This is a genomic window from Shimia biformata, from assembly GCF_016888515.1.
GTDB classification, from domain to species: domain Bacteria; phylum Pseudomonadota; class Alphaproteobacteria; order Rhodobacterales; family Rhodobacteraceae; genus Shimia_A; species Shimia_A biformata.
The window spans coordinates 511,285-626,332 of the sequence record NZ_JAFEJK010000001.1 but is presented as its reverse complement, the minus strand read 5'-3'; the positions used below and the strand labels follow the sequence as shown (position 1 = coordinate 626,332).

105 protein-coding genes (2 of these 105 running past the window's edge) are annotated in these 115,048 nt (G+C 60.3%); 47 read left to right on the top strand and 58 right to left on the bottom strand.

Annotated features, from left to right (window positions below; genetic code table 11):
- From xsc to JQ863_RS02905, 4 genes are all read left to right on the top strand, one after another.
- On the top strand, nt 1-603 hold the end of the coding sequence (gene xsc / locus JQ863_RS02920; RefSeq protein ID WP_204112831.1) for a sulfoacetaldehyde acetyltransferase. The gene continues 1,173 nt to the left of window position 1, outside the view; the window shows 603 of its 1,776 coding nt (coding positions 1,174-1,776); its start codon lies off the left edge, out of view; it ends in the stop codon at nt 601-603.
- A 192-nt stretch (nt 604-795) separates the two neighbouring features.
- A complete protein-coding gene (locus JQ863_RS02915) occupies nt 796-3,606 on the top strand; it encodes a molybdopterin oxidoreductase family protein (RefSeq protein WP_204112830.1) in 2,811 nt (936 codons plus the stop codon).
- On the top strand, nt 3,603-4,352 hold the full coding sequence (locus JQ863_RS02910) for a 4Fe-4S dicluster domain-containing protein (protein WP_204112829.1): 750 nt from the start codon (nt 3,603-3,605) through the stop codon (nt 4,350-4,352). Before JQ863_RS02915 ends, JQ863_RS02910 begins: the two co-directional genes overlap by 4 nt.
- Nucleotides 4,352-5,224 carry a dimethyl sulfoxide reductase anchor subunit family protein gene (locus JQ863_RS02905; RefSeq protein ID WP_204112828.1) on the top strand — a complete coding sequence of 291 codons (873 nt, stop codon included), beginning with the start codon at nt 4,352-4,354 and terminating at the stop codon, nt 5,222-5,224. The genes JQ863_RS02910 and JQ863_RS02905 overlap by 1 nt, the downstream gene beginning before the upstream one ends.
- A 51-nt stretch (nt 5,225-5,275) precedes the next feature.
- Here the strand turns inward: JQ863_RS02905 and polA are convergent, their stop codons facing one another.
- Nucleotides 5,276-8,077 carry a DNA polymerase I gene (gene polA, locus JQ863_RS02900; RefSeq protein ID WP_204112827.1) on the bottom strand — a complete coding sequence of 934 codons (2,802 nt, stop codon included), beginning with the start codon at nt 8,075-8,077 and terminating at the stop codon, nt 5,276-5,278.
- A gap of 257 nt (nt 8,078-8,334) precedes the next feature.
- Here polA and JQ863_RS02895 point away from each other — a divergent pair, with 257 nt between their 5' ends.
- Together JQ863_RS02895 and JQ863_RS02890 are read left to right on the top strand one after the other, a co-directional pair.
- Complete coding sequence (locus JQ863_RS02895) at nt 8,335-9,390, top strand: saccharopine dehydrogenase (protein ID WP_204112826.1); 1,056 nt, start codon at nt 8,335-8,337, stop codon at nt 9,388-9,390.
- 13 nt (nt 9,391-9,403) lie between these two features.
- Nucleotides 9,404-10,543 carry a saccharopine dehydrogenase family protein gene (locus tag JQ863_RS02890; RefSeq protein ID WP_204112825.1) on the top strand — a complete coding sequence of 380 codons (1,140 nt, stop codon included), beginning with the start codon at nt 9,404-9,406 and terminating at the stop codon, nt 10,541-10,543.
- A 69-nt stretch (nt 10,544-10,612) separates the two neighbouring features.
- On the opposite strand, the gene JQ863_RS02885 is transcribed toward JQ863_RS02890, so the two are convergent.
- The 3 genes from JQ863_RS02885 to JQ863_RS02875 form a co-directional block, all read right to left on the bottom strand.
- Nucleotides 10,613-10,939: a DUF3775 domain-containing protein gene (locus JQ863_RS02885; RefSeq protein WP_204112824.1), complete on the bottom strand. Its 327-nt coding sequence runs from the start codon at nt 10,937-10,939 to the stop codon at nt 10,613-10,615.
- A 96-nt stretch (nt 10,940-11,035) separates the two neighbouring features.
- Nucleotides 11,036-11,404 (bottom strand): hypothetical protein, encoded by a 369-nt coding sequence (locus tag JQ863_RS02880; protein WP_204112823.1) that lies wholly within the window; start codon nt 11,402-11,404, stop codon nt 11,036-11,038.
- A gap of 63 nt (nt 11,405-11,467) precedes the next feature.
- Nucleotides 11,468-11,899: a cupin domain-containing protein gene (locus tag JQ863_RS02875; RefSeq protein ID WP_204112822.1), complete on the bottom strand. Its 432-nt coding sequence runs from the start codon at nt 11,897-11,899 to the stop codon at nt 11,468-11,470.
- Nucleotides 11,900-11,991: 92 nt separating this feature from the next.
- Here JQ863_RS02875 and JQ863_RS02870 point away from each other — a divergent pair, with 92 nt between their 5' ends.
- Nucleotides 11,992-12,927, top strand: a complete 936-nt coding sequence (locus tag JQ863_RS02870) for a LysR family transcriptional regulator (protein ID WP_204112821.1) — start codon at nt 11,992-11,994, stop codon at nt 12,925-12,927.
- Here JQ863_RS02870 and JQ863_RS02865 read toward each other — a convergent pair.
- The 3 genes from JQ863_RS02865 to JQ863_RS02855 all read right to left on the bottom strand — a co-directional run bounded on the left by JQ863_RS02865 (nt 12,924) and on the right by JQ863_RS02855 (nt 19,605).
- On the bottom strand, nt 12,924-14,075 hold the full coding sequence (locus JQ863_RS02865) for a DNA recombination protein RmuC (protein WP_204112820.1): 1,152 nt from the start codon (nt 14,073-14,075) through the stop codon (nt 12,924-12,926). The two genes, JQ863_RS02870 and JQ863_RS02865, sit on opposite strands and share 4 nt — an antisense overlap.
- Before the next feature lie 3 nt (nt 14,076-14,078).
- Complete coding sequence (gene mutL, locus JQ863_RS02860) at nt 14,079-15,950, bottom strand: DNA mismatch repair endonuclease MutL (protein WP_204112819.1); 1,872 nt, start codon at nt 15,948-15,950, stop codon at nt 14,079-14,081.
- A 73-nt stretch (nt 15,951-16,023) separates the two neighbouring features.
- Nucleotides 16,024-19,605, bottom strand: coding sequence for a hydantoinase B/oxoprolinase family protein (locus tag JQ863_RS02855; RefSeq protein WP_204112818.1), 3,582 nt, complete (start codon nt 19,603-19,605; stop codon nt 16,024-16,026).
- Between the two features lie 166 nt (nt 19,606-19,771).
- On the opposite strand from JQ863_RS02855, the gene JQ863_RS02850 reads away from it, so the two are divergent.
- Nucleotides 19,772-21,523, top strand: coding sequence for a SulP family inorganic anion transporter (locus JQ863_RS02850; protein ID WP_204112817.1), 1,752 nt, complete (start codon nt 19,772-19,774; stop codon nt 21,521-21,523).
- 56 nt (nt 21,524-21,579) lie between these two features.
- Here the strand turns inward: JQ863_RS02850 and JQ863_RS02845 are convergent, their stop codons facing one another.
- From JQ863_RS02845 to JQ863_RS02830, 4 genes are read right to left on the bottom strand one after another with little or no spacing between them, the layout of a single operon-like run.
- Nucleotides 21,580-22,506: a metal ABC transporter permease gene (locus JQ863_RS02845; RefSeq protein ID WP_204112816.1), complete on the bottom strand. Its 927-nt coding sequence runs from the start codon at nt 22,504-22,506 to the stop codon at nt 21,580-21,582.
- Nucleotides 22,503-23,708, bottom strand: a complete 1,206-nt coding sequence (locus JQ863_RS02840) for a metal ABC transporter permease (protein ID WP_204112815.1) — start codon at nt 23,706-23,708, stop codon at nt 22,503-22,505. Before JQ863_RS02840 ends, JQ863_RS02845 begins: the two co-directional genes overlap by 4 nt.
- 9 nt (nt 23,709-23,717) lie before the next feature.
- On the bottom strand, nt 23,718-24,524 hold the full coding sequence (locus JQ863_RS02835) for a metal ABC transporter ATP-binding protein (protein WP_204112814.1): 807 nt from the start codon (nt 24,522-24,524) through the stop codon (nt 23,718-23,720).
- A gap of 3 nt (nt 24,525-24,527) precedes the next feature.
- Nucleotides 24,528-25,490 (bottom strand): metal ABC transporter solute-binding protein, Zn/Mn family, encoded by a 963-nt coding sequence (locus JQ863_RS02830; protein WP_204112813.1) that lies wholly within the window; start codon nt 25,488-25,490, stop codon nt 24,528-24,530.
- Nucleotides 25,491-25,693: 203 nt separating this feature from the next.
- Between JQ863_RS02830 and deoC the strand changes: the two genes are divergently transcribed.
- On the top strand, nt 25,694-26,686 hold the full coding sequence (gene deoC / locus JQ863_RS02825; RefSeq protein WP_204112812.1) for a deoxyribose-phosphate aldolase: 993 nt from the start codon (nt 25,694-25,696) through the stop codon (nt 26,684-26,686).
- 14 nt (nt 26,687-26,700) lie between these two features.
- Nucleotides 26,701-29,046: an aldehyde dehydrogenase family protein gene (locus JQ863_RS02820; RefSeq protein WP_204112811.1), complete on the top strand. Its 2,346-nt coding sequence runs from the start codon at nt 26,701-26,703 to the stop codon at nt 29,044-29,046.
- Nucleotides 29,047-29,141: 95 nt separating this feature from the next.
- On the opposite strand, the gene JQ863_RS02815 is transcribed toward JQ863_RS02820, so the two are convergent.
- From JQ863_RS02815 to JQ863_RS02785, 7 genes are all read right to left on the bottom strand, one after another.
- The gene (locus tag JQ863_RS02815; RefSeq protein WP_204112810.1) at nt 29,142-30,440 is read right to left on the bottom strand and encodes a M16 family metallopeptidase; all 1,299 of its coding nucleotides are present in this window, start codon (nt 30,438-30,440) and stop codon (nt 29,142-29,144) included.
- The gene (locus JQ863_RS02810) at nt 30,437-31,771 is read right to left on the bottom strand and encodes a M16 family metallopeptidase (protein WP_204112809.1); all 1,335 of its coding nucleotides are present in this window, start codon (nt 31,769-31,771) and stop codon (nt 30,437-30,439) included. Before JQ863_RS02810 ends, JQ863_RS02815 begins: the two co-directional genes overlap by 4 nt.
- 107 nt (nt 31,772-31,878) lie before the next feature.
- The gene (locus JQ863_RS02805) at nt 31,879-32,394 is read right to left on the bottom strand and encodes a DUF3035 domain-containing protein (RefSeq protein WP_204112808.1); all 516 of its coding nucleotides are present in this window, start codon (nt 32,392-32,394) and stop codon (nt 31,879-31,881) included.
- Between the two features lie 51 nt (nt 32,395-32,445).
- Nucleotides 32,446-32,913: a signal peptidase II gene (gene lspA / locus JQ863_RS02800; RefSeq protein ID WP_204112807.1), complete on the bottom strand. Its 468-nt coding sequence runs from the start codon at nt 32,911-32,913 to the stop codon at nt 32,446-32,448.
- Nucleotides 32,914-32,952: 39 nt separating this feature from the next.
- Nucleotides 32,953-34,542 (bottom strand): bifunctional phosphoribosylaminoimidazolecarboxamide formyltransferase/IMP cyclohydrolase, encoded by a 1,590-nt coding sequence (gene purH / locus JQ863_RS02795; RefSeq protein WP_204112806.1) that lies wholly within the window; start codon nt 34,540-34,542, stop codon nt 32,953-32,955.
- 19 nt (nt 34,543-34,561) lie between these two features.
- Nucleotides 34,562-36,307 (bottom strand): heparinase II/III family protein, encoded by a 1,746-nt coding sequence (locus JQ863_RS02790; protein ID WP_239113197.1) that lies wholly within the window; start codon nt 36,305-36,307, stop codon nt 34,562-34,564.
- Nucleotides 36,308-36,398: 91 nt separating this feature from the next.
- Nucleotides 36,399-37,670, bottom strand: coding sequence for an RsmB/NOP family class I SAM-dependent RNA methyltransferase (locus tag JQ863_RS02785; RefSeq protein ID WP_204112805.1), 1,272 nt, complete (start codon nt 37,668-37,670; stop codon nt 36,399-36,401).
- Nucleotides 37,671-37,747: 77 nt separating this feature from the next.
- Between JQ863_RS02785 and JQ863_RS02780 the strand changes: the two genes are divergently transcribed.
- A complete protein-coding gene (locus JQ863_RS02780; protein ID WP_204112804.1) occupies nt 37,748-37,933 on the top strand; it encodes a DUF1674 domain-containing protein in 186 nt (61 codons plus the stop codon).
- A gap of 54 nt (nt 37,934-37,987) precedes the next feature.
- Here JQ863_RS02780 and JQ863_RS02775 read toward each other — a convergent pair whose 3' ends face one another.
- From JQ863_RS02775 to dapB, 4 genes are all read right to left on the bottom strand, one after another.
- Nucleotides 37,988-40,012 carry an ABC transporter permease gene (locus tag JQ863_RS02775; protein WP_204112803.1) on the bottom strand — a complete coding sequence of 675 codons (2,025 nt, stop codon included), beginning with the start codon at nt 40,010-40,012 and terminating at the stop codon, nt 37,988-37,990.
- Complete coding sequence (locus JQ863_RS02770) at nt 40,009-41,055, bottom strand: quaternary amine ABC transporter ATP-binding protein (protein WP_204112802.1); 1,047 nt, start codon at nt 41,053-41,055, stop codon at nt 40,009-40,011. The genes JQ863_RS02775 and JQ863_RS02770 overlap by 4 nt, the downstream gene beginning before the upstream one ends.
- Nucleotides 41,056-41,058: 3 nt before the next feature.
- The gene (locus tag JQ863_RS02765; protein ID WP_204112801.1) at nt 41,059-42,024 is read right to left on the bottom strand and encodes an ABC transporter substrate-binding protein; all 966 of its coding nucleotides are present in this window, start codon (nt 42,022-42,024) and stop codon (nt 41,059-41,061) included.
- Nucleotides 42,025-42,157: 133 nt separating this feature from the next.
- The gene (gene dapB / locus JQ863_RS02760) at nt 42,158-42,967 is read right to left on the bottom strand and encodes a 4-hydroxy-tetrahydrodipicolinate reductase (protein ID WP_204112800.1); all 810 of its coding nucleotides are present in this window, start codon (nt 42,965-42,967) and stop codon (nt 42,158-42,160) included.
- A gap of 88 nt (nt 42,968-43,055) precedes the next feature.
- On the opposite strand from dapB, the gene rbfA reads away from it, so the two are divergent.
- From rbfA to rpsO, 6 genes are all read left to right on the top strand, one after another.
- Entirely contained in the window at nt 43,056-43,451 is a 396-nt protein-coding gene (rbfA, locus tag JQ863_RS02755) for a 30S ribosome-binding factor RbfA (protein WP_204112799.1), read from the top strand.
- Entirely contained in the window at nt 43,451-44,179 is a 729-nt protein-coding gene (locus JQ863_RS02750) for a phosphodiester glycosidase family protein (protein WP_204112798.1), read from the top strand. The genes rbfA and JQ863_RS02750 overlap by 1 nt, the downstream gene beginning before the upstream one ends.
- 121 nt (nt 44,180-44,300) lie before the next feature.
- Nucleotides 44,301-45,215, top strand: coding sequence for a tRNA pseudouridine(55) synthase TruB (gene truB / locus JQ863_RS02745; RefSeq protein WP_204112797.1), 915 nt, complete (start codon nt 44,301-44,303; stop codon nt 45,213-45,215).
- A complete protein-coding gene (locus JQ863_RS02740; RefSeq protein ID WP_204112796.1) occupies nt 45,212-45,724 on the top strand; it encodes a DUF1643 domain-containing protein in 513 nt (170 codons plus the stop codon). The genes truB and JQ863_RS02740 overlap by 4 nt, the downstream gene beginning before the upstream one ends.
- A gap of 100 nt (nt 45,725-45,824) precedes the next feature.
- Nucleotides 45,825-46,766 (top strand): calcium-binding protein, encoded by a 942-nt coding sequence (locus JQ863_RS02735; protein ID WP_204112795.1) that lies wholly within the window; start codon nt 45,825-45,827, stop codon nt 46,764-46,766.
- Between the two features lie 141 nt (nt 46,767-46,907).
- Entirely contained in the window at nt 46,908-47,177 is a 270-nt protein-coding gene (gene rpsO / locus JQ863_RS02730) for a 30S ribosomal protein S15 (protein WP_204112794.1), read from the top strand.
- 96 nt (nt 47,178-47,273) lie between these two features.
- Here the strand turns inward: rpsO and JQ863_RS02725 are convergent, their stop codons facing one another.
- The 5 genes from JQ863_RS02725 to JQ863_RS02705 form a co-directional block, all read right to left on the bottom strand.
- Nucleotides 47,274-47,876: a DUF3299 domain-containing protein gene (locus tag JQ863_RS02725; RefSeq protein ID WP_204112793.1), complete on the bottom strand. Its 603-nt coding sequence runs from the start codon at nt 47,874-47,876 to the stop codon at nt 47,274-47,276.
- A gap of 62 nt (nt 47,877-47,938) precedes the next feature.
- A complete protein-coding gene (locus JQ863_RS02720; RefSeq protein WP_275411547.1) occupies nt 47,939-49,390 on the bottom strand; it encodes an FtsX-like permease family protein in 1,452 nt (483 codons plus the stop codon).
- Nucleotides 49,391-49,401: 11 nt separating this feature from the next.
- Nucleotides 49,402-50,094, bottom strand: coding sequence for an ABC transporter ATP-binding protein (locus tag JQ863_RS02715; protein ID WP_204112791.1), 693 nt, complete (start codon nt 50,092-50,094; stop codon nt 49,402-49,404).
- 279 nt (nt 50,095-50,373) lie between these two features.
- The gene (locus JQ863_RS02710) at nt 50,374-50,916 is read right to left on the bottom strand and encodes a cytochrome b (RefSeq protein WP_204112790.1); all 543 of its coding nucleotides are present in this window, start codon (nt 50,914-50,916) and stop codon (nt 50,374-50,376) included.
- 1 nt (nt 50,917) lies between these two features.
- Nucleotides 50,918-51,490: a YceI family protein gene (locus JQ863_RS02705; protein WP_204112789.1), complete on the bottom strand. Its 573-nt coding sequence runs from the start codon at nt 51,488-51,490 to the stop codon at nt 50,918-50,920.
- Nucleotides 51,491-51,731: 241 nt separating this feature from the next.
- On the opposite strand from JQ863_RS02705, the gene pnp reads away from it, so the two are divergent.
- Nucleotides 51,732-53,873: a polyribonucleotide nucleotidyltransferase gene (gene pnp, locus JQ863_RS02700; protein ID WP_204112788.1), complete on the top strand. Its 2,142-nt coding sequence runs from the start codon at nt 51,732-51,734 to the stop codon at nt 53,871-53,873.
- Nucleotides 53,874-53,944: 71 nt separating this feature from the next.
- Here the strand turns inward: pnp and JQ863_RS02695 are convergent, their stop codons facing one another.
- The 4 genes from JQ863_RS02695 to JQ863_RS02680 all read right to left on the bottom strand — a co-directional run bounded on the left by JQ863_RS02695 (nt 53,945) and on the right by JQ863_RS02680 (nt 57,172).
- Nucleotides 53,945-54,592, bottom strand: coding sequence for a peroxiredoxin (locus tag JQ863_RS02695; protein WP_204112787.1), 648 nt, complete (start codon nt 54,590-54,592; stop codon nt 53,945-53,947).
- Nucleotides 54,593-54,724: 132 nt separating this feature from the next.
- Nucleotides 54,725-56,302 carry a gamma-glutamyltransferase family protein gene (locus JQ863_RS02690; protein WP_204112786.1) on the bottom strand — a complete coding sequence of 526 codons (1,578 nt, stop codon included), beginning with the start codon at nt 56,300-56,302 and terminating at the stop codon, nt 54,725-54,727.
- A gap of 76 nt (nt 56,303-56,378) precedes the next feature.
- Nucleotides 56,379-56,807: an ATP-binding protein gene (locus JQ863_RS02685; RefSeq protein WP_204112785.1), complete on the bottom strand. Its 429-nt coding sequence runs from the start codon at nt 56,805-56,807 to the stop codon at nt 56,379-56,381.
- Nucleotides 56,808-56,842: 35 nt separating this feature from the next.
- On the bottom strand, nt 56,843-57,172 hold the full coding sequence (locus JQ863_RS02680; protein ID WP_204112784.1) for an STAS domain-containing protein: 330 nt from the start codon (nt 57,170-57,172) through the stop codon (nt 56,843-56,845).
- 170 nt (nt 57,173-57,342) lie between these two features.
- Between JQ863_RS02680 and JQ863_RS02675 the strand changes: the two genes are divergently transcribed.
- From JQ863_RS02675 to JQ863_RS02640, 8 genes are all read left to right on the top strand, one after another.
- Nucleotides 57,343-58,515: a thiolase family protein gene (locus JQ863_RS02675; protein ID WP_204112783.1), complete on the top strand. Its 1,173-nt coding sequence runs from the start codon at nt 57,343-57,345 to the stop codon at nt 58,513-58,515.
- An 87-nt stretch (nt 58,516-58,602) separates the two neighbouring features.
- Complete coding sequence (locus JQ863_RS02670) at nt 58,603-59,643, top strand: alpha/beta hydrolase (RefSeq protein WP_204112782.1); 1,041 nt, start codon at nt 58,603-58,605, stop codon at nt 59,641-59,643.
- 55 nt (nt 59,644-59,698) lie between these two features.
- Complete coding sequence (locus JQ863_RS02665) at nt 59,699-60,157, top strand: GAF domain-containing protein (RefSeq protein WP_204112781.1); 459 nt, start codon at nt 59,699-59,701, stop codon at nt 60,155-60,157.
- Between the two features lie 119 nt (nt 60,158-60,276).
- Nucleotides 60,277-60,846 carry a helix-turn-helix domain-containing protein gene (locus tag JQ863_RS02660; RefSeq protein ID WP_204112780.1) on the top strand — a complete coding sequence of 190 codons (570 nt, stop codon included), beginning with the start codon at nt 60,277-60,279 and terminating at the stop codon, nt 60,844-60,846.
- A 23-nt stretch (nt 60,847-60,869) separates the two neighbouring features.
- Nucleotides 60,870-61,238 carry a GFA family protein gene (locus JQ863_RS02655; RefSeq protein WP_239113195.1) on the top strand — a complete coding sequence of 123 codons (369 nt, stop codon included), beginning with the start codon at nt 60,870-60,872 and terminating at the stop codon, nt 61,236-61,238.
- A gap of 39 nt (nt 61,239-61,277) precedes the next feature.
- Nucleotides 61,278-63,725, top strand: a complete 2,448-nt coding sequence (locus JQ863_RS02650; RefSeq protein WP_204112779.1) for a GcvT family protein — start codon at nt 61,278-61,280, stop codon at nt 63,723-63,725.
- Entirely contained in the window at nt 63,722-64,801 is a 1,080-nt protein-coding gene (locus JQ863_RS02645; RefSeq protein ID WP_204112778.1) for an alcohol dehydrogenase family protein, read from the top strand. The genes JQ863_RS02650 and JQ863_RS02645 overlap by 4 nt, the downstream gene beginning before the upstream one ends.
- Complete coding sequence (locus JQ863_RS02640) at nt 64,794-67,244, top strand: GcvT family protein (protein WP_204112777.1); 2,451 nt, start codon at nt 64,794-64,796, stop codon at nt 67,242-67,244. Before JQ863_RS02645 ends, JQ863_RS02640 begins: the two co-directional genes overlap by 8 nt.
- On the opposite strand, the gene JQ863_RS02635 is transcribed toward JQ863_RS02640, so the two are convergent.
- Together JQ863_RS02635 and JQ863_RS02630 are read right to left on the bottom strand one after the other, a co-directional pair.
- On the bottom strand, nt 67,234-67,974 hold the full coding sequence (locus JQ863_RS02635) for an SGNH/GDSL hydrolase family protein (protein WP_204112776.1): 741 nt from the start codon (nt 67,972-67,974) through the stop codon (nt 67,234-67,236). The genes JQ863_RS02640 and JQ863_RS02635 overlap by 11 nt on opposite strands.
- Nucleotides 67,974-68,384 carry a nuclear transport factor 2 family protein gene (locus tag JQ863_RS02630; protein WP_204112775.1) on the bottom strand — a complete coding sequence of 137 codons (411 nt, stop codon included), beginning with the start codon at nt 68,382-68,384 and terminating at the stop codon, nt 67,974-67,976. The genes JQ863_RS02635 and JQ863_RS02630 overlap by 1 nt, the downstream gene beginning before the upstream one ends.
- Before the next feature lie 101 nt (nt 68,385-68,485).
- On the opposite strand from JQ863_RS02630, the gene JQ863_RS02625 reads away from it, so the two are divergent.
- The gene (locus JQ863_RS02625; RefSeq protein ID WP_204112774.1) at nt 68,486-69,136 is read left to right on the top strand and encodes an RluA family pseudouridine synthase; all 651 of its coding nucleotides are present in this window, start codon (nt 68,486-68,488) and stop codon (nt 69,134-69,136) included.
- 15 nt (nt 69,137-69,151) lie between these two features.
- Here the strand turns inward: JQ863_RS02625 and hspQ are convergent, their stop codons facing one another.
- Nucleotides 69,152-69,478 (bottom strand): heat shock protein HspQ, encoded by a 327-nt coding sequence (gene hspQ / locus JQ863_RS02620; protein ID WP_204112773.1) that lies wholly within the window; start codon nt 69,476-69,478, stop codon nt 69,152-69,154.
- 83 nt (nt 69,479-69,561) lie between these two features.
- Between hspQ and JQ863_RS02615 the strand changes: the two genes are divergently transcribed.
- Nucleotides 69,562-70,443 carry an AEC family transporter gene (locus JQ863_RS02615; protein WP_204112772.1) on the top strand — a complete coding sequence of 294 codons (882 nt, stop codon included), beginning with the start codon at nt 69,562-69,564 and terminating at the stop codon, nt 70,441-70,443.
- Between the two features lie 78 nt (nt 70,444-70,521).
- On the top strand, nt 70,522-71,100 hold the full coding sequence (locus JQ863_RS02610; protein ID WP_204112771.1) for a transglycosylase SLT domain-containing protein: 579 nt from the start codon (nt 70,522-70,524) through the stop codon (nt 71,098-71,100).
- Nucleotides 71,101-71,146: 46 nt separating this feature from the next.
- Here JQ863_RS02610 and JQ863_RS02605 read toward each other — a convergent pair whose 3' ends face one another.
- The 4 genes from JQ863_RS02605 to JQ863_RS02590 all read right to left on the bottom strand — a co-directional run bounded on the left by JQ863_RS02605 (nt 71,147) and on the right by JQ863_RS02590 (nt 77,316).
- Nucleotides 71,147-71,749: a LolA family protein gene (locus JQ863_RS02605; protein WP_204112770.1), complete on the bottom strand. Its 603-nt coding sequence runs from the start codon at nt 71,747-71,749 to the stop codon at nt 71,147-71,149.
- 83 nt (nt 71,750-71,832) lie between these two features.
- Nucleotides 71,833-74,658 carry a DNA translocase FtsK gene (locus JQ863_RS02600; RefSeq protein ID WP_204112769.1) on the bottom strand — a complete coding sequence of 942 codons (2,826 nt, stop codon included), beginning with the start codon at nt 74,656-74,658 and terminating at the stop codon, nt 71,833-71,835.
- A gap of 15 nt (nt 74,659-74,673) precedes the next feature.
- Nucleotides 74,674-75,852 carry an aminotransferase class I/II-fold pyridoxal phosphate-dependent enzyme gene (locus JQ863_RS02595; RefSeq protein WP_204115034.1) on the bottom strand — a complete coding sequence of 393 codons (1,179 nt, stop codon included), beginning with the start codon at nt 75,850-75,852 and terminating at the stop codon, nt 74,674-74,676.
- Nucleotides 75,853-75,987: 135 nt separating this feature from the next.
- Nucleotides 75,988-77,316 (bottom strand): amidase, encoded by a 1,329-nt coding sequence (locus tag JQ863_RS02590; RefSeq protein WP_204112768.1) that lies wholly within the window; start codon nt 77,314-77,316, stop codon nt 75,988-75,990.
- A gap of 54 nt (nt 77,317-77,370) precedes the next feature.
- Here JQ863_RS02590 and JQ863_RS02585 point away from each other — a divergent pair, with 54 nt between their 5' ends.
- Entirely contained in the window at nt 77,371-78,621 is a 1,251-nt protein-coding gene (locus JQ863_RS02585) for a UbiH/UbiF/VisC/COQ6 family ubiquinone biosynthesis hydroxylase (RefSeq protein WP_204112767.1), read from the top strand.
- 6 nt (nt 78,622-78,627) lie between these two features.
- Here the strand turns inward: JQ863_RS02585 and JQ863_RS02580 are convergent, their stop codons facing one another.
- From JQ863_RS02580 to JQ863_RS02560, 5 genes are all read right to left on the bottom strand, one after another.
- A complete protein-coding gene (locus tag JQ863_RS02580; protein WP_204112766.1) occupies nt 78,628-78,816 on the bottom strand; it encodes a Trm112 family protein in 189 nt (62 codons plus the stop codon).
- A complete protein-coding gene (locus JQ863_RS02575) occupies nt 78,813-79,457 on the bottom strand; it encodes an LON peptidase substrate-binding domain-containing protein (protein ID WP_204112765.1) in 645 nt (214 codons plus the stop codon). The genes JQ863_RS02580 and JQ863_RS02575 overlap by 4 nt, the downstream gene beginning before the upstream one ends.
- 48 nt (nt 79,458-79,505) lie before the next feature.
- Nucleotides 79,506-80,426 carry a tetratricopeptide repeat protein gene (locus JQ863_RS02570; protein WP_204112764.1) on the bottom strand — a complete coding sequence of 307 codons (921 nt, stop codon included), beginning with the start codon at nt 80,424-80,426 and terminating at the stop codon, nt 79,506-79,508.
- A gap of 88 nt (nt 80,427-80,514) precedes the next feature.
- Nucleotides 80,515-81,303 carry an exodeoxyribonuclease III gene (locus JQ863_RS02565; RefSeq protein ID WP_204112763.1) on the bottom strand — a complete coding sequence of 263 codons (789 nt, stop codon included), beginning with the start codon at nt 81,301-81,303 and terminating at the stop codon, nt 80,515-80,517.
- A gap of 19 nt (nt 81,304-81,322) precedes the next feature.
- On the bottom strand, nt 81,323-82,966 hold the full coding sequence (locus JQ863_RS02560; RefSeq protein ID WP_204112762.1) for a tetratricopeptide repeat-containing sulfotransferase family protein: 1,644 nt from the start codon (nt 82,964-82,966) through the stop codon (nt 81,323-81,325).
- 208 nt (nt 82,967-83,174) lie between these two features.
- On the opposite strand from JQ863_RS02560, the gene JQ863_RS02555 reads away from it, so the two are divergent.
- Nucleotides 83,175-83,804, top strand: a complete 630-nt coding sequence (locus JQ863_RS02555; RefSeq protein ID WP_204115033.1) for a glutathione binding-like protein — start codon at nt 83,175-83,177, stop codon at nt 83,802-83,804.
- 208 nt (nt 83,805-84,012) lie between these two features.
- On the opposite strand, the gene JQ863_RS02550 is transcribed toward JQ863_RS02555, so the two are convergent.
- Entirely contained in the window at nt 84,013-84,699 is a 687-nt protein-coding gene (locus JQ863_RS02550) for a response regulator transcription factor (protein WP_204112761.1), read from the bottom strand.
- Between the two features lie 173 nt (nt 84,700-84,872).
- On the opposite strand from JQ863_RS02550, the gene ribA reads away from it, so the two are divergent.
- Both ribA and JQ863_RS02540 read left to right on the top strand, forming a co-directional pair.
- Nucleotides 84,873-85,964, top strand: a complete 1,092-nt coding sequence (gene ribA, locus JQ863_RS02545; protein ID WP_204112760.1) for a GTP cyclohydrolase II — start codon at nt 84,873-84,875, stop codon at nt 85,962-85,964.
- Nucleotides 85,961-86,458: a L,D-transpeptidase family protein gene (locus tag JQ863_RS02540; protein WP_204112759.1), complete on the top strand. Its 498-nt coding sequence runs from the start codon at nt 85,961-85,963 to the stop codon at nt 86,456-86,458. Before ribA ends, JQ863_RS02540 begins: the two co-directional genes overlap by 4 nt.
- A gap of 3 nt (nt 86,459-86,461) precedes the next feature.
- On the opposite strand, the gene JQ863_RS02535 is transcribed toward JQ863_RS02540, so the two are convergent.
- Both JQ863_RS02535 and JQ863_RS02530 read right to left on the bottom strand, forming a co-directional pair.
- Nucleotides 86,462-87,115 (bottom strand): YggS family pyridoxal phosphate-dependent enzyme, encoded by a 654-nt coding sequence (locus JQ863_RS02535; protein WP_204112758.1) that lies wholly within the window; start codon nt 87,113-87,115, stop codon nt 86,462-86,464.
- Between the two features lie 108 nt (nt 87,116-87,223).
- Complete coding sequence (locus tag JQ863_RS02530; RefSeq protein ID WP_204112757.1) at nt 87,224-88,135, bottom strand: porin; 912 nt, start codon at nt 88,133-88,135, stop codon at nt 87,224-87,226.
- A 261-nt stretch (nt 88,136-88,396) separates the two neighbouring features.
- On the opposite strand from JQ863_RS02530, the gene JQ863_RS02525 reads away from it, so the two are divergent.
- Nucleotides 88,397-88,894, top strand: a complete 498-nt coding sequence (locus tag JQ863_RS02525; RefSeq protein ID WP_204112756.1) for a DUF3576 domain-containing protein — start codon at nt 88,397-88,399, stop codon at nt 88,892-88,894.
- Between the two features lie 22 nt (nt 88,895-88,916).
- Here the strand turns inward: JQ863_RS02525 and JQ863_RS02520 are convergent, their stop codons facing one another.
- Nucleotides 88,917-90,179 carry a glycosyltransferase family 4 protein gene (locus JQ863_RS02520; protein WP_204112755.1) on the bottom strand — a complete coding sequence of 421 codons (1,263 nt, stop codon included), beginning with the start codon at nt 90,177-90,179 and terminating at the stop codon, nt 88,917-88,919.
- A 179-nt stretch (nt 90,180-90,358) separates the two neighbouring features.
- Here JQ863_RS02520 and leuS point away from each other — a divergent pair, with 179 nt between their 5' ends.
- Genes leuS through holA form a run of 3 tightly spaced genes read left to right on the top strand, consistent with a single transcriptional unit; the run spans nt 90,359 to nt 94,408 of the window.
- Nucleotides 90,359-92,908, top strand: coding sequence for a leucine--tRNA ligase (leuS, locus tag JQ863_RS02515; protein WP_204112754.1), 2,550 nt, complete (start codon nt 90,359-90,361; stop codon nt 92,906-92,908).
- Nucleotides 92,895-93,383 (top strand): LPS assembly lipoprotein LptE, encoded by a 489-nt coding sequence (lptE, locus tag JQ863_RS02510; protein WP_204112753.1) that lies wholly within the window; start codon nt 92,895-92,897, stop codon nt 93,381-93,383. The genes leuS and lptE overlap by 14 nt, the downstream gene beginning before the upstream one ends.
- On the top strand, nt 93,380-94,408 hold the full coding sequence (gene holA / locus JQ863_RS02505; protein ID WP_204112752.1) for a DNA polymerase III subunit delta: 1,029 nt from the start codon (nt 93,380-93,382) through the stop codon (nt 94,406-94,408). The genes lptE and holA overlap by 4 nt, the downstream gene beginning before the upstream one ends.
- Before the next feature lie 16 nt (nt 94,409-94,424).
- On the opposite strand, the gene JQ863_RS02500 is transcribed toward holA, so the two are convergent.
- Nucleotides 94,425-94,853, bottom strand: a complete 429-nt coding sequence (locus JQ863_RS02500; RefSeq protein ID WP_204112751.1) for a GFA family protein — start codon at nt 94,851-94,853, stop codon at nt 94,425-94,427.
- Between the two features lie 153 nt (nt 94,854-95,006).
- On the opposite strand from JQ863_RS02500, the gene JQ863_RS02495 reads away from it, so the two are divergent.
- A complete protein-coding gene (locus JQ863_RS02495) occupies nt 95,007-95,594 on the top strand; it encodes a glutathione S-transferase family protein (protein ID WP_204112750.1) in 588 nt (195 codons plus the stop codon).
- Between the two features lie 4 nt (nt 95,595-95,598).
- Here JQ863_RS02495 and JQ863_RS02490 read toward each other — a convergent pair whose 3' ends face one another.
- A complete protein-coding gene (locus JQ863_RS02490) occupies nt 95,599-96,762 on the bottom strand; it encodes a TIGR03862 family flavoprotein (protein WP_204112749.1) in 1,164 nt (387 codons plus the stop codon).
- Entirely contained in the window at nt 96,759-98,081 is a 1,323-nt protein-coding gene (locus JQ863_RS02485; protein WP_204112748.1) for a mechanosensitive ion channel family protein, read from the bottom strand. Before JQ863_RS02485 ends, JQ863_RS02490 begins: the two co-directional genes overlap by 4 nt.
- A gap of 86 nt (nt 98,082-98,167) precedes the next feature.
- Here JQ863_RS02485 and JQ863_RS02480 point away from each other — a divergent pair, with 86 nt between their 5' ends.
- Complete coding sequence (locus tag JQ863_RS02480) at nt 98,168-98,461, top strand: HNH endonuclease family protein (protein WP_204112747.1); 294 nt, start codon at nt 98,168-98,170, stop codon at nt 98,459-98,461.
- Nucleotides 98,462-98,518: 57 nt separating this feature from the next.
- Here the strand turns inward: JQ863_RS02480 and JQ863_RS02475 are convergent, their stop codons facing one another.
- On the bottom strand, nt 98,519-99,130 hold the full coding sequence (locus JQ863_RS02475; RefSeq protein ID WP_204112746.1) for an enoyl-CoA hydratase/isomerase family protein: 612 nt from the start codon (nt 99,128-99,130) through the stop codon (nt 98,519-98,521).
- Complete coding sequence (locus JQ863_RS02470; protein ID WP_204112745.1) at nt 99,127-99,879, bottom strand: SDR family oxidoreductase; 753 nt, start codon at nt 99,877-99,879, stop codon at nt 99,127-99,129. The genes JQ863_RS02475 and JQ863_RS02470 overlap by 4 nt, the downstream gene beginning before the upstream one ends.
- Nucleotides 99,880-100,006: 127 nt before the next feature.
- Between JQ863_RS02470 and JQ863_RS02465 the strand changes: the two genes are divergently transcribed.
- The 5 genes from JQ863_RS02465 to JQ863_RS02445 all read left to right on the top strand — a co-directional run bounded on the left by JQ863_RS02465 (nt 100,007) and on the right by JQ863_RS02445 (nt 105,616).
- Nucleotides 100,007-101,506, top strand: coding sequence for a DUF2125 domain-containing protein (locus tag JQ863_RS02465; RefSeq protein ID WP_204112744.1), 1,500 nt, complete (start codon nt 100,007-100,009; stop codon nt 101,504-101,506).
- A gap of 125 nt (nt 101,507-101,631) precedes the next feature.
- The gene (locus JQ863_RS02460; RefSeq protein WP_204112743.1) at nt 101,632-102,978 is read left to right on the top strand and encodes a TldD/PmbA family protein; all 1,347 of its coding nucleotides are present in this window, start codon (nt 101,632-101,634) and stop codon (nt 102,976-102,978) included.
- Nucleotides 102,965-103,738, top strand: a complete 774-nt coding sequence (locus tag JQ863_RS02455) for a 3'(2'),5'-bisphosphate nucleotidase CysQ (protein WP_204112742.1) — start codon at nt 102,965-102,967, stop codon at nt 103,736-103,738. Before JQ863_RS02460 ends, JQ863_RS02455 begins: the two co-directional genes overlap by 14 nt.
- 79 nt (nt 103,739-103,817) lie before the next feature.
- Nucleotides 103,818-104,330, top strand: a complete 513-nt coding sequence (locus JQ863_RS02450) for a hypothetical protein (RefSeq protein WP_204112741.1) — start codon at nt 103,818-103,820, stop codon at nt 104,328-104,330.
- Complete coding sequence (locus JQ863_RS02445) at nt 104,327-105,616, top strand: MFS transporter (RefSeq protein WP_204112740.1); 1,290 nt, start codon at nt 104,327-104,329, stop codon at nt 105,614-105,616. The genes JQ863_RS02450 and JQ863_RS02445 overlap by 4 nt, the downstream gene beginning before the upstream one ends.
- Here the strand turns inward: JQ863_RS02445 and JQ863_RS02440 are convergent.
- Nucleotides 105,571-106,473, bottom strand: a complete 903-nt coding sequence (locus JQ863_RS02440) for a cytochrome c (RefSeq protein WP_204112739.1) — start codon at nt 106,471-106,473, stop codon at nt 105,571-105,573. The genes JQ863_RS02445 and JQ863_RS02440 overlap by 46 nt on opposite strands.
- A gap of 9 nt (nt 106,474-106,482) precedes the next feature.
- Entirely contained in the window at nt 106,483-106,950 is a 468-nt protein-coding gene (locus tag JQ863_RS02435; protein WP_204112738.1) for a c-type cytochrome, read from the bottom strand.
- A gap of 94 nt (nt 106,951-107,044) precedes the next feature.
- Between JQ863_RS02435 and JQ863_RS02430 the strand changes: the two genes are divergently transcribed.
- The 3 genes from JQ863_RS02430 (at nt 107,045) to JQ863_RS02420 (ending at nt 110,595) form a co-directional block, all read left to right on the top strand.
- The gene (locus tag JQ863_RS02430) at nt 107,045-107,884 is read left to right on the top strand and encodes a LysR family transcriptional regulator (protein WP_204112737.1); all 840 of its coding nucleotides are present in this window, start codon (nt 107,045-107,047) and stop codon (nt 107,882-107,884) included.
- A gap of 111 nt (nt 107,885-107,995) precedes the next feature.
- A complete protein-coding gene (locus JQ863_RS02425) occupies nt 107,996-109,783 on the top strand; it encodes an acyl-CoA dehydrogenase family protein (RefSeq protein WP_204112736.1) in 1,788 nt (595 codons plus the stop codon).
- Nucleotides 109,784-109,800: 17 nt separating this feature from the next.
- Nucleotides 109,801-110,595 carry an SDR family oxidoreductase gene (locus JQ863_RS02420; protein ID WP_204112735.1) on the top strand — a complete coding sequence of 265 codons (795 nt, stop codon included), beginning with the start codon at nt 109,801-109,803 and terminating at the stop codon, nt 110,593-110,595.
- 56 nt (nt 110,596-110,651) lie between these two features.
- On the opposite strand, the gene JQ863_RS02415 is transcribed toward JQ863_RS02420, so the two are convergent.
- The 4 genes from JQ863_RS02415 to JQ863_RS02400 all read right to left on the bottom strand — a co-directional run.
- Nucleotides 110,652-111,827, bottom strand: a complete 1,176-nt coding sequence (locus JQ863_RS02415; protein WP_204112734.1) for an ABC transporter permease — start codon at nt 111,825-111,827, stop codon at nt 110,652-110,654.
- A gap of 5 nt (nt 111,828-111,832) precedes the next feature.
- Nucleotides 111,833-113,104, bottom strand: coding sequence for an ABC transporter permease (locus JQ863_RS02410; protein WP_204112733.1), 1,272 nt, complete (start codon nt 113,102-113,104; stop codon nt 111,833-111,835).
- Nucleotides 113,105-113,209: 105 nt separating this feature from the next.
- Nucleotides 113,210-114,316, bottom strand: a complete 1,107-nt coding sequence (locus tag JQ863_RS02405) for an extracellular solute-binding protein (protein WP_204112732.1) — start codon at nt 114,314-114,316, stop codon at nt 113,210-113,212.
- Nucleotides 114,317-114,392: 76 nt separating this feature from the next.
- A protein-coding gene (locus tag JQ863_RS02400; RefSeq protein WP_204112731.1) for an ABC transporter ATP-binding protein crosses the window boundary here: on the bottom strand, nt 114,393-115,048 show its 3' portion. 445 nt of this gene lie beyond the right edge of the window; only the last 656 of its 1,101 coding nucleotides appear in the window; its start codon lies beyond the right edge, outside the window; the stop codon is at nt 114,393-114,395.

Here is a 115,048-nt window from a genome sequence, read left to right as displayed (position 1 = left end):
CAGTCGGCGCTGCCCAAGGACGCAATCATCTCGTCCGATATCGGCAACAACTGCGCGATCGGCAATGCCTATCCCAGCTTCGAGGCAGGGCGAAAATACCTTGCCCCCGGACTGTTCGGGCCTTGCGGCTATGGCCTGCCTTCTGTGATCGGCGCCAAGATCGGCTGCCCGGATACCCCGGTTGTCGGCTTCTCTGGCGACGGGGCATTTGGCATCGCCGTGACCGAGCTGACGGCCATCGGGCGCGAGGAATGGCCCGCAATCACTCAGGTAGTGTTCCGCAATTATCAATGGGGCGCCGAGAAGCGAAACTCGACTTTGTGGTATGACGACAATTTCGTCGGCACCGAGTTGGACACACAGGTCAGCTATGCAGGTATCGCCAAAGCTTGCGGGCTAAAAGGTGTCATCGCGCGCACGATGGACGAGCTGACAGATGCGCTGAACCAAGCCATCGTCGATCAAAAGAACGGAACGACGACGCTGATCGAAGCAATGATAAACCAAGAACTGGGCGAGCCCTTCCGACGCGACGCAATGAAGAAACCGGTCGAGGTCGCGGGCATCGACCCTGCCGACATGCGCCCGCAGAAAGGCGCTTAGGCGCGCCTGTCGGCTGGTTTTGGTCAGGACAATCGTCCGGTCCGCCCTGGTGCGGGCCGGACGACGCTTACCGAAATCCGATATGTTCGTTCTGCGAACTTGCAATGCGACAGGAAAACATTCCACAAATAGGTAACTTCACCGAACAAGCCGGACAAGATTGTGGCCGGGACCAAGCGAGAAGGGCAGCGAATGGCGGACGGACAACCCATCCTCGACACCTCCCCCAAGGTCTCGGACGAGGTGCGCAAAACCACCTGCTACATGTGCGCCTGTCGCTGCGGCATCAACGTACACATGAAGGACGGAAAGGTTGCCTATATCGAGGGCAACCGCGACCATCCCGTCAACAAAGGTGTCCTGTGCGCCAAGGGATCTGCCGGGATCATGCAGCACAATGCACCCTCGCGCCTGCGCAAGCCGCTGATCCGAACCGGGCCACGCGGGTCGGGCGAGTTCCAGGAGATCTCGTGGCATGAGGCGATGGCCACCGCAGTCGGCTGGCTGACCGAGATACACGAGACAGCGCCACACAAGCTGGCGTTTTTCACGGGCCGCGACCAGTCGCAAAGCTTTACCTCGTTCTGGGCGCAGCAATTCGGCACTCCGAACTATGCCGCGCATGGCGGGTTCTGTTCAGTGAACATGGCCGCGGCGGGCATCTACACGATGGGCGGCGCGTTTTGGGAGTTCGGTCAACCCGACTGGGACCGTACCAAGCTGTTCATGTTGTTCGGTGTGGCCGAGGATCATGACAGCAACCCGATCAAGATGGGATTGGGAAAGCTGAAGGCGCGTGGCGCCAAGGTGATCGGCGTCAACCCCGTGCGCACGGGCTATAACGCCATTGCCGATGAATGGGTCGGGATCACTCCGGGCACGGACGGGCTGTTTATCCTTGCGCTGGTGCACGAATTGATGCGAGCGGGAAAGATCGACCTGCACTACCTTGCCCAATACACCAATGCGCCAGTTCTGGTGGATGGCGAAACCGGGCTCTTGCTGCGCGACGAGAACGGCAAGATGCTGGTCATCGACCGCAATACGGGCAAACCCGCGCCGTTTGACAGGAAGGGCGTGCGCCCGGACCTGTCCGCCAGCTACCGCCATGCCGGTGTGACACACCGAACGGTCATGGCGCTGATGGCGGATCGGTATCTGGATAAATCCTACAGCCCTGAAGCCGTGGCGGACCGCTGCGGCATCCCCGCCGACCGCATCCGGTCCATCGCCGCGGAACTGGCGCGCGTTGCGTTCGAGGAAGAGATCACGCTGGATCGGGAATGGACCGATTTCCGAGGTGACACACACAAGACCATGACAGGCCGCCCGGTCAGCTTTCATGCCATGCGCGGTATTTCGGCCCATTCCAACGGCTTCCAGACCTGCCGGGCGCTTCACGTGTTGCAAATCCTGCTTGGCAGCGTCGAGGTGCCCGGCGGTTTCCGCTTCAAGCCGCCCTACCCCAAACCGGTCGAGGCCCACCCGACGCCCCATGGCCACGGACGGCCCGGGCGCGCGCTTGCGGGGCCGCACCTTGGGTTCCCGCGCGGCCCCGAAGATTTGCAGATCGAAGCCGACGGCACACCGAAACGGATCGACAAAGCGTTCAGTTGGGAAACCCCGATGTCGGCCCACGGGCTGATGCATATGGTCATCTCGAACGCCCATGCGCAGGACCCTTACGAGATAGACACGCTGTTCATGTACATGGCGAACATGGCGTGGAACTCGACAATGAACACCAAGGGCGTGATCGACATGCTCACCGCCCGGAACGAGGATGGCCGCTATCGCATCCCGCGCATCATCTATTCGGATGCGTATAGCTCGGAAATGGTCGCCTATGCCGACCTGATCCTGCCCGACACGACCTATCTGGAGCGGCACGACTGTATCTCGCTTCTCGACCGCCCGATCTGTGAGGCGGACGCGGCCGCAGACGCGATCCGCTGGCCGGTGGTTGAACCTGACCGGGACGTGAAAGGCTTCCAGTCGGTGCTGATCGAACTTGGTGCACGGGTTGGCCTGCCCGCCTTCCTGAACGAGGATGGCAGCCCGAAATGGAAGGACTATGCCGACTATATCGTCAACCACGAACGCCGCCCGGGCATTGGACCGTTGGCGGGTTGGCGTGGCGAAACCGGAGATCAGTCGGGGCGCGGGGCGGTCAACCCCGAGCAACTTGACCGTTACATCGAAAACGGCGGCTTCTTTGTCGAACACATCCCGGAAAACGCCCAGTACATGAAGCCGTGGAACATGGCTTATCAGGACTGGGCAGTGAAGATGGGGCTTTTCGACAGCCCACACCCCTTCCTATTCAACCTGTATGTCGAACCGATGCGAAAGTTCCAGCGTGCCGCCGAGGGTCATGGTGACATCCAGCCGCCTGATCACCTGCGCGCGCAGATCAAGGCGACAATGGACCCGTTACCGATCTGGTACGAACCGTTCGAACAGTCAGCCTTCAATGCCGACGACTTCCCGATCCACGCCCTGACCCAGCGCCCTATGGCGATGTATCACTCGTGGGGCACGCAGAACGCATGGCTTCGGCAGTTGCACGGTCGAAACCCGCTCTACCTTCCAACCTCACTCTGGCGCGAGCATGGGTTCGCCGAAGGCGACTGGGCCAGAGTGACTTCACCTCACGGAGAAATCACTGTGCCGGTCGCGCATCAGACTGGTCTGAATGACAAAACCGTCTGGACATGGAACGCCATCGGCAAGCGAAAAGGGACCTGGGCCTTGTCCGAAGATGTCCCCGAAGCCCGCGAAGGGTTCCTGCTGAACCACCTGATCAATGAGTTGTTACCGCCCAAAGGCGACGGGCTTAGGTGGGCCAATTCCGATCCGATTACGGGTCAGGCGGCATGGTTCGACCTGCGGGTCCGGATTGAGAAGGTCGATCCACCGGGCGAAACACAACCCGCGTTCAAGCCAATCAAATCGCCAGTCCCCGAGGGTCCCCATATGCTAAAATGGAAGGTGGGCAAATGACCGAACTTCCCACCTCTACCACCCGAAAACTCGGCCTCGTGATCGACCTCGACACCTGTGTCGGTTGTCATGCCTGCGTAATTTCCTGCAAGGGCTGGAATACCGAGAATTACGGCGCGCCGCTCAGCGACCAGAACCCTTATGGCGATGAACCGATGGGTACTTTTCTGAACCGCGTCCACACATACGAGGTCACGCCCGAAGACGGCCCGGCCCAAACCGTGCATTTCCCGAAAAGCTGTCTGCATTGCGAAAATGCGCCCTGCGTCACCGTTTGTCCTACCGGGGCCAGTTACAAACGGATCGAAGACGGTATCGTTCTGGTCAACGAACAGGATTGCATCGGCTGCGGGCTCTGTGCCTGGGCCTGTCCATATGGTGCGCGCGAGATGGATCAGGCGGAAGGTGTGATGAAGAAATGCACCCTGTGCGTCGATCGCATCTATAATGAGAACCTGTCTGAGGAGGATCGTGAGCCCGCCTGCGTCCGCACCTGCCCGGCAGGTGCTCGGCATTTCGGCGATTTCGCTGATCCCGACAGCAACGTTTCGCGTCTGACCAAGGAACGCAACGGCATCGACCTGATGCCGGAAATGGGAACCGCGCCGGTCAACAAATACCTGCCACCGCGGCCTCGCGACGCGAGCCCGTTGACCCCGTTCCTTGCGCCTGTTGCGGATGAGCCGGTCGGCTTTCTGGGCTGGCTTGACCGGCAACTCGACAAATTGCCCGGAGGGTCCGACTGATGCACCCGGCGCCGTCCGTCATTGTCTTCACCACGTTCTCGGGCCTCGGTTTCGGGCTACTGTTCTGGCTGGGCATTGATCCGTCACCGCCCACCGGATGGGTCGCGTTTGCCTTTTTTGCAATCGCATATGCCCTGTCCGTCGGTGGCCTGTTGGCCTCGACCTTCCACCTCGGTCACCCCGAACGCGCAATGAAGGCACTGACCCAGTGGCGGACAAGCTGGCTTAGCCGCGAGGGACTCTGCGCCATCGCGGCACTTCTGGTCATCGGGCTTTTTGCGGCTCTGCTAATCTTTTTCGGCATCCATGCCGCGCCGCTCGGCTGGCTGGGTGCGCTTCTGTCATTGGGCACTGTGTTCACAACCTCGATGATCTATACCCAACTGAAGACCGTGCCGCGCTGGAACACTCCCCTGACACCCGCATTGTTCCTGTCGATTTCGCTTGCAGGCGGCGCGCTGTTGTCTGGTCGCGTTACCGAGGCTTACAGCCTGTTGTTCATCGCCGGGCTGTTCCAGATCGCGTGGTGGCGCCGCGGCGATACCGCGCTCAGGAACTCCGGCACCACGCTGGGCACCGCAACCGGGCTAGGCACGACAGGCACAGTTCGCTCTTTCTCCCCGCCTCACACCAGCCCGAATTACTTGATGAAGGAGATGGTGTTCGTGGTGGGACGGAAACACACGGACAAACTGCGCCTGTTTGCGCTGTTGCTTGGCTTTGTCGTGCCGCCGATCCTGCTGGCGCTGCCCATGCCACACCTATTCGGTGCGCTAGCTGTGCTTAGCCATATCGCGGGAATCGCGATCTCACGTTGGTTGTTCTTCGCGCAATCCGAACATGTGGTGGGCCTGTACTACGGCGCACGCTAGGGCCGCGCATCTTCTTTCTTGCCCAAATACTCTCGCCGAAGGCGCGTGAACCTAGTGCGCTTCTGCCCAGTTTTTACCCCGCCCCGCGTCCACGATTAGTGGCACGTCCAGATGCACCGCCGGGTCTGCCGCGCCCTGCATGACGTCTCGGGCGACTTCGATCACGGAGTCCACCGAGTCTTCGTCCACTTCAAAGACCAATTCGTCGTGGACCTGCAACAGCATTTTCGCCGGCAAGCCATTGATGGCGTCCGGCATGCGGATCATGGCGCGGCGGATGATGTCGGCCGCCGTCCCTTGGATCGGCGCGTTAATCGCGGCGCGTTGGGCAAACCCGGCGCGCGGCCCCTTGGCGTTGATCTCTGGCATATGGATCCTGCGACCGAACAGGGTTTCGACGAAGAGGTGTTCCTTCGCAAAGGCCTTGGTGTCATCCATGTAGGTTCGGATTCCGGGGAAACGCTCAAAGTAGCGGTCGATAAAGGCTTGGGCGTCGGCACGTGGAATACGCAGGTTCCGCGCCAATCCGAAGCCCGAGATACCATAGATCACGCCGAAATTGATCGCCTTGGCACGGCGACGCAGTTCTGGCGTCATCTCATCCATCGGCGTGTCAAACATCTCGGACGCGGTCATTGCGTGGATGTCGTGGCCGTCGCGGAAGGCCTGTTTCAGCGCGTCGATCCCGGCGATGTGCGCCAGGATGCGCAGCTCGACCTGGCTATAGTCGAGGCTGACCAGAAGCTTGCCCTCTTCGGCAACAAATGCCTCGCGGATGCGACGCCCCTCTTCTGTGCGGACAGGGATGTTCTGCAGGTTCGGATCGGTCGAGGCAAGCCGCCCAGTGTTCGCCCCGGTCTGCACATAAGACGTGTGCACCCGGCCCGTTTCGGCGTTGATGTGATCCTGAAGCGCGTCCGTATAGGTCGATTTCAACTTTGACAGCTGCCGCCAGTCCAGCACCCGTGCAGGCAGGCCATGTCCCTGGGCGGCGAGGTCTTCCAACACATCGGCACCGGTCGCATATGCCCCGGTCTTGCCCTTCTTGCCGCCCTCCAGCGCCATCTCATCAAACAGGATTTCGCCCAGCTGTTTTGGGCTTCCGACATTGAAAGACCGCCCGGCAAGTTCATGGATTTCCGCCTCCAGCCCGGCCATCTTCTGGGCAAAGGCATTGGACATGCGGCTGAGTGTATCGCGGTCGACCTTGATCCCGTGCCGCTCCATCTGCGCAAGCACCGGCGACAGCGGCCGTTCAAGCGTTTCGTAGACGGTGGTGACCTTCTCGGCATGAAGACGCGGCTTGAATTTCTGCCACAGGCGCAGGGTGATGTCGGCATCCTCGGCGGCGTATTTAACGGCTTCGTCAATCGGCACCCGGTCGAACGTGATCGCGGATTTGCCCGTCCCCAGAAGAGTTTTGATCGATATCGGCACATGGTCGAGATAGCGTTCGGACAACGCATCCATCCCATGCCCGTGCTGCCCCGCGTGCAAGGCATATGACAGCAGCATCGTGTCGTCGATCGGTCCAACCTCGATCCCGTAGCGGGCAAAGATCTTGCAGTCATATTTGGCGTTCTGAAAGATCTTCAGGACCGAGTCGTCCTCCAAGAGCGGCTTCAGCATGTCCAGCGCCAGGTCCAACGGCAACTGGCCTTCGGCCAGTTCGTTGTCGCCGAACAACCCGTCATCGCTGCCCTTTCGGTGCGTCAGCGGCACGTAAGCCGCTTCGCCCGCCTCGACGCAGAGACAGACACCAACCAGGTCGGCGACCATCTCGTCCAACCCGGTGGTCTCGGTATCGACTGCGATCCAGCCCTTGTCGTGGGCTTTGTCGATCCAGGCCTGCAAGGCAGCGACATCGCGAACACACTCATATTTGCCGTGGTCAAAGGTAATTGCGTCCGGCTTGTCCGCCTCTGCCGCAGCCGTGGGTTCTGCGATGACTGGCGCCTCGACACCCATCCGATCGGCGACACGTTTTGAGAGGGTACGAAACTCCATCTCGGTCAGGAAGGACAGCAGGGTCTCAGGGTCGGGGTCACGGACTTCGAGATCGTCCAGTGTGCAATCAAGGGGCGTGTTGCAGTCCAGTTGCACCAGCCGTTTGGACAGTTCGATCTGGTCACGCATCTCGATCAATGTCTGGCGGCGCTTGGGCTGCTTGATCTCCTCGGCCCGATCCAAAAGGGTTTCGAGATCACCGTATTCGTTGATCAACAGCGCAGCAGTCTTGATCCCAATCCCCGGCGCACCCGGCACGTTGTCGACCGAGTCCCCGGCCAGCGCCTGAACATCGACAACCCGTTCTGGGCCGACCCCGAATTTCTCGACCACGCCGTCACGGTCGATGCGCTTGTTCTTCATCGCGTCCAGCATCTCGACCCCGCCGCCGACCAGTTGCATCAGGTCCTTGTCGGACGAGATGATGGTGACCCGTCCGCCCGCTTCGCGCGCCTGACACGCAAGGGTGGCAATGATGTCATCGGCCTCATAGCCCTCGATTTCCTTGCAGGCGATATTGAACGCCTCGGTCGCGCGACGGGTCAGTGGGAATTGCGGCACAAGATCCTCGGGCGCAGGGGGGCGATTGGCCTTGTAGAGGTCATAGATTTCATTGCGGAAGGACTTGCCGGAATAGTCAAATATCACGGCTACGTGGGTCGGCGCATCCGGCCCGCGGTTTGCCTCGACGAAACGGTCGATCATGTTGCAGAATCCTGCCACTGCCCCGATGGGCAAGCCATCGGATTTGCGCGTGAGCGGGGGCAGCGCGTGGTAGGCGCGGAAGATGAAGGCCGAGCCGTCGATCAGATGCAGGTGGCACCCCTTTCCGAAACCGTCACTCATTTCGCGCACTCCCGTTCTGACTTGGCTCCTTGTTTCTGCCACGGGTCCGCCCGTTGTGCCAGCCGGAAACGGGGTTAGTGGCGCGGTCCCCCTGCCCGCCCGTGACGGCCATTCACCCCAAGGAGTTTTGCGGAAGTGAAGGCAACGTTTCGCACCCTCTACACTAAATCACATAGGGGGTGTTCTGGGCGACCGCATCGCCTTGTCATCGCCGGACGGGAATGGTCTACAGTTTGCCGCGAAGGGGAGTTTGTTGGATGACACACATCTGGGTTCGGGCCGAACAGCGGCCAAACGAAGAGCGCGTCGGATTGACGCCTGAGGGCGCCAGGGCCCTGCTGGGCAAAGGGTTCCAAGTAACCGTTGAGGAAAGCTCGGTCCGGGCAATTGGGATTGACGGATACAAAACCGTCGGTTGCCAGATCGCAGCTGAGAACAGCTGGCCGGATGCGCCGCAGGACGCGATCATCTTCGGGCTGAAGGAGCTGCCGGAAGACGGCACGCCGCTGGTACACCGCCACATCATGTTCGGCCATGCTTTCAAGGGGCAGCATTCGGGGCGCGCACTGTTGGAGCGGTTCAAAGCCGGCGGCGGCGTACTTTATGACTTGGAATACCTCGTTGATGAAACCGGGCGCCGGGTTGCCGCGTTCGGCTATTGGGCCGGGTATGCGGGCGCTGCTGTCAGCCTCAAGGCATGGGCCGCGCAGCAAGGCGGTGCGACCTGCGGCCCGGTGGGTGTCTATTCTGGGAAGGATTCTCTGCTGGCCGATTTGGGTGCAGAGCTGGACGCCACCGGGGAGGCACGGCCAACGGCACTGGTCATCGGCGCCTTGGGGCGGGTGGGCACCGGCGCGGCCGATCTGTGCGAAGCGCTGGGCGTGGCTGTCACAAAATGGGACATGGCGGAAACCGCCCACGGTGGCCCTTTCGCCGAGGTGCTGGATCACAACCTGTTCCTGAACTGCATCTTTGCCCGCCCCGGCACTCCGGTCTTCGTGCCCAAAAGCGCGCTGACCGCCGACCGCAAGTTGACCGTCATCGGCGATGTCGCCTGTGACCCGGACAGCGATTACAACCCGGTTCCGGTCTATGACCGCGCCACAACCTGGGATGCCCCGGTGACACGCGTACATGACTCACCCCCACTGGACGTAATGGCGATTGACAACCTGCCGTCGATGCTTCCGGTCGAAAGCTCTGAGGACTACGCTGCACAGCTTCTGGACAGCCTTTTGACGCTGGACCAATTGGACGGTGGCGTGTGGGGTCGGGCCAAGGCTGAATTCGACACCCATATCAACGCACTTTGAACGGAGATTTGACATGACTATTCATTGGTGCGGCACTGGCCTCTCGGCGATCCCCGGCCTGCGGCGGCTGGTTCAGAACGGTCGGGACGTCGTCGTCTGGAACCGGACAGTACAGAAGGCAAAGGACGTGGTCGGAGACATTGTGACCGACATTCGTGCTTTTGACATGGACGCCATCGGCGGGGCGGTACAAGGCGGCGACGTCCTCGTTTCGATGCTGCCCGCGGATCATCACGTGCCATTGGCAGAGCTTGCAATATCCAAGGGCGCACATTTCGTATCCTCGTCCTATATCGCTCCCGAGATGCGCGCACTTGACGACGCTGCGCGTGACGCGGGCGCGGTACTGGTCAACGAGGTCGGACTGGACCCCGGCATCGACCACCTGATGGCGCACAAGCTGGTTGCCGATTACCGTGCCTCGGACGCATATGATGGCGAAAACACGATCAGCTTCATCTCTTATTGCGGTGGCGTGCCGAAGATCCCAAATGCCTTCCGCTATAAGTTTAGCTGGTCGCCGCTGGGCGTGCTGAAAGCGCTGCGGTCGCCGTCACGGTCGATCCGCGACTTCGTGGAACTTCGCGCAGACAGGCCCTGGGATGCGATCTCGGACTATGACGCGCCCTTGCCGACACCGGAAAGGTTCGAGGTCTATCCCAACCGCGATTCGATCCCATTTATGACGGATTACCAGTTCGACCCGGCCTGGAAGGTTAAGGATTTCGTGCGTGGCACCCTGCGCCTGAACGGCTGGTCCGAGGCATGGACCCCGGTTTTCCGCGAGATCGAAACGCTGCAAGGCGCCGCCGGAGACGCGCGACTGAGAGAAATGTCGGACCAGTTCTGGGCCGAGAACGCCTATGATGATGGTGAACCGGACCGCGTTGTCCTCTGTGTGGGGCTTAAGGCGGAAAAGGACGGGACCGAAGTCTGGCACAAGACTTATGTGATGGATGCCTGGGGCGACAAGCGCGGAACGGCGATGGCCCGACTGGTGTCGGTTCCGGTTTCTCTTGCGGTCGAGTCGGTGTTGAACCGGGAAATCGCGCCGGGTGTCCACGCCGCACCCAGCGATCCGAAGCTTGTGAAAAACTGGTTGTCTGAAATCGACACCCTGGCGCAGCATCTGCAGGTCGTTGACCACGTCTGAGAGTCGACCACTCCCAAGTGAAAAAAGGGGCGACCCTCGGAACCGCCCCTTTTCCAATCCAGCGGCAGGTCAACCGCGGCGGACCAGGTCGTCTTCTTCGCCGCTCAAAGAAATGCCAAGTTCTTCCATGCCGTTTTCAAGATGATCTGACAGGTGCGGCGACCCCAGAAGGTAATCGACTGTCGGGATCGTCGCCTCGGCCTTTGCGGTCTGAATTGCCTCTTCAAGATCGTCGGCAGAAAAGCTTTCCCGCCCGATCCACATGACCGCCACCAGACTGGCCAGCTCATCTTCGTTCAAGCGGTCTATGAAGCCACGCAACTCTCCTTCTGCCCGGCCAAGTTCGCGGGACATCAGGACGACCTGAGCGACTTTCCACGGGGAAATCTCCAACATCTCGCGTCTCCTTTCGTTTCCTTTGCAGCTTATCACAAAGCGAAACGATCCCTGAGTCTTTGATCTTGGACAAATTCCCCGCTTTGCGACTCTCCTTCAGGCAGCGCGTGAACGCACCACGGTGTAGAGAAAAATCAGCATCGACAAAATCGCCAGAACTGAGCCCAGCTTGGCCAGGGTTTCACCGGTTTCACGCAGGGCCTGAACAATACCCGGCACCATGACCACCACGGCCAGCACGGTGACCGCAAGGTGAATTTTGGCCAGAATGGTCTCGGCGACGGCCGGAACAAGGTGATAATAGACCGCAAACAAGGCCATCGTGACCCAACCAATCAGGTTGAGATGGGCATGAGCCGGCGCCAACGAATGGTCACCTGAGGCTGACATCTGGATACCCCAGGCCATCCCGATTGTTGCACTCAGCGCCGCCAGTGCCATGAACCAAAAAGAAACTCCACGCATTTTTCCCTCCTGCATACGGTTCCGTATTGTTGTTGTGTGACGAGTTATTGCACAGACCCAAGACTACTCGTGACCAAGAGGCGGCCCAGTGAACCGCAAGTTGTAGCCAGCGCCGATTTCGGCGATGCGCTTCATGTCGTCGGGTATCGTCAGCCCTTCCTGGGCAACATCGGCAAAGAAGGTTTCGAACCCGCCGGGCGTCATGATTGTCAGCATACGCGCGGCCAAGGTTCCAGCCACGCGGAAGGTATGTTCGCGCCCGCGCGGAATGAATACCACATCTCCGGCCTGCGCTGTTGAAATTTCTCCGTCCATCCAGAAATCAACTTCTCCCGTCAGCACATAGAATGTCTCGTCCGCGTCGTCGTGAATGTGACGCGGTGGCCCATAGCCCGGCTGATCGGTACTTACAAACATGCCAATGGCGCCGCCACTTTGCTGCTTCGTCAGGGCGATACGGTAGTCCACCCCCTGCCAGGTCACTGTTCGCTCCATCTTCGTGGTGTCCTCCTGTTGTCGATTGCAGGGCTAGCATGGCGGGCGACTATCTAGCTGTGAAACAAATGTTTTTTATGGTATCTATTTACATGATTAATTTTCGAACTCTTGATCTCAACCTCCTGCGGGTGCTTGATGCGCTGCTGCAGGACCCATCGACAACGCGCGCGGCGGCGTCACTGGGCCTGTCGCAATCTGCCGTTTCCGCCGCACTCGGACGTCTGCGGCATGCATTGAGCGATCCGATCCTGATCCGCGAAGGTCAGGCGCTGGTACCAACCGATTTCGCGCGTCAGATCGCCCCGGAGTTACAAACCTGCCTACATCAGATCGAAACCCTTTTGACCGGGCCGGATGTCTTTGATCCAGGAACGGAAACATCAAGTTTCAAGGTGTCCGGGTCAGACTATTTCTCGGAACTTCTGATGCCGCGTCTGGCCGATCTGATGGCCGTGGAAGCACCCTATATGACCGTCCAGCAGGTCGATCTTGTACCCGACGACTACACCCGGATTCTTGAGGACAGCACCATCGACCTGGCTCTGATTCCGCGTCAGGACTTTCCCCGCTGGATCGGCTTCGACGTCATGGGAACATCCGGGTTCACCGCCGTAGCGCGCACCGATCACCCCCGGCTGAACCGGGCCAGTGTAAAACCGGGTGACACCATCCCAATCGACCTATTCTGTGACATGGGTCACGTGCTGTTTTCGCCCGAAGGCAAACGCGGCGGCATGGGGGACGCAGCCCTGGCGCGAGTTGGACGTGAACGTCGGGTTGTGATGACCCTGCCGGTCTTTAGCGGCGTGGCCAATGCCGTGGCCTCGAGCGACCTGATAGCGCTGCTGCCAACAGCGTTTGCCAGCCGCATCGGGGCGCGGCTTGGGTTGCAGACCTATGATGCGCCGATGGAGACACCGCGGGTTGAACTTTGCATGGTCTGGCACCAGCGCAGCACCAACAATCCGGCTCATGCCTGGTTGAGGCAGAATGTTCTGACGATCATGCGAGACGTGCTGGACTAGTCTGGCTTTGTCAGTGGAACGACACGGGCATCGCTGTCCGGTGCCAGTTCTTCGAAGTCAAAGTTGTCGAGCTTCCCTGCCCGTTTCCCCGCCCGTTCTGCGGCCGTGGTGATCCCTTCTACGTCGCGACGGGCTTGATCGAAATGGATTTCCAGCTTGCCTGCCCTTTCCAGCACGAGTTCGACGTCGCGGTGCAACTGCCGCAGCATGTGCCGGATCGCGCCCGCCTGTTCGCGCATCCGCGCGTCCTTCAGGATCGCCCGCATGGTGTTCAAAGTCGCCATGCATGTGGTCGGGGACACGATCCAGACCCGCGCCGCGAACCCTTCACGTACCAGTTCAGGGAAATTGGCGTGCAACTCGGCATAAACCGCTTCCGAGGGCAGGAACATCAACGCGCCATCGGCAGTTTCGCCGTCGATGATGTAGCGCTCGGAGATATCCTTGATGTGCTTCTTCACCGATGCCCGCAGCAAACGCGCCGCCTCGTTCAGTTGATGCTGAGTCTCGGCGTTCCTGAGTGCTTCATAGGCCTCCAGCGGAAACTTGCTATCAATCACAATGGGACCGGGCGGATTCGGCAGATGAATCAGGCAATCGGCCCGCTTTCCATTCGATAGCGTATGTTGCAGCGTGAAACTGTCCGAAGGCAGCGCCTTGGATACGATGTCGTTTAGCTGGATCTCACCAAATGCGCCGCGTGTCTGCTTGTTTGACAGGATATCTTGCAAGGACAGCACGTCGCCGGACAGCTTGGTGATGTTTTCCTGCGCCTTGTCGATGGTTTTCAGACGTTCTTGCAACTCGCCAAGCGAATGCGCCGTCCGCCTGGACGAGACCTGAAGGTTCTCGTTCATGTGGTTTGACACTTCGGCCAGCCGTTTTTCCATCAATTGCAGCATGTTGGATTGCGACGCGGCTTGGGCTTCGGCCACGTGGGTCAAGCCGCCGGCAAGTTGTTGTTGCCCATCCGACAGGGATTGCACCCGTTGCCCCAGCACGTTCATCTGCTGCGACAATGGCGCAGCCACCCGTGCCGCGCGACCCGCAGCGCGGATCGAAAGGATCAACAGAAGGATGACCAGACCGGCAATCCCAAGCGCGATCAGCGCAACCTGGTCGAGCGTATGGGTTCCGATTGTGATCATGGCTCAGGTCCGTCCAAATAGCCGTTCGATATCCGACAGCTTCAATTCCACATAGGTGGGCCGCCCGTGGTTGCATTGCCCGGAATGAGGCGTCGCCTCCATCTCGCGCAACAGCGCATTCATCTCTTCTGCCCGCATCCGGCGGCCCGACCGGATCGAACCGTGACAGGCGACTCGCGACAGGATCGCTTCGATCTTTTCCTTCACCAGCTGGCTTTCGCCAAGGTCGTCAAGCTCGTCCAGAATGTCTTTCAGCATGGCCTCGGCATTCACCTCACCGAGAATGGCGGGGGTCTCGCGCACCGCGACGGCCCCGCCGCCAAAGGGTTCGATGGTCAGACCAAGCTGCGACAGGTCGTCGGCCACGTTGAGCAGACGGGAACAGTCGCCTTGGGACAGTTCGACAATTTCCGGGATCAACAGTGCCTGCGCCGCGACTCCGTTTTCAGCCATTTGGCGTTTCAGCTTTTCATAGACAAGTCGTTCATGCGCAGCATGCTGGTCGACGATGACCATGCCGGTGGCGGTCTGGGCGATAATGTAATTCTCATGCACCTGCCCCCGTGCCGCACCCAGAGGGAAGTCCTCGGCCGCTTGCGGATCGTCGTTTTCAAACACTTCGACCCGGGCACTGACCGGCCCCGCGGCCTCGGCAAAACCGGGTGTATTGAAGGATGGCGCTTGCGCTGCATACGCCATCGTACGGGCGGCGAGGGATGGGCGATCCATCTGATAAACACGCGCGCTGGGCTGACCCTCACCCACCCCTGTAGGTTCGGGACGGAAGGCCCCCAGTGTCGCGCCGGCAACCGTGGTTGAAGCGCGATGCCCCGCCTCGGCCAGCGCGTGGCGCAGACCTGTAACGATCAACCCGCGTGCAAGGCCGGGATCCCGGAACCGGACCTCGGACTTGGCGGGATGCACGTTCACGTCGACAAGCTGGGGGTCGCAGTCAATGAACAGCGCCACAGCGGGGTGTCGGTCTCGGCTGAGGAAATCGGCATAAGCGCCGCGCAGGGCCCCGACCAAAAGCTTGTCCCGTACCGGTCGGCCATTCACGAAAAGGTATTGCGCCACGGCGGAACCCCGTGAGTAGGTCGGCAGCGCCGCATAACCGGTCAGGTGCAATCCCTCACGCGTGGCGTCGATCCTGAGCGCGTTTTCCGCAAATTCCTTGCCCAGAATTCGCGCGAGCCGGCCATGCAGCGCATCGAACAAATCTCCGGTCTCGGCATCGGCGCGGAATGTGATCCTTCCCTCACCGCCGCCCGTGACATCGCGCAGGGTGAAGGCCACGAAAGGCTCGGCCATGGCAAGGCGTTTGATCACATCGGTAATTGCCTGCGCTTCGGCCCGATCCGTTCGCATGAACTTGAGGCGGGCGGGCGTGGCATAGAACAGGTCCCGCAGCTCGACGATCGTGCCCTTTGTCAGCGCGGCGGGTTTCACCGGCTTCATCGTGCTGCCTGAGACCGAGATTTCGGCTGCGTCGTGACCCTTGGCGCGACTGGTGATGGTCAGTCGACCGACCGAGCCAAGACTGGGAAGCGCCTCGCCCCGGAATCCGAATGTGTGAATGTCGAGAAGGTCTGAACCATCGATTTTCGACGTCGCATGGCGGGATAGTGCCAGCGGCAGTTCGTCGGGCGGGATTCCGCATCCATCATCTGTGACACGGATCAGGGTTTTGCCACCGTCGGCATAGGCAATGTCGATCCGGGTGGCACCCGCATCAACCGCGTTTTCAACCAGTTCCTTGACCGCTGAGGCAGGGCGCTCCACGACTTCGCCCGCGGCAATCCTGTTGATCGCCGCTTCGTCCAATTGGCGGATTTTCGCGCGATTTTCGCTTATTTTGGGGTCAACGGCCTGCATGACGCAAAACCTAGCATGGCCTGCGGCGATTCTGAAAGGTCAGAAATCTCCAGCCAAAAGGACAGGAACCACTTTAGTCCGGCTTCCCCCAACCGCCGCCGCCGGGCGTGGCAAGACCGAAAACCGCCCCTTCTGGAAGCTCGATTTCGTCATTGCCTTGCAGGTCAACGCGGCGACCATCCGGCATCTCGGCCCAGTTCATGCCAACGGCCCCCGTTGCACCGCCATCAACGCCGAATGGCGGTATGATCCGATGCGAACACAGGGTTGTCACCGTCACCGGCTCAAGGAATCGCAGCCGACGCCATGAGCCATGCCCTCCGCGCCAGCGTCCGTCTCCGCCCGAGCCGTCGCGGACCCCGAACTCTTCCAGCCGCACCGGAAAGCGTTTTTCAAGGATTTCGGGATCGGTCGAGCGGGTGTTGGTCATGTGCGTCTGCACAGCATCGCAGCCAATGAACCCCGGTCCTGCGCCAGTGCCACCGCAGATTGTTTCATAGTTCTGGAACCTGTCGTTGCCCCAGATGAAATTGTTCATTGTCGCCTGCGATCCGGCGATCACGCCCAGCGCGCCAAACAGCGCATTACAGGTCAGCTGACTGACCTCGGTGTTCCCGGCGATGACGGCAGCCGGATAGACCGGGTTAAGCATAGACCCTTCCGGCACGATGATCCTGAGCGGTTTAAGACAACCTTCGTTCAGCGGGATATCGGCCCCGACCAGCGTGCGGAAAACATAGAGAACCACGGCGCGGCAGACCGCCTGCGGCGCGTTGTAATTGCCGTCATGCTGATCACTGGTGCCGCTAAAGTCGATCACCGCCTCGCGCACAGCATGATCGACGCGGACCTTCACCTTAATCGTTAAACCGATATCTGTGGGATAGATGAAATCGCCATCGGACAAACGGTCAATGACGCGGCGCACCGATTCCTCGGCATTGTCCTGCACGTGCCCCATATAGGCCTGCACAACGTCCAGCCCGTAGTGGTCGACAACTTTCAGCAACTCGCGTCGGCCGGTTTCATTTGCGGCAACCTGCGCCTTGAGGTCGGCGATGTTCTGATCGGGGTTGCGCGCGGGATAGCGGCCGCTGGCCAGCACGTCGCGGGCGACATCTTCCTGCAGGACGCCCGCCTTCACCAGCCGCACGTTATCGATCAGCACGCCTTCCTCGTCGATATGGCGGCTATCGGGCGGTCCGGACCCCGGCGTGCGGCCGCCGATATCGGCGTGATGCCCGCGCGAGCCCAGCCAGAATACCACTTTGCCATCATGGAACACCGGCGTCACCACCGTGACATCAGGCAGATGCGTGCCCCCGTTATAGGGCGAGTTCAGCATGAACGCATCGCCATCGTGGATGTCCCCGGCGTTCTCTCGCATGACGGTGCGGATGCTGTCGGACATCGAGCCCAGATGCACAGGCACATGCGGCGCGTTGGCCACAAGATCGCCCGCGGTGTCGAAGATCGCGCAGGAAAAGTCCAACCTTTCCTTGATGTTGACTGACCATGACGTGTTGGCAAGCGTTGCCCCCATCTGGTCGGCGACGGACATAAACAGGTTGTTGAACACCTCAAGCAGAACCGGGTCGGCCTCGGTTCCGGCGGCGCGGGCGCGGGTCAGGTTTTGCACCCGTTCAAGGATCAGGTTACCAAGGTCATCGACACGTGCCGACCAGCCGGGTTCGATCATGTTGGTCCCAGTGGTTTCGGTGATGATGGCAGGACCTTGAATTGCGACGCCGGGCTTCAAACCATCGCGAGCGAACAGCGGCACGTCCCGCGCGTCACCCCCAAGATGAACCGGGATCCGCGCAGCTGGCTTCCCCTTGCCCTTTGGGACAATCGCGGCCGGGGCCTCGCCAGTTGTGCCGATGGCCTCGGCACTGATCATCTCAAACAGAACGGCGCGTTCCGGCGAAGTAAAGCCAAAGCGTTGGCGGTGGGAACCTTCGAACGCGGCAAGCATCTGCGACTTTGAGCCAAAGGGCACTTCCAGCGCCTGGTGCGAGCCGTCATAGCGCAAATGCGCGCGCGTCTCAGTGCGGATGTCGGAAACGCCTTGCGCCCGGACTTCGGATTCGGCCTGCTTGCGCAGATCGGAAAGGGCAGCAGTTGCCTGTTCCATCGCCGAAAGCGGCACGTCCAGTTGCGCCTCGCGCATGGCGCGGATCTCGGCCAACCCCATGCCATAGGCGGACAGAACCCCGGCATGCGGGTGAATGAAGACCCGTTTCATGCCTAACGCGTCAGCCACCAGACAGGCGTGTTGCCCCCCCGCCCCGCCAAAGCATTGCAGCGTGTATTGCGTCACGTCGTGACCGCGCTGCACGCTGATCTTCTTGATGGCGTTTGCCATGTTGTCGACGGCGATCTTCAAGAACCCCTCGGCCACCTCTTCCGGCGCGACGGCAGGTTTCCCCGTTGCTTTGGCAATCTCATTGGCCAGTGAAGCGAATTTCCGACGCACCACATCGGCGTCCAAGGGCTGGTCTCCGTTAGGACCGAAAACATGGGGAAAGTGATCTGGGTTCAGCTTGCCCAGCATCACGTTGCAATCGGTCACTGTCAGAGGCCCGCCGCGTCGGTAACAGGCAGGGCCTGGATCGGCACCGGCGCTTTCCGGGCCAACCTGATAGCGGCCATCCTCAAACTTGCAGATCGAACCGCCCCCCGCGGCGACGGTGTGAATATCCATCATCGGCGCGCGCATCCGCACGCCAGCGACTTCGGTCTCGAAACTACGCTCGTAGTCGCCGGCATAATGGCTGACATCGGTCGAGGTTCCCCCCATGTCAAAACCGATCAGTTGGTTGAACCCGGCAGCCTCTGCCGTTTTGACCATACCGACGATCCCCCCTGCCGGCCCCGACAGGATCGCGTCCCGGCCCTGAAACAGGCTGGCATCGGTCAGGCCGCCATTCGACATCATAAACAAAAGGCGATCACACGCGCGCCCCATGTCCAGTGCCTCGGCGACCTGTTCGACATAGCGACGCAGAATGGGCGACAGATAGGCATCCACAACCGTTGTATCGCCGCGTCCGACCAACTTCGCCAACCGGCTGACGTCGTGGCTGGTGCTGATCTGGGTAAATCCGATATGGCGCGCAATTTCGGCCGCGCGGATTTCGTGCGATGGGTTCAGATAGGCATGCAGCCCGGCAATTGCGATGGCGCGGATACCCCGATCAAAGGCAACCTGCATCGCATTGCGCAACGGCGCTTCGTCAAGCGGACGGACCAATCCGCCCTCGGAATCCAACCGTTCGTCCATCTCGACCACATCTTCGTAAAGCAGGTCCGGGCGCTTGATTTCCAGGTCGAACAGGCGCGGGCGGGTCTGATAGCCAATGCGCAGCAAATCCCGGAAACCCCGGGTGATGACCAAGAGCACGCGCTCCCCCTTGCGTTCCAAAAGCGCGTTTGTTGCCACCGTCGTGCCCATCTTTACCGCTCGGATCGAGGCATCGGGGAAGTCTCCGGTCACGCCCATCATCTCGCGGATGCCCTGAACGGCAGCGTCGGCATATCGTTCCGGGTTTTCAGACAAAAGCTTGTGCGTCTGGACCGACCCATCGGGTCGTCGCGCCACAACATCGGTAAACGTGCCGCCACGGTCGATCCAGAACTCCCAACTGCCGCTCATACCTGCCTCCTGCGTGACCCTTCAAAGATCACCGACAGGCATCCCCCCGCCTGATCGGATTGTCAACGTCCTGCGCGGAAACCTCGGCCATGTCGATTTGCACTTCACAAATTCCATTTTCTGAATATATACATCGCAACCGCACCTTTTCGAATGAGAACACCCGATGAAACTGCCTGTTATCGACCGCGCCGCGCTGGACCGCCATCTGCCGATCCTTGGATGGGCGCGCAGCTACGACCGAAACGTGTTCACCTCGGACATGGTTGCAGCTGTCATCGTCACGATCATGTTGATCCCGCAATCGCTGGCCTATGCCCTTCTTGCAGGGTTGCCGGCTGAAATGGGGCTTTACGCCTCGATCCTGCCGCTTGTTGCCTATGCGATATTCGGAACTTCGCGCGCGCTGGCTGTCGGGCCGGTGGCCGTGGTCTCGCTGATGACAGCGGCGGCGGTCGGTAACCTGGGCCTGTCTTCACCGGCAGAATATGCCGCCGCCGCAATCACGCTGGCGTTCATATCGGGGGTGATCCTGACCGTGATGGGGGTGCTACGATTGGGGTTCCTGGCGAATTTCCTGTCCCATCCGGTCATCGCCGGGTTTATCACCGCCTCTGGCATCCTGATCGCTACCTCGCAATTGAAACACGTCCTTGGTATCGAGGCGCATGGCCACAGCCTGGTCGACCTGGTCGGCTCACTGATTGCGCATCTGCCCGACACGAACCTCATTACCCTGGCAATCGGTGCCGCGACCGTTGGCTTCCTTTTTTGGGTGCGAAAAGGGCTGAAACCGCTTCTGCTGAAAGCCGGTCTGAAACCACGGCTGGCCGACATCCTCGCCAAGGCCGGGCCCGTTGCCGCGGTGGCGTCGACCACGCTGGCGGTCTGGGCTTTCGATCTGGCCGAGAAAGGCGTCAAGATCGTTGGAGAGGTACCAACCGGCCTGCCGCCTCTGACCCTTCCGTCCTTTTCGTCCGAGGTCTGGTCATCATTGTTTGTCTCGGCCCTGCTGATCTCGGTTATCGGCTTCGTCGAATCCGTCTCGGTGGCGCAGACATTAGCGGCGAAGAAACGTCAGCGCATCGTGCCAGACCAGGAATTGGTGGGGCTTGGCACCGCCAATATCGCGGCGTCGCTTTCGGGTGGGTATCCGGTAACAGGCGGCTTCGCACGCTCGGTCGTGAACTATGACGCAGGCGCCGAGACACCCGCAGCCGGTGCCTATACCGCCGTAGGTATCCTGATTGCGGCGCTGGTGCTGACGCCCCTGCTGTTCTTCCTGCCCAAGGCGACCCTGGCGGCAACCATTATCGTTGCCGTTCTTTCGCTGGTTGATTTCTCGATCCTGCAAAAAGCGTGGAGCTATTCAAAGGTCGATTTCGCAGCTGTGGCGTCGACGATCCTTCTGACCCTTGGCTTCGGGGTCGAGGTCGGCGTCAGCGCAGGGGTGATCCTGTCCATCGCTCTGTTCCTGTACAAAACCTCGCGCCCGCATGTGGCCGAGGTCGGAGTGGTCCCCGGCACCCAGCATTTCCGCAATGTACTGCGGCACAGGGTCGAAACCCATCCCGCTGTCGTCACACTGCGGGTCGACGAAAGCCTGTATTTCGCGAATGCGCGTTTCCTTGAGGACATGGTTCTGGACCGCGTCATCAATGACGCCCCGCTGCGCCATGTGGTACTAATGTGTTCAGCAGTGAACGAGATCGACATGAGCGCGCTGGAAAGCCTTGAGGCGATCAATACACGACTGGATGAGATGGGGATCAAGCTTCACCTGAGCGAGGTCAAGGGTCCGGTCATGGACCGCCTGAAACGCAGTCATTTTCTGGAAGACCTGACCGGCAAAGTCTTCCTTTCACAATATGACGCGGTCCGTGAACTGGTTGGAACGCAGACCCAGGCCGCAGAGTGAACGCACCATTTGGCGCGTACCTGCGGCACGAGTACTTTGCACCAGTGAAGTTTCGGTCAACTTGCCGGGGCGCCGGTACGGGTGCGGCAGGGGCCGAACAGCGCTGCAAGGGCAAGGATCGCCCCCGATACGGTGGCGATCATCCCGGCCGCGCTGACCGCGTTATCCCGCCCCAGCCAGAGCGGACCATAGCCCGCCAACACGTAGCCAAGAGCGGCGGACAGCACCGCGAAGACGACACTCCAGCCGATCTGGGTTTCAAGCCGATTGGTCATCAGCCGCGCGGCGGCGGGCGGGCATATGAACATGGCGATCACAATGATCGACCCCACCGCATCAAAGGCCGCCACCGCGGTCAGGGCTGCGACGATGACGAGTGCCAGACCAATCAACGTCGTCGGCATGCCCGCTGTGGCGGCAAAGCCCTCATCAAAGGTCGAAATCTTCAAGGGGCGCCACAGGATTGATGTGAACGCAATGACAAAGAGGCAGGTCAACCCGATGCGTGGCAGTTCGGGGGGCAACCCCGCAAGCGCCACCGGATCCAGCAACGATTGCCATCCGACTGCGTCCAGCCAGATCAGGCTTTCGAGATTGCCATAAAGCGCGTGTTCGACGTCCAGATGGACCGACGAAGTGTCGGATTGTTCCAGAAGCAGCACCCCGGCGGCAAACATGGCAGTAAATGTAACACCCATCGCCGCGCCGGGCTCGATGCGACCCAGTCGCCGGATCGCCTCGATCAGACCCACGGCAACCACCGAAGACCCCATCGCGCCCAGCATCATCGGCCCAGCGCCCACGGTACCCGTCACAAGGAAAGCAACGACAATTCCAGGCAAAACGACATGACTAATGGCATCCCCGATCAACGCCTGTTTGCGCAGGACCAGGAAGTTGCCGGGCAAGGCGCAGGCAACCGCAGCCAGTATCCCGATCAGCAAGGGCGGCAGAGACAGTGGGACAAACTCGGCGCCACTCATGACGTTACCTCGCGCGGGGCACCGATACGGTTGTCGATTTCGGCAATCTGATCGACAGTCAGCACAGTTTCGATTCCTGCCAGCCCATCATATGATAGGGCCGCTGCGGCAAAATCAGGGTCAGAGCGGACCAGTTCCCAGCGTTTTTCGTCGCGTAGAGCCTTGGCAGCACGGGCACGACCTTCGTCGGTGGCGACCCCGTCAGCGCGCGCCAGACCCGCGCGGCGCAACAGGCGCAAGGTCAGGCGTTCGTAGATCGGTTGCCCTTGGGCAAGTGCTAGCAACCCCTGACGCAAATGCACCCGCCGCTGGAACCGAAGATGCCGCGTCAAAGCCGCCAGCAGTCCGCGCCCCGGTGCAAGAAACAGCGACAGAACGAACAAACCGAAACAGACCAGCACGATGATAGGCCCGGTTGGTAGGGCCGGAGCCGTGGCCGAGATCGCCGCTCCGGCCCATCCCGAAAGACCTCCGAACAGACCCGACAGAAGCGCAACGACCTCCATCCTGTCCGACCAGAACCGCGCCGCAACCGGCGGAATGATCAGCATCGCGACGACAAGGATAAGCCCGACGATCTTGAGACCAACGACAGTGACCGCCAGCGCCAGGGTCATGATGACAAGATCAATCCGTGCGACGTTGAACCCGCGAGCGGCGGCATATTCCGGGTCAAAGGCCACCAGCCCCATGGGGCGGCGGAACAGCAGAACCGCCAACAGGGTCAGCGCGCCCCCGGCAGCGATTACCACCGCATCATTGAACAGCATCCCTGCTGTCGAGCCCAAAAGGAAACTCTCCAATCCGGCCTGACGGCCTGTCGACATGGTCTGGATCACCGTCAGGATCACGATGCCAAACCCGAAAAAGACTGAAAGAACCGCGCCGATTGCCGAATCCTCGGACAGGCGAGTGCGGCGTGTCAGTGCCGAAACGCATAAAAGCCCGATCCCGGCCGACAGCGCCGCGCCCAGAAGAAGGCCCGGCAGGAAACGGCCCGACCCGCCCACCAGCGCCATCAGCACAAAGGCAAGCCCGACACCCGGCAGGGTCGCATGGCTGATTGCATCGCTGAGAAGCGCCTGTTTTCGCAGGTAAAGAAAAGTGCCGGTCACACCGGCGGCAATGCCCAGAAACCCCGCGCCGATCGCCACCAGCGAGGCGTTGTAGCCAAGTTGCAGGAAAAGCGCGTCGAACAGCATGGGACCGGGTCAGCCCACGACCAGACCCAACTGGTCGATCTGTCCGGTCGCCAGCCGCCCGCCATAGGCAATTTGCAACGTGTCCTCGGTAAATGCGGTCTCGACCGAACCTTCGGCGACTTTGCGGGTGTTGATGATGAACACCCGGTCGAAATAGTCACGGACCGTAGCCAGGTCGTGATGCACCGCGACAACGGTTTTGCCGTTTCTGCGCAGGTGGGACAGGACGTGGATGATTGCCTTTTCCGTGGCGGCATCGACCCCGGCAAAGGGTTCGTCAAGAAGATAGAGATCGGCATCCTGCGCCAATGCGCGGGCCAGAAAGACCCGCTGTTGCTGCCCCCCGGACAACTGTCCGATCTGCCGGTCCGCGAAATCGGCCATGCCGACACGATCAAGACACGCCATGGCGCGTTCGCGATGCGCCGGACGAACCATGCGCAACAGACCCAGCTCTCGGTAAAGGCCCATCAGCACCACGTCGATGGCGCGGGTCGGAAAATCCCAATCGACACTGGCACGCTGCGGTACGTATGCAATCCGGTCGCGCAATTGTGCCAGTGGCTTGCCGAAACAAAATACCTGCCCCGACAGTGGCTTGATGATCCCCAAGGCGGCCTTCAACAGCGTCGACTTACCTGCACCGTTCGGGCCGATGATCGCGGTCATCGAGCCGGGCTGAATCGTCATGTCGACAGAGAAAACGGCGGGTTTCTGACCATAGCTGACCGTCAGGCCACGTACTGCCAGCGGGCTGTGGTCTAGGGCTTCGACCTCGGGGACGGTGCCCATGTTTGCCGCCAGTTCGACACTCATGACTTAACTCCCGGCCGACAATTTGTTGTTCAACCCGCGCGCTGGCACATCACCGCCAAGCGCCGCGACAATCGTCGTCACGTTATGGTCGATCATGCCGATATAAGTGCCCTCATACGTTCCCGGTTCTCCCATCGCATCCGAAAAAAGCTCGCCCCCGACCATGACCTCGTGCCCCTTGGCAGCCGCGCCTTCGATCAGGGCCCGCATGTTGCGATCCGAGACAGAGCTTTCGACAAAAACAGCGCCGATATTACGGGCAACCAGAAGATCGACCAGTTCACCGATCCGGTTCAAACCGGCCTCGGATTCGGTCGAGATGCCTTGGACACCCATCACCTCGATCCCGTAAGCCGCGCCAAAATAGCCAAAGGCGTCATGGGCCGTCAGCAGAACACGCTGCGCGTCAGGAATGGTGGCGGTTGCGCTGCGCGCATAATCGGCAAGCTGCGCAATATCCGCAATGTGGTTGGCGGCATTGGCCTGATAGGTGGCGGAATTGGCCGGGTCGACGCCAATCAGCGCGTCGCGCACCTGTTCCACCACCATCGCCCAAAGCTCGGGCACCATCCAGACATGCGGGTCGAACTTGTCGGCGTAATCCTCATGGCTGCGCAGCACGTCGCGCGGAAGACCCTCGGCCACGGCCGCAACAGTGCCGCGTTTTTCCAGTTTGTGGAAAAAGTCCTCCATTTGCGCTTCGAGATAAAACCCGTGCCACAGCACAAGGTCTGCGCGAGTCATGGCAACGATATCGCTTCGGGTCTGGCGATAGGCATGGGGATCAACCCCCGGCCCCATCAAGCCCTTCACTTCAACAAGGTCTCCGCCAACCTGCCGCGCTGCATCAGCGATCATGCCGGTGGTGGCAACAACCGACAGCCGCCCGGACGCCCATACAGGCGTGCCTGCAGACACGGCACTAGCCGCACCCAGAGCAAGAATCGAACGACGCGAGAATCGCATGAGGGACCTCCTGTTTCGCTGAAATGAATATGCGACTTATTCTCAACTAAGTCAACAATTGTGAGAATGGTTCGCAATTGCAGCTTTCGGATCGAATTTTATTGACCAAATGGACAAATTCTGTTCAAGCCCACCCGAACCGGCGCTTGAAAAGGCAAGGGCCGCGTGACACGCTTGATCAAAGACGTGAACAGGGGGTGGCGATGACCAGCCAGACCACGACAAGTGACATTCACCAGCTGCCGCAGACGCTGGAACCGCGCAATCCCGGCATGGCACTGGATCTCGACTGGGTGCGTCGGGTGCAGGCGAATACCTCCGCGATCGAGCGCCGTGCGGCGACGCTTCCGGGGCGGCGTTCGGTAAAGAAGGATTACCAGGCCGCGTGGCTGTGCCGGGCCATCGCCTGTATAGACCTGACCACGCTGGCGGGTGACGATACTGAAGGCCGAGTGCGCCGCTTGTGCGCCAAGGCAAAACAACCCGTGCGCGCCGACATCCTCGATGCGCTTGGCATGACCGGCCTGACCACCGGCGCGGTGTGCGTCTATCACGACATGGTCCCGACTGCCGTCGACGCGCTGCAAGGGTCGGGTATCCCGGTTGCCGCCGTTTCAACCGGCTTTCCCGCCGGGCTGTCCCCCTTTCACCTGCGGGTGAAAGAGATTGAGGAAAGCGTTGCGGCCGGGGCTGAAGAAATCGACATCGTCATTACCCGCCGCCACGTGCTGCAAGGGAACTGGCAGGCACTCTATGATGAAATGAAGGCATTTCGTGAGGCCTGCGGCGAAGCGCATGTGAAAGCGATCCTTGCCACTGGCGAACTGGGCACGCTGCGCAACGTCGCGCGCGCCTCGCTTGTCTGCATGATGGCCGGGGCGGATTTCATCAAGACCTCTACCGGCAAGGAAAGCGTGAACGCCACCCTGCCCGTGTCGCTGGTGATGATCCGCGCGATCCGAGAGTATTTCCAGGCCACAGGCTACCGCGTCGGATACAAGCCCGCCGGCGGGATATCGAAGGCCAAGGACGCGCTGGTCTATCTGTCCTTGATGAAGGATGAACTTGGCAACCGCTGGCTGGAACCCGACTTGTTCCGCTTTGGTGCCTCATCGCTGCTGGGTGATATCGAACGCCAACTGGAACACCACGTCACCGGCAGCTATTCCGCCAACTACCGCCACGCGATGGCCTGACAGGACCGATACTCATGACCGTGAAAGAAATCTTCGACAGCATGGATTACGGCCCCGCACCAGAAAGCGCTGAGGACGCTCTGGCATGGATCGTCGATCAGGGCGCGAAATTTGGCCATTTTATCAATGGTGCCTTCACCGAAACGGGCAAAGGCTTCAAAAGCCAGAACCCGGCCAACGGCGAGACGCTGGCGACCCTGACACAAGCGACCCAATCGGATGTGGACGCCGCCGTTGACGCGGCACGCAAGGCGCAGGCCAAGTGGCAAAAGCTGGGTGGCCATGGCCGCGCGCGCTATCTCTATGCCATCGCGCGATTGCTGCAGAAGCACTCCCGCCTGTTCGCTGTTCTTGAAACCCTGGACAACGGCAAGCCGATCCGCGAAAGCCGGGACATCGACATCCCCCTCGTCCAACGCCACTTCTATTATCACGCGGGCATGGCCCAGTTGATGGAGTCCGAGTTGCCTGACCGCGAGGCAATTGGTGTCTGCGGTCAGATCATCCCGTGGAACTTTCCCTTGCTGATGCTCGCCTGGAAGGTCGCTCCGGCGCTGGCAATGGGTAACACTGTCGTTCTGAAGCCTGCCGAATACACTTCGCTGACCGCATTGTTGTTTGCCGATATCTGCCAGCAGGCCGGGCTGCCCGATGGTGTCGTAAATATCGTCACCGGCGACGGTGCTGTGGGTGAGATGATCGTCAATCATCCCGGCATCGACAAGATCGCCTTCACGGGATCGACGGAGGTCGGTCGCCGTATCCGCGAGGCAACAGCCGGATCGGGCAAGTCCCTGACGCTCGAACTCGGAGGGAAATCACCCTACATCGTCTTTGACGACGCTGACATTGACTCAGCCATCGAAGGGCTGGTTGACGCAATCTGGTTCAATCAGGGTCAGGTCTGCTGCGCCGGGTCACGCCTTCTGGTGCAGGAAGGCATCGCCGACCGGTTCCATGACCGGCTGAAGGCACGCATGGCGGGTCTGCGCATGGGCAATCCGCTGGACAAATGCATCGACGTCGGCGCGGTCGTCGATCCGGTGCAGTTGAAGACGATCACCGACATGGTAGCCGCAAACGAAGCAGGCGAGGTTTATCATGCCCCGATCGACATGCCGGTCGAAGGCTGTTTCTACCCACCAACCCTGATCACCGGGCTGGCGCCGTCCGACCGCCTGATGCAGGAAGAGATTTTCGGTCCTGTCTTGGTCTCGACCACATTCCGCACCCCTGGTGAGGCCGTGGCACTGGCCAACAACACCCGATACGGGCTGGCGGCAACGCTGTGGACCGAGAACGTGAACCTGGCGCTGGATATCGCGCCCAAGCTGGTCGCGGGTGTGGTCTGGGTCAATGCCACCAACCTGTTTGACGCGGCTGCCGGCTTTGGCGGCGTGCGTGAAAGCGGCTTTGGACGCGAAGGCGGATGGGAGGGCCTTTCGGCCTATACCAAGCCAAAGGGCAAGACCAGGCCGTTGACTACGATCGAAGCCTTCAAGGGCGACAAGGGCCCTACGGACCCGCTGGACCGCACGGCCAAGATGTATATCGGCGGCAAACAGGCGCGGCCCGACGGTGGCTATTCGGCCAATGTTTATTCGCGCACCGGCGCGCTTCTTGGCCAGGCACCAATCGCCAACCGAAAGGACATCCGAAACGCTGTTGAGGCGGCACATGCGGCGTCTGGCTGGGCCAAGACCACCGGCCACTTGAGGGCACAGATTCTATACTACATTGCAGAAAACCTGTCGGCCCGAGCAGATGAGTTCGCTGCCCGTATCAACGCGCTGAACGGCGGACGCAATGGCGCGAAAGAGGTCGACACGTCGATCCGCCGCCTGTTCACCTATGCGGCCTGGGCCGACAAATATGACGGGCAGGCACATGGCGTCCCGATCCGGGGCGTGGCGCTGGCGATGAAAGAGCCGGTTGGCGTCATCGGCGCATTCTGCCCCGACGACCTGCCGCTTCTGGGTCTGGTTTCGGTAATGGCACCGGCCATTGCGATGGGCAACCGCGCGGTTCTGATCGCGTCAGAACCTTTCCCCCTGGCGGCAACCGATTTCTACCAAGTGCTCGAGACTTCGGACGTGCCTGCGGGTGTGGTCAACATCCTGACGGGCGCGCATGGCGAACTTGCAAAACCGCTGGCAAGTCACCTTGACGTTGACGCGGTCTGGAGCTTTTCGTCAACCGACCTGGCACGGGACATCGAAAAGGCCAGCGCCGGCAACATCAAGCGCACCTGGGTCAACAACGGCCAGACCCGCGACTGGTTTGGCGCGGCCGGCGAAGGCCGGGATTTCCTTCAGGCAGCGACCGAGGTCAAGAATATCTGGGTGCCATACGGCGAGTGAACGACAAATAAGGGCGGCATCAAAAAGCGCCGCCCTTTGTATTGGTTTTTGAACCCGGCAATCCGAGGGTGAAACGGGATCGTATCGCGCAGACGTCACACCCCTTCGGGTTTTCCGACCACCACGAAATGCAGCTTCTCAGGGCGCAGCAATTCCCGCGCGACCCGGTTCACGTCGTCCAGCGTGACCGCATTCACCTTGTCATTGCGGGTTGCGACATAATCAAGCGGCAGCCCCTCGGCCTGCATCCCGACCAAAATGCTGGCAATCGCCCCATTGCCATCAAACCGCAGGGGATAAGCCCCGGTAAGATAGCTTTTTGCCTTGGCCAGTTCTTCATCGGTAAGTCCATTTTCGGCCATTCGCGCCCATTCAACCCGGATCACCTCGATCGCCTCGGCCACCCGGTCATTGGCCGAACTGACCTGCCCCATGTAAAGCTCGGCATGGTCCATCGGTACCAGGAAAGAATAGACGCCATAAGTGAGCCCGCGCTTCTCGCGCACTTCTGTCATGAGGCGGCTGTCGAACCCGGAACCACCCAGGATCTGGTTCAGAAGGTAGGCAGCAAAGAAATCGGGATCGTCGCGCTTTAGGCCTTCGTGACCGAAAATGGCAACCGATTGCGGCGTGTCGAATTCGACAACAGTCGTTCCGCCTTCGAATGCGACCTCAGCGCGGGTGGGGGGCGGGGCGCTGGTCTCGGGCAGGTCACCGAGAAGATCGTCCAGCATCGCGCCCAGCTCGGCTTCGGTGATGTCACCCACGACGCCGACAAACAGGTTGTCCTTTGCCATCACCGCCTGATGTGCCGCGACGATGTCGTCCCGCGTCAACGCTGCCACGGTGTCCTCGTAGCCGTTGGTGGGGTTGGCATAGGGGTGGTCACCAAAGGCAAGCCTGTTGAAACTCTGGCTTGCGATCTCGCTAGGATCGGACAAGTCCGAGCGAATGATGGAAAGAACTTGCCCGCGCACCCGTTCAATCGCCTCATCAGGGAACGACGGTTCGATTATCGACTTGCGCAGCAGGCTGACCGAGGCATCGCGGTTTTCGGTCAGGAATCGGGCCGATACAGTGACCGCGTCACGATAGCCGCGATAGCTGAAGCTGGCAGCAAGCTCTTCGACCTCGCGCGCGAAGGCACGGGAATCAAGTTCCCCCGATCCCTCTTCCAATAGCCCCATCATCAGGTTGGTGACGCCGGTTTTGCCTTCCGGATCCAGCGTGGTGCCGCCCCGCCATTGCAATTCGAGCGCAACGAAGGGGATCGAGTGTTCTTCGACCAGCCATGCAGTGATCCCGCCCGGCGAGGTGACTTCCTTGATCTTGATCTCGGCCAAAGCCGGGACAGCAGCGAGGAAAGCGACAATTGTCAGCACAAACCGGATCATTTCGACACCTCCGTATCCGACATCAGCCAGCCGGTGACCGATTTGTTCCTGTCAAAGACCGTTCTCGCGGCAGCCATCACCTCGTCCGAGGTAATCGACTGCACGATGTCGGGCCACGCCATCACGTCCTCGATGGTCAGACCCGAACTCAGCGCACGACCATAGCGATTGGCCATCCCGTCAACGCTGTCGCGCGCATAAATTTCCGAGGCCCGCATCTGGGTTTTGATGCGCGCAAGCTGGCCTTCATCAACTCCAGTTTCCAGGAACTCCGTGATTACCTGATCCATCGCATCTTCCGCCTCTTGCAGCGAGACGCCGGGCACCGGGACAACGGTTAAGTCAAAGCTGGTGCGATCCAGTGACACGCCACGATAGAACGCGCCAGAGTAAACCAGAATCTGACGTTCAAACTGCAACTTTTCCGACAGAACCGAAGTCACGCCACCACCAAGAACCTCGGCAAGCAATGTCAATGCAGCCGCCTCGCGCTGGGCGCCAGGGTCGCGCTCCTGAGCCAGATAAGACCGCGTTACATAGGGCTGCGCCACACGCGCATCCCGCATGATCAGGCGGCGTTCGGCCAAATGGCGCGGTTCAGTAGTGCGCACCCGCTCGGGCAGGTCGGGATTGGCAGGTATGACGCCATAGTACTTGTCCGCCAGCGCCTTCACCTCATCCGGCCAGACATCGCCCGCAACCACCAGAATGGCATTATTCGGGGCATAAAACTCTTGATAATAGGCCAGCGCGTCCGGCAATGTCAGCCGCTCCATCTCGTGGCGCCAACCGATGATCGGCACGCTATAGGGATGGTTCATATAGAGCGCCGCGTTCATCTGTTCCCGCATCAATGCGCCGGGGCTGTTTTCGGTCCGCTGGTTGCGTTCCTCGATGATAACGTCGCGTTCGGTCAGGATATCGGCTTCGCTGAGGCGCAGGTTGACCATACGGTCGGCCTCCATCGCCATCATCTGTTCCAGCCGGTCATTGGCGACGCGCTGGAAGTAGCCGGTAAAATCATTCGAGGTAAAAGCGTTATCCGTACCGCCGTTTGCCGCCACTCGTTCGGAAAACTCGCCCGGTTTCAACGTGTCGGTGCCCTTGAACAGCAGGTGTTCCAGAAAATGAGCCACGCCTGAGACCCCTGGGGTCTCATCCGCCGACCCAGCACGATACCAGACCATGTGGGTCACGACCGGCGCGCGGTGGTCTTCGATAACGACTACGTCCATGCCGTTGTCCAGCGTAAAGCTCGTGACCTGCTCGGCCGCGCGCACCGGCAGGGCTGTTGCTGCCAGCCATGCCAAAAATACCAAGTAACGTTTCATACCTACCCTTGCGATGCTCATTGCCTTGTGACGTGCGTCATTAGTTACGCACCGCCGGGACAGCTTCAAGGGATCAAACGGGTTTGTGAGGACTTAATGCCCGCCGCTCATCGCAGGTCGGCAGGATAGGCCGGCGTACGCGCACCGGCACGACGCCAGCGCCAGACCTCATCCGTCTGCTCAAGCGACAGCGGGGAATAGACCTTGTCGTAGAAGTCGTCCTTCTTCAGCCGGAACCGACCAAAACGCCCGCGTTTCTTGCGGTACTCTTCATCCTCGATCCGCGCCACCTGCCGGACATCGGCTTCAACACCCGAGCGCGAGGCATAGGACACCAAAGCCCCGTCGGACGACGACACGCCACGATCTTCGACTGCCTTGCGCGACCCGCCCAGCGCAGCAACCGCGTCCGCCTTTGGTGTCAGATCGGTACGGTTCGTGCCGCCCGGCGTGGGCGCGGGCAACTCGGCGTAGGATTTCGGAGTTTCAAGCGGTTTATGCGGGACAATGCGGAATTCATCCGGGCCGTCACCGGTCGGACTAAGAACGCGCAGCCCATCCTGCTTGGCACAGGCACTCAGGCCCATTGCCAGAACCAAAACTGCCACCCTAGACAGGGACATTGCCGCTCTCCTCAAACCTCAAAGGGGTTTTAAACCAATTCCGCCACCACGTCACGCAGGCTTTTTGCCGGTGAACAGGAGCAAACCCAGCGCCCCGGCGAATATCGCGATATCGGCGACATTGAAGGCAAAGGGATTGTCGATGCCGCAGCACGACATGTTCAGAAAATCCGCAACCGCGCCGTAAAGAAGGCGGTCCACCACGTTGCCGATTGCCCCACCGATCAGCACCCCGGCCGAAATCATCGCCAACCGCCCCGGTTGATCCTTTCGGACCCACCACAGGACAAAGGCAATCACCGCAAATGCTATGGCAATCAAAATGGCACGGGTCGAACCTGATCCACTGGCGAAAAGCCCGAAATTGATGCCCTCGTTCCAAGCCATGCGAAAGGTCAGGAAAGGCGGCCAGACGTCAATCCGGCCGACCTCCCACAGGTTCAGATGGTGGACCACCAGGTATTTTGACGCCTGATCCGCCAGAAATACCCAGAACCCTGCCCAGAAAAGCTGCCGCATGGCTGCCCCTTTGTTTGTTGCCTGCCGATCGATCCACCCTTAGTGGCGGAAGTGGCGCATGCCGGTAAAGACCATGGCAAGTCCGGCTTCGTCCGCCGCCTTGATCACCTCGTCGTCCCGCATCGAACCGCCCGGCTGGATCACGCATTTGCCGCCAGCGGCGGCCGCTTCCAGCAAGCCGTCCGGGAAGGGGAAGAACGCGTCCGAAGCGACAGCGCAGCCCTTGGTCGGCACCTCGTCCAGTCCCAGTTCCTCGGCCATGCGGCCGGCTTTGGCGGCGGCGACATTGGCACTGTCCAGCCGGCTCATCTGGCCGGCACCGACGCCGACGGTGGCGCCGTTCTTGACATAGACGATGGCGTTCGACTTGACGTGTTTGGCGACTTTCCAAGCAAACAGGAGATCGGCCATTTCCTGCTCATCCGGGGCCTTCTTGGTCACGACCTTCAGGTCTTCGATGCCGACATAGCCGACATCCTTGTCCTGAACCAGCATGCCGCCCGCGACCTGTTTGTAAGCCTTGATCGGCTGACGCACGTCCGGCAGACCATCTGTCAGCAGCAGGCGCAGGTTCTTCTTGGCGGCAAAGATCTCTTTCGCCTCGTCCGACGCACCCGGGGCGATCACAACTTCGGTAAAAATCTGGGTGATCTTGGCGGCGGTGGCCGCGTCCAGCGGCATGTTCAGCGCCACGATGCCACCGAAAGCCGATGTGCGGTCACAGTCAAACGCCTTCTGATAGGCTTCTTCCAGCGTCGCGCCCACGGCTACGCCACAGGGATTGGCATGCTTGATGATTGCCACGGCGGGGCCGTTGGCGGGATCGAACTCGGCCACCAGTTCAAACGCGGCATCGGTATCGTTGATGTTGTTGTAGCTCAGTTCCTTGCCCTGAAGCTGCACCGCCGTCGCCACGCCGGGGCGGTTCGAACCGTCGGTGTAAAACGCCGCCTTCTGGTGGCTGTTCTCGCCATAGCGCAGGGCCTGCTTCAGCTCACCCGCAAAGGCGCGGCGCTTGGGGGCTTCCAGCGCCAACTGATCCGCCATCCAGTTGGACACGGCGGCGTCATAGGCAGCGGTGCGGGCATAGGCCTTTTGTGCCAGCTTCTTGCGGAACTTGGCGCAGGTCGCGCCTCCATGCTGGTCCATGTCGTCCAGAAGCTTGTCATAGTCCTCGACGTCGACGATCACGTTCACGAAAGCGGCGTTCTTGGCCGCAGCGCGGATCATCGCTGGACCGCCGATATCGATGTTCTCGATGCAGGTGTCATAATCGGCCCCCGCCGCGACGGTCGCCTCGAACGGGTAAAGGTTCACGACCAGAAGGTCGATCGCTCCGATCCCGTGTTCGTCCATTGCCGCGACATGGTCGTCATTGTCCCGCAGTGCCAGAAGGCCACCATGAACTTTGGGGTGCAGGGTCTTGACGCGGCCATCCATCATCTCGGGGAAGCCGGTGATCTCGGACACGTCCTTGACCTCAAGCCCCGCGTCGCGCATCGCCTTGGCACTTCCGCCGGTGGACAACAATTCTACCCCGCGCTCGGCCAGCGCCTTGCCAAGGTCAATCAACCCGGTCTTGTCGGAAACAGAGATCAGGGCGCGGCGGATCGGGGTTTTTTCGGTCATGGTGAGCAGGGTCCAAGGGTCAGGTTGTCAGGTCCAGTTCGTCCCGGTTCAGGTCCCTGATAGCAATCGCGCTGTCCTGCGCCTTGGCCAGCGACCACCGGATGCGGGTCGCATACTCCAACGCGACCCCGGATAGAACCACTTGTTTGGTCGCACGTGGCTTTAATCGTGATTTTTCCAGGTAAACCGACGGTTCGAGGGCCAGATCGAACACCCCTTCGTGTCGGAATATCCAGATTTCACCACTTTTCAGCGCCAATGACACCGCCGCACCTCCCATGTCCACGGCCGCATCGACCTCGGGATGCAGATGGAATCGCAAGTCAAACGGCACGCCTTGCAGGGATTTGGCGTCCAGCACCCGATCAAACCGTTTCTTGTGGGTATCCTCCAACGCGATGATCAGTTCCTCACCCACCATGCCGCGCCCGTCGAAGGTCAGTTCCAGCGTCCGCGCGTGGGTCAGACCATGGGTGCGCACGTAACCATCGTGCCCCCCCTGAAACCGGAGCCCGTCCGGGGCGGGGCTGATTTCGATCGGCACCTCTTTGGGCGTGTCGATCAACTGTTCCTCACGCCAATTGCCCGATCCAACCTCACCCAGCCGGGCCGAAGAATACTTGTCCAGCGACAGGGTCGAATGGGACGGCGTGGCCCGACCCGCGCGGCGCCAGTCCTCGCCAAAGCTGGCACCGGAACCGCAGTTGACAATGACCGGCCGCCGTCCCGATGTCATCTCGAAGGCAAGGGTCGAAGCGTGGGCATTGACCGAAGCCACCCCGGTTGGCGGTGGGCTAGCGTCGACGATGACGCTGGTGCGCCCCGCCGACAGGCGGGCATAGCCCATGGACAACCCATCGGGCTGGCTGGTCTTGACTTGGCTTTCGGCCAGTGCGTGGTCCAGCCGCCCCTCAAGTCCGCGTCCCCCGCCATGAAAACGCGCCAGTCCGCCATCGGCATGGCGCAGGGTGCGCAGCGTCGGGGCGATGCGTTCCACCGCGGCGGTGTGATCCTTGGAGAGCGGCATTTCCGCCTCGGCCAACGCGGTTGCCGCCCAGGTCAACAGCGTGAAGACTTCCAGCAATTCCTCGGGGTTTCGAGTCGGGATACCGCCCTGCTCGTCCACCTGTGCGCGACACTCCCGGTCGAGCGCTGCCAGCGCCGGGGCCACGTGCCGCCGCATACCTTCCAAGGCTAGCCCGGCATAGATCAGCCCTGTCAGCGCCTCAAACCGAGGCAAGCCCGGCGCGGTCTTCTTCCAACGGCGGCTGAGAAAGATCGTCTGCTGACCAAGCGACCGATAATAGGCCCGGCTTTGATCTCCGTCGCGCCCGCGCAACAGGAAGGGCGCGTGGTTGATCCAGCGGATCAGACGGCGCCCGGTCAGATCTGGTGTCCAGCCTGCTCCGCGCCCCGTACCGAACCTGTCGATCCAGCTCCATAACCAATCCTGCGCCTTGCCGCGCGCCGCCGGGTCGCCCACCGCAGCCAGATCGTCAAGCCAGGCAAAACCGTGAAGGTCCGCGTCAAACACATCGTCAGGCGGCGCGATCTCCCACATGCCGCGATCGGGCGCTGTCACCAGGTGCCCGGCAAAAAGGAAATTCCCCGCCACCAGTTGCTTGCCCTTGGCATAGCTGCCAATGGTGCGTGGTTCCGGCATCGAGGTGAAAGCTGTCGCAGGACGCGCAAGCGTGCTGCCCCGTGCGTGAACACGGTGCATCAGGCGCGTCCAGCGCGCGCTTGGGCTGTCTGGGTTGGACATGCGCTCTGCCTCTACGCTCTTCGGGCGTTTGGCCGCGATGATAGCGCCGACTCAAGCGAAAGTCACCGCCGGAATGTCGGCGGATTGAGGATCAGGCAGGTTTGCGCAGCATCGCCATATAGAAGCCGTCCATGCCACCCTTGTCCGCCCAGTAATCTGGACGCAACCGCAGCCCGCCTTCTTCAGTGATCCAGCCCATATCGACCCCGGGAAGAGCCAGCGCGTCGCGGTCTACGGTCAGGTCAGGGTGCCGTTTCAACACTTCGTCGATCTGACATTCGCCCTCGTCCGGCAAAAGACTACAGGTGCAGAAAACCAACCGCCCGCCGGGTTTCAGCAAAGTCAGGGCATGATCCAACATCCGCGCCTGAAGGTTGATAAGCGCCATGAAATCCGACCCGTCCTTGGCAAAGGGTAAATCGGGATGGCGGCGGATCGTGCCGGTGGCGGAACAGGGCGCATCCAGAAGGATGGCGTCCCATTCCCCGGTCAACTTGCGCATATCCATGGTGACGAGTTCGGCGCTCAGCTTCGTGCGGGTCAGATTTTCTTCCAACCGCGCCATGCGCGACTTGGCATCATCGACCGCCGTGACCGTCGCGCCCGTTGCTGCAATTTGCATCGTCTTACCGCCCGGCGCGGCGCAGAGGTCCAGCACCCTTTCGCCAGCTTGCGGCGCCAGCACTTTTGCGGGCAGTGCGGCGGCGGCATCCTGTACCCACCACGTTCCAGCGTTGTATTCTGGCAGACCCGAGACCCGCCCGGCCTCGACAAGGCGCACCGAACCCGTCGGCAACAGCGTGCCGCCAACTTCTGCGGCCAAGGCAGCAGCATCGCCCTTCGCGGTCAGGTCAAGCGGCGCGCCGGCGAAATGCGCCACTTCCATCGCGGCGACCACCTTGTCCCCGTATCCCGCCACCAGCGGCTCGCGCAGCCAATCGGGAAGCGCCGGCACCGGCATCGTGTCCCACATCGTCGGACCGTCCTTGGCGACCCGGCGCAACACGGCGTTGACCATACCTTTCATCGAGGCATGCTGGCGGGTCTTGGCGACAAGTGTGACCGCATCGTTTACGACCCCATGCGCGGCGCCTCCAGCGCAGAGTTCGATGACCGCCAGCCGAAGGATGTTCTGCACAGGCAAAGGCGGGATCCGCTCGACATAGTTGGACAAAAGCGCATCCGCACGACCCAATCCGCGCAGGGTCTCGGTGGCAAGGCGCTGTGCCCGCGCCCGGTCATCCCGTTCCAGCCGGTTCAACGCACCGCCGCCGATCAACTCTGACAACAGCCGTGCCTCGCCCAGAACCTGGTCAAGAAGATAGGCCGCGGCGCGGCGGGCGGGAATGCCGCTCTGGGACATCGGGACGCTCCTTTGATGGCTTGCCCATGACAGACGCGCGCATATATCAAGGGGCACCGACAAAAGGAAGCCTTGGCATGAGCGACGACCAAAACGACCGCCCCGATCTGCCCGACGCCGCAAAACGCGCACTGGCCGAAGCCGAGGAACGCCGCAAACAGGCCGCTGCCAAAAAACTGCCCAAAGAATATGGCGGCCGTGACGGTCCCGAGCCGGTGCGATATGGCGATTGGGAGAAAAAAGGCATCGCCATCGATTTCTGAGGCGCGAAACTTTTCAATGTTCCGGCATACAGCCTCGCCAGAGGCATCGCGGCTTCACAGCCCCAGCGCGCGCCGCCGTTCTTCTGCGAACCCCTGAACCAGCCTGTCCGCCACCAGCGCAAGGATCGCCATCGCAGCCCCCGCGGTCAGGCCCAGTCCGACGTCCGCCTGCCCCAGCGCGAGATAGATTGATTGCCCAAGCCCCGTAGTACCGATCAACGCGGCAATAACCAGCATCGCAAAGGCATAAAGGATGGTCTGGTTCAGCCCCAACAGGATCGTCGGCGCGGCGTAAGGTGCGCGCACCTCTCGCAGGATCTGCATCCTAGTCGCCCCGGCGCTTTCCGCAGCCTCGATCAGGTCCGGCGGGGTAGTGACCAGCCCGTGCCGGGTATAGCGGATCATCGGCACGACCGCGTACATGCAGATGGCGAGAAAGGCCGAGAACTCGCCGATCTGGAAGAACATCAACACCGGGATAAGAAAGACGAACAGGGGGATGGTCTGAAGGATATCGCAAACCGGCCGCAAGACGGCCCATGCGGTTTTGCTTAACGCTCCCCACAGCCCCAGCGCCCCACCGACCACAGCGCAGGCAAAGACCGAAGCGCCGGACAGGTAGAGCGACAACAGCGCGCGCTCCCACAGACCCGAAACACCGATCAGAACCAGAAGGATCACGCACAGACGGGACAGCTTCCAACCGCCCGAGATCCAGCCGATCGCTCCAACGCCGACCAACACAAAGGGCCAAGGCAATTGGGAAATTCCAGTCACCAGAATGCCTGCAACGATCATCGCGACAATCCCCGCCGTGACACGCCCGCGCAACACCAGGAAAACCGCCAGTAGACCCGCAACACCATATACGATGGCGCTGTGGACCGCCGTCCACTTGAACCCCCATGTGAATGGCAGGACCGCATCGTCCAACCCGATCCGAAGCGGCAGCAGGCCATAGAACATCGCACCGTTCTTGATCCCGTCCAGCGTCGCGCCATGGTTGGCGGTGAAACGTCCGACGCCCCGGTCGACGGCCTCGGCCAAACTGTCAAAGGCGCCAAACGTCGCCGGGTCTTGTGAGAAGAACACCACCGACATCAACCCGCCCAACAAAAGAATGCCCCAAGAAACCCTGCGGTCGTGGCGCTGACGGGGCTCGGCCAGTTTCGCTGACATTCGGTCAATGAGGATGGCAAAGACCACAATCACCAGCCCGGCAAGGAAGGCAGGGCCGAACTGAGCCTTGCGCATGGTCAGAAGAACTTCCCAGCCGATATCATCAAACCCGCCAATTACGGCGGCGATGATAACCATCGACAGTGCCGCCATAAGGCATTGGTTCACGCCAACCATGATCTGCGTTGCAGCGGCGGGTATTTCGACAAGGAACAGCTGTTGCCGCCGTGTTCCACCGGACATGACCGCCGCCTCTCGAATCTCGGCGTCGACACGCTCAAGCCCCAACAGCACGTTGCGCGCCATCGGCGGCGCGGCATAGATCGCCGATGCGATCAGCCCCACGACAGGACCAAATCCGAACAACACCAGAAGCGGTGTCAGATAGGCAAAGGTTGGCACGGTCTGCATCACGTCCAGCACCGCTTGAACCGCGCCCCTCAAACGCGGAACTTCAAAGGCAAGGATACCGATCGCCAGCCCCATGATCATTGCAAGCGGCACCGATACGACCACAAGCGCCAGCGTGTTCATGCTTTGGTGCCAATAGCCCGAGAGCAGCACGAACCCCAGACCCGCGGCACCAAGAAGCGCCATACGCAGCCCCCCCAGCACCCAGCCTATGGCCGTCACGAGCCCTATCACCAGCGGCCAGGGAGACTGCCCCAACACGTAGCCTGCGGCATTCATCGGATAGCTCATGGCCCATGAGAACCCCCGCGCCAGCGGCTTGAACAGCGCCAGAAAAGCGGACATGCCCGCCCCGACCCACTCGGTCATGGGCACGGTCAGCGCGGCGGGCCATTTCACCAGCCACGGCGCAATTGGCGCCAAAAGAAGGCACAGGACCAAAACGGTCAACGACATCAGCGCCGCAATGCTGCCCCGGCTCAAGCTCATCCGTGCTCGCCGCCCAGCGCACGGACAAAGCTCTCGGGATGCACGACGCCCACGACCTTGCCGTCGCCATCCTGCACCGGCACGGCCTCGAAACTGGCCGCGCACAGAGTCAGGGCAGTCTCTAGGTTCATGCCCGTCCGCAACTCGGGCCAATCCCCGGCAGGTGTGGTTTCGCCGACAGGCTCCATCACCTCGTCCAATGTCATGTGACGTCCGCGCGGTACGTCGCGCGTGAACTCGCGCACATAGTCATCTACCGGGTTCAGCACGATCTGGGTCGGCGTGCCGATCTGCACGATCTCGCCATCACGCATGATCGCGATACGATCCGCAAGTTTCAGCGCCTCGGCAATGTCATGGGTGATGAAAACGATAGATTTTTGAAGGTTTGACTGGATCGACAGGAACTCGTCCTGCAATTGCCTCCGGATCAGCGGATCCAGGGCCGAGAATGGCTCGTCCAGGAACCAGATATCCGGGTTCACCGCCAATGACCGGGCAATGCCGACGCGCTGCCGTTGTCCGCCCGACAATTCGCGAGGGAACGCATCCTCACGCCCCTCAAGCCCGACAAGGTTCAAAACCTCCAGCGCGCGCGCGCGACGCGCCGCCTTGCCCTCTCCTTTCATCTTGAGAGGGAAGGCAACGTTGTCGGCAACGCTCATATGCGGGAACAGGCCGAAATGCTGGAACACCATGCCCAACGTATCACGGCGCATCTCGATCAGGCGTTTGTCGGACGCAGTCAGGATATCCTCTCCGTTGATTCGCACTGCGCCAGCGGTCGGTTCGATCAACCGCGAGATACAGCGGACCAGTGTCGATTTCCCTGACCCCGAAAGCCCCATGATGACGAACAATTCGCCGCTGGCGACTTCGAATGACGCCTCACGCACCGCCGGGATCAAGCCGCGCGCCTTGAGCGTCGCGGCCGTACCCGCGCCATCGGCACGGGCCTCGGTCAAGGCGGCACGCGCATTTGGGCCGAAGACCTGCCAAAGGCCTTCGACCGCAATCGCAGGAGCGGTGTCCGTTCCCGTCATCGCTTAGTTGGTGGCCGCGTCCACGACGGGCTTCCACTTGCTCTCGTTCGCCGCCATCCACGCGCTGACGACCTCTTCCACCGACTTGCCATCGACATCGACCGCCCCCATCATCGGCTGCTGATCTTCTACGGCAAGCGTGTAATTCACAAGAATCTCATGCGCGGCGGGCCATTTGTCTTTCAGGCCAATCCAGCCGGCCTTGAAGATGCGGCTAGGGGAGAAGTCACAGTCATTGACCGCATTCGGGTTCGGCCCCCATGCCGGGTCTTCGAAACAAGCGGCTTCGCCGGGCGGCAGTTCGACGAATTTCACGTCATAGGCCGACATCGCCCAGTGCGGCTGCCAGAACGTGATCAGAAGCGGGGACTTCTTTTCTGTCGACGCACGGAGTTCCGCGATCAAGGCGCCTTCGGACCCGGCAGGTACAGCCTTGAACGGCAGGTCAAGCCCCGCCATGCGGTCTGCGCCGGGTGTGCCCCAGTCAGCAGGATAATCCACGAGACGGCCCATCGGCAGCGTCTCGGCGGTGGCGAAGTTCATCGCGCAGTCTTGCAGCGCTTCCCAGGCCGGAAGGCCGGGGCACAAGTCGGCGACGTGGGCCGGGTAAGCGATGCCTTCCTTGGCGTCCAGCCCAAGGTCCGAAAGCTCCTCAAGCTTGCCTTCGCCCTTCAGCACTTCATATTGATCCGACACGTTGGACGACCAGATTTCCAGCGTGGCGTGGATGTCGCCGTCAGCAATTGCCTGAAACTGGTTCAGCATACCGGCAGTGACAAACTCGACTTTGTAACCTGCGGCGCGCAGCATTTCGGCGGCGACATGCGTGGTGACGTGTTGGCCGGTCCATTCGTTGATCGCCAGCTTGATAGGTTCGTCCACGGCCCCCAATTCGGCGGCATGGGTGGCGGTGGTCAGCGCGGCGGCAATTGCCAGCGTCGACAGGCCAGTCTTGAATACGCGTGTCATCATTTTCTCCCGTTGGCTCGGCCAAAACTTGTATGGCCATTTAATTTTTTGATTGGCCGCATAAGATCACAGGAATCGCGACCTGCCAACAAAAAATACCACGGGATGCGTCACAGCGCGACGCGGCTTGGGTTCAAAGGCCAAGAACATCCATCATGTCGTATTCGCCGGGCTTCTTGTCCTGCCCCCAAAGCGCCGCCTTCAGCGCGCCGCGCGCAAAGACGCTGCGATCCGTTGCAATGTGACGCAGGATGATACGTTCACCCGGCGCCGCGAACATCACGTCATGCTCTCCGACGATATCGCCACCGCGGATCGCGGCAAAACCAATGTCGCCCCGCTTGCGCGCTCCGGTGATCCCGTCACGCGCCCGGTCCGCCACATCCGCCAGCGCCACGCCGCGCCCTTCGGCGGCGGCCTCGCCCAGCATAAGCGCCGTGCCCGAGGGCGCGTCGACCTTGTGATGATGGTGGGCCTCGATGATTTCGATGTCGAAGTCTTCGTCCAACGCCTCGGCGACTTTTCGGGTCAACCGGGTCAGCAGGTTCACACCCAACGACATGTTCCCGGCACGCACGATCACGGCATGATTGGCCGCGGGACCCAGCTTGGCGATCTGGTCGTCGGCCATACCCGTGGTACCGATCACATGCACCAAACGCGCCTGTGCCGCCAATCGTGCGAACTCAAGCGTCGCCTCGGGCGCGGTGAAATCAATCACCGCCTGCGCCGTTGCAAACGCCTCAAGCGGGTCGTCAGTCACCGTGACCCCCAGCGCCGCGCCGCCCATTACCTCGCCCAGATCGCGGCCAACCCAGGCGTGGCCCGAACGCTCGATCGCACCGACAAGCCGCGCCTTGTCGCTGTCCAGGACGGTGCGGATCAGCATCTGTCCCATCCGGCCTGATGCTCCGGTGATGACGATTCCGGGCAGGTCTTCCATGATCTTGTCTCCAATCGGCACTATGCCGCCTTGCTAGCCCATGACGGGGCGCTTGGCAAAGGGGCGCAGACAGCATAAGTGACGATGTATGGCAAAGAATGACATTCATGGCGCCGGTCCTTCGCAACGGCAACTCCGCGTCGGCGAACGCATCCGCCGGATTCTGTCCGAAGTTCTGATGCAGGGGGACATCCATGACCCGGACCTGAACCGTCTGTCGATCACGGTCAGCGAAGCCGCGGTTACCGGAGATCTGCGGATCGCCACGGTTTATGTTCTGCCGCTGGGCGGCAAGGGCAAAGAAGAAGTGCTGAAACTTCTGGGTCGCAACAAGGGCGAACTGCGCCACATCGTCGGCCGCAAACTGGGCCTGAAACACAGCCCCGAACTGCGTTTCCAGCTGGACGAAACCTTTGACCGCATGGACGAGACCCGCCGCATGCTGAACCAAGACCGCGTGCGTCAGGATCTCGACAAAGAGTGATGCGCGCGGCCCTGGCCCTTCTTCTGGCGCTTGTCGCGGCCCCGGTCGCCGCGGTGGAGTGCCGGAATATCCGTTTTGACGACACCCCATACACGATCTGCGAAGCAGCGGCCCGAAGCGATGACATCCGCCTGTTCCTGAAGGACGACACGGGAAAAGTCTTTGGCCAGTTCAGCGCCATCCGCAACAGCCTCGGCGACGGTGAAACACTGGTCATGGCGATGAACGGCGGCATGTATCACGCCGACCGCAGTCCTGTCGGGCTTTATCGCGACCAACACGGCGAGGCGCAGCGCCTTGTCACCACGGACGGACCGGGCAATTTCGGCCTTCTGCCCAACGGGGTATTCTGCATACGCGCCAACCGTGCGGACGTGATCGAGACGCGGGTCTTTGACCGCCGCAACCCGTCCTGCACATTCGCCACGCAATCTGGCCCTATGCTCGTAATAGATGGCAAGCTGCACCCGCGCTTCCTGCCTGACAGCACTTCGCGTTACATCCGCAATGGCGTTGGGACCAGTGCGGACGGCCAGAGTGTGGTCTTTGCCATTTCGCGCCAGCCGGTGACCTTCCACCAGTTCGGCCGCTTGTTCCGCGACGGACTGAAACTGCCAAGCGCTCTTTACTTCGACGGCAAGGTATCGCGCCTTTACGCGCCCTCGGTCAACCGGGACGATCCCGGGTTCAGACTGGGGCCAATCGTTGGAATCGTCAGCACAAACTGAACGGGCAGCTTCAATCCTGCGCAAATACTGGCGGCAATTGCGTCGCAACTCGGCCAAGGTTTGACAGGCTGAGAAAGCTGGGCTAACCCGCCGCCTTCAACGACGCATTTCCGAGGACAACATGGCACGCAAACGCAAAGGCCGCGACATCTCTGGATGGCTGGTGGTGGACAAGCCCGCCGGCATGACCTCGACCGCGGTGGTCAACAAGGTGCGCTGGGCGTTCCAGGCCAAGAAAGCCGGGCATGCCGGAACGCTGGACCCGGAAGCGACCGGCATCCTCGCCGTGGCGCTGGGCGAGGCGACCAAGACAGTGCCCTATGTCACCGACGACCTGAAATGCTACACCTTCACCGTCCGTCTGGGACAGGCCACCAACACCGATGACGCCGAGGGCGAGGTCATCGCTGAAAGCGATCAGCGCCCCAGTGACGCCCAGATCAAGGACGCGCTGGGCCAATTCGTCGGTGACATCATGCAGGTGCCGCCCAAGTTCTCGGCTGTCAGGATCGACGGTCAGCGCGCATACAAGCTGGCCCGCGATGGTGAGGACGTGACCATCGAACCGCGCCCACTCTGGGTCGAGGAATTGGTCATGACTGGCCGACCCGACGCCGACCACGTCACGCTTGAAATGACCTGCGGCAAAGGTGGCTATGTGCGCTCGATCGCGCGGGACCTTGGTCAGACGCTTGGCTGTCACGGCCATGTCCGCGAGTTGCGCCGCATCTGGTCCGGTCCATTTGAACTGAATGATGCGGTCACAATCGATGAGGTCGACGCGCTGGCGCAGACACCGGAACTGGACACGAAACTGCGCCCACTTGAGGACGGCCTGACCGATCTGCCGGAAGTAAAATGCACCGCCGAAGGCGCTGTGCGCCTGCGCAATGGCAATCCCGGCATGGTAATTGCCCATGACATCGACTACGGCGATGAATGCTGGGCCTCGCTTGACGGCCAGGCGGTGGCGGTGGGCGTCTTCAAGGCAGGTGAACTGCACCCTTCACGCGTCTTCCTGCACGGACAGGCATGACAATCATTCGAACCCATGACCGGAACGGCACCTCCTCGTCGGCGGTCTATTCCGACTGCGAAACCTATCGCTATGCGCTGACCAGGGTCTGGGAGTCTGACGGCAGGCGGGTTCTGTTCATCATGCTGAACCCGTCGAAGGCAACAGAAATGCAGAACGATCCCACGGTCGAGCGATGTGAACGGCGCGCACGCGCGCTTGGATTCGGCGCCTTCCGTGTCGTCAATATTTTTGGCCTACGGGAAACTGACCCCAAAAAGCTGCGCGCACATCCCGCGCCGACCGGCCCCGAGAACGATGCCCAGGTACTGGAAGCCTGTGACTGGGCTGACGTTATCATCGCAGGTTGGGGCGCACATGGCGAGCATCTTGGTCGGGGTGCAGATATGGCCGCCGTTCTGCGCGAGTCCGGTCGCACCATACTCTGTCTTGGTCGGACCAAGGCCGGCCACCCGCGACACCCGCTCTACATCGCTTATCGCCAGTCACCTGTCCGCTGGGCGCCCTGAAACGATCGGGCGGTCGCGTTAACCAATCTACCAGTCTATTGTTCCCTTTTGGTTCCGTATGGAGCAACCTGTGCCGTGGGGTAGTGTAGAAGGTGGTATCATGCTGCTGTTGGCAGGATTGCTTGGTGTTGCAGCCTTTGGCGCGGTCGCGATGGCGTCGCTGGACTTTTCCGATCTTCTGGTCGAAGCGGAAGAGGACAGCGCAAATTCCGACGAAAATGACGGCAATCCCGATACCCATCAGATGACTGGGACTTCCGGTGACGACATCCTTTCGGGCAGCGATGCACCCGACTTTATGTCTGGCAGCGCAGGTGACGACCAGATGAACGGCTATGCCAGCGATGACTCGCTGGAGGGTGGCGCGGGCGACGACCAGCTGTTCGGTGATGACGGAAACGATGATCTCGACGGCGGCGAAGGGCACGACACTTTGCACGGTGGCGACGGAATGGACTTTCTGGTTGGCGGCCAAGGTGACGACGCGCTTTATGGCCATGGCGGTGCCGATGACCTGCGTGGGGGTGACGGCGATGATACTCTGTTCGGCGGGTTTGACGGCGATGTGCTGGAGGGCGGCGTGGGCGATGACGCCCTGCATGGCGGCGAAGGGGCGGATTCCTTGAATGGCGGCGCGGGAGAAGACTCACTTTTTGGCGGCACGGGCGATGATTTGATCGATGGCAGCGGGGAAACTGGCGAAGGTGAGATCGACTATCTCAACGGCGGGGCGGGCGATGACGTTCTGATCGCCGGTTTGCGCGACATCCTGACGGGAGGATCCGGTGCGGACCAGTTTGTCATCGACGCCGGACTATCGTCAGAGACGGGGGCTATGGTCGTGGATTTCGACCCGGTCGAAGACCAGCTGGTCCTGACCTATGACAGCGCAGGCAGTGAACCTGAAGTCACGTTGATGCCCGATACCGAGATCAACGGGGCGATAAACTTGCTGGCCGACGGGCAAGTTGTCGCCACCATACTCAATGCCGAGGGGCTGGTTGCCGACGACATCATGTTGTTACCTCAACCTGCGGCGTGACCCACCGGCAAGACCCTTTCCTTTTCCAAAGAATCCCTCTATACGCGCGCATCCGCTCTCGAAATGGGCGGATTTCTCCATAGGACCCTGCTGGACGACATCCCGGCTTGCGCCCTTAACCCTTTGTCAAAGGAGACCCCGATGTCGATCACTGTTGAAGAAAAAAACCGCGTCATGAAGGAATTCGCAACCAAGGAAGGCGACACCGGTTCGCCCGAAGTCCAGGTTGCCATCCTGTCCTCGCGTATCGCGACCCTGACCGAACACTTCAAGACCCACAAGAAAGACAACCACGGCCGCCGTGGTCTGCTGAAAATGGTTGCTCAGCGCCGCAAGCTGCTGGACTACCTGAAAGGCAAGGATGAGGTCCGTTATCAGGACCTGATCCAGCGTCTGGGTCTGCGCCGCTAATCCAGCGCAAATCAGTCAAATAGAAACACCCGCGGATGGCCTGTCCGCGGGTGTTTTTCATTTTGCGCGTCCGCAAGGCCCAACACTGCGTGGCCATTATTGATAGGGCAAAACCGCGTTCGCGTTCATCGCATAGCTGACCGACACTTCGCCATTTCCATCAACATACCGGATTTCGGTAACACGGGATTCGCCCCGCAACTCTCCGGTGATCCACACCGGGGTATACAGCCCTTCGACCTTGAACCCCTCAGGGTAGACGACATGCACCATTTGGTTTGCCGGCGGCGGCGGTGTGTGAATACAGGCGCCGACGGTTGGCACCAGAAGGAACTCAGTCACCAGATCGCCCCGGACGTCCAATGGCAGGACATACCCCGGAATACGCACAGTCTGGCCAAGCAGGTCGTCATTTGTCCGGGCGTCCGCACTCATCCGCGCATCCATCATGATCAAGCGCTGTTCGAACAGCCAGTCAGGATCAAGCCCCTGACTGGTCAGTTTGGACCGGATCGTTTCAATGTCCTGCTTGGCCTCTTCCGTGCGCTCTTCGACCGGCACATCCTCTAGCGTCAGCAACGTTGCCAACTGGCGCAACTGGTCTTGCGAAAGCTCGGCGAACGGGTTGGAAATCTCTTCGGTCACCGGCGGGACAAGCTCGTCCCAGTAGACTGCGCGGTCCTCGCCGGCAAACGACATGTTTGCTCCAATAAGAGCCGCACAAACCGATCCCACAAGAATACGCATTCCAAATCTCCGAGTTACAATCTAACGGCCAATCCATCCGCCAGCGTCATGCGATAGACCCGCCACGCGGGAATCAACCCTGCGACCGCACCAAAACAGAAGATGGCGGCAAGCAAAACCCATTCTTGATCCACAGGCACCACCGCCCCCAGTCCGAACCCGTATTGCGCCGTCAAAATCGGGTCGGCGACAAAGGTAACGCCAGCAAGCATTGCCACCCCCAAAACCAACCCAACAAGGGTCACCAGGCAGGCTTCGATCACGATCTGACCACAGACCCATCCCGGCGTCGCCCCGACTGAGCGGAAAATCGCAAACTCGCGTCGTCGCGACTCAAGTGAGGCCATCAGCATAACGACCATGCCGATCATCCCCGCGATGGCAACTGCAACCGCCATGACCTGTAACGCGGTCTCGGCCGTCCCCGTAATGCTCCAGAGCGCCAGTAGCGCCACATTGGGCAACACTGCGGACAGGGCTTCGGTCTTGTACTCGGCAATCATCCTTTGGATCGACAAAACCGCTGTCTTGTCCTTCAAACCGACGTAAATCGCATTGATCGTGTTCGGCTCATGTTCGTGTTCATGCGCAGCGTCATCATGGCTGTCATGCCCATGTTCTTCATGTGCCTCGTGACCCTCTTCGACATGTTCCTCATGTTCGTGGTCGTCATGCGCATCGTGACCAGGCTCGTCATGTTCGCCATGTTCGTGGTCGTCGTGTTCCTCATGCGAGTGATCGTCGTGTGCATCGTGACCGGCCTCGTGATGTTCCTCGTGTGCGTGGCTGTCATCCGACGGTTCCGGCACACTTGCGAGAGCGCTCAGTGGATCGGCTTCCGCATCATCGGGGTCCTGATGCAGGGCATCGAAACCTTCTGTCGACACGATGACCATACGATCAACTGCTGTTCCGGTTTCCGTCAAAACACCCGAGATTACGAAGGGCGCTTCGTCATGGACATCAAAGGCAACCGCCCCGGATCCGTGCGCATTGATGATCACGTCGCCAGGAGCATACCCGAACCTCGCCGCCACCTCCGCACCGACAACGGCACCATCTGATGTTTCAAACGGGCCACCTGCGGCAAATGAAAGCGCCCCGCTCTCGGTCTGACCATAGCGGTCAAAATAGGCACGCGTTGTTCCGATGACCGGGAACCCGCGGTGATTGTCACCCATCATGATCGGAACCGCCCACTCGACCGGGTCCAGCCCCTCGACCATTTTCAACACGCTCGTGTCAATGCCAGCACCGGTCGAGCCGACGCCAAAAACCGTAGCGAGCAGGATTTGCACGTCATTCCCGCGTGCGGCAATAATCAGGTCGATCCCCGACGCGGAGTTGGCAAAGCCTTTGCGCGCCTCATTTCGGAGGCGCTCAACGCCCAGGATCAGCGCCACGCTCATCGCGATGGACAACACTGCCAGGCCTACCGAAAACCGCCTGTTCCACAGACTTTTCATCCCCAAACCGATCATCGCGTGGCACCTCCGGCGTTGATGTCGCGGATATCCAGGCTTCGATCAAAAAGCGGCGCGAGCGACTTGTCGTGACTGACAAAAAGCAAACTGGCTCCGCTGTCGCGGCATTCCTGCTGCAATAGCGAGACAAAGCTCTCCTTGGCATCTTCGTCCAGCGCCGAGGTCGGCTCGTCCGCCAACACCAGCCCGGGTTTTCCGATCAGCGCCCGCGCGGCGGCGACCCGTTGCTGTTGTCCGACACTGAGAGAAGAAGCGGGTTTGTCCAAAACCGAAGCATCGTCCAGTTTGAGCGCTGACAGAAGGGCGCGTGCGGTGTGAATTGGGTCGCTGCCCGATCGGTCCCGACGTACCGTCGAGAAGCGGCACGGCAAAAGCACGTTTTCAACTGCATTAAGCCAAGGCACCAGATTGAACACCTGAAAAATCATCCCGACATGATCGGCCCGGAAACGATCCCGCGCAGCCCCGCGCAGAACGCCGACATCCGTACCATCTATTTCCACGGACTTGGCTGGCACATCGACCACACCAGACAGGGTCGCGAGAAGTGTGGATTTTCCTGCCCCGCTTGGACCGCCCAGAAAGAGGCTTTCTCCGGCGGCAAGATCAAGGGACGGCAGGTCCAGTGTCGGGGCAGATGCCCCCGGCCACGAAAACTTGAGATCTCGAATGGAAAGTAAAGGCATAATTCCTGACAATTTGACTGTGTGACGACAGCAACTGGACGTCATGTTATAACATACACCTCATATGGCCAAATCGTGCAGACATGTCAAACCGGACTTTCAGGATCAATGCCAACTCGGAATATGGTGCCTCTTCTCAGGATTTCAAAAACCACCCGACATTGGGCAATCGCTTCAATTTCTGGCGCTAGCCACGTTGGATGGGTTTTCGAAACTGGCCCCCGACTTGTCTTTTGAAAGCCGTACGAGGAGGGGGATGCACCACGTCGCATCCGTCGCTCACAATTTCCGATGCCCGAAAAGCATCCGGCGCAGAGTTCCGTTGCGGTGCCAGAAGGCACCAACCACATGCACAATGACCAAAAGCGCCAGGAGTTTGCCCAAGGCACCGTGGACGATAAAGCCCACGGACTCCCATTGTTCCGAGACCGGCGCAATGGGTGGTAAAACCCACCTGTTGAACAGTACGGTGTCGATCCCTGTAGCTGAACTGGCCACCCAACCCGAAAGCGGCAGGGCCAGCATCAATGCATAAAACGATCGTTGCACAGCGCGGGACAGGCGAAGTTGCCAAACCGCCAGGTCGGGGATCGGACCCGGTGGCGGGGACCACGCGTGCCAGCCGATCCTCAGCATCGAAAGGACCAAAAGCGTGAAGCCCACTGTTTTATGTGCGCCATACATCCAAAGCCGGTCCAGCGCGGGCTCCATCCCGGCAAGATAGGTGCCAAAAACAAGCATCGCGATCAGCGCCAGCGCCATCAGCCAGTGCAACCCGCGCGTGACCCACCCGAACCCGGCATCATTATTGTAGGCAGCCATGTTACCCCCTGATCTGATCAATCCGCACAAGGATATCAAGCTCGACCACATCGCCGACCATGTCGGCCCATCCCGTCGCCCCGAATTCACTGCGCCGGACGGTTCCATTCAACCGGACCGACATTCTGGATCGGTCCCCGGCCTGCGTTCCCCTTTGACGAAATACCTGCGCCTCCAACATGACCGGCCGCGTCACTCCCCGGATCGTCAGATCCCCTGTCAGCGTCGCTGAAGTTGTCCCGACCGCAAGCGACCGGCTTTCAAACGTCAGTGTCGGAAATTGTGAAACTGCAAGTACCTTGGGCCCGGTCATCGCCTGTGTCGCAAAGGGAAAACTTGCTCGTGCCCCGGTCGCATCCAGCACGACACGAACGAAGCTGCTGGCAGCGCGATCAAAATCAAGTTGCACCTCAGCTGTGGCAATCGGGATCGTTCCGGTGATCCGGTCAGACCCGAACGTGGCAACAAACCCGACCCGCGACCGTGTCGGATCAAGATCATAGTGCAATGGCTCTGCCATCAGTGGCCCCGACAGCAATGCAATCAGCGACACAACGCGCAATAACAGGTTCATTCTCGAAACCTAGTGCGATCGCCGCCACTCCCCAATTCACGGTTTCGGCATCTACTCGCCAGAAGTCGTCAAACCAACAATCCTGTTTCCAAAGGGCTTGTTTTGCTGTATGGCCCCCGCATCTGAGACGTGACGCACTGACCCCGGCGCATGATTAGGATGAGGGGTCGGCGGCAATGGGGCCGCCATTGAAACGGAAGACCCGGGAGGGCCCGGGAGTGCTTCCAGACAGGATACGTAAATGTTTGATGTAACCAAGAAGAGCATGGAGTGGGGCGATGAAACCCTCACTCTGGAAACGGGCAAGATTGCCCGTCAGGCCGATGGCTGCGTGATCGCCACCCTAGGCGAAACCAGCGTCATGGCTGCGGTGACCTTTGCAAAGGCACCGAAACCGGGTCAGGACTTCTTTCCGCTGACCGTCCACTACCAGGAAAAATACTATGCCGCGGGCAAAGTGCCCGGTGGCTTCTTCAAGCGCGAGGCGCGGCCGACCGAAAAGGAAACCCTGACCGCGCGCCTGATCGACCGTCCGATCCGTCCGTTGTTCGTCCCCGGCTTCAAGAACGAAGTTCTGGTGATGTGCACCGTTCTGAGCCACGATCTGGTCAATGACCCCGATATCGTTGCGATGATCGCAGCCTCGGCTGCGCTGACTATCTCGGGCGCGCCTTTCATGGGTCCGATCGCCGGTGCGCGCGTTGGCTATGAAAACGGTGAATACGTGCTGAACCCGTCGGTCGACGACATGCACGACCTGCGAAACAACCCCGAGCAGCGTCTCGACCTCGTTGTCGCGGGCACCAAAGACGCCGTGATGATGGTGGAATCGGAAGCGTATGAGCTGTCCGAAGCCGAGATGCTGGGCGCCGTGAACTTTGCCCACAACGCCATCCAGCCGGTCATCGACCTGATCATCTCGCTGGCCGAAGACGCGGCGAAAGAGCCGTTTGACTTCCAGCCCGCCGATTACTCGGAGTTGTACGAAGCGGTCAAAGCAGCCGGTGAAGACCAGATGCGCGCCGCATTTGCCATCACCGACAAGCAAGAGCGCACCGCCGCTGTTGCCGCCGCGCGCGAAGCAATCGTCGCCGCTCTGACCGAGGAACAGGCAGAAGACGCCAACCTGGGTTCGGCATTGAAGAAACTGGAAGCAGGCATCCTGCGCGGTGACGTCGTCAAAACCGGCACCCGCATCGACGGCCGTAAAACTGACGAAGTCCGCGACATCGTCTGCGAAACCGGCCTTCTGCCCCGGACTCATGGCTCGGCGCTGTTCACGCGTGGCGAAACCCAAGGGCTGGTCGTGACCACGCTGGGCACCGGCGATGACGAGCAGATCATCGACGCGCTGCACGGGAACTTCCGTTCGAACTTCCTCTTGCACTACAACTTCCCGCCGTACTCGGTTGGTGAAGCTGGGCGCGTTGGCCCTCCGGGCCGTCGTGAAATCGGTCACGGCAAACTGGCCTGGCGCGCGCTTCAGGCCGTTCTGCCCGCCGCCACCGATTTCCCCTACACCATCCGCGTCGTGTCCGAGATCACCGAGTCCAACGGCTCGTCCTCGATGGCATCGGTCTGCGGCGGTTCGCTGTCGATGATGGACGCAGGTGTTCCGCTGAAATCGGCCGTGGCCGGTGTTGCCATGGGCCTGATCCTTGAGGACAGCGGCGACTATGCCATCCTGACCGACATTCTCGGTGACGAGGATCACCTCGGCGACATGGACTTCAAGGTTGCTGGCACCGAAAACGGCATCACCTCGCTTCAGATGGACATCAAGGTCGCAGGCATCACGCCCGAGATCATGGAAAAAGCTCTGGCACAGGCGAAAGATGGCCGGATGCACATCCTGGGCGAGATGAACAAGTCGATCTCGGGTGCCGCGGACTTCTCGGTCCACGCACCGCGCATCGAGACCATGAACATCCCGACCGACAAAATCCGTGAAGTGATCGGCTCGGGCGGCAAGGTCATCCGCGAGATCGTCGAGGTTTCGGGCGCCAAGGTCGACATCAACGACGACGGCGTGATCAAGATCGCGTCGCCGAACGGTGACTCGATCCAGAAGGCCTATGACATGATCTATTCGATCGTGGCAGAGCCGGAAGAAGGCAAGATCTATGACGGCAAGGTCGTCAAGATCGTCGACTTCGGCGCCTTCGTGAACTTCTTTGGCAAGCGCGACGGCCTGGTCCACGTGTCCCAGATCGAAAACCGCCGCCTGAACCATCCTTCGGACGTTCTGAAGGAAGGCCAGGACGTGAAGGTCAAACTTCTGGGCTTTGACGATCGCGGCAAGGTTCGCCTGTCGATGAAAGTTGTCGACCAGGAAACCGGAGAAGAAATCGCTCCGGAAATGAAAGAGAAGAAAGAGGACTGATCCCTCTCTTCGACAAACAGAAAGCCCCGGTGAATTTCACCGGGGCTTTTTTTGTTGCGCTCGCCTGACAATCAGAGCTTGGTCGTGCGCAGATAGGGGAAATGGGTCGTGAACTCGCCGAATTTCTCTTTCGCGTCAGCGTCACTGACCGCGACCGGGATCACCACATCCGCGCCCGGAGTCCAGTTTGCGGGCGTTGCGACGCCTTTACTCGCCGCGGTCTGCAGACCATCCAACGCGCGCAGCACTTCAGCAAAATTCCGGCCAACGTTCATCGGATATGTCATCGACAGTTTCAACTGCTTGTCCGGGCCGATGATGAAAACAGACCGCACGGTCTGGCTGTCGGCAGGTGTCGGGTTTTCCGGCAGGTAGTAGCCCGCCGGAAGCATGTCGAAGGCCTTGGATACGGCCAGCCCGTCATCGGCGATGATAGGGAACCCAGCCTCGGCGCCGCCGAATTTCTCGATATCCTGCTTCCACTTTCGATGGTCCTCTACACCGTCCACTGAAACGCCAATCACCTTGGTATTGCGCTTCTTCCATTCATCGGCCAGTTGCGCCACGGCACCGAACTCGGTGGTGCAGACCGGGGTGAAATCCTTGGGATGCGAGAACAGGATCGCCCAGCTGTCGCCAATCCAATCATGGAAGGTGATCGTGCCCTGATCAGTTTCAGCGGTGAAATTCGGGACGGTTTCATTGATACGCAGGCCCATAGCGGCAATCCTTTCCTAGTAAGGCTGATAGTGCGGACAGGTTCGGGTCGCCCCGACGACTCGTCCGCATTGAAAACGTGGGTAGAGTGGCGCGGATTTCCAAGAGGTCAAGCATCCGCGCCCGACGGTTTGTCAATACCCCAGCGCGCATCCGTCCTTGCGCGGGTCCGACGCGCCCTCCAGCACACCCGAGTCATGGATTCGGATCGCCTGAGCCCCCCCGATTGGCGCCTCGGGCACAACGACATTGTGCCCCAAATCGGCAAGCTCTTGTCGGACACTGTCAGCATATCCCCTTTCGACTCGCATCTCCGTCCCGTCCGCAAAGGCGCGCGGGGCGTCGACGGCAGTCTGCGGATCCATGCCAAAATCCACCATATTCGACAGAAACCTGATGTGCCCATTGGGCTGATAAGCGCCTCCCATGACGCCAAACGGCATCGTGACTCGACCGTTTTCAGCCAGCATGCCGGGAATGATCGTGTGCATGGGGCGCTTGCCGCCAGCGAGTTCATTGGGGTGACCTTCCTCCAAGGTGAATCCCGCCCCGCGGTTCTGAAACAGGATGCCAAACTTCTCGGATGCGATGCCGGACCCGAAGCCGTGGAAAATCGAGTAAATCAGCGACACAGCCATCCGGTCCTTGTCGACCACGGTGATGTAGATCGTGTCCTTATGCACAGCCTCGGTTACGGGGGCTGCGCTGACGATGGCCTTTTTCGGATCGATCAGCGCCGCAAGCCTTGCCGCCAGCTCCGGGGAAAGCATCGCTTCGGCGCGGGTGACATGATCCGGGTCAGCGATGATCCGGTTGCGCGCATCATAAGCCAGTTTCGCGGCCTCGGCCTCGATATGGGCGCGCTTTGTGCCAAAGGGCTCCATCCCGGCGATGTCAAATTGCGACAGGATGTTCGCCATCAGAATCGCGGTGGCGCCCTGTCCGTTGGGTGGATGCTCGATCAGGTCGACGCCCTTATAGCGTCCGCTGATCGGGTCGGTTTCATTGCAGCGCACCGCGGCAAAATCCTCGGCCGTGTGGACCCCGCCCATCGCATTGAGCGTGGTCAGCATGTCCTCCATCACCTCGCCCTTATAGAACGCATTGCGGCCATCACGTGCCAACCGGCGCAGGACCTCGGCCTGGCCAGGCAGGGCAAAGCGCCCACCGGTGGCGGGCACCTTGCCGTCTACCAGGTAGTGCCGGCGCGCTGCGCCTTTCAGGATCTCGGCAGAATGTCCCCAATCGAAGGCAACGCGCGGCGCCACCGGGACGCCTTGGTCACAATAGGTGATGGCGGGTGCAAGAAGTGCGTCGAGCCCGATCACCCCTTCGGTTTCTGAAAGGTGGCAAAATGCGTCGATCGCGCCGGGCAGCGTCACCGCCTCGACTCCATATGTCGGCACTTCGGTCAGTCCTCTGCCGCGCAATTCCGCCGCCATTGCGGCACGAGGAGCGCGGCCCGAACCATTCAGCGCCCGAATACGTTGTTCGCCCGGCCGTGTGTATAGAACAAAGCAATCACCGCCGATTCCCGTCATCTGCGGTTCGCAAACACCCAGAAGCACCGCGCCCGCGATGGCCGCGTCCATGGCATTTCCGCCGCGCTTCAAGATGTCTATGGCGACCCCGGCGGCCAATGGATGCGACGTGGCGCACACCCCGTTGTCTGCAAAAATGGCCGATCTGCCCGGAAAATGAAAGTCGCGCATGTCCTGTTGTCCCCTCGAATTGCCTGTCGCTCGGAACGGACCCTAGGGCGCTTTTCAGGGAAATCCAATCGCAGGCCTAGTCGGGGACAAGTAAGCGAAATCTGAGACGGTTTTCGTGGCGGTCCCGCTGATATTCCAGATCCGACGCGAGAATGCCCACCAGCGCCCATCCAAACCCGCCCTCAGGCAAATCCTCAAGCTTCCCAAGTTCTGGCATAGTTCGGGCCGGGCACTCACCACCGGGCAACGGAATGCCGTTGTCAACAACTTCAAAGCACAAACCTGCCCCTTCCAGGTGACATCGCACATGTATCGCACCGTCTTGCCCGCGTCCGGCCAGGGCATGTTCGACAATATTGTTCAAAACCTCGGCCAGCACCGTTTCCGCCGACCCGGTCAGGCCGCCCCTGTCGCGTCCACGCATCGTCGCGCGAAAGTCAATCAAGGCCCGACGCACATCATGCGGGTCATTGTCGACATCGGTATCGAAAATCAGCTCCGCCATACGAATGTCCCGATTGCTGTTCCGCGAAATCCCGATCAACCGCCAAGCGCATCGCTAAGAGACATGTGGATTCGAAACACCCGGTCCATGCGGGTCAGCGTGAACACCTTGGCGACATTGTCGCGCAGGCCCGAGAGATCCAAACGACGGTCTGCGCCCAATAGTTTCATCGCGCCGACAATGGCGCCAAGACCGCTGGAATCGATGAAGTCCACATGCGCGAGGTCCAGCACAACACGTTCAGGGCCGTTTTCAGTCAGTTGCCGCATCATGTCCTTGAACCGGATCGCTACGGCCGAATCGATGCGGGACTCGTTGACGGTGACGATCAGAACCCCATCAAGTTCCCGTTTGCTCAGTTCCATTTGCCGCCTCTCGAATTCACTACGCCGATCCATTGCTAGGGCGAATTCATTACCAACTGGTTTGCATATCCGTATTGTTACTGGTTTGACGCCTTGGCCTGCTTGCGTGAAACAATTGCGCAAAGACTTGGCACTATGCCTGTCGCGGTGCCGAATACGGGAGAGAAATGATGAAAGCAGTTGTGATAGCGGGCGCGGCCCGCACGCCGATGGGAGGGTTCCAAGGCGTTTTTGACGGGGTACCGGCAGCTGAACTGGGCGGTACCGCCATTCGCGCCGCGTTGCGGGATGCGGGCGCCGAGACGGTGGACGAAGTGCTGATGGGCTGTGTTCTACCCGCGGGCCAGGGCCAGGCCCCCGCGCGGCAGGCCGGATTTGCCGGGGGGCTTGGCGAAGAGGTGCCGGCGACCACTTTGAACAAGATGTGCGGCTCGGGGATGAAGGCGGCCATGTCGGGCTTCGACCAGATTGCGCTGGGTCAGAACGACGTCATGGTCACCGGCGGGATGGAAAGCATGTCGAATGCGCCCTACATGCTGCCCAAAATGCGCGGCGGCGCGCGGATTGGCCATCAGCAAGTGCAGGACCACATGTTCCTGGATGGGCTCGAGGACGCATATGACAAGGGGCGGCTGATGGGCACCTTTGCCGAGGATTGCGCCGAAGCGTTCCAATTCACCCGCGAGGCGCAGGACGAATACGCGCTCAAGTCACTGTCAAACGCGCTTGAGGCGCAGAAATCCGGTGCGTTTGAGGGGGAAATCGCTCCTGTCGCCCTGACGACCCGCCGTGGCGATGTTGTGGTGTCAGAAGACGAACAACCCGGCAATGCGAGACCCGAAAAGATCCCGCATCTAAAGCCTGCCTTCCGCAAGGACGGCACTGTGACACCCGCCAATTCATCTTCGATCTCGGATGGGGCGGCAGCGCTGGTTCTGGCATCGGAAGAAGCGGCATTGGAGCGCGGGTTGAACATCCGCGCCCGAATAGTCGGCCATGCCAGTCATGCCCAAGCGCCAGGCCTGTTTACCACGGCCCCGGTTCCCGCAGCTCAGAAGCTGCTTCAACGGATCGGCTGGCACAAGGATGACGTCGACCTCTGGGAGGTAAACGAGGCCTTTGCCGTGGTGCCGATGGCCTTCATGCACGAGATGGGTCTTTCCCGCGACAAGGTAAACGTCAATGGCGGCGCCTGTGCCTTGGGGCACCCGATCGGCGCCTCCGGCGCGCGCATCATGGTGACCTTGCTGAACGCTCTGGAAAAACGCGGATTGAAGCGCGGCGTTGCGGCGATCTGTATTGGCGGCGGAGAGGGCACCGCCATTGCGATCGAACGGGTATGACCCTTTGACGACAGGGCAAGGCTGCGGGCCTTGCCCACCAGTCCCGTTTGCGCGCATTCTGACGATGCAAACAGGGACGGGACACAAATGAAAAAGCTTCTAATCCTATTGGGCCTCATCAGGTTGATGCTGCCCGAAAGTCTGGTCGCGCTGATCTATTTGGGACGGCGCGACGTTGTCGACGGTCGCGTGATCGACCCGAAGGCGCAGGCCGCCGGTGACCTCGTGTCATTGATCCGAGACGCAAACGCGCCACCCAGCGTCGAAGAAAGCCGCCGTCAGATTTCGACCATGGCTGCGAAATTCGACGCCCCGTGCCCACGTGACGTGATCAAGATCGACACCACCATGCCCGGTGCCGAAGGCGATCTTCCTGCGCGGGTCTATGTACCTGCAGGCCAAACGCCCACGGACGCGCAGCCGACCCTGCTCTTTCTGCATGGAGGCGGATGGATCCAGGGCGACCTGGACACTCATGACGGATTGTGCGGAAAACTGTCGGCCCGGTCGGGGGTGCGGGTGATCTCGCTTGCCTATCGCCTTGCCCCCGAACATCCATTCCCAGCTGCCGCGGATGACGCGCTGGCCTGTTACGAGGCACTGTCATCGGGCCGGACACCCTTTGCGGTGACCCCGGACATGCTGATCGTGGGCGGCGACAGCGCCGGGGGCAACCTGACCGCGGGGTTGATGCATGACCTTGTTGTGGGCGGGCTTCCGGTGCCCAAAGGCCAGTTGCTAATCTATCCAGCAGTAGACGCCAGCCTGACCTCAGATTCCATGAAGGCGCTGGCGCAGCAGCCGCTTCTGCCTGCAAAGCGGATCGATTTTTATCTGAGCCACTACCTGCCGCCAGAACAGGACCCGCTGACCCCCCGAGTCTCGCCCCTGTTTTCCGACACCCACGACATGCAGCCGCCCGCCTGTATCGTGGCTGGCGGCCATGATCCGTTATGGGACGATGCACAAGGCTATGGTGACAAGCTGCACGCGGCAGGGGTAGACGTCACGCGGCTGAATTATCCCGGACAGGTCCACGCCTTCATGTCCCTGACCAAAGTGATCCCGCAGGGCGACCACGCCATCACCGCCTGCGCAGACTGGCTGAAAGAGCGATTCTCCGGGTGACCTATTGCCAAGTCCCGCATCCTGTGGTCCCAGTGCGAGATTCCAAGGAGTCCCCATGCAGATCAACTATGACCACCTGAAGAAAACCATCCTCGCGCTGACGGAGGGCGAAACGGATACGGTGTCCCTGATGGCGACGGTGGCCTGCGAGGTGCATCACGCAGATGAGCGGTTCGACTGGACGGGGTTCTACCGTGTTGTCGGACCTGAGCTGTTGAAAATCGGTCCCTATCAGGGTGGGCACGGCTGCCTCGTGATCCCGTTTTCGCGCGGCGTGTGCGGCGCCGCAGCCCGCACGGGTCAGGTTCAACTGGTGCCGGATGTTGACGCCTTTCCCGGCCATATTGCCTGCGCCTCGTCCACACGGTCAGAGTTGGTACTGCCTGTCGTGAATGGCAGTGGCACTCTGTTGGGAGTGTTCGACATCGACAGCAATATGCCGAATGCGTTCACCCAAACGGATGCAGATCACCTTGCACAAATCCTCGGCCAGGTATTCCACAGCGCGGATTGACCATCGCGACCCCACGGTCGCTCTGCATCCCAAGTCACCTTAGCCTGTGAAAATTCTCTTTGAAATTTCACGCGAATCAGGCAGCGTGAAATTCCAATGCAAATTTTCACGGAATTTTCATGCCCCGCGACCTGCCGCAACCCCGCACCCTTGGCGCTGATCTGCGCGCTCTGCGCAAGGCACGCGGGGTGACGTTGACTGACCTGTCTGTACGGCTCGGCCGTTCGGTCGGGTGGCTCAGTCAGGTTGAGCGTGACCTCTCGCAACCCTCGGTTGCCGACCTGCGCGCGATTGCCGCTGGGTTGGACGCGCCCTTGTCACTGCTGTTTGGTCAACCGGACGTGCCCGAGGGCGAAGCCGGAATCATTGTCCGCGCCGGGGCACGTCGCAAGATCGGCAGCGGCGACGGAGGTCTGACCGAAGAACTTTTGTCGCCCGACCTGACCGACGAATTCGAGGTGGTCCATTCCACCTTTGCCCCCGGCGCCGCAAGGACAGAGCCCGTGACCCGACCGACGCAGGAAGTGGGCTATGTGGTTGCGGGCAATCTAACACTGACCATCGACGGGCATGTCTTTTCGGTTGGTCCGGGGGATTCATTCCGTATCAAGGGCACGCCGTTTGCCTGGGCCAACCCGCATGCCCACCCCGCCGTCGTTGTCTGGGTCATCGCGCCCCCGGTCTATTGATCGGGTCGTTTGAAAGGAATGACATGAAGGGTCACTGCAACTGCCACGCCATCGAGTTCGAGGTCCACGCCGATCCGCAGGGCGCCAGCATGTGCCATTGTGGGCAATGCCGGCGGCAATCAGGTGGTGTCTGGGCCTCGGCCTATGTCAGTGACGATGCGCTCAGCATTTCCGGTTCGGTGCGTTGGTTCCAGTCCAGCAAAAACGCCAAACGCGGTTTCTGCCCCGAGTGCGGATCCTTCCTGTTCTGGAAAGCACTGGACGAAGACACAACCAGCTTTGCGCTGGGCGCACTCGAGAACCCAACAGGGCTGCGGATCGAGAAACACATCTTCGTGGGCGACAAGGGCGATTACTACCAGATCACCGACGGGGTGGAGCAACGCCAGTGACACCCACCCCCAGCACAAACACGCAAAAAGGAGTCACCCATGGCTGAATTCCCAAGCTCAGCCCGTGTGGTCATCATCGGGGGCGGTGTCGTCGGCACCTCTGCGTTGTATCACCTGGCGAAACGGGGTTGGACCGACTGCGTTCTCCTGGAAAAGAACGAGCTGACAGCCGGGTCGACATGGCATGCGGCGGGCAACGTCCCGACCTTTTCCACGTCCTGGTCGGTGATGAATATGCAGCGCTATTCCACCGAACTTTATGCGCGCCTAGCGGACGAGGTAGACTACCCGATGAACTACCACGTCACCGGGTCGATCCGGCTGGCGCATAACAAGGAGCGGATGCAGGAGTTTCAAAGGGCCGCCGGTATGGGACGGTATCAGGGCATGGATATCGAGATTCTTGACCCTGCGGAAACTAAGGCGCGTTACCCGTTCCTTGAGACCCACGATCTGGTCGGGTCGCTCTACGATCCCCATGACGGCGATATCGACCCCGCGCAGCTGACGCAGGCACTGGCCAAAGGCGCGCGGCAGATGGGTGCCATTATCCAGCGGTTTTGCCCGGCAATAGGCGTAACCCAACACGCCAACGGATCGTGGACGGTGCATACGGACAAGGGCGATATTGATTGCGACTTCGTGGTGAATGCCGCCGGGTATTATGCCCAACGCGTCGGCGAGATGTTCAAGCCCTTCGGCGGTCGCACCGTACCGATGATGGTGATGAGTCACCAATATCTTCTATCCGAGGAGATCCCCCAGATCGAGGCGTGGTCCACGGAACATGGCCGCAAGCTGCCGCTGTTACGTGATGTCGATGTGTCCTATTACCTCCGACAGGAAAAACACGGGTTCAACCTTGGTCCCTATGAGCCCGATTGCCGAGCGCATTGGGCAACGCCAGACGATCCCATGCCGGACGACTTCTCGTTTCAACTTTGGTCGGATGACCTGGACCGGATCGAGGGTATCGTCACCGACGCGATGGAGCGGGTGCCGCTTTTGGGCACGGCGGGCGTGTCGCGGGTGATCAACGGCCCGATCCCCTATGCGCCAGACGGGTTGCCGCTGATCGGGCCCATGCCTGGGGTTAGGAACGCGTTTGAGGCCTGCGTCTTTACCTTCGGTATCGCGCAGGGTGGTGGTGCGGGCAAGGTCCTGTCCGAATGGATCGTCGATGGCGCACCGGAATGGGATATGTGGGCCTGCGACCCGCGCCGCTATACCGACTATACCGACCACGACTACTGTGTCGCCAAGGGGATGGAGGTCTATGGCAACGAATACGCCATGCACTTCCCGCGTCACGAATGGCCAGCCGCACGGAACCGGAAACTTTCGCCAGTGCATGACCGCGTTGTCGAACTGGGTGGCCAGATGGGGGCCTATAATGGTTGGGAACGCGCCAATTGGTTTGCCCAGCCGGGGGATGACACCTCTGAAGTGGCAACCCATACGTGGGGCCGTTCAGGTCCTTGGGAGGCCCGCATCCGCGAAGAATGCGAAGCCGTGCGCGATCATGTCGGTGTTCTGGACCTGCCCGGGTTTTCGCGGTTCAACCTGTCGGGTGACGGCGCGGCGGAATGGTTGCGCGGCCGTGTCGCCGGGGCGCTTCCCAAGATCGGACGGATGAACCTGCTCTATTTCGCCGACGATCGCGGGCGCATCCTGACGGAAATGTCCTGCCTGCGTCACGCCGATGACCACATGACCCTGATCACCGCAGCAACGGCGCAATGGCACGACTGGGACGTGTTGAAAACCGCTTTGCCGGACCACCTGAGCCTTACCGATCATACGGCAGAGTACGGCACTTTGATCGTCACCGGCCCCAGGTCACGGGACCTGTTCAGTGACCTCAGCAACGCAGACCTGTCCCTTGGCTGGCTTAGCCATCAACCAGCCACTGTCGCGGGTCAGTCAGCCACCCTTGCGCGTGTTTCGTTTGCGGGTGAACTGGGATGGGAAATCCACGCAGCCAACGCCCACCTCCCGGCAATCTATGATGCTGTGCTGAGCTGGGGGGCAAAACCCTTTGGCATGTATGCGCTGAACAGCCTGCGAATCGAGAAAGGCTATCGTACGTGGAAAGGCGACCTGTCGACCGATTACACGCTGTTCGAAGGTGGTCTGGACCGCTTTGTCAAACTGGACAAACCACAGGACTTCCCGGGCAAGGCCGCTCTTTTGACCGAAAAGCAGCGCGGCGTGAACAAACGTTTCGTAACGCTGGTGGTGGACGCAGACGAGGCCGACGCGCCCTATATGTCCTGCCTCTGGCATGGCGATCAGATCGTCGGCGAAACGACTTCGGGTGACTGGGGCTATCGTGTCGGTGCATCGATTGCGCTGGGCATGATCCGTGCCGACCTTGCTGTCCCGGGAACCGAAGTCGATGTCGAAATTTACGGCGAGAAGCGGCGCGCCGTCGTGCAGGCGGACAAACCGCTTTGGGATCCCGAAAATGAAAGGTTGCGGGCATGACACGTGAAACGATGTCAGGCGTTGTTCTGACCGGGCATGGGGGGCCGGAAAAGCTGATCTGGCGGGATGACCTGCCAATGCCTGTGCCTGCTCCCGGCGAGGCCCTGATCCGCGTTCACGCCGCGGGGATCAACAACACAGACATTAACACGCGGCTTGGTTGGTATTCCGACGACGTGACTGGCGGCACAGACGCCAACCAGACGGGCTCGGGTGACGATGGCGGCTGGTCCGGTGCTTTGCAGTTTCCACTGATCCAGGGCGGAGACCTGTGCGGCGCGGTTGTTGCTGTCGGCGATCCCACACATGATGGTTGGATCGGGCGTCGCGTCACTGCGCCACTCTGCCTGCCACGCCCGACCATGGATGACCCGGTTGGAATGACCTGTATTGGGTCTGAGATGAACGGCGCCTTCGCGCAGTTCTGCTGTCTTCCTGCTGATGATCTGTATGACGTCACAGAATCGCCGATGACCGACACTCAAATCGCCGCGATTCCATGTGCTTATGGGACGGCAGAGGCGCTGCTTGACCGGGCCGGTGTCCGCGAAGGGGATCGGGTTCTGGTGACCGGCGCGTCGGGTGGGGTCGGAATGGCCGCAGTGGAACTGGCGTCCCTGAGAGGGGCGCACGTTATTGGTGTAACATCCCGCTCCAAGTCGGAAGCCGTGCTTGCGGCAGGGGCGGCCGAAACACTCGACCGCGACGAACCTGCAGGCAACGAATGTATTGATTGTGTCATTGACGTTGTGGGTGGCCCGAAATGGGCGGGGCTGATTCAGGCGCTGAAACGAGGTGGACGTTATGCGGTTGCCGGGGCAATCGCGGGTCCGATCGTCGAAATGGATTTGCGCAAGATCTACCTCAAGGATCTGACGCTTTCCGGCTCAACCTATCAACCACCTGCGGTTTTTCAGAAACTTGCCAAACTGATTAACGGGGGCAAGTTGAACCCGCTGGTTTCCAAGACCTATCCGCTTCGCGACATCCACCGTGCCCAGACGGATTTCATGGCCAAGACGTTTCCGGGAAAACTGGTGCTAATTCCCCCTGCCGAGGACGAAAAGGATGGCTGACCTCCCCCAAAAGGCCCGCGTGGTCATCATCGGCGGCGGCGTCGTCGGTTGCTCGGTCGCCTATCATCTCGCCAAACTGGGCTGGCAGGATGTTGTCTTGCTCGAGCGCAAGCAACTGACCAGCGGCACCACCTGGCATGCCGCCGGGCTGATCGGCCAACTACGCGCGTCGTCCAATATGACCAAATTGGCACGCTATTCGACAGAGCTTTACATGGGGCTGGAGGCGGAAACCGGCGTGGCGACGGGCATGCGACAGGTTGGATCGGTGTCCGTCGCCTTGACCGGCGAGCGCCTGGAAGAACTGTATCGCAATGCGGCTATGGCCCGCGCATTCGGAGTGCCGGTCGAAGAGCTGTCACCGCGCGAGGTGGGCGAGAGATACGGCCACCTCAACCTGGAAGGGGTTACGGGTGGTGTCTGGCTACCTACCGACGGCCAGGCTGACCCGGCGAACATTGCATTGGCCTTGGCCAAGGGCGCACGCCAGCGCGGTGCCGTAATACGTGAAAAAGTCAAAGTCACAAGCGTCAACATACGTGGACGTATGGTTACTGGTGTCAACTGGGAAACCGACGACGGTTCCGAACAAGGGCACATCCAAACCGACATGGTCGTGAATTGTGCGGGCATGTGGGGTCACCAGGTCGGACGTATGATGGGCGTCAACGTCCCGCTGCACGCCTGCGAACACTTCTACATCGTCTCGGAAGCGATCCCGGATCTGCCCCAGCTTCCGGTCCTTCGAGTCCCGGACGAGTGCGCTTACTACAAGGAGGACGCTGGGAAGATCATGCTGGGCGCGTTTGAACCGCATGCGAAACCCTGGGGTATGGACGGCATTCCTGACAGTTTTGAGTTCGACCAGCTGCCTGAAGATTTCGACCATTTTGAACCGATCCTGGAACAGGCCGTGAACCGCTGGCCTGGTCTGGCCAACGCCGGTATTCATACCTTCTTCAATGGACCGGAAAGCTTCACGCCGGATGACGCTTATCTTCTTGGTCTTGCGCCAGAAATGGACAATGTCTGGGTTGCGGCCGGGTTCAATTCCATTGGCATCCAATCCGCGGGCGGCGCGGGGATGGCTCTGGCCCAATGGATGGACGATGGTGAAAAACCCTTTGATCTGGGCGATGTGGACATTGCCCGGATGCAGCCATTCCAAGCCAACAAGACTTATCTTTTTGAGCGCAGCAAGGAAACACTCGGCCTGCTTTACGCCGACCATTTCCCGTATCGCCAGAAGGCCACAGCGCGCGGTATCCGCCGGACACCTTTTCACCACCACCTAAAGGAACAGGGGGCGGTCTTCGGCGAGCTTGCCGGGTGGGAGCGCGCGAACTGGTTTGCCGGCCCGGGGCAAGACCGTGACTATCGCTACAGCTGGAAACGCCAGAACTGGTTTGAAAACGCCGCCGCCGAGCATCGCGCGATACGTGAGAATGTCGGCATGTATGACATGTCGTCATTTGGCAAAATCAGGGTAAAAGGGCCAGACGCGGAAGCGTTCCTAAACCATGTTGGGGGGGCCAACCATACGGTGGCGAATGGTAAAATCGTTTATACGCAGTTTCTGAACCCGAAAGGTGGGATCGAAGCGGATGTCACCGTCACGCGTTTGGCGGATGACTGCTACCTTGTCGTTACACCTGCAGCCACCCGACTTGCCGATCAAACGCGGCTGATGCGTCTGAAGGGCGACTTCCAAGTAACAATCACCGATGTCACCGCTTCAGAAGGCGTTCTGGCAGTCATGGGACCAAATGCTCGCAAGCTGATGCAGCTGGTCTCACCCAACGATTTCTCGAACGATGCCAACCCCTTCGGCTTCGCACAAGAGATCGAGATAGGCATGGGATTGGCGCGGGCGCATCGTGTGTCCTATGTCGGCGAACTGGGATGGGAGGTCTATGTCAGTTCCGACATGGCAGGCCATGTATTCGAGACGTTCTTTGAGGCGGGTCAAGACGTGGGATTGAAACTGTGCGGCATGCACATGATGGATTCCTGCCGGATCGAAAAGGGTTTTCGCCATTTCGGGCACGACATCACCTGTGAGGACCACGTGATCGACGCTGGGCTGGGCTTTGCGGTCTCGACAGGCAAGCCTGACTTCATCGGACGCGACGCGGTCTTGAGGCGGAAGGAAACCGGCCCCCAGTCGCGTTTGCTGCAGTTCCGCCTGAATGATCCGGAACCGCTGCTCTATCACAATGAACCCCTTCTGCGCGACGGTGAGATTGTCGGTTATCTTAGTTCGGGCAACTACGGTCACTGGCTGGGGGGGGCTATCGGGATGGGCTATGTGCCCTGCGCTGGCGAAACCGCCGCCGAGGTTTTGGCATCGTCCTACGAGATTGATGTCATGGGTACTCGGGTCAAGGCTGAGGCGTCGCTCAAACCGCTTTTTGACCCGACAGGTGCACGGGTCAAAGCCTGAGGTCTAGGTCGCTCCCCTGCGCCATTGGCAGAACATCAAGAATATGGCGGGCCAGCATTTTCGCCCACAAAGCATGCGCCGTCTCTGAGGGGTGAAACCCGTCTGATGCAACCATGTCCGGCGTCAACGGCAGATCCAGCGGCAAATGTGACCTGTCTTGCGACTCCGCGCAGAACGCCTGCAACGCCGCGTCCAACCGCTGAGCGTCCTGGCCCAATACCCATCTCAGCGGGTTTGGCAGGAGTGGGAAATGCCCCATCGGTGGCACACCAGAAAAGATGATGTGGCGCGTACCTGTCTTTGACTTCAGCGCGGCTTCGATCCGTGCCAGGTTGCGGACAAAGCGGCGCGGAGAGGTTGCGCGTGTAACGTCATTGACACCCAGCACAACAATGCACAGATCCGCAGAACCATACGTCACCGTGTCCATGCTTTTGAGCGTCGATCTGGATGTGGCGCCCGTGATGGCCTCAACCCGGTAGTGGACCCGTGCATTCTGGGCCAGCAAGAAAACAAGTTGAGCCGGCATGGCAGTTTTCTGGTTCTGTGCGCCAACCCCGGCGGCGGATGAATCCCCTAGCACCAGAAGCCCAAGGTCGGGGCCTGATCCAAACACGCCGCCCCTGTCACCAGGCGGTTCGGGCAGGAACTGCGCCCCTGCCCGAACCCACAGCCCCTGTACCAACAGAAGCGGCACAAGCGCGATCCTGGCCAGCGGGCGCATCAGCATCAGCCAAGCGCCTTGCGATACTCCAGAAAGCGAGGATCCGTCATCACGCGGGCATTCATCGCTTCACGCAGCGCGGCAACGGATTTGAGTGGCCGCATGACCACCTCAAACTTCGCGATCAGTCCGTCGTCGTCCAGTGTGATCAGATCTACTCCAACTGCGTCAAGCTCACCGACCTTGCATTGGAATTCCAGCGCCCAATCGTTGCCTTCCCCCATCACGCGACGATAGCGGAAGTCGGAAAAGACCTGCCCGACATGGCCCAAAACTGCCGCCACGGGCTCTCGTCCGGTCCAGGTCGCCCAGTAGGTCGGCGGCATGAACTGGACACCCTCGGCCAGGATTTCGTGGATCTTGTTGTCATCGCCCGATGCGACGACCTCTTTCATCTTGATGATTGTCGGATGCATTCCGTCCCCTCCTTGTTTGCAACAGCCTGCGCGCCACTGGACGCGCAGGCAAGGCTGACGTCGGGTTGCCCATCACGCGCGCGCAAGATAGGGGGGTGCGCATGATTTCATCCGACTATACGCCCCCCGACGACCCGTTGGATATCCTGCATGAGGACAGCCAGATCGTCGTCGTCAACAAACCCGCAGGTCTTCTCAGCGTTCCGGGCCGGGGCCCCAATTTGGCGGACTGCCTGTTGTCACGGCTCGACGCGGCCTTTCCCGGTATTCTTCTGGTGCATCGCCTGGACCGGGACACGTCGGGTGTGATGGTGTTTGCGATGACACCACATGCCCAGCGGCACCTGGGACTGCAATTCGAGAAACGGCAGACCAAGAAAAGCTATGTTGCACGGGTGTATGGCAGACTTGAGCCTAAGACGGGCACAGTTGACCTGCCCCTGATCGTCGACTGGCCCAACCGCCCCCGCCAGATGGTGGACCATGAAAACGGCAAACCGGCAGTGACCGACTGGCGCGTCCTTCGGCAGACCGACGACGAATCCCGTGTTCGTCTCAGCCCCAAGACCGGGCGAAGCCACCAGTTGCGCGTTCATATGCTGGCGCTTGGCCATCCGATTTTGGGCGACCCGCTCTATGCGACGGGCGCAGCGGCGGATTTCCCGCGCATGATGTTGCATTCCGAGGAATTACGACTGCGTCATCCCGAAGGCGGTCGCGGCATGAGCTTTCGCGCCAAAGCCCCGTTTTGAAGGGTTCAATTGCGCTCAGTTCATCTGGAAGTGCAGCGGATAGGCACCATCTTCGTATGGACCAAACATCTCGGGGATGTCGGGATGATCGACGGGTTCCCCCGAATAATCCAGAATCAGGTTCTGCTCGGACACATAAGCGATGTAATAGCTTTGGTCATTCTCGGCGAGCAGATGATAGAACGGCTGCTCTTTGATCGGTCGCGCCTCTTCCGGGATCGAGTCATACCATTCATCGGTATTGGAAAATTCCGGATCGACATCAAAGATCACTCCACGAAACGGGTGTTTCTTGTGACGGACAATCTGGCCCAGATGATATTTTGCGCGTGTCTTCAACATAGCTTGCAGCACCTACGTCCCAAGCGTAGTCCTTTCAAGGGCAGTTTGTCCATTTTTTGCCATAATTCGCCGGGAAACAGTTTGTGAACCTTGCATTAACAGTGCTTGAAATCGTCGCGCCGGTCTTTCTTCTGGCGGGCTTGGGCTTTGGCTGGGTGAAGGCGGGATTTGAGTATCGAATTCAATTCGTGACACGTCTGGGCATGACCCTTGCCGTGCCCTGCCTGATTTTCACGGCCTTGATGAAATCCGAGGTCGACCTTGCCGAAATGGGCTCACTGACCTTGGCGACGGTGGCGGCCTATGTCGCGGTCGGCGTGGTCGGGGCGGGGTTGTTTCAGGTCCTGAAACTGGACCAGCGCACGTTTTTGGCGCCGTTCATCTTTGGCAACACCGGCAACCTAGGGATTCCGCTGGCTTTGTTCGCCTTTGGGCAGCCGGGGCTGGAATACGCTGTGGCAATCCTAGCGGTAACGTCTGTGATGTCCTTTACCCTTGGGATCCGACTTGTCGCCGGGAGCGGTGCTTTCCTGAAAATCCTGAAAGAACCGATCATCGCCGCTTCGATCTTGGGTGCGGTTTTCCTTTGGCAAGGATGGCAGACCCCACGGTTCCTGACCAACACGCTGGACCTGATCGGTCAGATGGCGATCCCGCTGATGCTTCTGACTCTTGGGGTTGCTGTGGCGCGGCTGACACCGGGGCGCGTGGGACAGGCGGTTTGGCTGTCGGTTCTGAAATTGGCGATCTGTGCGGCGATCGCATGGGTGATCGGGCGTCTATTCGGGCTGGACGACATAAGCTTTGGCGTTCTGGTGTTACAGCTTTCGACGCCTGTTGCGGTCACTGCCTTCCTGATTGCCGAGAAATATGGCGCCGACAGCGACTCGGTTGCCGGACTGGTTGTTGTCTCGACCGTGATATCCGTGGCGGGTCTGCCGCTGCTACTGGCGCTTCTGATCTGAACGCGGAATTGTCATTTCACCTCGGGCGTCAAATCGGTTAGTTTGCCCTCAAAACACAAAACATATTGCGAGAGGCAGATGAGCAGACACTTTCGCGCCCTGGTGATCCTTTTGCTTGTCGCGTCTTGCGGCGGCGGAGACATGCGGCCACCGCGCAACCTGAACGACGCCTGTTCGATATTACAGCAGCGTCCCAAGTACAAACGAGCCTTCCGCGCGACCGAAAGGAAATGGGGCGTGCCAATGCATGTCCAGATGGCGGTCATGTATCAGGAAAGCAAATTCGACGGCGACATTCGCACCCCGATGACCTATGTGCTTGGCGTACTTCCGATGGGCCGCCAATCCAGCGCTTACGGCTATGCTCAGGCCTTGGACGCGACCTGGGAAGATTATCAGCGCGATCAGCGCAACCGTGGCGCCAAGCGCGACAATATTCGCGATGCCTCGGATTTTATGGGCTGGTATTTCAACCAGTCGAAGGAAAAGAACGGCATCCGTCTGGATGACGCGCGCAACCAGTATCTTGCCTATCACGATGGGCACACCGGGTATTCCCGCGGCACCTACAAGCGTAAATCCTGGTTGATGAGAATCGCCGCCGAGGTCGACGCCCGGTCCGACATGTATGAAAAGCAACTGAAGCGCTGCCGCTAATTCAGGACAGGCACGGCGCATTCTACCTAGCGCCGTGCATCCGATCTCAGCGGTTCTTTTCCGGGCTGTTCAGCTGGATGTTGAAGATCGAATTCTTCAGCTCAACGTTCCGGTCCAGTTCGTCCAGAACGACACGCGTGCGCCCACCGCCACCGTCATGGACCACCCATTCCTGCAAACGGACCGGGTCCGCCGTGAAGCGCAGTTCAAGCTGACCGTATTCCGGGTTTTTCGGGTCCTGAGCAAAGACCGTGGTCACGCCATTGTCATAACCATGCCCGACCACCATTTTCGCGGTCTTGAGGTCAACATTCGGCGCCAGGATCAAGTGCAGCGGCGTGCGTTTCAGGGGATATGTCTCGGGCGGCTGGTTCGACTTGCCGTCAAAGATGGCCACCGACAGCGATGCCGCCAGAACCAGTGTCTGGTCAGGAGGATTGTATTCAAAGCGCATTTTCCACGGACGCTTCAGATACAATGTTCCGGTTGACCTGGTGCCGTCGCCGTTGAACTGGGTGAAATTTGCCTGTGCGGTCTTGAGACCGTCCAGGTAGGTCGACAATTCGTCCAGCGACAGCTTTTCCGCCATCGCCGGGACGCTCAGCGCCAGCCAAAAGGCAGGCGCAACAAGGAATCTGACTGCTCTCATAACCCCAATCTAGGCAATCCCCGCGCCGCTTGCATCACGTGGTGGATCACCTTTTCTTGCGATCGGCCTGAATTTGCCCAAACCTATTGTTCAGGCACAAGGATTTCGCGTTTGCCGACGTGGTTGGCGGCGCTGACCAGCCCCTCTTCTTCCATCTGCTCGACCAGTCGGGCGGCCTTGTTATAGCCGATGGCCAGTTTGCGCTGGATGTACGAGGTCGAACATTTGCGATCCTGGATAACGATCTGCACGGCCTGATCGTAAAGCGCATCCTCGCCGGTGGTGTTGCCACCGAGCCCGAGAACCGCGTCGATATTGTCGGCCTTCTCTTCGTCCGGGCCTTCCACAACGCCGCTCATGTAGGACGGTGGACCAAAGGATTTCAGGTGGTTGACGATTTCCTCGACCTCTTCGTCGCTGACAAAAGGGCCGTGACACCGGGTGATCTTGGCACCGCCGGCCATGTAAAGCATATCGCCCATGCCCAGAAGCTGCTCGGCACCCATTTCGCCAAGAATGGTTCGGCTGTCCACTTTCGACGTCACCTGGAACGAGATCCGCGTCGGGAAGTTTGCCTTGATCGTGCCCGTGATCACGTCGACCGACGGGCGCTGGGTGGCCATGATCAGGTGGATACCCGAGGCCCGCGCCATCTGTGCCAGCCGCTGGATACAGGCTTCGATTTCCTTGCCCGCGACCATCATCAGGTCTGCCATCTCGTCGACAACAACGACGATATAGGGCATTTTTTCAGGCTGGATTTCCTCGGTCTCGAAAACGGGTTCGCCGGTTTCGTCGTCAAAGCCGGTCTGCACTGTTCGGCTGAACATCTCGCCTTTGGCCAACGCCTCGGCGACTCGGCTGTTATAACCGTCGATGTTGCGCACACCCATCTTGGACATCTTGCGATAGCGATCTTCCATCTCGCCGACGGTCCATTTGAGTGCCACCACGGCCTTTTTCGGATCTGTCACGACAGGCGAAAGAAGATGCGGAATGCCGTCATAGACCGACAGTTCCAGCATCTTCGGGTCGATCATGATCAGGCGGCAATCCTCGGGCGTGAGGCGATAGAGAAGTGACAGGATCATTGTGTTGATCGCCACCGATTTACCCGAACCCGTGGTCCCCGCGATCAGGAGGTGGGGCATCTTGGCCAGGTTCGCGACAACCGGGTCGCCGCCAATGTCCTTGCCCAGCGCAAGCGGCAGTTTTTGGTTGCTGTCGCCGAAATCACGTGCAGCAAGGATCTCGCGCAGAACCACTTTCTCACGGTTTTCGTTCGGAAGTTCGATCCCGATCACGCTGCGGCCCGGAACTGTCGAGACACGCGCCGACAGTGCCGACATCGACCGCGCGATGTCGTCCGCCAAACCGATCACGCGGCTGGCTTTCAAGCCCGGAGCGGGTTCGAGCTCATACATGGTCACGACCGGACCGGGGCGGACCGATACGATTTCGCCCTTGACGCCGTAGTCATCCAGAACCGCTTCAAGCATCCTGGCATTTTCTTCCAAAGCCTCGTCGCTCAGGTAATGGCGCTGAATGCTGCTGGGGTTGGTCAACAGGCTGAGAGGCGGCAATTCGTATTCGACCTGCGGCTCGTCAAAGGCCAGCGAAGGCTGAGCCTCGGCGCGAGCTTTGGTCGAAGGCACGACGGGTTTCATCGCGCGGGGTTGCACCACCTTTTTCTGTTCGACCTGCGCAACAGGAATGGTCTGAACGGGCTCAGCGACCTCGTCCAGCGGCAGTGCGGTTTCTGGCGTATCGTCGACCATGGTTTCGGGCACGGCAGGTTGCACACGTGCGGCGGTCAACGGCGGTTCCGGCGGCAGACCGTGACGCGGACCGTTGTCCAGCACAAGCGGGTCGGGCCCACGCCCGCGGCCCTTGGTCAAAGGCTTGTCAGCAAGGACTTCCGGCGTCGGCGCAGGATCGGCTCCCTGGGTCGATCGGGACCGGATCACGTCTGCGATCTTGGCACGAATTCGGTCCTGCCCCGGCATCTCGGCCACATCCGCCACCGGGCTTTGTGCCACCAGTTCGGGTTCTGGCATCGCATCAACTTCGGGGTCGGGTCGCTTGACCAATGCTGGCATCCGCTTGAGAAACCCAGCTTTCGGCGCGGCCGCCTGGGGTGCGACCTCAAAATCCTCTTCAAACAGGACAGGCTCATCTTCATGCGGCATTGCGGCAGCCGCCATCTCACGGCGCTCGGCGCGTTTTTCGCGCGCGTGTTTCGCCGCCTTCACGACACCCCCGGCACCTTTGCCCAATGCCGCCATTAGGTAGGCATAGGTCAGGATGACACCAACCAGAAGGAAGCGGCCAAAGCGCTTGACCTCATCCATGGTCGCGCCCAGCACAAAAAGCCCTAGACCCAGCGTGGCAAAGAAACTGATCGCCGAGATTGCCTTCAGCCCCATCGCGGCATTGACCGGTAGAAAGTTCAGGACAGCGCCCAGCACGGTATCCCCGAACAGACCGCCCAGACCGAAGGAATGGGTCCAGCTGTCGCCCGGCACCAGGGTCGATGCATAAACAGCCGTCACCGCAATCAGGATTGGAGCAAATACCAGACGGCCCAGTGCACGTTCTTCACCGCGGTGCAACAGGAAACGCAGCCCCCAGCCCCCGAAGATCAACGCGATACCCCACGCGGCCCATCCGATGATCATGAACAAAGGCGCGGCAATCGAAGCCCCGATCCGCCCCATCCAGTTCTGCACCGGTGCATCGGTGGCGGAAATCCAGCTGGGGTCGCTAGGGGTATAGGACGCGATCATCGCAGCCGCCATGCCCGCCAGAACCAACAGTGCAATCCCGATCAGTTCCTTGCCGCGTTTTTCGATCGCGGCTTGCATGTTGCTGTCCAGAAGCGGATCCCGCTCGCGCGTCTGATATGCCATCTCGTTCCCTCGTTCTTATGCCCAAAGACAGGCGCGCAATCGTGTCAGCGCGTCCTGAACCTCGGTTTTTGGAGCCACCAAGGCGACCCGGATATATGTCTTGCCGGGGTTTTCCCCGTCGATGTCGCGGCTCAGGTAGGCGCCGGGCAAAACCCGGACGCCGGTCTGTGTCCATGCCTTTAGTGCCGCTTCTTCGCCATCCTCGACCGGCAGCCAAAGGAAAAATCCGGCCTCTGGGCTATGATAGCCGGGAATGTCACCCAGTATCTGGTCCGCAAGGTCAAACTTCTCGCCGTAAAGACGACGGTTCTCGGCGACGTGCTCTTCATCCGACCAGACCCGTTCAGCGGCGCGCTGAAGAGGTGTCGGAAGTGGCGCGCCGGAATAGGCGCGCAGCTGCTTGATCCGGGCCATGCTTTGTGGCCCTCCAGCAACAAACCCCGACCGCAACCCCGGCAGGTTCGACCGTTTCGAAAGGCTGTGAAAAATCACCACGCGTTCCGGGTCAGCGCCCAGTTTCGCGGCCATCTCGAGCGCCCCGACCGGCGCCGCGCCGCGGTAAATCTCGGAATAACACTCGTCGGCGAAAATCTGGAAATCATGCCGTTCCGCCAGCGCGATCAGGTCGCGCCAATAACTTTCCGACGCCACCGCGCCCTGCGGGTTCGACGGTGAGCAGACATAGGCAATTGCGACCTGATCCAGTACCTTCGGATCAAGCGCGGTGTAATCGGGCAAAAACCCGGTTTCGGCAGTAGCAGGCACAAAGACCGGCTTTGCCCCGACCGAGACCGTCGCCACGGCATAAACCTGATAAAACGGGTTCGGGATCAGAACCAAAGGCTGCGCGCCGTTCTTGGTCTCGGGACACAGCGCCATGGCGGCATTGTAGAGCCCTTCTCGGGTGCCATTCAGCGCCATGATCTGACGTTCGCTGTCGAGATCAACCCCGAAGCGATGCTCTAACCAAGCTGAAATCGCCTGCAACAGTTCAGGCGTGCCGTCATTAGGAGGGTAAGAGTTGAACTCGTGCGCATGGTCCGCAATCACGTCGCTAACCCACGCAGGAAAGGTATGTTTCGGCTCTCCGATGGTCATATGCGCCACAGGTCCACCGGGTTCATGCACGTCCAACAGGGCGCGCAGACGCGGGAACGCATAGGCCGGTAGGTTCGAGAACCGCTCGGGAAACATATTCAATACTGCCTCAAGGTCGGGATCTGTGATCGTCCCGTTTCCCTCAAATTACAAAAGCGACCGCCACCCGTCCAGAAAAACATCTTGCTTTCAGGGCGCTGTGACTTTTGCGCCAGATATCGGAATACCGCGTCAGCCCAGCGCGCCCGAGGCCGCCTGCGCCAGCCGCAACAGCCGTTCTTCGGCAAAAGGTGCGCCCAGGAACATGATACCGCAACTGGGCGTTCCGGTCGGCAAGGTGATCGACGACAAGCCCAGAAGGTTTCCGATCCGCGTATTGCGCAAGGCCAGAAGATTCTCGGACACGTAATAGTCGATATCCGTCATCAACCGCTCGGCGTTGGGCGGAAGGATCGGCGCGGTCGGGCAGATCACTGCGTCGAATCCCGCGACTCGCGTATCCCAGTCGGCACGACATTCGTTCAAGATCATCCACGCGGTCGCATAGTCGGGACCGCTGAACTGGGCGCCGGCGCGGAACCTCTCAAGGATCCGGTCGAACATGGCACCTGGGTTTTCCTCGATGGTTTCGCGCCATTCACCATAGGCTTCGGCTGTGTAAAGAGGGCCTGTCATGTCCATCGCGCGGGCAACCTCGGGGGCAGCGAAATGTTTGATCGTCGCTCCGGCGTCCTGAAGGCGGTCCACTGCGGTCTGAAACGCGGTCATGGGAGTCTCGCGCACATCCTCCATGGCAACGGTTTCAAGGACGCCCAGCCGCACACCCTGCAACGAAGCCCCGCGCAGGTCCGGCGCCATACCGCCCTCAAGCACGGCCAGAAGAAGCGCGGCGTCCTCGACTGTGCGACACAGGGGTCCGACGGTGTCAAAGCTGCGGCAAAGCGGCACCACCCCGTCATTGGAAAGACGTCCATGTGTGGTTTTGAACCCAACCAGATCATTCCACGCCGCCGGAATGCGCACCGACCCGCCGGTATCGGATCCGATCCCGGCCGCGGCCAACCGGAATGCCACAGATGCCGCCGCACCAGAGGACGACCCCCCCGGAACCGCCTTGGGATCATTGACGCAAGGCGACGTCGCGGTCACGGGATTGAGACCCAGCCCGGAAAAAGCCAATTCACTCATGTGGGTCTTGCCCAGACAGACCAGCCCGGCCGCCGTCGCATTGCGCAAAACCGTCGCATCCTGGTCCGGAACCCGGCCTTCCAACAACGCCGAGCCCGCCTCGGTTCCCAACCCGGCAGTGTCAAACAGGTCCTTCCAGCTGATCGGCACCCCGTCCAGTGGTGACAGGCGGAACCCGGCGCGGGCGCGTTCGGCGGCGGCCTCTGCCTCAGCCAAGGCGCGGTCGGGCGAAACTTCAACATAGATTCGATCACGCGCATCATGGCTGTCGATGGCCCCAAGGAAGGCCTGCGTCAGCGCAACCGGGTCTATCGCGCCGTCGCCAATGCCCCGCCCAAGGTCTGCCGCGCTCATCTCAAGCCAGTTGAACATGGTTCGTTCCGTTCATTTTGTCCCCGTTACCGGACGGTAGCGGCCCGACACCGCATGGACAATCCCGAAGGAAGGCGCATATTGCGGCTTATGGCATATGACAGCGATATCCTGATTGCCGGTGGCGGCCTCAATGGTCCCGCTCTGGCCCTTGGCCTGGCCCGCTCGGGGTTCAGCGTGACCGTCATCGACGCCCGACCTTTACGTGCCCGCGCAGACGACAATTTCGACGGGCGCGGGTATGCACTGGCACTGGCGTCAAAACGGCTTCTGGACGCGATCGGCGTCTGGAACCGCGTCAAGATGAACGCACAGCCGATGCTGGAAATCAAGGTTTCAGACGGCCACGCCGCAGAAGGCCCATCACCCTTCTTCCTGCATTTCGATCACGCCGAGATCGAAGAAGGCCCGATGGGGTTCATGCTGGAGGATCGGTTCCTGTACCGCGCCTTTGTGGATGCGATGGCCGAGGACGAGCGGATTACCATCATTTCCGAAGACAGCGTCATTGCCCAGACCCCTGACGCGACCGGTGTGTCCGTTGCGCTGGCTTCCGGGCGAACGCTGCGCGGGCGGGTTCTGGTTGGTTGCGATGGGCGGCAAAGCGGTGTCGCAAAACGCGCCGGGATCAAGCGCACTGGCTGGGGGTATGGGCAGACCGCGTTGGTCTGCGCGATTTCACACGAAAAACCCCACAACGGAATTGCGCACCAGTTCTTCATGCCTTCGGGCCCATTGGCCATCCTGCCGCTACCGGGCAATATGTCTTCGATTGTGTGGAGCGAAACGGACGAGAACGCAGCACGCATTCACGCGCTGTCTGATGACGAATACATCGAAGTCCTGCGCCCGCGTTTTGGCGATTTCCTTGGTGACATCCGCTTATCCGGTGCGCGGTTCACCTATCCCCTGAACCTGACCGTAGCCAACCAATTCATCGCCGAACGGATCGCGCTTGTCGGTGATGCGGCGCACGGGATGCACCCGATTGCCGGACAAGGGTTGAATGCCGGGCTTCGCGATGTCGGGGCGCTGGTCGATGTGCTGACCGAGGCCCGCCAGCGTGGCGAGGATATTGCAGTCCAACCAGTACTTGAGCGTTACCAGCAATGGCGACGCTTTGACACCGCGTCGCTTGTGGCTGCCACAGACCTAACCAACAAACTGTTTTCAAACGACAATCCGCTCCTGAGAGTCGGTCGCGATATCGGCATGGGTTTGGTGAACGCTATGCCCGGCCTGCGTCGCAGCTTCATCCGCGAAGCCGCCGGCTTGACCGGAGATTTACCAAAGCTGATGCGCTGACAAGGATCAGTCGATCACCCGCGCTTCATCTTCAAGCATGACAGGAATGCCATTGCGGATCGGAAACGCAAGCTTGGCGGACTGGCTGATCAATTCCTGCTTTTCGGCGTCATAGCGCAGCGTGGTCCGCGTGCGCGGGCAGATCAGCGCTTCGAGCATTCGGGGATCAAAGGGGCTGTCTTTGGTGTCGGTCATTGGATCAGGTCCTCTGCTGCGCCGCCTCTCAGCGCAAATTCCATCAGCGTGATAAGTGTTTCCCGGCGGGTGGACAAGCTGGGTGCCTCTAGCAGAGCCTGTTTGTCCTCGACTTCGAAATCCAACAACATCGACAGTGAATTGACCAGCAACTCGTCTTCCGCCTCTTTCAGCGTTTCCCAGTCGGTGGACAGATCCAGAGCTGCGAAATATCGCGCCAGCAGATCAAGGAAACACTGGCGGTCAAAGGCCGGATCGTGTTCCGTGGGACCAAGATCACTTTCAAATCCACCCCAGTCGACCTCGCACCGCCGATAGGGGGCAAATCCATCGACCTCGGACCGAACCCGGAACCTCGAGATTCCGGTCAGCGTGATCATATATCGCCCGTCATCAGTTTCCGAGAATTGCGTCACCCTGCCAGCGCAACCGATCACATGCAGCCCCGTACCCCTGGGGCCCGGATTGGCCAAAGGTTGCACCATGCCAATCAGCCGTGACTTTGTCTTGAGTGCATCATCGAGCATCGCCAGATAGCGCGGTTCGAAAATGTGAAGCGGCAACCGGGCGCGCGGCAACAGCAGCGCGCCGGGCAGAGGGAACACCGCTATGGTGTCCGGCAGATCGGCGGCGGAGAACATATTTCAAGTGTAGCGCGGAACGCGCCGCAGGCAAATCCGCGATCGGCCTTAGGCAAAGATCATCGACGACAGGCGGCGACGCCCGTTCAACACAATCGGATCATTCGGCTTCAGCGCCTCGAAGATCGTGAACAGCTGGGCTTTGGCCGCTCCATCATTCCACTCTCGGTCGCGTCGGAACAGGTCAAGAAGTTCATCAACTGCAGCCTGCACATCGCCAGCAGCATGAAGCGCCTGTGCCAGATCCAGTCGAGCCTGATGGTCGTCAGGGTTGGCTTCGACCTTGGCGCGCAGATCAGCGACCGGACCGGCGTTTTGCGCCTGTCGCGCCAGTTCCAGCTGGGCGAAGGCGGCTTCGACTTCGGGGGCGGCGGAAATCTCGGCCGGGACGCCGTTCAACACGGCTTCGGCCTGATCCAGAGCATCCGCCGCAAGATGTGCCCGCGCCAACCCACCATATGCGGCGGCATTTGCCGGGTCCTGCTCAAGGATCGCCGCAAAGGTCTGGGCTGCATCGGCTGCGGCACCTTCGGCCAGCATCTCTTCGGCGGCAGCAATGGCGTCGTCCAGCCCATTGTCCGGCACCTGCCCACCAGCGGCTTCGACCACTCGCGCAACAAAGGCGTCGATCTCGGATCCAGGAACCGCGCCTTGGAATCCGTCAATGGGCTGGCCCTGCCAGAAGGCAAAAACTGTGGGGATTGACTGGATACGCAGCTGTCCCGAGATCATTTGGTTCTCGTCGACATTGACCTTGGCCATCTTCACGGCACCACCCGCAGCGGTGACGGCGGCCTCAAGCGCGGGTCCAAGTGTCTTGCAAGGACCGCACCAAGGCGCCCAGAAATCGACGATTACCGGCACCTGCATCGAGGATTCGACAACCTCTTGCATGAAGGTGGCTTCGCTCACGTCCTTGATCAGGTCTGCATCCGGCGCGGCAGCAGCACCATTTCCCAATTCCAGCATGGTTTTCGTCCTCGAAAAAGTGTTGGCCCCTATATGAGGCCTCGGGCTCCGGAATCAAAGGGGCAGTTCGCGCAGCCTGTGCCTTTCTTTACAGGTCGAACGAGGCAAAGACCGGAGCGTGGTCGCTGGGTTTCTCCCAGCCGCGTGCGTCGCGCAGGATGCGGCTGGAATGACCCGCGTTCGAAATGTCGGGTGTGGCCCAGACATGGTCCAGCCGCCGCCCCTTGTCTGCGGCATCCCAATCCTTCGCACGGTATGACCACCACGAATACAAAAGCCCCTCGGGGATGTCCTGCCGGGTGATGTCGACCCAGCCGCCGGCATCTTGGGTCTCGGCCAGATGGTCGACTTCGATCGGCGTGTGGCTGACGATCTTCAGAAGCTGCTTGTGGTTCCAGACATCGTCTTCGCGCGGGGCGATATTCAGGTCGCCGACAAGGATGGATTTTTGCGGTTTGTCCTTGTGGAACCAGTCGCGCATCTCGGTCAGGTAGTCCAGTTTCTGGCCAAATTTTTCGTTCACTTCACGGTCGGGCACGTCGCCGCCAGCAGGAACATAGAAGTTATGGATGGTAACGCCGTTTTCCAGTTGCCCGGCAATGTGACGCGCATGACCAAGCGCGGCGAAATCTTCGGCCCCTGCCTCGACCATCGGGATCTTGGACAGGATCGCAACCCCGTTGTACCCCTTCTGGCCACGCGCGACCATGTGGGTATACCCCAGCGCCGCAAAGCCCTCGGTCGGGATTTTCTCGACCGGGCTTTTGCATTCTTGCAGGCACAGCACATCCGGCGCCTCTTCCTGCAACAGTTTCAGAACAATCGGCTCTCGCAGCCGGACCGAGTTGATGTTCCAGGTGGCAAGGGTAAAGGTCATGATAGATCCAGTTTCTGGCTCAGTTCTGATAAGGCAAGTCGGAAAGCTCATCCTGCACGGATTGCAGGAAAGGGGCATAGTGTTTCCAAACCTCAGAACTGCCTTTGTAGATGCCCTGACGCACTTGCGCAATTGACGCGGTCCGCACCACACCCGCGTTCTGGGTGTCCAAAAGTCCGTTTTCCGGGGTCAACCCGACATGGTCCAGGATCGGGACAAGACCGGTTTCGGGGTCGGCTGTCAGTTGGTCATAGTCGACATTCAGCACCCGCCCCGGAAACCGTTGATGCCAGAACGCCATAAGCGACTGGTATTTATTGAAATAATCGATCGTGTCGCGCAGATCGCAGGAATAGGACTGCGCCGGACTGGTAAATTGCTGCCGGAAATTGGACCAGCAAACCGCCATAGGGTCACGGACCATATGCAGTACACGTGCTTCGGGTATCGCCAACAGGACAAACCCGATCCAGCGGAAGTTTTGCGGCATCTTATCGATCAGCACCCGCGTTGATGCCAAGGTGGTGATCCGGCCAAGGTATTCCGCCCGGACATGGTCAAGAACGGCATCCATGTCCTTCCCCTGGCGCCAACCCGAGGTTTCCACAGCGATGCGCAGGAACTCAAGCTCTCCTGCAGGAGTGGCCGCGCTATGCCGCCCCAGGATCTGTTCGACAAGAGTCGTGCCGGAACGGGGCATACCGACCACGAAGATCGGGCGCGGCCCGCGATACCGCTTGTCCGCTGTCATCGCTGCGTGGTCCTGCAAAAACGTTTCGCGGATGTTCCGGAACTCCGCTTGCACCTTGGCAGGATGATAGGGTCGGTGCTCCCGGATGGCGGCATTGGCCGTCTTGAAGGCGGTAAATGCCGCCGGGAAATCCTGTTCGGCATCCAGAACGCGCGCCCGAGCGAACCCAAGACGTGCGCGAGCCTCCACAGGCGCCGACTCAGTAATCTCTATCGAAAACAAGCGTTCCCGGCTGTCCGCATCGATCCGCCCCCGCGTGACCTGCGTCAACTGATCATAGGCTGGGGGGCGATCCGGCTTTTGTGCGATTGCTTTTCGCAGCACTTCTGCCGCGACTTCCATGTCGCCACGCTGCGCCAAAGCGCCAGCCTTGCGGCAGAGCGCGTCGTAATAGCGGGTATCCCCTGGCGTAACACGGTCGAATCTGTCGATCGCTTCACCGTGCCGCCCAGCCAGAACCAGGCACTCCCCAAGCGCTAAGATCGTTTCGGAATTGCCGGGATCCATCCTGTCGGCTTTTTCAAGTAGGGATATCGCCTGCTGGTGTTCCAACTTGTCCATCAGCACTAGGCCAAGTGTGCGCAGGCCTTCAACCGATTTCGGATCAATCTCGATAGCCTTGCGCAGAGCAGGTTCCGCCGCATCCAGGTTGCCCGCCGCCGCCTGCGCCGCCCCGATCAGCCGAAGCAGTACTGCCGAGGTGGGAAACTGTATTGTGAGCGCCTCCGCCTCGATAATGACCTCACGAAAGGAGCCACTTGCAAAACCCTGGTTCAGCCTAGCCAAGACCTCGGGGGGAGGGTCGGAAAGGCCCGCGCTCACTCCGGCGCGCGTCAGTTCCGCCACCCCTGCGCGTGCGACCTTGTTGGCCGGAAAACGCGACAGTACGTCCTGATAAACAGACAGCGCCAACTCCGGTCGCCCCGCTTTTAGATGTTTTTTGGCTTGGACAAGAAGGCGCGATATGGACATGAATTTCGACAGTTCCGGGAAATTTGGTTTTGAATACCATGGGTAGCTGGGCGGGCAAAGACCGGGCTTGGGCGCGCATTGCCTCTCGACAGCGCGCACAGATGGCACCCATAGTGTCCTTGATTGCCAACAAAGGACCTTGCCGCACGTGATCTTTTACGACTGCTCCACTGCCCCCAGCCCTCGTCGCGCACGCATGTTCATCGCCGAAAAAGGGCTGAAGGTGGACAGCAGGGAGGTGTCACTCGCCAGGAACGAACAATTCGACCCGGCCTTCCTTGAAATCAATCCGCGCGCTACGGTGCCGGTGCTGATTACCGAAGAAGGCAATGTCCTGAATGAAAACCTGGGTATCGCCGCATATCTTGAGCGGCTTTGTCCCGAGCCACCGCTCATTGGCACCAATGCCGAAGAGACGGGCGAAATCTGGTCCTGGACCGCTACCGCCGAGCAAACCGGAGGCATCGCCATTGCTGAGGCGCTGCGCAACGGAAACCCGCACATGAAGGGACGGGCTCTTCCGGGGCCGGATGACTTTGACCAGATCCCCGAACTGGCAAGGCGCGGCATGGCGCGTTCGGCGCTGTTTTTCGACCGGCTGGACGCCCATCTTGACGGACGTGACTTCATCGCTACCGAGCGCTTCACCCTGGCCGACATCACCTGTTTCGTCTTTGTGGATTTCGCCCGTGTCATCAAGCTGCGTGTGGACGACAAGAGGCCCAACCTGAACCGCTGGTACCAGGCCGTAAAATCACGCCCAAGCGCGCAGATGTAATCCCAACAAAAAAAGGCCCGGAGCATGTCCGGGCCAGTCCAACAGGGAGGTGCATATCGTAACCCGGATATGCGCGGGTATGGTCTTACGTATAATTGCGGCGCTATTGTGCCACTTTGATCCACGTCAACAAATACTGTTAACGACACAAGTGATCCCGCGTTGTCGCTTTGGCAACAGTGACGCCACGGCGCAGCAGAGATTGACGTCACGCAACCAACCGATAACCTCCTGATTCCGTAATCAAAATCCGCGCATTTGACGGATCTGGCTCGATCTTTTGGCGCAGGCGATAGATATGGGTTTCCAACGTATGCGTGGTGACCCCAGCGTTGTAACCCCAGACCTCGTGCAACAAAACATCGCGCGCTACGACGCCGTCGGTCGAGCGATAGAGGAACTTGAGGATGTTGGTTTCCTTTTCGGTCAGCCGAATTTTCTTTTCGTCTTCTGTTATCAGCATCTTCATCGACGGGCGGAACGTGTACGGCCCAAGCTGGAACACCGCGTCTTCGGATTGTTCGTGCTGACGTAACTGTGCCCGGATGCGTGCGAGTAGAACCGGGAATTTGAACGGTTTGGTGACATAGTCATTAGCCCCGGCATCCAATCCCAGAATGGTGTCCGCGTCACTGTCATGCCCAGTCAGCATCAGGATCGGGCTTTTGACACCCTGTTTGCGCATCAGGCGGCACAGTTCGCGCCCATCGGTGTCGGGCAGGCCGACATCTAGGATGACCAGATCATAGAGCCCCTCTTTGACGCGGGTCATCGCCTCGGCGCCGCTTCCGGCTTCGAACACGTCAAAATCTTCGGTCATGACAAGTTGTTCGCTCAGCGCCTCACGCAGGTCCTCATCATCATCAACCAGAAGCAATCTCTTGAGCTGTGCCATCTGCGGCCTCCGCTGTTTTCCGTCCTGCAAACGATGTGGCGCCGGTTCACGTGATCGGCAAGATTTGCTGCAATTCTCTCACGGGCTCGTGTTGTTGAGGTGGGAAATGTTTCATATTGCTGCAAAGACCGCTACATCTGGCGGGCCGGATTGCAACAGGACTGCTGCTACAAATGAGCTTTGCGCCGAACATCGTAGAACGCCTCGCGCGGGCCGAAGCCGACTTGCGGATGGGGGTGCCGATTGTGCTGACCCATGCCGGTCGGGCAGCTGTTGTGATTGCCGCCGAGACGGTCAGCCGCGACCGGCTGGATCTTTTGGCAACGCTTGGCAGCGATCCGGTGCTTGCCATTACAGCGCGGCGTGCGGAAACCTTGAAAGCGCGGGCATATGACGGCGACTTGGCGCGGATTCATCTGCCCGATGGGGTGGATCCCGGGTGGGTGCAAGGGATTGCCGACCCGCAAGACGATCTGCGCAAGCCAATGAAGGGTCCGCTGTCGACCCAGCGTGACGGCGATGCGACCCTGTCGCGCACGGCGATCCGGCTGACCAAGGCGGCACGCCTGTTGCCGTCCGCGCTGGTGGCCGAGGTTGAAAACGGCCCCGCCTTTGCACTTGAACACGGGTTGACGCTTGTACCAGCCGCTGACGCCGCCCCCTATCTTAGCGACACCAGCCCGCTGCACCCGGTGGTTCACGCCCGGCTTCCCATGGCGGCCGCCGAGGCCGGGCGCCTGCACATCTTTCGCCCGGAAAACAGTGGCGAGGAACATTACGCCATCGAAATCGGCCGCCCACCTCGGGACAAGCCAGTTCTGGCGCGGCTGCATTCGGCCTGTTTCACCGGCGACGTCCTTGGGTCTCTGAAATGCGACTGCGGCCCGCAACTGCGCGCGGCACTCGCGCAAATGGGACATGAAGGCGCGGGGGTTCTTCTCTATCTCAACCAGGAAGGGCGAGGCATCGGCCTGGCCAACAAGATGCGCGCCTATTCGTTGCAGGATCAGGGATTTGACACGGTCGAGGCCAATCACCGCCTTGGCTTTGAAGACGATGAGCGGGATTTTCGCATCGGCTCCAACATCCTGAAAGAGATGGGTTTTTCTTCGATCCGATTGCTGACTAACAATCCGAGAAAGATTGAGATGATGCAGTCTGCGGGTGTCCAAGTCACTGAGCGCGTGCCGTTGAAGGTGGGCGAAAGCGCCTTCAACCGCGCCTATCTTGCGACCAAGGCGGACAAGTCCGGTCACCTTCTATGAGTGCCCGCGATTTGGTCCTGGCCAAGCGCGGTCTGCGCTTTTTGGGCCGGATATTTCCCTGCGCGGTCGGGCGTGGCGGAGTAGTTCAGGACAAGCTCGAAGGTGATGGTGGCACACCCGCCGGGATCCATCGGATCACGGGGCTGGCCTATCGGCCGGACCGAGTTGCCCCGCCCGCGCCATGGGCGGTGCCGATTGGAAACGACGATCTATGGTGTGATGCGCCGGATCATCCGGCCTATAATCACTGGGTCCGGGCACCATTTACCGCCAGCCACGAACGTCTGCGCCGGGCCGACCCGCTTTATGACATGGTGCTGCTGACGGATTGGAACTGGCCCGAAGCCACGCCGGGTAGGGGCTCGGCGATTTTCCTGCATCAATGGCGCCGCCCGCATTTCCCGACCGAGGGCTGCATCGCGTTCAGGCGCGATCACCTGTTATGGATTGCACAGCGGGCGGAACCAGGAACGCGGCTGATCGTTCCGGCCTGAATCTCAGCCATAATCACGGGCCCCGAAAATGGCCGACCCAACCCGTACATGGGTGGCGCCAAAACTGACCGCCTTTTCGAAATCCGCACTCATTCCCATCGACAAACCGTCGATACCGTTCCGCGCGGCGATTTTCGCCAGAAGCGCAAAATGCAGCGACGGTTCCTCATTCACTGGCGGGATGCACATCAGCCCAACGACAGGAAGGTCCATGCCACGGCACTCGGCAATGAACGCATCCGCGTCCGCTGGGAGGATACCCGCCTTTTGCGGCTCTTCCCCGGTATTGACCTGAACAAACAGGTCCGGGCAATCGCCGGTTTCCTGAGCAAGCCGGGCCAGCGTATTGGCCAGTTTCGGACGGTCAAGCGAGTGAATGGCGTCGAAAAGGCCGATGGCTTGTCGTGCCTTGTTGGTCTGCAGTGGTCCTAAAAGATGCAGTTGGACATTGTCGAACCGCTCGCGGAAGTTCGGCCACTTGCCTGCTGCTTCCTGAACCTTGTTTTCACCAAACAAACGGTGCCCCTGCTGCAATACTGCTTCGACCCGCTCATTGGGCTGGACTTTTGAAACCGCGATCAGCCGCGTGCTACCGACCGGACGGCCGGACTCGGTTTCGGCTTTGTGCAGACGGGACGTGATTTCACTCAGCGACATGGTGGCTCCGGCATGTTGCGTTTTGGGCAAATAACAACAGTCCGGGCAAAAAGAAAAGGGCAGGTCCAAAGACCTGCCCTTCCCTTTTAGGTGTTTCTAACTTCTGGATTAGAAGTTGAAACGAACACCCAGGTCGGCCATCGTGGTGCCGGAAGTGGTTTGAACCACACCACCTGCGATGGTTGCGCCACCCAGACCGTGGGTGAAGCCGATGCCGTAGTTCTCGTCCGAACCATCTTCCGAGCCGATGTACGCGGTGATGTTGGTCGATGCGCCAACGCCGAACGAACCCGACAGAACGCCTTTGGTGACGCCGTCGTTGTCTGCAACCGACAGGCCGACGCCGAATGCGCCGAACGAACCGCCGATGGTACCGACCAGTTTGTCTTCACCAGCAGTGTCCGAGTCTTGGTACGCAACAGCAACAGTCCAGCTGCCGAAGGTGTACGAACCGTGGATCGCGGTGCGGTCGGTAACCGGCGAGTACGACAGGTGTGCGCCAAATGCGCCGCCCGAGTAGATCGCTTCAACGCCGTTCACGCCGCCAGCTGCCGACGAGAACGAGTCCCATGCCCAGTAGCCAGCTGCGCCATCGGTGTTAACCGACAGGTTGCCCCAGCCCAGACCGGTCAGACCAACCGCGCCTGCGTACAGGCCGGGGGTGCTTTCCAGAGCGCCGTTGATGTTGCCGACGTTAACGCGGAAGCCGCCAGCCGAAACGCCAACTTGGGGCGACGAAACGGCCGAACCGTGCGGTACGCCAGTGGTGGTCGAGTTGGTCGAACCCGAACCGGTTTCACCACCACGAACACGGACGCGTGCGTGCATGGTTGCACCCGAATCGGTTTCGGCGGTGCCGTCGATGTTCAGGGTGAAACGATTGTGCAGGGCCCACTCATCGGTGGTTGCGCCCTCGGTGTAGATGACACCAAAACGTGCGCTACCCGACAGGGTGACGTCTGCTGCTGCAACACCAGCGGTGGCGACCAGAGCAGTCGTAGCGAAGAGAACTTTTTTCATAGTTTTTTCCCTCGGTTTTCCAATTCATGCCCAAACCGGAGAATCCGATAAGGGTGCGAGAAAGCTATTCGCTCTTTTCGGGGGCTTTTGGCAAGCTTGCGCCGCGCCAGCCATTCAATGTCCCCGGATATGGTGCAGCTATGCCACAGTTTGCCCGGCCAGCAGACATCGGGGGCAAGGACCCCATGCTTGACCACTATGACCTTGCCCAAAAGCACATGCTTATATAGGACGGTAAAAAACGAGGATGTGGGCAAGTTCATGTTGAAAACCTGGGTCATTCGGTGCGTGGCAATCGTGGCGGCAGTCTCGGTCCTGTCTTCTTGCGGCGCGAACAGGGGCACAAGTGCAACTGCGGCCACCGAATATCTTGAACGTGACGATGTCGGGAACCCAGTAGAGAACCAGAAAGGCGGCACGTCGATCTGGGATCTTTTTGCGCCCAACAAGTCCGATCAGGTTCTGAATGTGAACAAATACCTGTGGCACGCCTCGTTGCAGACACTGGATTTCCTGCCAATCGAAACAGTTGACCCGTTCTCGGGTGTTATCGTGACAGGCTATGGTGTTCCGCCGGGTGGTGGTCGCAGCTATCGCGCAACCGTCTATATCCGCGACCCTGCACTGGATGCACGGTCGCTGCACGTCGCCATGCAGACGCGCGGTGGGGCGCCGGTTGCGGCAGGCACCGTGAAGGCGGTGGAAGAAGCGATCCTGACCCGCGCCCGCCAGCTTCGCGCGTCGGATGCCCAGTTCTGATCCAACATCCGTTCCAGGGGCTTTACAACTCTGGTTTTCGCGGCGAACAGCCAGCCAAACTGTTGATCCAATCCAACTGCGCCGGCAGGCACACGTTTCCAAGGTCATACGTCCCGATGGCGTGGCGGCGCGCGTTTTCGCCAAGCCGCGCGGCCAGATCGGTATCCTTGAGCACGCGGATCACCGATTCGACCAGCGCGTCCCGGTCGAAGAAATCGAACAACAACCCGGTCTCTTCATGCGTGATCGCCTCGGCGACAGGTGCCGTGTCGCTGGCGACAATCGGAGTCGCGGCGCTCATCGCTTCGATCAGGGACCAGCTCAGGACAAACGGATAGGTCAGATAGACATGCGCCCGGCTGACCTGCAAAAGCGTCAGGAATCGGTCATAAGGGATGCGGCCAAGGAAATGCACGCGCCGCCAATCTGAATCGGGAATTTGCGACCGAACCTCGTCCACATAAATCTGTTTCCATGTCTTGCCCTTGGGCGGCGCGGCGCCATAGCTGACCTCATCACCGCCAACGATCAGCACCTGCGCACTTGGACGCGCAGCCAGGATCTGCGGCAACGCGCGCATGAAAATGTGATAACCGCGATAGGGTTCGAGGTTGCGGTTGACGAAAGTGATGACCTCGTCCTTCCGGCTTAGCGTGCCCTTGCCCTCGGGCAGGTCAAACTGAACCTCGGGGTTGGGGCGGACATGATCGGTGTCGATACCATCGTGAATCACGCTGATGCGGTCTTGCAGGGCATCCGGGAAGCTGTCCGCCTGAAACCGGGTCGGGCTGATCGCCTTGTCCGCAATGTCGAAATGCAGGAAATTGTTGATGTTTTTCATCCGCAACCGCAGCGGTTCAAACTCGGTGTTCTGACGCGGAAATTCGGGGTCAAAACCACTATCGCCGCCTTTCGCATTGTAAAACAGTTCGAAATACAGCCCGATCCGTGCGGCAGGCCAGACATCGCGCAGAAACATCGACTCGCCCCAACCGGGATGGGCGACAATCACATCCGGGTCGAAGCCCCGTTTTTTCAGCTCTTGCGCAGCCAGAAAACAGGATTCCGCCCTCAGGAGCTTGGACTCGAAGTCGACAAGCCAAGGATGCACCCCCGTTCCCGGCTTGCGCTTGATCCGGTAGGGCAAAACCCGGACGCCGTTCCAGGTGGTCGGCTCTTTTACACGCAACGTCAATGCTACGACCCGGTGCCCCGCCTGCACCAGCGCAGGGGCAAGATGTTTGAACTGTCCGGGAAAGTTCTGGTGAATGAAAAGGATATCCATCTGCCCGCCTGAAATCGCCGTTCGACCACTAAAACAGAGAGATTCCCTGCAAGCCAGCCGCAAATACCGCGATTTGTGGGGATGTTTCGCCGAAGGCTCTGGACCAAGCGTCGCCAGATGCCTATCACCCCATGCGAAGTCCAGACCCGAAAACCGCCCAAGAAAAGGTGATAACGCATATGTCGCGCTATTCAGCAGCCGAGATCGAAGCCCGCTGGCAGGACGCCTGGGACAAGGCCGGCACCTTTACCGCCATCCGCGATACCTCTAAGCCGAAGTACTACGTGCTAGAGATGTTCCCCTATCCGTCGGGCAAGCTGCACATGGGTCATGTGCGCAACTACACGATGGGCGATGTTATTGCGCGACACCGTATCGCGACGGGCCATAATGTGCTGCACCCGATGGGGTTCGATGCTTTCGGGATGCCCGCTGAAAACGCGGCGATGGCCATCGGCGGCCATCCCAAGGACTGGACCTATTCGAATATCGAAACGATGGTCGAACAGATGAAACCGCTGGGCTTGTCTCTGGACTGGAGCCGGATGTTCGCAACCTGTGACCCGGAGTACTACGGCCAGCAGCAGGCATTGTTCCTCGATTTCCTTGAAAAGGGGCTGGTCTATCGCAAGAACGCGGTGGTGAACTGGGACCCGGTCGACATGACGGTTCTGGCCAACGAACAGGTCGAAAACGGGCGCGGCTGGCGGTCGGGTGCGCTGGTCGAACGGCGCGAGCTGACGCAATGGTTCTTCAAGATCAGCGATTTCTCTGAGGAACTGCTCGACGCGCTGGACGGGCTTGAGAGCTGGCCCGCCAAGGTGCGGCTCATGCAGGAGAACTGGATCGGCAAGTCTCGCGGCCTTGAGTTTTCATTTGACCGCACCGATGGCGGTGACCCGATCACGGTTTATACCACCCGCCCCGACACGCTGATGGGGGCATCTTTTGTCGGCATCTCGCCCGACCACCCGATCGCCAAGCAGCTTGAGGCGGAAAACCCGGATGTCGCCGCGTTTGTCGCCGAGTGCCGCAAGGGTGGCACCACGGAAGAAGCCATCGAGACCGCAGAGAAGCTGGGTTATGACACGGGTATCACCGTCCGGCACCCGCTGAACCCCGACTGGGAGCTGCCGGTCTGGATCGCCAACTTCATCCTGATGGATTACGGCACCGGCGCGATTTTCGCCTGCCCTGCCCATGACCAGCGCGATCTTGATTTCTGCCGCAAATACGACCTGCCGGTGATCGACACCTTCCTTGCGCTCGACGATCCCAAGCCCGTCGACACCGAAGCCTTCGTGCCTCCGAAAGAGCAGAAGGTGAAATGGGTCAACCACTTTGCAGGTCTGGACGAGGCAACAGGCCAAGAGGCCATCGACGCCACCATCGACTTCGCCGAGAAGGCCGGCTGGGGCAAGGGCGTGACCAAGTTCCGCCTGCGTGACTGGGGCCTGTCGCGGCAGCGTTACTGGGGTTGCCCGATCCCGGTGGTGCATTGCGCCACCTGCGGCGTCGTGCCTGAAAAGAAAGAAAACCTGCCGATCAAGCTGCCTGACGATGTCAGCTTCGACAAACCCGGCAATCCGCTTGATCGCCACCCGACATGGCGCGATTGCGCCTGCCCGACCTGCGGCGCCCCGGCCAAGCGCGAGACCGACACGATGGACACGTTTGTCGATTCATCGTGGTATTTCGCCCGCTTCACCGCGCCTCATGCCGATACCCCGACCTCGATGGAGGACGCGGACTATTGGATGAACGTTGACCAGTATATCGGCGGCATCGAACACGCGATCCTGCACCTTCTGTATTCACGTTTCTTTGCCCGCGCGATGCACATCTGCGGCCACTTGCCGGAGAAGTCGATCGAGCCGTTCGACGCCCTGTTTACCCAGGGCATGGTAACCCACGCGATCTATCAGACCACCGGCGACAATGGCCGCCCGGTCTATCACTACCCGGCGGATGTCGAGGAACGCGACGGCGGAGTTTTCGTCAAGGAAACTGGCGAGAAAGTGACCGTGATCCCCTCGGCCAAGATGTCAAAATCCAAGAACAACGTGGTCGATCCGCTGGCGATCATCGGCAATTACGGTGCTGACACCGCGCGCTGGTTCGTTCTGTCGGATAGCCCGCCGGAACGCGACGTCGAGTGGACCGCGTCCGGGGCCGAGGCCGCGTTCAAACACCTCAACCGCGTCTATCGCATCACGTCGGAAATAGCGGAGTTGCCCGGTGGCACCGGCGAAGGAGACGACGATCTTCTGCGTGAAATGCACAAGGCCATCCGCGACGTGACTCTTGGCGTCGAAAGTTTTGGGTTCAACGCCGCGATTGCCAAGCTCTACGCTTTCACCAACACGCTGGCGAAATCCAAGGCGGGCGGCGATGCCAAGAAACAGGCGGCACGGGCATTGGCGCAACTGATGTCACCGATGACCCCGCACCTGTCCGAGGAAATCTGGACCCTTCTGGGTGGCGAGGGGTTGATCGTGAACGCGCCGTGGCCGGTCGCGGATGAGGCAATGCTGGTCGAGACCGCTGTCACACTGCCGATCCAGATCAACGGCAAGCGGCGTGGCGAGATCGTGGTACCCAAGGACATGGCCAAGGAAGAGGTTGAAAAACTCGTCCTGGCCCATGATGCTGTGATCCGTGCGCTGGACGGGGCCCAGCCCAAGAAACTGATCGTCGTCCCGGGACGGATCGTGAATGTCGTGGTGTAACCGCCGAACCTTTTTGATTGGTGCCGTGGCCCTCGGGGGCTGCGGCTTTACCCCTGCCTATGGGCCATCGGGCGGCGCGGCAGGGCTTCTGGGGCGGGTCGAGATTGAGGAACCAGGCGACCATTATGGCTATGTTCTGGTCCGCGAACTTGAGGACCGGCTGGGCCGGACCAGTTCCGGCAAGTATTACCTCAGCCTGTCCACCACGGTCGAGCGGCAAGAGATGGCGGTGACCATCGGCGGGCTGACCAACCGGTTCGACCTTTTGGGCGAAGCGACCTATGCCCTGATGGACAAGAACACAAAGGAAGTGCTGACCACCGGCAAAGTGGACAATTTCACCGGCTATTCGACAACCGGAACCACTGTTGCAACCCTCGCAGGGGAAACTGACGCTGAAGAGCGCCTGATGATCATGCTGGCGGACCAGATCCACGCCCAGCTATTGGCCTTTGCCAAGACAAACCCGCTATGAAGCTGTCTACACGCGACGCAAACCGGTATTTCGCCAAGCCAGAGCCGCAGCGCACCGGGTTGCTGATCTATGGACAGGACGCGATGCGCGTTGCGCTGAAGCGACAAGAGGTGATCGCCGCGCTTATCGGGCCGCAGGGTGAAGAGGAAATGCGCCTGACGCGAATTCCCGCAGCCAGCCTGCGCAAGGAACCCGCTCTTGTGACCGATGCGCTGAAATCCGTCAGCTTTTTTCCCGGCCCCCGTGTCACCTTTGTCGAAGACGCCACCGATGCCGCCGCCGAGCCGATCCTGAACGCTCTTGCCGACTGGAATGAGGGCGACGCGCAGCTTGTTGTGACGGCTGGCGCGCTCAAGAAGACTTCGAAGATCCGCAAGGCGTTTGAAGGCCATCCCAACGCCTATGCCGCCGCCATCTATGACGAGCCGATGGGCCGGGACGAGATCGAGGCGGAACTGAAACGTGCCGGGGTTGCCGGAATTGGCCGCGAAGCGATGACGGATCTGACCGCGCTATCGCGAGAACTTGACCCGGGAGATTTCCGTCAAACGGTTGAAAAGCTGGCTCTTTTTAAACTCGGTGATGAGACCGAAGTATCGTCAGCCGATGTTCAGGCCTGCGCGCCGACCTCGACCGAGGCCGATCTTGATGACGTTCTGAACATCGTCGCCGAAGGGCGATCGGGCGAGATTGGTCCGGTCATGCAAAAGCTTCACGCCCAAGGCGTGCAACCTGTCGCACTGTGCATCGGTGCCACCCGGCATTTCCGCGCACTTTACACCGCCGCCGCTGATCCCGGCGGCGCGGCTGCCGGAATTTCCCGGATGCGCCCGCCGATCTATGGCCCCCGCCGCGACCGCATGTTGCGGCAGGCCCAGGGTTGGGGGCCGCACAAACTTGAACAGGCACTGACAATGCTGACCGACACCGACCTGCAACTGAGATCGGCTGGACAGAACGCCCCGGCAATGGCCCTTGTCGAGCGCACCCTTCTGAGGCTGGCGATGTTGTCATCGCGCCGCTGACCGGTCCCGCCCCGAGTCACGCAGACGGCGCATACATCGCAAAGACCTCGGCCTCGGTCATCTTGTGCGTCTCGCCCTGAAACGCGTATCCATCAGGTTTTCTGTCAACAAATATCTCGCCGGTCAACAACACACCGTCCGGGTCATCCAACGTCCCAAGACCAATGTGCAGCACCCCCTGTCCCGGTCCGGGCATGGTGACGCGATAGAACAAACTACTTCCACAGCTCTTACAGAATCCACGCTCTGCCCAGTCGGACGACTGGAAGACGCCAATATTCTCTTCCCCGGAAAACTGCGCGCCGCCCGGTGCGACCTGCATCCCAAGATACACTCCGCCTGAAAACTTGCGGCACATGCCGCAATGACACGCCCCGGTTTCCCTTGGTTTCTCGGCCAGTTCGTAGCGCACCGTGCCACACAGACATCCACCCGTTACCGCCATATTGTATCCTTTCGCTGATTGGTTTTTCGTCTTGCCCTTACCCTAACCGGGGCTGCTGACAAATTCTGGCAACAAGAGCCGCGCAGTTCGGTCTTGCACGCTCGAGTATGACGGGCCAGTCTGTGGACGGTTCGAAAGCGGCAGGGGAACGGCATGTACGAGGTTATCGGCGGCAAACAAAGCCGCACTTTCAGGGTGCTTTGGGCGCTTGAAGAACTGGGGCTGGACTATACTCACACGCCAGAGAAGCCGCGATCAGATCTGGTGACACGACTGAACCCTACAGGCAAGATTCCGATCCTAAAGGACGGCGATGACGTCGTCACCGACTCGACCGCGATCATCACCTATCTTGCCGACAAACATGGCGGCCTGACGGCCCCCGCCGGCACCATTGCCCGCGCCCAGCAAGACGGCATCACCCACCAGGTTCTTGATGACATTGACGCGGTTCTCTGGACCGCAGCGCGTCATAGTTTCATCCTTCCCGAGGAACATCGTGTTGATGCCATCAAACCCTCCCTCAAGTGGGAATATGCCCGCAACCTTGAAAAGGTCATGGTGCGGGTGAAGGGACCGTTCCTGATGGGAGAAGAGTTTACCATCCCCGATATCATTCTGGCTCATTGCGGCGGTTGGGCTATGAATGCGGGCTTCCCGACCGACAATGCCGCGTTGAAGGACTATGTCAAACGGTGCCGGGCGCGACCGTCGTTCCAGAAATTGACGGCAAAAACCTGACCGGCTACCTCGCGACAAAATCGGAAGCGCTACGGCCCGCCCATGCCCCCGTAGAAAGGCAAGCGGTCAACAGGTAACCGCCGGTCGGTGCCTCCCAGTCAAGCATCTCTCCGGCGGCAAAGACGCCCGGACGGTCCCACAGCATAAACTCATTGGTCAGGGCGTCAAAGCGCAACCCGCCTGCGGTCGAAATCGCTTCGTCCATCGGTCGCGGCCCGGCATGACGGATCGGCAGGGCTTTCAGCAAAGGCGGCAGGTCGTTAGGCAAAGGGCGCCCGAACTCCATCAGCAGCGCCTGTTTCACCGGGTCTAGCCGCAGCATCTTGCGCAGGTGGTTCGACAGGGACGCCTTGCCGCGCGGCCGGGCCAGTCGCTGACGCAATTGCGCCTCGGACAGATCCGGCATCAGGTCCACAAACAGGTCCGCACCATCGCGCATTGCCCGCGACACGGCATAGATGCCGCCGCCTTCAAGCCCGCGCTCAGAGATCACGAACTCGCCCCGGACCGATTGCTTGCCAGCCATCAGCGTCACGGATTTGACGGGCGTTCCGAAGAAACGGGCCATATGAGGTGACCAATCCACGAGAAACCCCACGTTGGCTGGCTGGAATGGGGAAAGTTGATCCGATGCAAACCCATTCGCCCACAACCCATCCGAACCCAGCCGCGCCCAACTTGCGCCGCCCATCGCGAGCACCGTGACTTTGGACGTCACACTGACACGACCCTCGGGTGTTTCAAACACCGACCCGTCCCCATCAAACCCGGCCCAACCACAGCGGGTGCGCAGGGTTACCCCTGCCCCTTCCAGCCTGTGCAACCACGCCCGCAACAACGGAGATGCTTTCATCACGTCGGGAAAGACGCGCCCCGATGACCCGGTAAACAACTGTTGCCCCAACCCCTCGGCCCAGCACGTCACGTCGTCAGGACCAAACGCATCCAGCATCGGGCGCAACACATCGGCGCGGTCCTCATAGGCCGAGAGAAAGTCGTCGAAGGGCTCTGATTTGGTCAGGTTCAGACCGGATTTCCCGGCCATCAGGAACTTGCGCGCGGGCGATGGCTTGGCCTCGGCCACCAAGACCGACAGGCCGCGCGCCGACATGACCTCGGCCGCCATCAGGCCGGCTGGCCCGGCCCCAATGACCAGCGCATCCGTCATGCTGGTTTTGTCGGGATGTCGCCCTTCACTTCGATCACGCGATGCGGATAGGGGATCTCGATACCGTTGTCCTTCAGCGCGTTCCAGATCAGGAAAAGCACGTCCGAGGTAAACTTGTTTTTACCGTCATCCAGCCCGTTCACCCAGAACTCGACACAGAAGTCGACTCCGCTGTCGCCAAATCCCCGCAACTCGCAGTCCGGTGGAAATGGGTCATCAAGGACCTCGGGGTGGGTTGCGACCGCCTTTTCCACGATATCGGGCACAAGGTTGATGTCGGTGTCATAGGATACAGAGAACGGTGCCTCGTAGCGGTTCGCCGATCCCTGGTCCGAAAAGTTGATGACCCGTGTGGTGATAAAATCCTCATTTGGGACCACGATCCAGCGTCCGTCGAAGGTTTCCAGGATCATCGCGCGGGCGGTGGTCTTGACGATGGTCCCGGCCTCGCCGCCATCCAGTTCCACATAGTCGCCCACGGTTGCCTGCCCTTCCAGCAGAAGGATCACGCCCGAAATGAAGTTCGATGCAATCTTCTGCAGGCCAAAGCCCAGACCAACGCCGATCGCGCCGCCAAGAACCGCCAGCGACGTCAGCGAAATCCCGAGGATGTTCATTAACAGAAGGAAAGCGATCCCGAAAATCGCGATCTCGGCGGCCTTGGCCGCCAGTTCGCGCGTCGCGGGGCGCATATCGTCCTGCGCCTTGATCAGCGATGACGACTGCTCGGCCGACCATCTTCCCAGCCAGAAGATCACTCCACCGACGATCAGCGCCCGCACGGCAAACAGAAGCGAGAAGGACAGGTTGCCCAGCGGCACCACTGTGTCTTCCAGAAGCCCCACCAACTCATCCATCAATCCCAGCGCATAAAGAGCGGCCAGCGGGACAAGCACATAGCGCCCAATGACCTTGAACAGCGGGTCCTTGATGATTTCACGCACCAGGATGCGGGCTGCGATGAAGATGAACACGCGCTTACCGAAGGCAATGACCGCGCCAGAATTGAACAGCGACCGCGTCACGTTTTCGCCAATGCCGGTAAAGACATAAGCCAGAACCGGCAACAGCAGCGGTGTCAGGATCAACAGGGCTCGGCGGACCTTTGCAGTCGGTCCGTCTTGTTCTTTTTTCGGCGCCAGCGCCTTGACCAGCAATGGACGCAGTCGCCGCGTGGCCAGAAGCGCCACGAAATAGGCCAGCACCAGAAGCGCCAGCTGCGACCATGCGGCCGGGCTCAGAAGCCAGCCCTCTGCCAGCTCCCAACCCTGTTCCAGATAGTCCTGCCCGATGGCAACAAGTTCAGCCTGGCTTTCCATGATCACCCTTTGACACCACGTTCACCTTGCTTTCCTCATGCCCAATGAGGTCCGATTAGACAAGGAAAAGAACTGGAAAGACCACGGTGACCGATCCGATCTGCCCCCTCTGCGGCCGCCCCATCCCCGCGGACGTGCCACAAAGCCAACACCATCTGATCCCGAAGCTGAAAGGCGGCAAGGGCGGCCCCACCGTGCGACTTCACCAGATTTGCCATAACGAAATCCACGCAACCCTGACCGAAGCGGAACTGGCGCGCGACTTCGCAACCATCGCGGCCCTGCGCGCGCATCCCCGGCTGGCAAAGTTCATTCGTTGGGTTCAGAAACGCCCGCCGGGTTTCAAAAGCCGCACCCCCGGACCGCGCCGCCGACGTTAGGCGCGCAAGAGACCCGAACGGCGCGACTTTTTACTGGTCGGAAATGCCCAAAAATGCCTAGCGGCAAAGCTCCTTGATACCCGACGCAATCGCGGGATCAGCAGCCAATGTGTCGGCGGCAAGGTCGCGCGCCATGTCGATTAACGCATCCGGGTCGACGATCCGGTCAATCAGCCCAAAGGACAGGGCGTCCTCGGCTGTGATCTTCTGCCCGCCCATCAGGATCAGCTTGGTGCGGGCCGGGCCAATCAACGCCGCCATGCGGCGCGGGTCCGAGGGTTGCGGCAGGAAGCCCAGCCTCATTACCGGGTAAAAGAACTTTGCACCCGGCACCGCGATCCGCAAATCGCAGGCCAGCGCCATGCCGTTTGCGCCCCCAGCCAAAGTTCCGTTCAGCGCGGCAATGGTCAGGCCCGGCAGCGCAGCGATTGCACCGGAAAGCCGCTCCCACACATCCGAAGTGGCCAGCCCCGCACGGGCTTCGTCAAGGTCTGCCCCGGCGGAAAACACCTTGCCTGCACCTGTCAGGATGAGTGCCCGTGCCTCGCCTGCCGCTTCCGCGATTTCCGCCAGTTCGGTCAGCATCGCTTCGGTCAGGGAATTCGCCTTGTCGGGCCGGTCGATCGTGACGATCCACAGGCCCGACGGCTCTTTGGCCAGTTCGATCATTTCAGGCCGACCGCCTTGCGGATATCTTCGTCGCGCAGCGCGATCTCGTCGCCGAGCCAGTCATCGCCACCCGGACCACACATCCACAACAGGCATTTTGCAGGCCATTCCGGGGGAATGTGGTCAGACCATTCCAGTTTCGAAACCGGATTGATGCCGGATGCCTTGATCTCGCGCTGCATCTCGGTTGCGACCGTGCCCGGCGACAGGCCGATGGCGCGGATGCCGTTTTCGCGCTCTTCCTTGTCGACACAACGGGTCAGCATGTTCACCGCGGCCTTGGACGCGCAATAATGAGACCACGCCTCGACCGGGCCATGGGCCGCACCGGACGAGATGGTCAGGATCGACCCGCCACCGCGTTTCTTCATCCGCTCGATCACCGAACGCATGCCGTAATAGACACCTTTGACGTTGATATCGATGACCTTGCCCCAGCCTTCGGGGTCAGAAGACGCCAAGTGGGAAATCGGCTCGATCAGTCCGGCGTTGTTGATCAAGATGTCAATACCGCCAAATTTCGCTTCGGTCGCAACCATCGCCGCCTCGACCGCTTCGGCATCCGAAACGTCACACGCGATGGCCAGGGCATTTTCTCCAATCTCGCCCGCAATGCGTTCGATATCGCCCGAGGAACGCGCCAGAAGCGCAACATTTGCGCCTGCCTCTGCAAATATGCGCGCCGCGCTTTCACCGATGCCTCGGCTGGCCCCGGTAATGACCACTGTCTTTCCTGCCACATATGTCATGAACGTCTCCTTCCTGTTGTCGCCAAGACCTAGCTGCGTGACGATTGAAGGTCCAGCCCGTCGCCCCTTGACCCTGACCTTTCGAAGTCGGAAGCTGTAACAAATTTATCCAAGAGAGGTTTCAATCATGAACCGTATTTCATCTCTGGCCGCAGGCACGGCCCTTTCGACTATTTTGGCTGGCGCCGCCGCGGCCGACGTCAGCCCGCGCGAGGTCTGGGACAGCTGGTCGGGTTATTTCACTGGTTTCGGATACGAAGTGAACGCAACCGAATCGGAAAGCAGCGGGCGGCTTGATGTGTCCGGGCTGACGCTGGGCATGGACCTGCCCGAAGGCGAGGGCCGCCTTGACATGATGATGGGCGATATCGCCTTTATCGATCAGGGCGACGGCACGGTGCGGATCGAACTTCCCGCGCAGATGCCCATCAAGGCAAAGGCCAGCGGAGAAGGGGAAACCGCTGATGTGAGCGTCCTGCTCACCTACACCGATATGAACATGGTGGCATCCGGCGCGCCGTTGGACATCACCTATGTCTATGACGCCACCGAAGCATCGGTTGCGCTGACCGAGTTGGTGGTGAATGGCGAAGCCGTGCCCGATGTGGCCTTCGAGCTGTCGCTGATGAAACTTGCAGGTATGTCGTCGATGACGATTGGCGACATGATCGGGATCGAGCAGAAATTCAGTGCCGAGTTGATGACGTTCAATGTCGATGTCAAAGACCCCGAGGGAGAAACGGTGGACATGAACGCGTCGGTTGCCGGTCTGGATTTCGCAGGCCGCACCAACATGCCGTCCGAGATCGACCCCGATGACCCCGCTGCCATGTTTGCAAACGGCTTCAAGGTCGATGGCGACTTCAAGCACGGAGCAACGGATGTCAAAATGGCCGTGACCGAGGGCGCCGGCACCACCAATATCGACATGTCGGCGGGTGGTGGATCACTAGCCGTGATCCTCAGCGAAGAACAGATGGCCTATTCGGGGGGCACCACAGACCTGACCGTCAACATAATGGGGCCGGAAATCCCATTGCCGGTTTCCTTTGCCGCCGGTCAATTCGGCTATGGTTTCGATGTCCCCCTTATGGCCAAGGACGAACCGCAGGATTTCGCGCTCAAGCTCAGCCTTGTCGACCTGACGATGGCCGACATGCTGTGGGGTATTTTTGATCCCGCTGGCGTTCTGCCGCGTGATCCGGCGACTTTGACGTTTGATATGACCGGGCTCGCCACAGTTCTGATTGACCTGATGAGCCCTGAGGCCGAGGAAATGTCGGCTCCTCCTGGTGAATTGAACGCGATTACGCTCAACGACCTGACCATCAAGCTGGCGGGCGCCAGTGCCAACGGCACCGGGGCGTTCACTTTCGACAATTCGGACCTCGAATCCTTTGACGGGATGCCCCGCCCCGAAGGTGAACTGAATGTAACCATCATGGGCGCAAACGGGTTGATCGACAAGCTGGTCCAGATGGGGCTGGTGCCGGAAGAGCAGGCCATGGGTGCGCGGATGATGATGGGCATGTTCGCCGTGCCAGGCGCAGGTGAAGATGAGCTGAACTCGAAGATCGAAGTCAACGCGCAGGGGCATGTCCTGGCGAACGGGCAGCGCATCAAGTAAGCTGTCCGCGATGACAATATTGGGCCGCGCTTCATGGGTTGGCGCGGCCCTTTTCCGTTCACCGGACTTGCGCGGGCGGGCGGCGCCGACTACCTCGTCAGGAACACTACAATCGAGAGGATGACATGGGGCCGGATCTTCAAGACCTCGCGGGCGCGTTGATTGACGCGGCGAAAAGCGCCGGGGCAAACGCCGCGGACGCACTGGTCGCCAAGGGCACCTCGGTTGCGATCGACGTGCGGCAGGGCAAACTTGAACATGCTGAGCGTTCCGAGGGGATCGACCTGGGACTGCGAGTGTTGATTGGCCAGAAGCAAGCCAATGTCTCGATCTCGGAAACCCGCGCCGACAGCATCCGCGAAATGGCCGAGCGTGCCGTCGCCATGGCCCGCGAAGCACCTGACGACCCGCATATCGGGCTTGCCGACCCGGATCAGATTGCACGTGACTGGGATATTGCCGCCTTGGAACTGGCGGACCCGACGCCGGAACCTGCCCCGTCAGCACTACAGGACGACGCAGCCCGGGCAGAGGCCGCAGCCCTTGCAAACGATCGGATTAGCCAGGTTCAGGCGGCATCGGCGGGCTATTCCTCTTCCGAGGTTTTCCTGGCTGCCAGCAACGGATTTGCCGGCGGGTATCGCCGCACCGATCGCGGTATTTCCTGCGTTGCCATCGCCGGATGCGGGTCGGATATGGAACGTGACTATGACGGCGACACGCGTATCTTCCAGTCCGACTTGAGAACGCCCGAGGATATCGGCGCCACGGCCGCATCCCGCGCGGTGGACCGGCACGGCGCCAGTCAACCGCCAACCGGTACGTTTCCCGTCCTGTTTGATGAGCGTATCTCGTCTTCGTTGATCGGCCACCTTCTGGCGGCGGTCAACGGAGCCATGATCACGCGCGGTTCATCCTGGCTGCGTGATGCGCTGGGTGATCAGGTGCTGCCCAGCGGACTTACCCTGTCCGAGGACCCGCATCGCCCGCGCGTTTCGGGCTCGCGGCCTTTTGACGCCGAGGGGCTGGCGACACGCAAACGGGACATCGTGGCAGATGGTATGCTGACCGGCTGGACGCTGGACCTGGCCAATGCCCGCAAGCTGGGCATGGCGTCGACTGCAAACGCGGCGCGTGGGGTTTCATCTCCACCCTCGCCAACCAGCTGGAACATTAACCTCACGCAGGGTGTTGCGTCACGGGACGAGTTGGTCGTGCAGATGGGAACCGGGCTTTTGGTGACCTCGCTGATCGGGTCGACAATCAATCCGACCACCGGAGACTATTCTCGCGGCGCTTCCGGGTTCTGGATCGAGAACGGCAAGATCGTGCGCCCGGTGAACGAATGCACCATCGCCGGCAATCTGCGTGATATGCTGCGCGACATCATTCCGGCCAACGACGCCCGCACTCACCTTAGCCGCGTTGTGCCATCGCTTCTGGTCGAAGGGATGACCATTGCCGGCACCTGATCTTGCCCTTTTGATCGACGCCGCGCAGGAAGCTGGCAAGATCGCAACACGCTTCCTTGGCCAGTCGAACCGGCAATGGGACAAGCCCGGCGGTGCCGGACCGGTGACCGAAGCCGATCTTGCCGTGAATGCCATGCTGGAACGCGAGTTGCGCACTGCCCGCCCCGACTATGGCTGGCTGAGCGAGGAATCGACCGATGACCCGGCGCGACTTGAGGCCAGCCGGGTGTTCATCATCGACCCGATCGACGGCACCCGAAGCTTCATCGAGGGGTCGAATACCTGGGCGCATTCACTGGCGATTGCCGAACGTGGAAAAGTCATTGCCGGGGTCGTGTTCCTGCCGATGCGGGACAAGCTTTATGCCGCTGCAACCGACGAGGGCGCATCGCTGAACGGCGCGCCCATTTCTCCTTCGGTCCACAATGACCTCAGCGGTGCCAGCCTGTTGGCGGCCCGCCCCGTGATGGCTGCAGAACACTGGAAATCGGGTGCGCCGAACGTGCGGCGCAGTCACCGCCCGTCTCTGGCCTATCGGCTCGCGCTGGTGGCCGAGGGTCGTTATGACGCCATGCTGACCTTGCGGCCCACCTGGGAATGGGACATTGCCGCCGGCACCGTGATTCTTCAGGAAGCTGGCGCGATGGCCACGGACCGGAAAGGCGACCAGCTTCGGTTCAACAACCCTGACCCGCGTCAGAAGGGCATGATCGCAGCCAATGCAGGGCTACATCCCCATATCGCCGGGGCATTGTTCTAACCTTTCCCGCGGATACTGAAACCACATAAATGATCCAAGACCGCCGCCCGCCCGTAGCAAGGGACAGGAGGAAGTCGATATGTACCTTATCCGGATCGTAGCACTTACGGCCCTGCTGGTGGCCCAAGGCAGCATTGCGCCCGCCAAACCCGCAAATCTTGTTTCCGCCGTTCCCAACCTGATCGGCGATGTCACCGTGAGATGGCTGGGTCTGCCCGTCTATCGCGCAACGCTGTACGCTCAGGAAAACCGTTTCGATTGGAACAGTCGCTTCGCTCTGGAATTGACCTATGTCCGTGGGTTCGACCGCGACACGCTTGTTTGGTCGACCATGCAAGAGCTTGAGCGCATGGAGGGTCGTTCGGGCGATCATGCCGCGATCCGGGCATCGTTGTCAGGCTGTTTTCGCACTGTGGAAAGCGGCGACAGATTTCTGGCCTATGCCGAAACGCCCGACCGTGTGTCGCTTTGGTTCAACGGCACCAAGACCTGTCAGATGAGTCATGCCAGCATCAGCCAGCGCTTCCTTGGAATCTGGCTGTCGGACCAGAGCCGGATGGCCTCGGTGTCGCGGAAACTGCGCGGCCAATGACACGGTTCCTGCCGGTCAGCGGCTTTGCAATGTTGCTGGCCGCGGCCGGACTTCCGCTGTACATCCACTTGCCGCGCTACGCTGCAACAGAGCTGGGTCTTGGGCTGGGTGTTATCGGCGCGGTACTGATTGGCATCCGGGTTATGGATTTCGCGCAGGATCCGGCGCTGGGATGGCTTATCGACCGATTTCCTGCCCACCGCTCTTTTTTTGCCGCCCTTGCCGCACTGGGTATGGCGGTAGGATTTGTCATGCTGTTTTCACTTGATCCGGTAATTCCGCCGATCTGGTGGCTGACCCTGTCGCTGGTTCTTATCTTCAGCGCTTTTTCGCTGGGCAGCATATTGTTCTACGGACAAACCGCCGCCATAGCAGGCTCATCTGTGCCGCGCGTGGTCTTCCGACTGGCCGCATTCCGAGAAGTAGGGACCGTGTTGGGTATTGTTCTTGCGGCAATGTCACCCGACCTATTGTCACGGATGGCCGGTGGCAACGGTTATGGTCAATTTGGTTGGGTTCTCGCAGTTGCGATCCTGCTGCTCTGGCTTTTCTCGCGCCCCCTTTGGTCGCTGTCGTCAGCGTCATCGAAGCCAGTGACGCTGCGCGGCCTGGCCGCGTCCGGCGCGCATCGGCTTTTGCTTCTGGCTTTTGTGAACGCTTTGCCAGTTGCCATCACTTCGACCCTTTTCCTGTTCTTTGTCGAGGACAAGCTTGGGCTGGGTGACATGGCGGGTGCGTTTCTTGTGCTGTTCTTTGCGAGCGCCGGATTGTCGATGCCTGTCTGGACCCGGCTGTTGGACCGGATCGGAGGTCGGCGGGTTCTGATCCTCGCCATGGGATTGGCGATTGCAGGATTTGCCGGAACGGTGACGCTGGCCCCCGGCGCGGCAATTGGGTTCGCTTTAATCACAATTGTGACGGGCGCGGCGCTTGGGGCGGACATGGTTGTTCTGCCCGCTATGTATGCCATTCAGCTTGAACGCGCGGGTCTTCGCACAGGGCAGGCATTTGGCATCTGGGCCTTTGCCACCAAGCTGGCACTGGCGATTGCGGCTGTTCTGGTCTTGCCGATGTTGGGCTGGGCTGGATTTCAACCAGGCATGACCAACAACGATTCTGCGCTATTCGCGTTGACGCTGGCCTACGCGGTTCTGCCTTGCCTGCTGAAACTGTGCGCCGTCTGGCTGGCCATCCGCCTGCCGGAGGAAACCGCCAACCCCGGAAGGTCAACGGCCGCCGATCAGTCCGATGCGTCGCCTGCAGCCAGTTGCGGAAGCTTCAGATAAGCTGCGATTGCTGCGCGGTCTGCGTCGGACAGCTTCGAGGTATTGGCGATCACATCCACCATCTCACCACCCGCCGAGTCATACTCGGGTGTGAAGCCCGACTTCAGGTATTCCGCGATATCGCCTTGGGACCAGTCCAGTTGATCCGGCGTCAAAGCCGGAATTTTGCCCTTGCCTGATGGGTTTGGTCCCCCGGTCAGCCATTTTCCAAGATCCAGCCCACCAAGGCCGTTGCGTGGCGTATGACACTCGCCACAATGCCCCGGACCTTCGACAAGGTAACGGCCGCGTTCCTGCTCTGGGGTCAGATCGCCGGTCACCACCCAGCCGGACCGGGCAAACAACAGCTTCCAGCCGCCAAGCGCACGCCGGATATTGAACGGGAACCCCACTTCATGCGCTGGGGCCGGGGTTGCAACGGCTGGTAATGTCTTGAGGAAAGCGTTGAGGGACACGATGTCCTCGACGTTCATCTGAGCATAGGAGGTATAGGGGAAAGCCGGGTAATAATGCTGGCCTTCCGGACTGGTGCCATGAAGCATTGCGTTGGCGAGGTCCTCGTCACTCCAGCCTCCAATCCCGGCGTTCTTGTCGGACGAAATGTTCGGCGCGATAAACGTGCCGAATTGCGACGGGAAACTGTGCCCACCCGCAAGGATCAGCTTGTCATCGCCTTCAGCCCCCGGCGCAGCATGGCACGAGGCACAGCCGCCGGCATAGAATACCTGCTCGCCCAATTTCAGGTCCGGCGTGATTCCTGCCAATTGGTCAGGGGACACCCGTTCAGGAGACGTCAGGAGCCAGCCAACGCCGGCCCCTGCGAAGAGCAAGATCAATAAAGCGGTTAGCCACTTCATTCGACAAAATCAGCTTTCAGGTTCGCGATACGCCTTGTGGCACGCGCCACAGGCCCCACCGAGCGGACCCATTGCCGCCTGCAGTGATTCCAGGCCACCACCCGCGGCCTCTTTCATCGCCATCGACGCGTCGGCCAGTGCCTTGCCCTTGGCGCCAACGTCAGGGAAGTTCGACCAGATCTCGGCCTTGGCGCGGGTGCCTTCCATCGACCCCGAATCGGTCCCGGCGGGCCACATCATCGATTGATCCAGCGAGGTCAGCGCCGCAAGATTCGATGCCGCTTTGGTTGCCATCTCCGCATCATAGTCCATTTTGCCCTGCGCCATGGCCCCAAGCGTACCAAGATGGAAGGCATAAAGGCTCATGACCTGTTGGCGTGCTTTGACTGCCGGGTTGGCATGGCCATCGGCAAAGGCAGCACCGGCAGTTGCGCCGATCAGGGCAGCGGCCAGCGCGGTTTTGCGGACTGAAAACATCGGGAATACCTCTCAGGATGAAAACATGTTTCTAGATGTTAGCGTTCCAAGTTTGTATTTCCATTCCCGGAAAATCCACTCTAGTTGTTAAAATATGAACAAGTCGAATTGGGACGATATCCGCTTTGTTCTGGCCGTTGCCGAAAGCGGGTCGGTGAACACTGCCGCACAGAACCTGGGCGTGACCCATGCCACGGTCCTGCGCCGTGTCGCCAGTTTTGAGGAACGCCACGGTCGCAAGATCTTTGCCCGCGCTGCAACGGGCTATCGGCTATTGCCGGGCAGCGAAGCTATCCTTCGCGCGGCCCGCGAAGTCGAGGCCGCCGTTTTCTCGGTCGACCGGGCCGTCTCGGGAACGGACCGGGACACGACGGGACCAGTTCGCATAACCTCGACCGACAGCCTGAGCCAAATGATCCTGCCTGCGATCATCGCCGACATCGTGAAGGAATTTCCGCAGATGGATATTTCTCTTCTCAGCGGGAACTCGCATCTCGATCTGTCGCGGCTTTCTGCAGATATCTCGATCCGCCCGGCAATCAGCCTGACCGAAGGCATGATCGGGCGGGTGGCGAACCATCTGCATTTCGGTGTCTACGCAACGACGCCGAACCCTAGGACATGGCTGCGGCTGGAGGGGTCGCTGGGGCAGACTTCAACTGCTCAGTGGATGAAGGACAACCTTGACCAAAGCCTTATTATGGGCGGCGCTGACAGCTTTCTTGTCCTGTGCCAAATGGCTCGGCACAGTGATGCGGCTGCGCTGATGCCCCGCTTTGTGGGTGACGCGGTTCCCGATCTTTATGACGTGTCCCACCTTGCCCCATCTATGTCTGTGCCCATCTGGGTTGCGGGACAAGAGGACACGCGCGAAAACACACGCTTCCGCATGGTGCGTGACCGACTGGCGGCGGGACTTGCGGCGCTCTGGTGACCACCTGACGGCGGCCAGCACCAATTGACCCTACGTCGTTGCCCCTTCGCCCTTTGCAGAAAGTGTAAATCGCTTATCGTGCCTGCAAAATGATCGAAGGGAGGATCGGGAATGGCGCAATTCGTGGACCGGCAAGAGTTAGACTTCCTGCTGTTTGACGTGATGGGAATGGATCGTCTGACTTCGTCCGACCGGTACGCCGCCTATGACCACGAGACGGCGGAAGCGATCCTCGACAGTGCCCAGGCAATTGCCGCCAAACACTTTGAACCGATTGCCGCGGAAATGGACGCGAACGAACCCCGCGTGGTGGACGGTAAGGTCGTCATCCAGCAAGAGGCGAAAGAAGCGCTTGCGGCCTATGCCGAGGCCGGTTTCTTTGCCGCGGGGTTCGACGAGGGCGATGGCGGCATGCAGATGCCGAAACTGCTGTCGCTGGCGGTCAGTGGCCTGTTTACCTGCGCCAATAATGCACTTGCGAATTACGCCTTCCTGACGCAGGCCAATGCCGCCATGCTGCGCGCTTTCGGGTCACCGGAACAGGTCGCAACTTACCTACCGCCGATGCTGGAAGGGCGCTGGTTCGGGACCATGTGCCTCTCTGAACCCCAAGCCGGATCTTCTCTCTCGGACATCACCACCAAGGCTGAACCGCAGGGTGACGGAACCTATCGCATTTCCGGCACCAAGATGTGGATTTCCGGCGGCGATCACGAGTTGTCAGAGAACATCGTTCATATGGTGTTGGCTAAGATTCCGGGCGGCGCGCCGGGGGTCAAAGGCATTTCTTTGTTTCTGGTACCGCGTTATCGGGTGGACGAAAACGGGCAGGTCGGCGACTGGAACAACATTACTCTGGGTGGTCTCAACCACAAGATGGGGCAACGCGGGACCACCAACTGCCTGCTGAACTTCTCGGATGGCGGCGACACGATCGGCACGCTGGTCGGGGCCGAGGGCGCGGGCATGGCCGCTATGTTCCACATGATGAACGAAGCGCGTCTGGCGGTGGGCCACGGGGCGGCAATGTGCGGGCTGGGCGGTTATCTTGCCTCTCTGCAATACGCCCGCGAACGGTTGCAGGGCCGGCACCCGTTGAACAAGGACGCCACATCGCCGCAACTTCCGATCATCGACCACGCCGATGTCCGCCGGATGCTACTCGCGCAGAAAACCGCGGTCGAGGGCGCGACGACCCTGACCTCGTGGTGCGCCGCGCTGGTGGACCGAATGTCCGTGACCGACGACCCCGATGAACAGAAGCGGCTGAACGGGCTTCTCGACGTGCTTACTCCAATTGCCAAAAGCTGGCCTTCGGAACACTGTCTTGAAGCCAACAAGCACGCCATCCAGATCCTTGGTGGTTATGGCTATACCCGCGACTTCCCGATGGAACGGTTCTATCGCGACAACCGCCTGAACCATATCCACGAGGGCACCTATGCCATCCACGGGCTGGACCTTCTGGGCCGCAAAGTGCGGATGAGAGGCGGAGCGGATTTTATCGCGCTGTTGGAAGAGCTTGACGCGATTGCAACACGTGCTGACGCATACGGGGAACTCAAACCCCATGTGGCGGCCCTGCGTAGCGCCATCCAAGAGCTGAGCGAGACCACCCGGACCCTATGTGCCGAACCGGACGTTAACAGGAGTCTTGCCAATGCGACGCTCTACCTCAATACGTTTGGTCATGTGGTGATCGCCGCGCTGCACCTGTGGCGGGCCGAAACCGCTCTGACCAAGCGCGGTGAGGATGACGCCTTCCGCGATGGGGTGCTGGCATCGTGCCGCTATTTCTTTGCCTATGAACTGCCAAAAACCCAAACCGATTTCGCATTCCTGCGCGGGATGGACGACACCTGTCTGACTATGCGCGATGCGTGGTTTGGAAACGCATGACACCGGAGACCCACCAGATGGACTTGACCAAATTCTTCTCACTTGAAGGCCGAGTGGCCCTTGTTACCGGCGGTTCGCGCGGGGTCGGACGTATGATTGCCGAAGGCTTCATCGCGCAGGGCGCGCGCGTCTATATCACCGCGCGCAAGGCCGATGCCTGTGACGCGACAGCGCACGAACTGGGCGGGAACTGCATCTCGATTCCCGGTGATATTTCAACTGTCGAGGGCTGCAAGGCACTGGCGGAAGAGCTCGGCAAGCGCGAGGATCACCTTGATATTCTCGTCAACAATGCCGGTGCCGCGTGGGGCGAACCCTTTGCCCAGTTCCCTGAAGCGGGGTGGGACAAGGTGATGGACCTCAACGTGAAATCCCCTTTCTTCCTGACGCAGGCGCTGCACGGAATGTTGAAGGCATCCGGCGAGTCTGGCCAAATGGCCAAGGTCATCAATATCGGGTCGATCGACGGCATCCGCCTGAACCAGTGGGAGACCTATTCCTATCAGGCGTCCAAGGCCGCTATCCTGCAACTGACCAAACGCATGGCAGGGCATCTGATATCCGACAATATCGGCGTCACAGCGATTGCGCCCGGAGCGTTTGCATCCGACATGAACCGTGCCGCGAGGGATTACGGCGACGCGGTGGCCAAGGCGATCCCGGCAGGTCGCATCGGCATCCCCGAAGACATGGCAGCGGCGGCCGTGTATCTTGCTGCGCGGTCGGGGGATTACGTGATAGGATCGACGCTGATTGTCGACGGCGGCTTGGTCAATGGCGATGTTGGCGGCGGCGCGACGAAGTTCATCTGATCTGCAGGTTCAGATAGCAAAAAGGCCCGGTTGCTGAACCGGGCCTTTTTTGTTCGTCAGCTGGGCGACATACCACGCAGCCGTTCGGACCGTCGGCGCAGCATCTCTACCGTTGTCAAAAGCGCGATCGAAATCACCACGAGGATCGTCGCCACCGCGAGGATGGTGGGAGAGATTTGCTCTCGTAGCCCTGTAAACATCTGCCATGGCAGCGTTTTTTGACCAGCAGAGCCAACAAAAAGAACGACCACAACTTCATCAAACGACGTGATGAAGGCAAACAACCCGCCCGAGATTACACCGGGCAGGATCAGCGGCATCTGCACCTTGAAAAAGGTGGTGACCGGGTCGGCACCCATATTCGCCGCAGCTCGGGTCAGCGAGCGGTCAAAGCCGACCAATGTCGCGGTCACGGTGATAATCACAAAGGGAATACCAAGCGCAGCATGGGCCAGAACCACGCCGACATAGGTCCCCTGAAGTCCGATCCGGCTGTAGAAGAAATACATGCCGGCCGCCGAGATAATCAGCGGTACGATCATCGGCGAGATCAGGATCGCCATGATTGCCCGGCGGAACGGCACATGCGGTTGGCTGAGGCCAATGGCCGCCAGCGTGCCAAAACCGACAGATAGAACCGTCGCCGCCGGCGCAATCGCGACAGAATTCCACAACGCCTGTTGCCAGTCGTCATTGGTAAAGAAGTCGCGGTAATGCTTCAGAGAATAGCCCTCGGCCTTGAACTGCAGCATCTCGGGCGTGAAGGTGAAGAAATCCTCCGCATTGAATGACAGCGGCATCACCACAAGGATCGGCGTGATCAGAAAAACGAAGATCGCGCCGCAAATCACGCGGAACGTGAAATGCCAAAGCACCTGCCCGGAGGTGGCATAGGGTGGCAGTTTGGACCGGTAATTGCCCGTCGCGATCCAGAAGATGAACCAGCCAAAGACCCAGCCGAACAAGGCGCCCATGACGGCTCCGGGGATGCCCGCCATCGCCACACCAAGGATCACGAAAAGGGCTAGAACGCCCCAGCGGGCCGGTTTTTCCTGTTTGTAGAGTGCCGAGAAGATGAACCCCAGAGCGCCCAACAGGACCGCGCCGATGGCCAGCCCCAGCCCGGTCGATCCATTGGCGGTGCCGACGAATATCCCGGCAAAGCCTCCGGCAAGGGCGGACATGCCTGCGGTGAAGGCGGGTGTTTGCGGTTGGACAGGTGTCAGCGCCATGTCAGTTACCCCAGCTTCACGTTGTCGATGCCCACGATCTTGTCATAGGCCCAGTACAGGATCAGGACGACCACCAGAAGAATCGTGCCCAGCGCCGCCGCCAGACCCCAGTTCAGCGAGGACGAGATGTGGAAGGCGATCCGGTTTGAGATAAAGACACCCTTGGTGCCCCCAACCAGTTCCGGTGTGATGTAGTAACCAATTGCCAGAATGAAGACGAGGATCGACCCCGCCCCGATGCCCGGCACGGATTGCGGGAAATAGACCCTCCAGAACGCGGTCCAGTTCGTGGCTCCCAGCGATTTCGCCGCACGCAGATAGGACGGGTTGATGGTCTGCATCACCGAGTACATTGGCAGGATCATGAACGGCAGAAGGATGTGGGTCATGGCAACAATCGTGCCGAACTGGTTGTTGATCATCACCAGCCGCGCGTCATCGGCCACCAGCCCCAGCCAGACCAGTGTGTCGTTGATAACCCCCTGCTGCTGCAACATCACCTTCCAGGCCGATGTCCGCACCAGAAGTGACGTCCAGAACGGCAACAAGACGAGGATCATCAAAAGGTTCGCGGTACGCGATGGCAGGTTCGCCAGTATCCACGCCACCGGGTAACCCAGCAGGATACACGAGGCGGTGATAACCAGCGACATGAACAGGGTGCGCTGGAACAGAACCCAGTAGATCCGTTCATTCTCGGGACGCATTTCGGGGCCATCCGGCCCTTTCTGCATATCCGCAGCATTCAGGAAATAGCCATTTGTCAGACGAGGGGAATAGGTCTGGATCGTGCGCCAGACGTCAGGGTCACCCCATCCATCATCCACTTCAAGGAACATCTCCTTGAACGGACCGTCGCCTTCGACATCCCATTTTTTGACTTTGCGGCCTGCCTTGCGGAACAAGGACGAGATGCCCGGCGTTTCATAGTTCAGCCGAGAACCGACGCGCGTGTGAATCTTGGCCGCGGCTGCTTCCTGTAGGTCGGCGGCCATCGCCTTGAAAACGGCCTCTCCGGGTGTTTCGCCGCTGGTGGCGTCCCAATCCTCCAGCGCAACCACGGTACGCGGCAGGGTGTCGGATACAATCTGGTTTTCAACCGAGCGGAACAGCATGTCCGCAATCGGCAGGATGAATGTCACAAGCACGAAGATCAAAAGCGGCGCGATCAGCATCAGCGCGCGCATTTTCTGCATTCGCAGCGCCCGCGCCAGGCTGCGCTTCAGCGGTGTGCCATCCGCGGCCAGAACCGGGCCGGACTTGGCTGTATCGCTCATGATTTTCCCCGTTGCTTTTGATGTCACCGGGCCTGTCATCCGGCCCTATTGGTGTCTGTGCGGCGGGGCGAAAACCGCCCCGCCACAGATCATGTCAGTGACGGATCACTTGGCCAGCCACGCCTGGAACTTTGCGTCCAGATCGTCGCGGTTGTCGGCCCACCACTCGTAGTCATAGATGTGGACGTTGCCAGCGTTGGCCGGATCGGTCGGCATATGCGGTGCCATGTCGATACCGAGTTCGGCATGCATGCCGACCAGCGGGGCCGACGACTTGCGAGCCGGGCCATACGAAATGTATTTGGCCTGATCTGCCAGACGCTGGGTGTCGGTGGCGAACTTGAGGAAGTCCATCACACGAGCTTTGCGGTCCTCGGGCAGACCCTCGGGAACGATCCACCCGTCAAGGTCGAACGATTGCATGTCCCAAAGCATACCAATCGGCTGGCCCTGTTCGGCAATCGCCGAGAACAGGCGGCCGTTGAAGGTCGAGCCCATCACAACCTCGCCATCGGCCAGAAGCTGCGGGGTTTCCGCACCGGCGGTCCACCAGACAACCTGGTCCTTGATGGTGTCCAGTTTGGCCAGTGCGCGGTCGACGCCTTCTGCCGTGCCGAGCACGTCATAGATGTCTTCCTTGGCGACGCCATCGCAGTAAAGCGCCCACTCCATGTTGTCGATCGGACGTTTCTGAAGCGAACGTTTGCCCGGATAGGCTTCCAGGTCGAACACGTCACAGATGGACGACGGCGGGGTGTCGCCAACCATGTCGGTGCGATAACCGAATGTGGTCGAGTACACGATCTGCGGTGCAAAACAGTCCGATACCAAAAGATCGCCAAAATCTTCCGATGCCGGGGTGCCATCGGGCGCTGCCGCCAGGTCCTCGTCCGCGTTCAGCTCCATCGCCAGGCCTTCGTCGCACAGCCGCATCGAGTCCGATGCAACCACGTCAACCAGGTCCCATGTGATGTTGCCCGCTTCGTTCATGGCGCGCAGTTTGGCCACCGCTTCGGCCGAGCTTTCGTCCCAGATGATTTTTACATCGGGGTTTGCCGCCAGGTAGGGTTCGACATAGGCTTTCTGCTGGCTGGCCTGATACGCGCCACCCCAGGAAACAAGCGTCAGCTCGTCCGCCATGTCCGCCGCAAATGCCGCCGGTGCGACCAGTGCAGAGGTCGCCAGGGCAGCGGTGAATTTACGAAGTGTCATATTTCTCGCTCTCCTTGTTGAAGTCTTATGGTTCTGAAATTGTGCCCCGCCGATCGAAGTCGGCGCTGGCACAGGGTCAAGCGTCCAGCGCCCGACAATCGTCGGGAAGCCAGCCGATCTCGATCTGTTGGCCCGGTTGCAGGCGCACCTGGTCGGGTGCGTTCCGGGTCTTGATGATGAAGTCCTCGTTTCCGGCAACCCGCAAACGGGTGCGGAAGATGTCGCCCATGTAAATGAACTCAAGCACTTCCGCCTTCAGTGTATGGACACCTTCTTGCAGGCGGTCCTTGTTGTATTCCACCCGCTCGGGACGGATTGACACGCGGGTCCGTTCACCCGGCTTCGAGACGTTGATCGGCTTGCAGTCGATCAGTTCTCCGCCGTCGAGCTGTACCAGCGCGCGGCCGTCCTTGATGTCCTTGATCACGCCTTCGAGCGTGTTGTTTTCACCGATGAACTGGGCCACAAAACTGTTCTGCGGCTGTTCGTACAACTCATCCGGCGGCGCAAGTTGCTGGATCCGGCCATCGTCAAATACGGCGACTCGGTCCGACATGGTCAGTGCTTCAGTCTGGTCGTGGGTCACATAGACGGTGGTGATGCCCAACTCGTGCGCCAGGTGGGTGATCTCGAATTGCATCTTCTCGCGCAACTGCTTGTCCAGCGCGCCAAGGGGTTCGTCCATCAGCACCAGTTCGGGTTCAAAAACCAGCGCGCGGGCAAGTGCCACCC

Coding starts and splice junctions, on each gene's coding strand:
- JQ863_RS02840 (WP_204112815.1), bottom strand. CDS start 23,708: ATGCTGTTCGACGCGCTTTTCCTGCAACTTGGCTACAACGCCTCGCTG.
- JQ863_RS02470 (WP_204112745.1), bottom strand. CDS start 99,879: ATGACATATGTGGCAGGAAAGACAGTGGTCATTACCGGGGCCAGCCGA.
- JQ863_RS02885 (WP_204112824.1), bottom strand. CDS start 10,939: ATGTTGGAGATTTCCCCGTGGAAAGTCGCTCAGGTCGTCCTGATGTCC.
- JQ863_RS02625 (WP_204112774.1), top strand. CDS start 68,486: ATGATTTCATCCGACTATACGCCCCCCGACGACCCGTTGGATATCCTG.
- JQ863_RS02785 (WP_204112805.1), bottom strand. CDS start 37,670: ATGTCCCAGAGCGGCATTCCCGCCCGCCGCGCCGCGGCCTATCTTCTT.
- JQ863_RS02750 (WP_204112798.1), top strand. CDS start 43,451: ATGCGCGCGGCCCTGGCCCTTCTTCTGGCGCTTGTCGCGGCCCCGGTC.
- JQ863_RS02805 (WP_204112808.1), bottom strand. CDS start 32,394: ATGTCCCTGTCTAGGGTGGCAGTTTTGGTTCTGGCAATGGGCCTGAGT.
- JQ863_RS02425 (WP_204112736.1), top strand. CDS start 107,996: ATGGCGCAATTCGTGGACCGGCAAGAGTTAGACTTCCTGCTGTTTGAC.
- JQ863_RS02775 (WP_204112803.1), bottom strand. CDS start 40,012: ATGAGCTTGAGCCGGGGCAGCATTGCGGCGCTGATGTCGTTGACCGTT.
- JQ863_RS02865 (WP_204112820.1), bottom strand. CDS start 14,075: ATGATCACAATCGGAACCCATACGCTCGACCAGGTTGCGCTGATCGCG.
- JQ863_RS02525 (WP_204112756.1), top strand. CDS start 88,397: ATGTTGAAAACCTGGGTCATTCGGTGCGTGGCAATCGTGGCGGCAGTC.
- JQ863_RS02690 (WP_204112786.1), bottom strand. CDS start 56,302: ATGCGCGACTTTCATTTTCCGGGCAGATCGGCCATTTTTGCAGACAAC.
- JQ863_RS02720 (WP_275411547.1), bottom strand. CDS start 49,390: ATGAAAAGTCTGTGGAACAGGCGGTTTTCGGTAGGCCTGGCAGTGTTG.
- JQ863_RS02835 (WP_204112814.1), bottom strand. CDS start 24,524: ATGAGTGTCGAACTGGCGGCAAACATGGGCACCGTCCCCGAGGTCGAA.
- JQ863_RS02610 (WP_204112771.1), top strand. CDS start 70,522: ATGAGCAGACACTTTCGCGCCCTGGTGATCCTTTTGCTTGTCGCGTCT.
- JQ863_RS02655 (WP_239113195.1), top strand. CDS start 60,870: ATGAAGGGTCACTGCAACTGCCACGCCATCGAGTTCGAGGTCCACGCC.
- JQ863_RS02410 (WP_204112733.1), bottom strand. CDS start 113,104: ATGAGCGATACAGCCAAGTCCGGCCCGGTTCTGGCCGCGGATGGCACA.
- JQ863_RS02430 (WP_204112737.1), top strand. CDS start 107,045: ATGAACAAGTCGAATTGGGACGATATCCGCTTTGTTCTGGCCGTTGCC.
- lspA (WP_204112807.1), bottom strand. CDS start 32,913: ATGCGGCAGCTTTTCTGGGCAGGGTTCTGGGTATTTCTGGCGGATCAG.
- JQ863_RS02790 (WP_239113197.1), bottom strand. CDS start 36,307: ATGTCCAACCCAGACAGCCCAAGCGCGCGCTGGACGCGCCTGATGCAC.
- rpsO (WP_204112794.1), top strand. CDS start 46,908: ATGTCGATCACTGTTGAAGAAAAAAACCGCGTCATGAAGGAATTCGCA.
- JQ863_RS02675 (WP_204112783.1), top strand. CDS start 57,343: ATGAAAGCAGTTGTGATAGCGGGCGCGGCCCGCACGCCGATGGGAGGG.
- JQ863_RS02815 (WP_204112810.1), bottom strand. CDS start 30,440: ATGATCCGGTTTGTGCTGACAATTGTCGCTTTCCTCGCTGCTGTCCCG.
- JQ863_RS02415 (WP_204112734.1), bottom strand. CDS start 111,827: ATGGCGCTGACACCTGTCCAACCGCAAACACCCGCCTTCACCGCAGGC.
- JQ863_RS02420 (WP_204112735.1), top strand. CDS start 109,801: ATGGACTTGACCAAATTCTTCTCACTTGAAGGCCGAGTGGCCCTTGTT.
- JQ863_RS02530 (WP_204112757.1), bottom strand. CDS start 88,135: ATGAAAAAAGTTCTCTTCGCTACGACTGCTCTGGTCGCCACCGCTGGT.
- JQ863_RS02830 (WP_204112813.1), bottom strand. CDS start 25,490: ATGCGATTCTCGCGTCGTTCGATTCTTGCTCTGGGTGCGGCTAGTGCC.
- JQ863_RS02565 (WP_204112763.1), bottom strand. CDS start 81,303: ATGACCTTTACCCTTGCCACCTGGAACATCAACTCGGTCCGGCTGCGA.
- JQ863_RS02685 (WP_204112785.1), bottom strand. CDS start 56,807: ATGGCGGAGCTGATTTTCGATACCGATGTCGACAATGACCCGCATGAT.
- JQ863_RS02895 (WP_204112826.1), top strand. CDS start 8,335: ATGACACACATCTGGGTTCGGGCCGAACAGCGGCCAAACGAAGAGCGC.
- JQ863_RS02535 (WP_204112758.1), bottom strand. CDS start 87,115: ATGTCGCTGAGTGAAATCACGTCCCGTCTGCACAAAGCCGAAACCGAG.
- JQ863_RS02735 (WP_204112795.1), top strand. CDS start 45,825: ATGCTGCTGTTGGCAGGATTGCTTGGTGTTGCAGCCTTTGGCGCGGTC.
- JQ863_RS02695 (WP_204112787.1), bottom strand. CDS start 54,592: ATGGGCCTGCGTATCAATGAAACCGTCCCGAATTTCACCGCTGAAACT.
- JQ863_RS02910 (WP_204112829.1), top strand. CDS start 3,603: ATGACCGAACTTCCCACCTCTACCACCCGAAAACTCGGCCTCGTGATC.
- JQ863_RS02880 (WP_204112823.1), bottom strand. CDS start 11,404: ATGCGTGGAGTTTCTTTTTGGTTCATGGCACTGGCGGCGCTGAGTGCA.
- JQ863_RS02570 (WP_204112764.1), bottom strand. CDS start 80,426: ATGCTGGAATTGGGAAATGGTGCTGCTGCCGCGCCGGATGCAGACCTG.
- JQ863_RS02495 (WP_204112750.1), top strand. CDS start 95,007: ATGTACGAGGTTATCGGCGGCAAACAAAGCCGCACTTTCAGGGTGCTT.
- JQ863_RS02870 (WP_204112821.1), top strand. CDS start 11,992: ATGATTAATTTTCGAACTCTTGATCTCAACCTCCTGCGGGTGCTTGAT.
- mutL (WP_204112819.1), bottom strand. CDS start 15,950: ATGCAGGCCGTTGACCCCAAAATAAGCGAAAATCGCGCGAAAATCCGC.
- JQ863_RS02890 (WP_204112825.1), top strand. CDS start 9,404: ATGACTATTCATTGGTGCGGCACTGGCCTCTCGGCGATCCCCGGCCTG.
- JQ863_RS02850 (WP_204112817.1), top strand. CDS start 19,772: ATGAAACTGCCTGTTATCGACCGCGCCGCGCTGGACCGCCATCTGCCG.
- lptE (WP_204112753.1), top strand. CDS start 92,895: ATGTCGTGGTGTAACCGCCGAACCTTTTTGATTGGTGCCGTGGCCCTC.
- JQ863_RS02550 (WP_204112761.1), bottom strand. CDS start 84,699: ATGGCACAGCTCAAGAGATTGCTTCTGGTTGATGATGATGAGGACCTG.
- JQ863_RS02460 (WP_204112743.1), top strand. CDS start 101,632: ATGGGGCCGGATCTTCAAGACCTCGCGGGCGCGTTGATTGACGCGGCG.
- JQ863_RS02875 (WP_204112822.1), bottom strand. CDS start 11,899: ATGGAGCGAACAGTGACCTGGCAGGGGGTGGACTACCGTATCGCCCTG.
- JQ863_RS02595 (WP_204115034.1), bottom strand. CDS start 75,852: ATGTTTCCCGAGCGGTTCTCGAACCTACCGGCCTATGCGTTCCCGCGT.
- JQ863_RS02600 (WP_204112769.1), bottom strand. CDS start 74,658: ATGGCATATCAGACGCGCGAGCGGGATCCGCTTCTGGACAGCAACATG.
- JQ863_RS02845 (WP_204112816.1), bottom strand. CDS start 22,506: ATGAGTGGCGCCGAGTTTGTCCCACTGTCTCTGCCGCCCTTGCTGATC.
- purH (WP_204112806.1), bottom strand. CDS start 34,542: ATGACCGAAAAAACCCCGATCCGCCGCGCCCTGATCTCTGTTTCCGAC.
- JQ863_RS02715 (WP_204112791.1), bottom strand. CDS start 50,094: ATGCCTTTACTTTCCATTCGAGATCTCAAGTTTTCGTGGCCGGGGGCA.
- JQ863_RS02475 (WP_204112746.1), bottom strand. CDS start 99,130: ATGATCGAACTGGCCAAAGAGCCGTCGGGCCTGTGGATCGTCACGATC.
- JQ863_RS02540 (WP_204112759.1), top strand. CDS start 85,961: ATGAGTGCCCGCGATTTGGTCCTGGCCAAGCGCGGTCTGCGCTTTTTG.
- JQ863_RS02485 (WP_204112748.1), bottom strand. CDS start 98,081: ATGGAAAGCCAGGCTGAACTTGTTGCCATCGGGCAGGACTATCTGGAA.
- JQ863_RS02665 (WP_204112781.1), top strand. CDS start 59,699: ATGCAGATCAACTATGACCACCTGAAGAAAACCATCCTCGCGCTGACG.
- JQ863_RS02780 (WP_204112804.1), top strand. CDS start 37,748: ATGAGCGACGACCAAAACGACCGCCCCGATCTGCCCGACGCCGCAAAA.
- JQ863_RS02520 (WP_204112755.1), bottom strand. CDS start 90,179: ATGGATATCCTTTTCATTCACCAGAACTTTCCCGGACAGTTCAAACAT.
- pnp (WP_204112788.1), top strand. CDS start 51,732: ATGTTTGATGTAACCAAGAAGAGCATGGAGTGGGGCGATGAAACCCTC.
- JQ863_RS02590 (WP_204112768.1), bottom strand. CDS start 77,316: ATGTTCAACTGGCTTGAGATGAGCGCGGCAGACCTTGGGCGGGGCATT.
- JQ863_RS02650 (WP_204112779.1), top strand. CDS start 61,278: ATGGCTGAATTCCCAAGCTCAGCCCGTGTGGTCATCATCGGGGGCGGT.
- JQ863_RS02645 (WP_204112778.1), top strand. CDS start 63,722: ATGACACGTGAAACGATGTCAGGCGTTGTTCTGACCGGGCATGGGGGG.
- JQ863_RS02580 (WP_204112766.1), bottom strand. CDS start 78,816: ATGACCGACACCAAAGACAGCCCCTTTGATCCCCGAATGCTCGAAGCG.
- JQ863_RS02575 (WP_204112765.1), bottom strand. CDS start 79,457: ATGTTCTCCGCCGCCGATCTGCCGGACACCATAGCGGTGTTCCCTCTG.
- JQ863_RS02465 (WP_204112744.1), top strand. CDS start 100,007: ATGAACCGTATTTCATCTCTGGCCGCAGGCACGGCCCTTTCGACTATT.
- ribA (WP_204112760.1), top strand. CDS start 84,873: ATGAGCTTTGCGCCGAACATCGTAGAACGCCTCGCGCGGGCCGAAGCC.
- dapB (WP_204112800.1), bottom strand. CDS start 42,967: ATGGAAGACCTGCCCGGAATCGTCATCACCGGAGCATCAGGCCGGATG.
- JQ863_RS02405 (WP_204112732.1), bottom strand. CDS start 114,316: ATGACACTTCGTAAATTCACCGCTGCCCTGGCGACCTCTGCACTGGTC.
- JQ863_RS02635 (WP_204112776.1), bottom strand. CDS start 67,974: ATGCTGATGCGCCCGCTGGCCAGGATCGCGCTTGTGCCGCTTCTGTTG.
- leuS (WP_204112754.1), top strand. CDS start 90,359: ATGTCGCGCTATTCAGCAGCCGAGATCGAAGCCCGCTGGCAGGACGCC.
- JQ863_RS02915 (WP_204112830.1), top strand. CDS start 796: ATGGCGGACGGACAACCCATCCTCGACACCTCCCCCAAGGTCTCGGAC.
- JQ863_RS02500 (WP_204112751.1), bottom strand. CDS start 94,853: ATGGCGGTAACGGGTGGATGTCTGTGTGGCACGGTGCGCTACGAACTG.
- JQ863_RS02820 (WP_204112811.1), top strand. CDS start 26,701: ATGACCGTGAAAGAAATCTTCGACAGCATGGATTACGGCCCCGCACCA.
- JQ863_RS02605 (WP_204112770.1), bottom strand. CDS start 71,749: ATGAGAGCAGTCAGATTCCTTGTTGCGCCTGCCTTTTGGCTGGCGCTG.
- JQ863_RS02855 (WP_204112818.1), bottom strand. CDS start 19,605: ATGAGCGGCAGTTGGGAGTTCTGGATCGACCGTGGCGGCACGTTTACC.
- JQ863_RS02725 (WP_204112793.1), bottom strand. CDS start 47,876: ATGTCGTTTGCCGGCGAGGACCGCGCAGTCTACTGGGACGAGCTTGTC.
- JQ863_RS02440 (WP_204112739.1), bottom strand. CDS start 106,473: ATGAAGTGGCTAACCGCTTTATTGATCTTGCTCTTCGCAGGGGCCGGC.
- polA (WP_204112827.1), bottom strand. CDS start 8,077: ATGAGTGACGGTTTCGGAAAGGGGTGCCACCTGCATCTGATCGACGGC.
- JQ863_RS02680 (WP_204112784.1), bottom strand. CDS start 57,172: ATGGAACTGAGCAAACGGGAACTTGATGGGGTTCTGATCGTCACCGTC.
- JQ863_RS02710 (WP_204112790.1), bottom strand. CDS start 50,916: ATGGCTGCCTACAATAATGATGCCGGGTTCGGGTGGGTCACGCGCGGG.
- truB (WP_204112797.1), top strand. CDS start 44,301: ATGGCACGCAAACGCAAAGGCCGCGACATCTCTGGATGGCTGGTGGTG.
- hspQ (WP_204112773.1), bottom strand. CDS start 69,478: ATGTTGAAGACACGCGCAAAATATCATCTGGGCCAGATTGTCCGTCAC.
- JQ863_RS02640 (WP_204112777.1), top strand. CDS start 64,794: ATGGCTGACCTCCCCCAAAAGGCCCGCGTGGTCATCATCGGCGGCGGC.
- JQ863_RS02810 (WP_204112809.1), bottom strand. CDS start 31,771: ATGAAACGTTACTTGGTATTTTTGGCATGGCTGGCAGCAACAGCCCTG.
- JQ863_RS02585 (WP_204112767.1), top strand. CDS start 77,371: ATGGACAATCCCGAAGGAAGGCGCATATTGCGGCTTATGGCATATGAC.
- JQ863_RS02630 (WP_204112775.1), bottom strand. CDS start 68,384: ATGCATCCGACAATCATCAAGATGAAAGAGGTCGTCGCATCGGGCGAT.
- JQ863_RS02905 (WP_204112828.1), top strand. CDS start 4,352: ATGCACCCGGCGCCGTCCGTCATTGTCTTCACCACGTTCTCGGGCCTC.
- JQ863_RS02435 (WP_204112738.1), bottom strand. CDS start 106,950: ATGTTTTCAGTCCGCAAAACCGCGCTGGCCGCTGCCCTGATCGGCGCA.
- JQ863_RS02660 (WP_204112780.1), top strand. CDS start 60,277: ATGCCCCGCGACCTGCCGCAACCCCGCACCCTTGGCGCTGATCTGCGC.
- JQ863_RS02740 (WP_204112796.1), top strand. CDS start 45,212: ATGACAATCATTCGAACCCATGACCGGAACGGCACCTCCTCGTCGGCG.
- JQ863_RS02765 (WP_204112801.1), bottom strand. CDS start 42,024: ATGACACGCGTATTCAAGACTGGCCTGTCGACGCTGGCAATTGCCGCC.
- JQ863_RS02670 (WP_204112782.1), top strand. CDS start 58,603: ATGAAAAAGCTTCTAATCCTATTGGGCCTCATCAGGTTGATGCTGCCC.
- holA (WP_204112752.1), top strand. CDS start 93,380: ATGAAGCTGTCTACACGCGACGCAAACCGGTATTTCGCCAAGCCAGAG.
- rbfA (WP_204112799.1), top strand. CDS start 43,056: ATGGCAAAGAATGACATTCATGGCGCCGGTCCTTCGCAACGGCAACTC.
- JQ863_RS02450 (WP_204112741.1), top strand. CDS start 103,818: ATGTACCTTATCCGGATCGTAGCACTTACGGCCCTGCTGGTGGCCCAA.
- JQ863_RS02445 (WP_204112740.1), top strand. CDS start 104,327: ATGACACGGTTCCTGCCGGTCAGCGGCTTTGCAATGTTGCTGGCCGCG.
- deoC (WP_204112812.1), top strand. CDS start 25,694: ATGACCAGCCAGACCACGACAAGTGACATTCACCAGCTGCCGCAGACG.
- JQ863_RS02705 (WP_204112789.1), bottom strand. CDS start 51,490: ATGAACCTGTTATTGCGCGTTGTGTCGCTGATTGCATTGCTGTCGGGG.
- JQ863_RS02770 (WP_204112802.1), bottom strand. CDS start 41,055: ATGACGGGAACGGACACCGCTCCTGCGATTGCGGTCGAAGGCCTTTGG.
- JQ863_RS02490 (WP_204112749.1), bottom strand. CDS start 96,762: ATGACGGATGCGCTGGTCATTGGGGCCGGGCCAGCCGGCCTGATGGCG.